The sequence below is a fragment of the Mesorhizobium sp. M0910 genome (assembly GCF_040319465.1).
Lineage (GTDB): Bacteria > Pseudomonadota > Alphaproteobacteria > Rhizobiales > Rhizobiaceae > Mesorhizobium.
On record NZ_JAMYNZ010000001.1, the window covers coordinates 115,344 to 227,648 of the forward strand.

Annotated in this window: 105 protein-coding genes, 2 tRNA genes and 4 pseudogenes (2 of these 111 running past the window's edge); 51 read left to right on the forward strand and 60 right to left on the reverse strand. The window is 61.9% G+C overall.

Annotated features, from left to right (window positions below; genetic code table 11):
- The 5 genes from NKH78_RS00585 to NKH78_RS00605 form a co-directional block, all read right to left on the reverse strand.
- Nucleotides 1-169, reverse strand: partial view of a restriction endonuclease gene (locus NKH78_RS00585; RefSeq protein ID WP_352881537.1) — the beginning only. 710 nt of this gene lie to the left of the window's left edge; only the first 169 of its 879 coding nucleotides appear in the window; its start codon is at nt 167-169; its stop codon lies beyond the left edge, outside the window.
- Between the two features lie 35 nt (nt 170-204).
- Nucleotides 205-783: a hypothetical protein gene (locus NKH78_RS00590; RefSeq protein WP_352571019.1), complete on the reverse strand. Its 579-nt coding sequence runs from the start codon at nt 781-783 to the stop codon at nt 205-207.
- Nucleotides 784-952: 169 nt separating this feature from the next.
- The gene (locus NKH78_RS00595; RefSeq protein WP_352822204.1) at nt 953-1,822 is read right to left on the reverse strand and encodes a nucleotidyl transferase AbiEii/AbiGii toxin family protein; all 870 of its coding nucleotides are present in this window, start codon (nt 1,820-1,822) and stop codon (nt 953-955) included.
- Nucleotides 1,815-2,435 (reverse strand): type IV toxin-antitoxin system AbiEi family antitoxin domain-containing protein, encoded by a 621-nt coding sequence (locus tag NKH78_RS00600; protein ID WP_352571124.1) that lies wholly within the window; start codon nt 2,433-2,435, stop codon nt 1,815-1,817. Before NKH78_RS00600 ends, NKH78_RS00595 begins: the two co-directional genes overlap by 8 nt.
- Nucleotides 2,436-2,666: 231 nt before the next feature.
- Complete coding sequence (locus NKH78_RS00605) at nt 2,667-3,212, reverse strand: very short patch repair endonuclease (protein WP_352881543.1); 546 nt, start codon at nt 3,210-3,212, stop codon at nt 2,667-2,669.
- On the opposite strand from NKH78_RS00605, the gene NKH78_RS00610 reads away from it, so the two are divergent.
- The 6 genes from NKH78_RS00610 to NKH78_RS00635 all read left to right on the forward strand — a co-directional run bounded on the left by NKH78_RS00610 (nt 3,203) and on the right by NKH78_RS00635 (nt 12,119).
- Nucleotides 3,203-4,807, forward strand: coding sequence for a DNA cytosine methyltransferase (locus NKH78_RS00610; protein ID WP_352881546.1), 1,605 nt, complete (start codon nt 3,203-3,205; stop codon nt 4,805-4,807). The genes NKH78_RS00605 and NKH78_RS00610 overlap by 10 nt on opposite strands.
- Nucleotides 4,808-4,852: 45 nt before the next feature.
- Complete coding sequence (locus NKH78_RS00615) at nt 4,853-7,597, forward strand: Z1 domain-containing protein (RefSeq protein ID WP_352571013.1); 2,745 nt, start codon at nt 4,853-4,855, stop codon at nt 7,595-7,597.
- On the forward strand, nt 7,587-8,600 hold the full coding sequence (locus NKH78_RS00620; RefSeq protein ID WP_352881549.1) for a PD-(D/E)XK motif protein: 1,014 nt from the start codon (nt 7,587-7,589) through the stop codon (nt 8,598-8,600). Before NKH78_RS00615 ends, NKH78_RS00620 begins: the two co-directional genes overlap by 11 nt.
- Before the next feature lie 110 nt (nt 8,601-8,710).
- Nucleotides 8,711-10,420: a hypothetical protein gene (locus NKH78_RS00625; protein WP_352881551.1), complete on the forward strand. Its 1,710-nt coding sequence runs from the start codon at nt 8,711-8,713 to the stop codon at nt 10,418-10,420.
- Nucleotides 10,417-11,325, forward strand: a complete 909-nt coding sequence (locus NKH78_RS00630) for a hypothetical protein (protein ID WP_352571007.1) — start codon at nt 10,417-10,419, stop codon at nt 11,323-11,325. The genes NKH78_RS00625 and NKH78_RS00630 overlap by 4 nt, the downstream gene beginning before the upstream one ends.
- The gene (locus NKH78_RS00635) at nt 11,322-12,119 is read left to right on the forward strand and encodes a DUF6339 family protein (RefSeq protein WP_352571005.1); all 798 of its coding nucleotides are present in this window, start codon (nt 11,322-11,324) and stop codon (nt 12,117-12,119) included. Before NKH78_RS00630 ends, NKH78_RS00635 begins: the two co-directional genes overlap by 4 nt.
- A 423-nt stretch (nt 12,120-12,542) precedes the next feature.
- Here NKH78_RS00635 and NKH78_RS00640 read toward each other — a convergent pair whose 3' ends face one another.
- The gene (locus NKH78_RS00640; RefSeq protein ID WP_352571003.1) at nt 12,543-12,719 is read right to left on the reverse strand and encodes a hypothetical protein; all 177 of its coding nucleotides are present in this window, start codon (nt 12,717-12,719) and stop codon (nt 12,543-12,545) included.
- A gap of 324 nt (nt 12,720-13,043) precedes the next feature.
- On the opposite strand from NKH78_RS00640, the gene NKH78_RS00645 reads away from it, so the two are divergent.
- Together NKH78_RS00645 and NKH78_RS00650 are read left to right on the forward strand one after the other, a co-directional pair.
- Nucleotides 13,044-13,115: transfer RNA gene (locus tag NKH78_RS00645), tRNA-Arg, on the forward strand.
- Between the two features lie 865 nt (nt 13,116-13,980).
- Entirely contained in the window at nt 13,981-15,036 is a 1,056-nt protein-coding gene (locus NKH78_RS00650; protein WP_352881556.1) for a SpvB/TcaC N-terminal domain-containing protein, read from the forward strand.
- Here NKH78_RS00650 and NKH78_RS00655 read toward each other — a convergent pair.
- The 5 genes and pseudogenes from NKH78_RS00655 to NKH78_RS00675 form a co-directional block, all read right to left on the reverse strand.
- Nucleotides 14,976-16,022: pseudogene (locus NKH78_RS00655) on the reverse strand (ParB/Srx family N-terminal domain-containing protein); the annotation flags it as partial. The gene NKH78_RS00650 and the pseudogene NKH78_RS00655 overlap by 61 nt on opposite strands.
- Before the next feature lie 467 nt (nt 16,023-16,489).
- The gene (locus NKH78_RS00660) at nt 16,490-17,293 is read right to left on the reverse strand and encodes a hypothetical protein (protein ID WP_352571001.1); all 804 of its coding nucleotides are present in this window, start codon (nt 17,291-17,293) and stop codon (nt 16,490-16,492) included.
- Between the two features lie 39 nt (nt 17,294-17,332).
- Nucleotides 17,333-19,042: a hypothetical protein gene (locus NKH78_RS00665; RefSeq protein WP_352881560.1), complete on the reverse strand. Its 1,710-nt coding sequence runs from the start codon at nt 19,040-19,042 to the stop codon at nt 17,333-17,335.
- A 311-nt stretch (nt 19,043-19,353) separates the two neighbouring features.
- Nucleotides 19,354-20,241: a hypothetical protein gene (locus tag NKH78_RS00670; protein WP_352570997.1), complete on the reverse strand. Its 888-nt coding sequence runs from the start codon at nt 20,239-20,241 to the stop codon at nt 19,354-19,356.
- A 290-nt stretch (nt 20,242-20,531) separates the two neighbouring features.
- The gene (locus tag NKH78_RS00675) at nt 20,532-21,518 is read right to left on the reverse strand and encodes a 5'-nucleotidase (protein WP_352570995.1); all 987 of its coding nucleotides are present in this window, start codon (nt 21,516-21,518) and stop codon (nt 20,532-20,534) included.
- A gap of 293 nt (nt 21,519-21,811) precedes the next feature.
- On the opposite strand from NKH78_RS00675, the gene NKH78_RS00680 reads away from it, so the two are divergent.
- From NKH78_RS00680 to NKH78_RS00700, 5 genes and pseudogenes are all read left to right on the forward strand, one after another.
- A complete protein-coding gene (locus NKH78_RS00680) occupies nt 21,812-22,900 on the forward strand; it encodes a hypothetical protein (protein ID WP_352570993.1) in 1,089 nt (362 codons plus the stop codon).
- The gene (locus NKH78_RS00685; protein ID WP_352570992.1) at nt 22,890-23,600 is read left to right on the forward strand and encodes a class I SAM-dependent methyltransferase; all 711 of its coding nucleotides are present in this window, start codon (nt 22,890-22,892) and stop codon (nt 23,598-23,600) included. Before NKH78_RS00680 ends, NKH78_RS00685 begins: the two co-directional genes overlap by 11 nt.
- Nucleotides 23,601-23,741: 141 nt before the next feature.
- Nucleotides 23,742-23,873, forward strand: coding sequence for a hypothetical protein (locus tag NKH78_RS00690; protein WP_352881565.1), 132 nt, complete (start codon nt 23,742-23,744; stop codon nt 23,871-23,873).
- A 95-nt stretch (nt 23,874-23,968) separates the two neighbouring features.
- Nucleotides 23,969-24,559: pseudogene (locus NKH78_RS00695) on the forward strand (SOS response-associated peptidase family protein).
- Nucleotides 24,560-24,807: 248 nt separating this feature from the next.
- Nucleotides 24,808-26,127, forward strand: coding sequence for a hypothetical protein (locus tag NKH78_RS00700; RefSeq protein ID WP_352822184.1), 1,320 nt, complete (start codon nt 24,808-24,810; stop codon nt 26,125-26,127).
- 198 nt (nt 26,128-26,325) lie between these two features.
- Here NKH78_RS00700 and NKH78_RS00705 read toward each other — a convergent pair whose 3' ends face one another.
- The 4 genes and pseudogenes from NKH78_RS00705 to NKH78_RS00720 all read right to left on the reverse strand — a co-directional run bounded on the left by NKH78_RS00705 (nt 26,326) and on the right by NKH78_RS00720 (nt 32,548).
- Nucleotides 26,326-26,997 (reverse strand): hypothetical protein, encoded by a 672-nt coding sequence (locus tag NKH78_RS00705; RefSeq protein WP_352570989.1) that lies wholly within the window; start codon nt 26,995-26,997, stop codon nt 26,326-26,328.
- 105 nt (nt 26,998-27,102) lie between these two features.
- A pseudogene (locus NKH78_RS00710) lies at nt 27,103-30,354 on the reverse strand (error-prone DNA polymerase).
- Nucleotides 30,351-31,872, reverse strand: a pseudogene (locus NKH78_RS00715) (DUF6504 family protein). Before NKH78_RS00715 ends, NKH78_RS00710 begins: the two co-directional pseudogenes overlap by 4 nt.
- Entirely contained in the window at nt 31,784-32,548 is a 765-nt protein-coding gene (locus NKH78_RS00720; RefSeq protein ID WP_352881569.1) for an ImuA family protein, read from the reverse strand. Before NKH78_RS00720 ends, NKH78_RS00715 begins: the two are co-directional and overlap by 89 nt.
- A 566-nt stretch (nt 32,549-33,114) precedes the next feature.
- Here NKH78_RS00720 and NKH78_RS00725 point away from each other — a divergent pair.
- From NKH78_RS00725 to NKH78_RS00740, 4 genes are all read left to right on the forward strand, one after another.
- On the forward strand, nt 33,115-33,852 hold the full coding sequence (locus tag NKH78_RS00725; RefSeq protein WP_352570987.1) for a hypothetical protein: 738 nt from the start codon (nt 33,115-33,117) through the stop codon (nt 33,850-33,852).
- A 439-nt stretch (nt 33,853-34,291) separates the two neighbouring features.
- Nucleotides 34,292-34,807: a hypothetical protein gene (locus tag NKH78_RS00730; RefSeq protein ID WP_352881573.1), complete on the forward strand. Its 516-nt coding sequence runs from the start codon at nt 34,292-34,294 to the stop codon at nt 34,805-34,807.
- Between the two features lie 762 nt (nt 34,808-35,569).
- Nucleotides 35,570-35,821 (forward strand): helix-turn-helix transcriptional regulator, encoded by a 252-nt coding sequence (locus NKH78_RS00735; RefSeq protein ID WP_352570985.1) that lies wholly within the window; start codon nt 35,570-35,572, stop codon nt 35,819-35,821.
- A gap of 520 nt (nt 35,822-36,341) precedes the next feature.
- Complete coding sequence (locus NKH78_RS00740) at nt 36,342-37,004, forward strand: site-specific integrase (protein ID WP_352822177.1); 663 nt, start codon at nt 36,342-36,344, stop codon at nt 37,002-37,004.
- Between the two features lie 67 nt (nt 37,005-37,071).
- Here NKH78_RS00740 and NKH78_RS00745 read toward each other — a convergent pair.
- Nucleotides 37,072-37,147 (reverse strand) — tRNA-Ile (locus NKH78_RS00745).
- Between the two features lie 179 nt (nt 37,148-37,326).
- On the opposite strand from NKH78_RS00745, the gene NKH78_RS00750 reads away from it, so the two are divergent.
- Nucleotides 37,327-38,037: an SIMPL domain-containing protein gene (locus NKH78_RS00750; protein WP_352506781.1), complete on the forward strand. Its 711-nt coding sequence runs from the start codon at nt 37,327-37,329 to the stop codon at nt 38,035-38,037.
- 129 nt (nt 38,038-38,166) lie between these two features.
- Here NKH78_RS00750 and NKH78_RS00755 read toward each other — a convergent pair whose 3' ends face one another.
- Nucleotides 38,167-38,526: a hypothetical protein gene (locus tag NKH78_RS00755; protein ID WP_023678277.1), complete on the reverse strand. Its 360-nt coding sequence runs from the start codon at nt 38,524-38,526 to the stop codon at nt 38,167-38,169.
- A 244-nt stretch (nt 38,527-38,770) separates the two neighbouring features.
- On the reverse strand, nt 38,771-39,217 hold the full coding sequence (locus NKH78_RS00760) for a YcgN family cysteine cluster protein (RefSeq protein ID WP_254820372.1): 447 nt from the start codon (nt 39,215-39,217) through the stop codon (nt 38,771-38,773).
- A 210-nt stretch (nt 39,218-39,427) separates the two neighbouring features.
- Here NKH78_RS00760 and NKH78_RS00765 point away from each other — a divergent pair, with 210 nt between their 5' ends.
- Nucleotides 39,428-41,656 (forward strand): OmpA family protein, encoded by a 2,229-nt coding sequence (locus NKH78_RS00765; RefSeq protein ID WP_352739036.1) that lies wholly within the window; start codon nt 39,428-39,430, stop codon nt 41,654-41,656.
- 236 nt (nt 41,657-41,892) lie between these two features.
- Nucleotides 41,893-42,408 (forward strand): TIGR00645 family protein, encoded by a 516-nt coding sequence (locus NKH78_RS00770; RefSeq protein WP_254820365.1) that lies wholly within the window; start codon nt 41,893-41,895, stop codon nt 42,406-42,408.
- A gap of 52 nt (nt 42,409-42,460) precedes the next feature.
- On the opposite strand, the gene NKH78_RS00775 is transcribed toward NKH78_RS00770, so the two are convergent.
- Nucleotides 42,461-43,327 carry an SDR family oxidoreductase gene (locus tag NKH78_RS00775; protein WP_352506778.1) on the reverse strand — a complete coding sequence of 289 codons (867 nt, stop codon included), beginning with the start codon at nt 43,325-43,327 and terminating at the stop codon, nt 42,461-42,463.
- 189 nt (nt 43,328-43,516) lie between these two features.
- Between NKH78_RS00775 and NKH78_RS00780 the strand changes: the two genes are divergently transcribed.
- Nucleotides 43,517-43,783, forward strand: coding sequence for a type II toxin-antitoxin system VapB family antitoxin (locus NKH78_RS00780; protein WP_352738988.1), 267 nt, complete (start codon nt 43,517-43,519; stop codon nt 43,781-43,783).
- Nucleotides 43,780-44,169 (forward strand): type II toxin-antitoxin system VapC family toxin, encoded by a 390-nt coding sequence (locus tag NKH78_RS00785; protein WP_352506776.1) that lies wholly within the window; start codon nt 43,780-43,782, stop codon nt 44,167-44,169. The genes NKH78_RS00780 and NKH78_RS00785 overlap by 4 nt, the downstream gene beginning before the upstream one ends.
- A gap of 6 nt (nt 44,170-44,175) precedes the next feature.
- Here the strand turns inward: NKH78_RS00785 and NKH78_RS00790 are convergent, their stop codons facing one another.
- Entirely contained in the window at nt 44,176-44,811 is a 636-nt protein-coding gene (locus NKH78_RS00790; protein WP_352506775.1) for a helix-turn-helix transcriptional regulator, read from the reverse strand.
- A 7-nt stretch (nt 44,812-44,818) separates the two neighbouring features.
- Nucleotides 44,819-45,688 carry a S1C family serine protease gene (locus NKH78_RS00795; protein WP_352738986.1) on the reverse strand — a complete coding sequence of 290 codons (870 nt, stop codon included), beginning with the start codon at nt 45,686-45,688 and terminating at the stop codon, nt 44,819-44,821.
- Nucleotides 45,689-45,856: 168 nt separating this feature from the next.
- On the opposite strand from NKH78_RS00795, the gene NKH78_RS00800 reads away from it, so the two are divergent.
- The gene (locus NKH78_RS00800) at nt 45,857-46,804 is read left to right on the forward strand and encodes a S1C family serine protease (RefSeq protein ID WP_352506773.1); all 948 of its coding nucleotides are present in this window, start codon (nt 45,857-45,859) and stop codon (nt 46,802-46,804) included.
- 119 nt (nt 46,805-46,923) lie between these two features.
- On the opposite strand, the gene NKH78_RS00805 is transcribed toward NKH78_RS00800, so the two are convergent.
- Both NKH78_RS00805 and NKH78_RS00810 read right to left on the reverse strand, forming a co-directional pair.
- Complete coding sequence (locus NKH78_RS00805) at nt 46,924-47,835, reverse strand: arginase family protein (RefSeq protein ID WP_352477778.1); 912 nt, start codon at nt 47,833-47,835, stop codon at nt 46,924-46,926.
- A gap of 118 nt (nt 47,836-47,953) precedes the next feature.
- Nucleotides 47,954-48,376, reverse strand: a complete 423-nt coding sequence (locus NKH78_RS00810) for a VOC family protein (RefSeq protein ID WP_352881579.1) — start codon at nt 48,374-48,376, stop codon at nt 47,954-47,956.
- A 66-nt stretch (nt 48,377-48,442) separates the two neighbouring features.
- Between NKH78_RS00810 and NKH78_RS00815 the strand changes: the two genes are divergently transcribed.
- A complete protein-coding gene (locus tag NKH78_RS00815; RefSeq protein WP_352738984.1) occupies nt 48,443-49,069 on the forward strand; it encodes a TetR/AcrR family transcriptional regulator in 627 nt (208 codons plus the stop codon).
- On the opposite strand, the gene NKH78_RS00820 is transcribed toward NKH78_RS00815, so the two are convergent.
- A complete protein-coding gene (locus NKH78_RS00820; RefSeq protein ID WP_352738983.1) occupies nt 49,002-49,958 on the reverse strand; it encodes a LysR family transcriptional regulator in 957 nt (318 codons plus the stop codon). The genes NKH78_RS00815 and NKH78_RS00820 overlap by 68 nt on opposite strands.
- Nucleotides 49,959-50,068: 110 nt before the next feature.
- On the opposite strand from NKH78_RS00820, the gene NKH78_RS00825 reads away from it, so the two are divergent.
- Both NKH78_RS00825 and NKH78_RS00830 read left to right on the forward strand, forming a co-directional pair.
- Nucleotides 50,069-50,713: an FMN-dependent NADH-azoreductase gene (locus NKH78_RS00825; protein WP_254820355.1), complete on the forward strand. Its 645-nt coding sequence runs from the start codon at nt 50,069-50,071 to the stop codon at nt 50,711-50,713.
- A 50-nt stretch (nt 50,714-50,763) separates the two neighbouring features.
- A complete protein-coding gene (locus NKH78_RS00830) occupies nt 50,764-51,099 on the forward strand; it encodes a hypothetical protein (protein WP_352738979.1) in 336 nt (111 codons plus the stop codon).
- 8 nt (nt 51,100-51,107) lie between these two features.
- Here the strand turns inward: NKH78_RS00830 and NKH78_RS00835 are convergent, their stop codons facing one another.
- Both NKH78_RS00835 and NKH78_RS00840 read right to left on the reverse strand, forming a co-directional pair.
- Nucleotides 51,108-51,398: an HlyU family transcriptional regulator gene (locus NKH78_RS00835; RefSeq protein WP_023678291.1), complete on the reverse strand. Its 291-nt coding sequence runs from the start codon at nt 51,396-51,398 to the stop codon at nt 51,108-51,110.
- 113 nt (nt 51,399-51,511) lie between these two features.
- Nucleotides 51,512-52,192 (reverse strand): PadR family transcriptional regulator, encoded by a 681-nt coding sequence (locus tag NKH78_RS00840; RefSeq protein ID WP_352881584.1) that lies wholly within the window; start codon nt 52,190-52,192, stop codon nt 51,512-51,514.
- Between the two features lie 270 nt (nt 52,193-52,462).
- On the opposite strand from NKH78_RS00840, the gene NKH78_RS00845 reads away from it, so the two are divergent.
- A complete protein-coding gene (locus NKH78_RS00845) occupies nt 52,463-52,720 on the forward strand; it encodes a DUF2798 domain-containing protein (protein WP_352738977.1) in 258 nt (85 codons plus the stop codon).
- A 62-nt stretch (nt 52,721-52,782) separates the two neighbouring features.
- On the opposite strand, the gene NKH78_RS00850 is transcribed toward NKH78_RS00845, so the two are convergent.
- The 5 genes from NKH78_RS00850 to NKH78_RS00870 all read right to left on the reverse strand — a co-directional run bounded on the left by NKH78_RS00850 (nt 52,783) and on the right by NKH78_RS00870 (nt 58,805).
- Nucleotides 52,783-53,163: a thiol-disulfide oxidoreductase DCC family protein gene (locus NKH78_RS00850; protein WP_352738975.1), complete on the reverse strand. Its 381-nt coding sequence runs from the start codon at nt 53,161-53,163 to the stop codon at nt 52,783-52,785.
- A 210-nt stretch (nt 53,164-53,373) separates the two neighbouring features.
- Nucleotides 53,374-53,667 carry a GYD domain-containing protein gene (locus NKH78_RS00855; protein ID WP_352450720.1) on the reverse strand — a complete coding sequence of 98 codons (294 nt, stop codon included), beginning with the start codon at nt 53,665-53,667 and terminating at the stop codon, nt 53,374-53,376.
- Nucleotides 53,668-53,873: 206 nt separating this feature from the next.
- Nucleotides 53,874-55,895: an RNA polymerase sigma factor RpoD gene (rpoD, locus tag NKH78_RS00860; protein ID WP_023678297.1), complete on the reverse strand. Its 2,022-nt coding sequence runs from the start codon at nt 55,893-55,895 to the stop codon at nt 53,874-53,876.
- 402 nt (nt 55,896-56,297) lie between these two features.
- Nucleotides 56,298-58,259: a DNA primase gene (gene dnaG, locus NKH78_RS00865; RefSeq protein ID WP_352738973.1), complete on the reverse strand. Its 1,962-nt coding sequence runs from the start codon at nt 58,257-58,259 to the stop codon at nt 56,298-56,300.
- A 156-nt stretch (nt 58,260-58,415) separates the two neighbouring features.
- Nucleotides 58,416-58,805, reverse strand: coding sequence for an RcnB family protein (locus NKH78_RS00870; RefSeq protein WP_352738972.1), 390 nt, complete (start codon nt 58,803-58,805; stop codon nt 58,416-58,418).
- A 378-nt stretch (nt 58,806-59,183) separates the two neighbouring features.
- Here NKH78_RS00870 and NKH78_RS00875 point away from each other — a divergent pair, with 378 nt between their 5' ends.
- From NKH78_RS00875 to NKH78_RS00885, 3 genes are all read left to right on the forward strand, one after another.
- On the forward strand, nt 59,184-60,848 hold the full coding sequence (locus tag NKH78_RS00875) for a Na/Pi cotransporter family protein (RefSeq protein WP_352506762.1): 1,665 nt from the start codon (nt 59,184-59,186) through the stop codon (nt 60,846-60,848).
- Between the two features lie 135 nt (nt 60,849-60,983).
- On the forward strand, nt 60,984-61,193 hold the full coding sequence (locus NKH78_RS00880) for a DUF2061 domain-containing protein (protein WP_023678301.1): 210 nt from the start codon (nt 60,984-60,986) through the stop codon (nt 61,191-61,193).
- Nucleotides 61,194-61,321: 128 nt separating this feature from the next.
- Nucleotides 61,322-62,503, forward strand: a complete 1,182-nt coding sequence (locus tag NKH78_RS00885) for an MFS transporter (RefSeq protein WP_352739034.1) — start codon at nt 61,322-61,324, stop codon at nt 62,501-62,503.
- Between the two features lie 2 nt (nt 62,504-62,505).
- On the opposite strand, the gene NKH78_RS00890 is transcribed toward NKH78_RS00885, so the two are convergent.
- Together NKH78_RS00890 and NKH78_RS00895 are read right to left on the reverse strand one after the other, a co-directional pair.
- Nucleotides 62,506-63,063, reverse strand: coding sequence for a GNAT family N-acetyltransferase (locus NKH78_RS00890; protein WP_352738971.1), 558 nt, complete (start codon nt 63,061-63,063; stop codon nt 62,506-62,508).
- A gap of 28 nt (nt 63,064-63,091) precedes the next feature.
- A complete protein-coding gene (locus NKH78_RS00895; protein WP_254820347.1) occupies nt 63,092-63,541 on the reverse strand; it encodes a GatB/YqeY domain-containing protein in 450 nt (149 codons plus the stop codon).
- Nucleotides 63,542-63,867: 326 nt separating this feature from the next.
- Here NKH78_RS00895 and carA point away from each other — a divergent pair, with 326 nt between their 5' ends.
- Complete coding sequence (gene carA, locus NKH78_RS00900; RefSeq protein ID WP_352777116.1) at nt 63,868-65,076, forward strand: glutamine-hydrolyzing carbamoyl-phosphate synthase small subunit; 1,209 nt, start codon at nt 63,868-63,870, stop codon at nt 65,074-65,076.
- Between the two features lie 56 nt (nt 65,077-65,132).
- Here the strand turns inward: carA and NKH78_RS00905 are convergent, their stop codons facing one another.
- From NKH78_RS00905 to mntR, 3 genes are all read right to left on the reverse strand, one after another.
- Nucleotides 65,133-66,401, reverse strand: coding sequence for a TCR/Tet family MFS transporter (locus NKH78_RS00905; protein ID WP_352740207.1), 1,269 nt, complete (start codon nt 66,399-66,401; stop codon nt 65,133-65,135).
- 153 nt (nt 66,402-66,554) lie between these two features.
- On the reverse strand, nt 66,555-67,475 hold the full coding sequence (gene ypfJ / locus NKH78_RS00910; RefSeq protein WP_352478094.1) for a KPN_02809 family neutral zinc metallopeptidase: 921 nt from the start codon (nt 67,473-67,475) through the stop codon (nt 66,555-66,557).
- Between the two features lie 211 nt (nt 67,476-67,686).
- Complete coding sequence (gene mntR, locus NKH78_RS00915) at nt 67,687-68,142, reverse strand: manganese-binding transcriptional regulator MntR (protein WP_254820344.1); 456 nt, start codon at nt 68,140-68,142, stop codon at nt 67,687-67,689.
- A 235-nt stretch (nt 68,143-68,377) separates the two neighbouring features.
- Between mntR and NKH78_RS00920 the strand changes: the two genes are divergently transcribed.
- Together NKH78_RS00920 and NKH78_RS00925 are read left to right on the forward strand one after the other, a co-directional pair.
- Nucleotides 68,378-69,745, forward strand: coding sequence for an Nramp family divalent metal transporter (locus tag NKH78_RS00920; protein ID WP_352881593.1), 1,368 nt, complete (start codon nt 68,378-68,380; stop codon nt 69,743-69,745).
- Nucleotides 69,746-69,895: 150 nt separating this feature from the next.
- Nucleotides 69,896-70,549, forward strand: coding sequence for a dihydrofolate reductase family protein (locus tag NKH78_RS00925; RefSeq protein WP_352740205.1), 654 nt, complete (start codon nt 69,896-69,898; stop codon nt 70,547-70,549).
- A gap of 53 nt (nt 70,550-70,602) precedes the next feature.
- Here NKH78_RS00925 and NKH78_RS00930 read toward each other — a convergent pair whose 3' ends face one another.
- On the reverse strand, nt 70,603-71,472 hold the full coding sequence (locus NKH78_RS00930; RefSeq protein WP_352478095.1) for a LysR family transcriptional regulator: 870 nt from the start codon (nt 71,470-71,472) through the stop codon (nt 70,603-70,605).
- 92 nt (nt 71,473-71,564) lie between these two features.
- Here NKH78_RS00930 and NKH78_RS00935 point away from each other — a divergent pair, with 92 nt between their 5' ends.
- Entirely contained in the window at nt 71,565-72,164 is a 600-nt protein-coding gene (locus NKH78_RS00935) for a LysE family translocator (protein ID WP_352740209.1), read from the forward strand.
- A gap of 18 nt (nt 72,165-72,182) precedes the next feature.
- Here the strand turns inward: NKH78_RS00935 and NKH78_RS00940 are convergent, their stop codons facing one another.
- Nucleotides 72,183-72,974: an SDR family NAD(P)-dependent oxidoreductase gene (locus NKH78_RS00940; RefSeq protein ID WP_352646456.1), complete on the reverse strand. Its 792-nt coding sequence runs from the start codon at nt 72,972-72,974 to the stop codon at nt 72,183-72,185.
- Between the two features lie 194 nt (nt 72,975-73,168).
- Here NKH78_RS00940 and NKH78_RS00945 point away from each other — a divergent pair, with 194 nt between their 5' ends.
- Nucleotides 73,169-73,627 carry a MarR family winged helix-turn-helix transcriptional regulator gene (locus NKH78_RS00945; RefSeq protein ID WP_352740204.1) on the forward strand — a complete coding sequence of 153 codons (459 nt, stop codon included), beginning with the start codon at nt 73,169-73,171 and terminating at the stop codon, nt 73,625-73,627.
- A gap of 37 nt (nt 73,628-73,664) precedes the next feature.
- On the opposite strand, the gene NKH78_RS00950 is transcribed toward NKH78_RS00945, so the two are convergent.
- Entirely contained in the window at nt 73,665-74,843 is a 1,179-nt protein-coding gene (locus NKH78_RS00950) for an MFS transporter (RefSeq protein WP_352740202.1), read from the reverse strand.
- Between the two features lie 193 nt (nt 74,844-75,036).
- Here NKH78_RS00950 and NKH78_RS00955 point away from each other — a divergent pair, with 193 nt between their 5' ends.
- Both NKH78_RS00955 and NKH78_RS00960 read left to right on the forward strand, forming a co-directional pair.
- Nucleotides 75,037-75,393, forward strand: coding sequence for an ArsR/SmtB family transcription factor (locus NKH78_RS00955; RefSeq protein WP_352506754.1), 357 nt, complete (start codon nt 75,037-75,039; stop codon nt 75,391-75,393).
- 94 nt (nt 75,394-75,487) lie between these two features.
- On the forward strand, nt 75,488-76,234 hold the full coding sequence (locus tag NKH78_RS00960) for a metallophosphoesterase family protein (RefSeq protein ID WP_352740200.1): 747 nt from the start codon (nt 75,488-75,490) through the stop codon (nt 76,232-76,234).
- Between the two features lie 127 nt (nt 76,235-76,361).
- On the opposite strand, the gene NKH78_RS00965 is transcribed toward NKH78_RS00960, so the two are convergent.
- The gene (locus NKH78_RS00965; RefSeq protein ID WP_352740198.1) at nt 76,362-78,806 is read right to left on the reverse strand and encodes a DNA/RNA non-specific endonuclease; all 2,445 of its coding nucleotides are present in this window, start codon (nt 78,804-78,806) and stop codon (nt 76,362-76,364) included.
- Nucleotides 78,807-79,087: 281 nt separating this feature from the next.
- Here NKH78_RS00965 and NKH78_RS00970 point away from each other — a divergent pair, with 281 nt between their 5' ends.
- The gene (locus NKH78_RS00970) at nt 79,088-79,960 is read left to right on the forward strand and encodes an SH3 domain-containing protein (protein WP_352740196.1); all 873 of its coding nucleotides are present in this window, start codon (nt 79,088-79,090) and stop codon (nt 79,958-79,960) included.
- 208 nt (nt 79,961-80,168) lie between these two features.
- Nucleotides 80,169-83,672 (forward strand): carbamoyl-phosphate synthase large subunit, encoded by a 3,504-nt coding sequence (carB, locus tag NKH78_RS00975; RefSeq protein ID WP_352822155.1) that lies wholly within the window; start codon nt 80,169-80,171, stop codon nt 83,670-83,672.
- 96 nt (nt 83,673-83,768) lie between these two features.
- Here carB and NKH78_RS00980 read toward each other — a convergent pair whose 3' ends face one another.
- The 7 genes from NKH78_RS00980 to NKH78_RS01010 all read right to left on the reverse strand — a co-directional run bounded on the left by NKH78_RS00980 (nt 83,769) and on the right by NKH78_RS01010 (nt 88,953).
- Entirely contained in the window at nt 83,769-84,560 is a 792-nt protein-coding gene (locus NKH78_RS00980) for a hypothetical protein (RefSeq protein WP_352822153.1), read from the reverse strand.
- A gap of 176 nt (nt 84,561-84,736) precedes the next feature.
- Nucleotides 84,737-85,375, reverse strand: a complete 639-nt coding sequence (locus NKH78_RS00985; RefSeq protein WP_352740186.1) for a hypothetical protein — start codon at nt 85,373-85,375, stop codon at nt 84,737-84,739.
- Nucleotides 85,376-85,678: 303 nt separating this feature from the next.
- The gene (locus NKH78_RS00990; protein ID WP_352740184.1) at nt 85,679-86,146 is read right to left on the reverse strand and encodes a hypothetical protein; all 468 of its coding nucleotides are present in this window, start codon (nt 86,144-86,146) and stop codon (nt 85,679-85,681) included.
- Nucleotides 86,147-86,530 (reverse strand): DUF6152 family protein, encoded by a 384-nt coding sequence (locus tag NKH78_RS00995; RefSeq protein ID WP_352740182.1) that lies wholly within the window; start codon nt 86,528-86,530, stop codon nt 86,147-86,149.
- Between the two features lie 258 nt (nt 86,531-86,788).
- Nucleotides 86,789-87,535: a DUF899 family protein gene (locus NKH78_RS01000; protein WP_352740181.1), complete on the reverse strand. Its 747-nt coding sequence runs from the start codon at nt 87,533-87,535 to the stop codon at nt 86,789-86,791.
- Between the two features lie 160 nt (nt 87,536-87,695).
- The gene (locus tag NKH78_RS01005) at nt 87,696-88,184 is read right to left on the reverse strand and encodes a GNAT family N-acetyltransferase (protein WP_352704194.1); all 489 of its coding nucleotides are present in this window, start codon (nt 88,182-88,184) and stop codon (nt 87,696-87,698) included.
- A complete protein-coding gene (locus NKH78_RS01010; RefSeq protein ID WP_352822148.1) occupies nt 88,177-88,953 on the reverse strand; it encodes a transglycosylase SLT domain-containing protein in 777 nt (258 codons plus the stop codon). The genes NKH78_RS01005 and NKH78_RS01010 overlap by 8 nt, the downstream gene beginning before the upstream one ends.
- 208 nt (nt 88,954-89,161) lie before the next feature.
- On the opposite strand from NKH78_RS01010, the gene NKH78_RS01015 reads away from it, so the two are divergent.
- A complete protein-coding gene (locus NKH78_RS01015) occupies nt 89,162-89,734 on the forward strand; it encodes a methylated-DNA--[protein]-cysteine S-methyltransferase (protein WP_352740178.1) in 573 nt (190 codons plus the stop codon).
- 51 nt (nt 89,735-89,785) lie between these two features.
- On the opposite strand, the gene NKH78_RS01020 is transcribed toward NKH78_RS01015, so the two are convergent.
- Nucleotides 89,786-90,112, reverse strand: a complete 327-nt coding sequence (locus tag NKH78_RS01020; protein ID WP_352477837.1) for a hypothetical protein — start codon at nt 90,110-90,112, stop codon at nt 89,786-89,788.
- A gap of 298 nt (nt 90,113-90,410) precedes the next feature.
- Between NKH78_RS01020 and NKH78_RS01025 the strand changes: the two genes are divergently transcribed.
- Nucleotides 90,411-90,623 carry a cold-shock protein gene (locus tag NKH78_RS01025; RefSeq protein ID WP_023678332.1) on the forward strand — a complete coding sequence of 71 codons (213 nt, stop codon included), beginning with the start codon at nt 90,411-90,413 and terminating at the stop codon, nt 90,621-90,623.
- Between the two features lie 617 nt (nt 90,624-91,240).
- Here the strand turns inward: NKH78_RS01025 and NKH78_RS01035 are convergent.
- The 3 genes from NKH78_RS01035 to NKH78_RS01045 form a co-directional block, all read right to left on the reverse strand.
- Nucleotides 91,241-91,849 carry a glutathione S-transferase family protein gene (locus NKH78_RS01035; protein ID WP_352506738.1) on the reverse strand — a complete coding sequence of 203 codons (609 nt, stop codon included), beginning with the start codon at nt 91,847-91,849 and terminating at the stop codon, nt 91,241-91,243.
- Nucleotides 91,850-92,111: 262 nt separating this feature from the next.
- The gene (locus tag NKH78_RS01040; RefSeq protein ID WP_352477841.1) at nt 92,112-92,966 is read right to left on the reverse strand and encodes an EAL domain-containing protein; all 855 of its coding nucleotides are present in this window, start codon (nt 92,964-92,966) and stop codon (nt 92,112-92,114) included.
- On the reverse strand, nt 92,963-93,856 hold the full coding sequence (locus NKH78_RS01045; protein ID WP_352822144.1) for an EAL domain-containing protein: 894 nt from the start codon (nt 93,854-93,856) through the stop codon (nt 92,963-92,965). The genes NKH78_RS01040 and NKH78_RS01045 overlap by 4 nt, the downstream gene beginning before the upstream one ends.
- 204 nt (nt 93,857-94,060) lie before the next feature.
- On the opposite strand from NKH78_RS01045, the gene NKH78_RS01050 reads away from it, so the two are divergent.
- Nucleotides 94,061-95,263 carry a pyridoxal phosphate-dependent aminotransferase gene (locus NKH78_RS01050; protein WP_352506735.1) on the forward strand — a complete coding sequence of 401 codons (1,203 nt, stop codon included), beginning with the start codon at nt 94,061-94,063 and terminating at the stop codon, nt 95,261-95,263.
- A gap of 6 nt (nt 95,264-95,269) precedes the next feature.
- On the opposite strand, the gene NKH78_RS01055 is transcribed toward NKH78_RS01050, so the two are convergent.
- On the reverse strand, nt 95,270-95,665 hold the full coding sequence (locus NKH78_RS01055) for a (R)-mandelonitrile lyase (protein WP_352740174.1): 396 nt from the start codon (nt 95,663-95,665) through the stop codon (nt 95,270-95,272).
- A 30-nt stretch (nt 95,666-95,695) separates the two neighbouring features.
- Nucleotides 95,696-96,295: a methyltransferase family protein gene (locus tag NKH78_RS01060; RefSeq protein ID WP_352506733.1), complete on the reverse strand. Its 600-nt coding sequence runs from the start codon at nt 96,293-96,295 to the stop codon at nt 95,696-95,698.
- A 143-nt stretch (nt 96,296-96,438) separates the two neighbouring features.
- On the opposite strand from NKH78_RS01060, the gene NKH78_RS01065 reads away from it, so the two are divergent.
- The 3 genes from NKH78_RS01065 to NKH78_RS01075 all read left to right on the forward strand — a co-directional run bounded on the left by NKH78_RS01065 (nt 96,439) and on the right by NKH78_RS01075 (nt 100,858).
- Nucleotides 96,439-97,305 (forward strand): alpha/beta fold hydrolase, encoded by an 867-nt coding sequence (locus NKH78_RS01065; RefSeq protein WP_352881613.1) that lies wholly within the window; start codon nt 96,439-96,441, stop codon nt 97,303-97,305.
- 163 nt (nt 97,306-97,468) lie between these two features.
- Nucleotides 97,469-99,520, forward strand: coding sequence for an elongation factor G (locus NKH78_RS01070; RefSeq protein WP_352740173.1), 2,052 nt, complete (start codon nt 97,469-97,471; stop codon nt 99,518-99,520).
- An 840-nt stretch (nt 99,521-100,360) separates the two neighbouring features.
- Nucleotides 100,361-100,858: a methyltransferase family protein gene (locus tag NKH78_RS01075; RefSeq protein ID WP_352740171.1), complete on the forward strand. Its 498-nt coding sequence runs from the start codon at nt 100,361-100,363 to the stop codon at nt 100,856-100,858.
- A gap of 255 nt (nt 100,859-101,113) precedes the next feature.
- Here the strand turns inward: NKH78_RS01075 and NKH78_RS01080 are convergent, their stop codons facing one another.
- Together NKH78_RS01080 and trxB are read right to left on the reverse strand one after the other, a co-directional pair.
- Nucleotides 101,114-102,010, reverse strand: coding sequence for a LysR family transcriptional regulator (locus NKH78_RS01080; protein WP_023719100.1), 897 nt, complete (start codon nt 102,008-102,010; stop codon nt 101,114-101,116).
- Nucleotides 102,011-102,107: 97 nt separating this feature from the next.
- Nucleotides 102,108-103,082, reverse strand: coding sequence for a thioredoxin-disulfide reductase (gene trxB, locus NKH78_RS01085; RefSeq protein WP_254819256.1), 975 nt, complete (start codon nt 103,080-103,082; stop codon nt 102,108-102,110).
- Between the two features lie 254 nt (nt 103,083-103,336).
- Between trxB and NKH78_RS01090 the strand changes: the two genes are divergently transcribed.
- Entirely contained in the window at nt 103,337-103,813 is a 477-nt protein-coding gene (locus NKH78_RS01090) for an Lrp/AsnC family transcriptional regulator (RefSeq protein WP_023678347.1), read from the forward strand.
- A 264-nt stretch (nt 103,814-104,077) separates the two neighbouring features.
- Here NKH78_RS01090 and NKH78_RS01095 read toward each other — a convergent pair whose 3' ends face one another.
- The 3 genes from NKH78_RS01095 to NKH78_RS01105 form a co-directional block, all read right to left on the reverse strand.
- Nucleotides 104,078-104,653 carry a D-sedoheptulose-7-phosphate isomerase gene (locus tag NKH78_RS01095; RefSeq protein ID WP_352477858.1) on the reverse strand — a complete coding sequence of 192 codons (576 nt, stop codon included), beginning with the start codon at nt 104,651-104,653 and terminating at the stop codon, nt 104,078-104,080.
- A gap of 7 nt (nt 104,654-104,660) precedes the next feature.
- Nucleotides 104,661-106,139: a D-glycero-beta-D-manno-heptose-7-phosphate kinase gene (gene rfaE1, locus NKH78_RS01100; protein WP_352740169.1), complete on the reverse strand. Its 1,479-nt coding sequence runs from the start codon at nt 106,137-106,139 to the stop codon at nt 104,661-104,663.
- A gap of 139 nt (nt 106,140-106,278) precedes the next feature.
- On the reverse strand, nt 106,279-106,911 hold the full coding sequence (locus NKH78_RS01105; RefSeq protein WP_352687813.1) for a LysE family translocator: 633 nt from the start codon (nt 106,909-106,911) through the stop codon (nt 106,279-106,281).
- Between the two features lie 168 nt (nt 106,912-107,079).
- Here NKH78_RS01105 and rfaD point away from each other — a divergent pair, with 168 nt between their 5' ends.
- Genes rfaD through waaC form a run of 3 tightly spaced genes read left to right on the forward strand, consistent with a single transcriptional unit; the run spans nt 107,080 to nt 109,984 of the window.
- Nucleotides 107,080-108,030: an ADP-glyceromanno-heptose 6-epimerase gene (rfaD, locus tag NKH78_RS01110; protein WP_352740167.1), complete on the forward strand. Its 951-nt coding sequence runs from the start codon at nt 107,080-107,082 to the stop codon at nt 108,028-108,030.
- On the forward strand, nt 108,003-109,010 hold the full coding sequence (gene waaF / locus NKH78_RS01115) for a lipopolysaccharide heptosyltransferase II (RefSeq protein ID WP_254819251.1): 1,008 nt from the start codon (nt 108,003-108,005) through the stop codon (nt 109,008-109,010). The genes rfaD and waaF overlap by 28 nt, the downstream gene beginning before the upstream one ends.
- Entirely contained in the window at nt 109,007-109,984 is a 978-nt protein-coding gene (gene waaC, locus NKH78_RS01120; RefSeq protein WP_352740164.1) for a lipopolysaccharide heptosyltransferase I, read from the forward strand. The genes waaF and waaC overlap by 4 nt, the downstream gene beginning before the upstream one ends.
- A 138-nt stretch (nt 109,985-110,122) precedes the next feature.
- Here waaC and greA read toward each other — a convergent pair whose 3' ends face one another.
- Together greA and NKH78_RS01130 are read right to left on the reverse strand one after the other, a co-directional pair.
- Nucleotides 110,123-110,596, reverse strand: a complete 474-nt coding sequence (gene greA, locus NKH78_RS01125; RefSeq protein ID WP_023719113.1) for a transcription elongation factor GreA — start codon at nt 110,594-110,596, stop codon at nt 110,123-110,125.
- 316 nt (nt 110,597-110,912) lie between these two features.
- A complete protein-coding gene (locus tag NKH78_RS01130) occupies nt 110,913-111,452 on the reverse strand; it encodes a tetratricopeptide repeat protein (RefSeq protein WP_352740162.1) in 540 nt (179 codons plus the stop codon).
- Nucleotides 111,453-111,687: 235 nt separating this feature from the next.
- Here NKH78_RS01130 and NKH78_RS01135 point away from each other — a divergent pair, with 235 nt between their 5' ends.
- Complete coding sequence (locus NKH78_RS01135; RefSeq protein WP_254819248.1) at nt 111,688-112,113, forward strand: DUF3775 domain-containing protein; 426 nt, start codon at nt 111,688-111,690, stop codon at nt 112,111-112,113.
- A gap of 76 nt (nt 112,114-112,189) precedes the next feature.
- Nucleotides 112,190-112,305: the 5' end (the start) of an extensin-like domain-containing protein gene (locus NKH78_RS32565; protein ID WP_502899772.1), read on the forward strand. 850 nt of this gene lie beyond the right edge of the window; only the first 116 of its 966 coding nucleotides appear in the window; the start codon lies at nt 112,190-112,192; the stop codon falls past the right edge of the window.

Consider the following 112,305-nt stretch of genomic DNA (forward strand, 5'->3'; position numbering starts at 1 on the left):
AGACCCGGGATTCGAAATACCGACCCGATGGGAAGCGGACCAGGAGGCCCTCGTGATGCACGAACGACTCGCCGTTGACGATGACGAAATCGGCTGGCAGGAAGTCATTCAGACGGTACTTCTGATCCGTTTCGACGAAGAATCGGTCGGGGCCTATCGCCACCGGCACAAGCCACCCGGTCCGCGAAGCATAGCAGCTCCCGCCTAGTATGCCGCTGAAGCCGCTGCGATGAACCCGAGGCGCCGCTCTGGGAAGCCCTCCATCTGACTGCTCCATGCCTCCGGCGCTTCGGATCGCAACTCGCTGTTCGCGGCGTGAAGGTTGGCGAAATACCAGTCGATAATCTCCGGCGCTCGGGGAACCAGGGTCTCTAGCTTGTCCTCATAGTCATAGACCTGTTCGCGAAGGTTCTGCAGTTCCTCCAGTTCTGCATCGTCTGTGAAATCCTCGAGTTCCCCGAGCAGAAGCGCACAGTCGGCGATGGCGCCGAATAGTCCCGGCCTTGGTCCAGTGAGGACGGCCCTGATGCAGCGGTAGCCTCCGGGTGGGTTTTCGGTCCTGACACACTTCGCATGTACAGCCATCCGTTCGATGGCCCACGACGCGTCAAGAAGATCTCCGCAGATGTCGCGATAGGACTGGGTTGACCCGAATGAAGGGAGCGGCACGTAAACGAAAATCCGATCGTAAGCATGTGGATCAAGCGTCGCCAGATCCATTTCGAACTCTTCGCCGAGATCGATCTCGAGCGTTCGCGCATTGCCCCCGGCATCGTCCTCCATCTTGTTTATCCCTTATCCTAGGTACCAGCCCCACCGGCTCCCGTTTCTGGCTTGCATCCCGGTTCAACGACCATTGTAGGCTGTCGATCGAAACACAGCGTCAATCGGATTGGCGAGCTGCCGACAGGGTGCCATTTACAGCAGATACGTCCGGGTTACGGGCCACAATTTAATTGTCAGACGATCTGATGCGCGCGCACGATGGTCCCACCAGCGCCCAGACGGCATCCACAACCTCCACCAGCGACAGGCCGTCGTGGTCGATTGATTGTGCGTAGGCACGCCATTGGCGCTGCTTGGTCCCATCGTCCAGCAATGTCGTTGAAAGACCAGGTGGCCTACCGTCAGGAATGTCAGTATGTCGCCGCTCGAAAGTCGCTCGGATAGCAGCATCCAGATCCGTATCTGCGAGAGGGACTGCCTTGGGGATCGCCCACAGATCGTAGTAATCTTTCATGCGACCGTTGGCGATGCCCAGCGCGACCATGGCCTGAAATTTCTCAGCGATAACTGTTGCCGGGGGATAGGTCCGTATCTGCGGCGTCTCCATGCCAAGCAACGATGGATAGGCGAGCGGTTGCGCCGCTGCAGCTAGAGCGTCGCCAAACCCTATGTCGATCGTAATTGGGATCCTAGACCGCTCCAAAAAGGCTGTTGTGCGTAGGCGAACCCCGCCATATTCCATCTCTTCGCGGATCGTGGTTGCAGTCAGGCCTTGGGTATCGAATACAAGCCCATCGTCGGTAGCGATTGCCATGATTTCGGCAAATGTAGCTCTGAGCTTTTCCGGGTTGGCATCGCCATGCCCAAGAAAGTCAGCGTCTCGCGTCTCGCGATTGCCACCGTCGATCCATAGGGTAACGAGCATCCCTCCCTTCAGAATGAAACGATCGCGCTGGTCCGAGACAGACAGGCGGTAGAGCAGCCGTTCTAGCGCGTAGCGCACCAGCACGACTTCATAGACCCGCGCTTCCTTGCGGGCGAGGTTCAGCAACCGCTGCTTGATCGAGGCGGCCCGATTTTTCGGGTCTCTATCCATTCGAGGTGAGCGCTTCAAGATAGGGGCGCATGATTCTCCAAGAGTCGCCGGCGATTGCGACTTCGGCTATTTTACTGGGCGTGGCCTTGCGCTGTTCAAGCGCGGCCCTCAGGCCTTCGACCGCGACCGAGCGGTCGACCAGCTTTCGGTTGCGGAAGACATCGGCGAGGGTTTTCGGGACAGAGAAGATCGGAACGTCGACCCCCGAAATTCGATGATGCTCGATTCCTTGGTTCATATATTTGTCCCGAAGCTCGACGATGCGGATCGGGGGATATGAAGGAACCGGTGCCCAGTCCCTCGCGCTGATTGCGACCCATATCTTGCGAGGCATCTGATCCGTCAGCCCGTGAAAGGCCAGCGCGGAAACCATCGCGATGACGCCTTTCGGCACCCGCTTCGCGGCTTCGGCGAGTGCCTGTTCAGTCTCGACCTCGCTACCGGCGCGTTGGTAGAGGCCGCGTGAAATGCGAATGAGTTCGCCATTTTGGACAGCGCGCGATATCGTCTTGCCGTCGATTCCGGCCTTGCGGAGTTCATATGCGCGAACGATCGGCGTCGAGTTCAAGAGTGTGGCGAGTTGTTCACGCTGGGTTAGTTCCAGGCTATCCATTTGTGGCACACCCTTGGTAGCGTTTCTGTCGGCCAGCTTTCGGGACACCTGCGGCGTCACATATCCTAGGTGTCATCTCGAACATACCCAGGATATGTGACATGCAAGCGCGTCACAAAACCTGGGTCTCCTTCACATCATACCCAGGTTATGTGACACAGGTCCAGGCCACATATCCTGGGTCTCGTTTTCGACACACCCAGGATATGTGACATCACTCCCCCTGCGAGGCTAGCGGCGCGGGCGAACAAGATCGCTTTCGAAATCACCGCTTTCCGACCACACCCAGGCCAGCACCCGTCCAACCGTCTCATCGAGATACGCTGCCCGAAGTCCACATTCCCAGACGATAGCGACGCGCCAGCCTTCGGCGTGCAAGGCATCGACCACCTCGCGGTCTCGGGTCACGTTCCGATCGAACTTCGCAGTCCAGAATTCCGACCTTGACGCTGGTCTGCTGCACCAGTGACAACCCGTGTGACGATGCCAGAAGCATCCGTGGACGAAGATCACCGCCCGTCGCGAAGACAGAATTATATCTGGTCGGCCAGGCAAAAGCGCCCCGTGCAACCGATATCGCAGGCCAGACCGATACAGCGCCTTTCGCAATGCCATTTCCGGCCTGGTATTCTTCCCTCGAATGCCGGACATCATCCGAGAACGGGTCGCCTGATCAACTACATCTGCCATCGATCCAAGCCTGTCATTTCCCCGCAGAGGTGATATTAATCGGACTTTTGCTCCCCGGGGTCGAAAGCGCATGATTCTTGCCAACATATTCAGTTGTTGACATATTTGCAGGTCCTGGAGGACTGGCAGAAGGGTTTTCGAGCGTTTCCGGCGCCGATGGAAAGCGCGCGTTCAAAATTGCTCTGTCGATCGAGAAGGACAAGGCGGCGCACTCAACCCTGCAGCTGCGCAGCTTCCTCCGCCAGTTCGGCAATTCCCTTCCTGAAAGTTACTACGATCTGATCAATCAGGGGGGCGACATACCCGACTGGTCCAAACAGTACCCAAAGGAATGGGCGGCTGCGAAAGAGGAAGCTTGGCAACTCGAGCTTGGCAAGGAAGATCCCGACGATCGACTGAACGATCGACTCGACGCCATCCGGACCGAAAGCGACGGCAAAGTCATCCTTATCGGCGGCCCGCCCTGCCAAGCCTATTCCCTCGTTGGCCGTGCCCGCAACCAAGGCAAGGAAGGATATGTGGCCAGCGAGGATCATAAGCACTTCCTGTACAGGGAATATATCCGCATCCTCGATCGACTCCGGCCAGCGGCCTTTGTCATGGAAAACGTCAAGGGCATGCTGTCCTCGTCGGTCGACGGCGAGAATCGGATTTTCGATCAGGTAATTCGTGACCTGCGTGGAGACCGGCCCCATGGAGAGGAATACCGGCTGATTGCGCTGGATCCGCGCAGCCGAGGACAACTTGGCTTTGGCAGGTTTGAACCACGCGCCACCGATTTCATAGTTCGTGCCGAGGATTTCGGAATTCCTCAAGCACGCCACCGGGTGATCGTCGTCGGCCTCAGGTCCGACCTGGCTGCGGATTTGCCTGATTCGGCCCTCGCCGATCTGATGGTTCGCCATAGCCTGACTGCAACCGTCGGCAATGTACTGGATCGGATGCCGAAGCTGCGCAGCGGTCTCAGCCGAGGCGTCGACAGCCGGGAGGAATGGAAACAGATGGTCAGCATCGCCATGGCCTTTGTTGCCGACGTGGACACTGGTCTGGCCGATGATCTGCAAGCAGCCTTTGCGCAGACGGCTCATCAATATCGTACGAACTTCGAGAGTCTGAACGACATACCCGGCCGTGAGGCGCGAGGCGTCGGCATCTCGCCGGACTGCCCCTCCCACCTTCGTGACTGGCTGATCGATCCTAGGCTGGAGACGCTGCCAAATCATGCGACTCGTAGCCATATGGCGAGCGATCTTGCGCGTTATTTCTTTGCAGCTGTTTTCGCCGAAGTCGTCGGCCGCTCACCGAAGGCTTCGGATTTTCCAGAGGAGCTGGCACCGGAGCACGAGAACTGGAATTCCGGCAAGTTTGCCGATCGCTTCAGGGTGCAGCTCTCGGGCGGTCCTTCAACGACGGTTACAAGTCACATCTCGAAGGATGGACACTACTTTATCCATCCTGATCCAATGCAGTGTCGCAGCCTTTCGGTGCGCGAGGCTGCGCGTCTTCAAACCTTCCCCGACAACTATCTCTTCCAAGGCAATCGTACCCAGCAGTATATCCAGGTTGGCAATGCGGTGCCGCCTCTCCTTGCCCGCTGGATCGGTGAAGCTCTTTTCGTGATTCTGACGGCCGAGAGACGCTATGCAACAGAAAACGAAATGAACCTGTCGTATGTTGCCTGACCAAGCCCGTTTGCAAGATCACGCGGATATTCGCGTACGGCTCTTGTGACGAAGTCGTTCGCGTTTTTTCATTTCAGCTTGCAGCCGATGGCCTGCGGCGTACAAACTCCATTCGGGGCGATGAGTCTATTCACAGCGGGGCGGGCGATGTCGGTATCAGCGACACAAATGGATGCGTTTGTCAGGCAGTTGCGCGCGCGACTGTCATCGGCAGACGGCCTGGATGATGCGGCTCGCCTCGTCCGGCAGGACCTCGAACCGTTTCTTGGCCGCTTCTCGGACGAGACCGAGCAGGATTTTGCCGCCGCCATCGAACAGGTTCGCGGATCCATTCGCCCCGTCGAAATTCTCAGGGTCAATTCGATCTTCCGAATCCGCCAGGACTGGTATCACGGGCCGGCGGAGACTGATCGTCACTGGCCCGCGTTGCGGGCATATCTCGTCGACTCCAAGGGCTGGTCCGCAGACACTGTGGATGACCGGATCGGCAAGGCGTCGAACGAGATCGTCTCCCTGCTCGAAAATCCCTCGAAGGAGAGCTTTGCATGTCGTGGTCTGGTCATTGGACACGTGCAGTCCGGCAAGACCGCCAACATGACCGCCGTCATCGCAAAGGCGGTCGACGCCGGCTACAATCTGGTGATCATTCTGGCTGGCCTCACGAACAAGCTTCGCAAGCAGACGCAGGGGCGCATGCAGAAGGATCTGGTCGATCGGCTGAGAGACCAGTGGCAGCTCGAGACTCGGGATGACGAGCAGGGTGATTTCAGGATGCCGCCCAATGGCGGCTTTCCGATGCCTGTGGAAGGGGCAGCGCAGCTCGCAGTCGTGAAGAAGAATGTTGCTCCGCTCGGACAGTTGCTTCTTACATTGGAGCGCACCCTGCCCGCGATTCTGCGCCGTCTCAAGGTCCTTGTCATCGATGATGAATGCGATCAGGCGAGTGTGAACACAGCCTCGGGCGAGTACGATATGACTCGCATAAACGAGAAGATTCGCCTCATCCTCAAGAAGATCCCGGCAAATTCCTACGTAGGATATACCGCGACACCGTTCGCAAACGTGCTCATCAATCCCTTCCCTGCTGGAGGAAGGGAACTCGACGACCTCTACCCGAAGGACTTCATAACCGCGTTGCCGACACCAGGAGGTTATTTCGGGACCGAGCGTCTGTTCGGCCGCCCGCCTGTCGACGCGGATTCCCCGCAGCCGGAAGAAGAGGGCCTCGACATGATCCGGGAGATCCCGGAGGACGACACGGCGTTCCTTCAGCCTCCGAGCCGGGCAGAAAAGGATCATTTTCTGCCTCGCATGACGGAATCGCTCGAAGATGCGGTTCTGTATTTCCTGGCGTCTTGCGCAGCGCGACGGTTCCGAGGCGATGCAGACAGCCACATGTCGATGCTGATCCACACATCAGCGTATGTGATCATGCATGAGCGACTGGCCACCTTGGTGAAGGCATGGCTCGAGGTGATCGCCGACCAGATCACGGACCCCGGATCTGCTCTTGGGACACGGATGCTCGGTCTCTGGGAGGCCGAGCAGCAGCGCGTGCCTGATGACCTGTGCGTCTTGCCCCATGTCACCGGAGATCAGCTGATGCCATTCATTCCAGCGGTCCTCGAGGCGCTGGAAGTTCCTGTTGAGAATGGCACCAGCGAAGATCGGATCGACTACGATGGTCCTCCACGGACGTACATCGTCGTCGGCGGCTCGATCCTCGCTCGCGGCCTGACTATCGAGGGCCTGTGCGTGAGCTATTTTCTGCGCACATCCAGCCAGTATGACACGCTGCTGCAGATGGGGCGGTGGTTCGGCTATCGGCCCGGATACGAAGACATGCCGCGCATTTGGATGACCGACTCGCTCAGTACGGCGTTCCGTTCGCTCGCCCTCATCGAGGCCGAGATCAGGGGGGATGTGGCGGAGTACGCGGTCCGCAAGACGACGCCTATGGAATTCGCGGTAAGGGTGAGGTCGATCCCGGGGATGGCGATCACTGCCGCAAGCAAGATGAGAGCGGCGATCCTTACCGACGTGAGCTATGCCGGCAAGCACGTGCAGACAATCCGCTTCGATCATCGCAGGCCTGAGATCGTCCGGGGAAACTGGACCGCCGCCGCCCATCTGATGACACAGGCCACCGACCTCGGATTGCGCGACCGGGAATCGACGCGCATCCTGTTTCGCGGTGTCCCCGGGCGCCTGATAGTGCAGTTTCTTCGGGCATACTCGGTGCAGGCGTCCCACAGGGAGCTCTCAGCCGAGTTCCTGCTGGGATACATCGAGGCATCTGGCGACAGCGCGCGAACATGGAACGTCGGAGTCGTCGAACCGAGGAGCGGGGAGCCGTCGGCAACACCGATGGGCGAACTTGGCCCGGTACGGCTTTCGACAAGAACGCGACTGGAGCGGCCGGATGATTTCGCCGACATCAAGGCGCTGATGTCGCGAAGAGACGTCCTGTTCGACTGTGCCGATGGCGGAGAGGCCACGGCAGAGACAGATTGGACCAGGCTGAAGGCCGTGCGCGCAAGCGTCGTCGGCAACGTGCCGCTCCTGCTGCTCTATCCGATCGACAGGAACTCGACACCGAGAAGGCCGTCGGGCCAGCGCGTCGCCCTTGAAGCCGTCGGGGATCTGGTCGGCTTCGGGATTGTCTTTCCCGGGTCGGCAGACGGCTCAGGCGGATATTACAGCGTGAGACTGGAACCACCATCGGCCGACGATCTCGAAGATATTGAAGACGAGATCGCGGAACAGCTCGAGGCCGGCCGTGTCCACTGAGCCGTCGCTCGAAGAGTGGTCCATGCTGCGCCGTGGTGGTCACGCTTCGAGCGAGCTCGGGATTCCCAGCGTGGATACGGGAATCGAGACCGGCTTCGGAAGCGTTCGTCTTGCGCTGGGCAATGCGGGCGAGCTGCGCGTGCTCCTCCCGATAAGACACAGCGAACGGATCGCGCAGGTCCCGAGCAGTCCGTCGCTTGGGATCGGCATCGCGACTTACTCTCTCAATGGTGTCTCCGTACGCTATCTTGACATTGTCTGCCTGGCAGCCGGCCTGGACGGGGTCTTTGCGGATGTCAGCGCGGAGATGATGAAGCGTATCAGGGCCGGCTTGTCTCCAGTCGACGCCTGCGCGTCGACGCTCGACGACTTCAGATCGCTGCTCGCCGATCCGACTTCTGGAGTAACAATCCAGGAAGTGAGAGGTCTCGTCGGCGAGCTCCTGATGCTCCGACGGATGCTTCGGCTTGATGCGCGCGCTTGGCAGCTCTGGCGCGGCCCCATGATGGAACGTCATGATTTTCGCGCTGGCAGACTCGCACTCGAGGTCAAATCCTCCGCGAGGGTGACGGGACTTTCGGTCCAGATTTCAGCGATCGATCAGCTGCTCGCTCCAACGGGAGGCGTGCTGCATCTCGCGCTATATCAGCTCGAGCAGTCGACGGGCGGCGACCTTTCCGTGTCGAGATTGGCCGCAGAAGCCACGTCGATGGCGTCGGACTCCCTTGGGGTCCGGAATCTTCTTGCGGCTGTCGGCTGCGCTGACCCGAACGCTCCGGTGTGGAACAGGGCGAACTTTCATCTTGAGGGCGAGCACCACTATGTTGTCGGCGACGACTTCCCCAGGATCATCCCGGAGAGCTTCGCGACCGGGGCGCCGCCCACAGGCGTTACCATCCTTTCCTACTCAATCGACCTTGTCGCTGCCGAGTCCAGCCGTCTGGCTGCCGTTCGTGCCGACGCTCATGTCAGCGAGATGATCGCATGCCTCGACCACCCCTGACACTGCACTCCGAGGCATATTCGGCTTCCGGCAACCTGGCCGCCGACGGCTATCTGAAGCTGCTCGGTGCGCCCTCGATCGATCTTGTCCAGACGGTGGTGAGGGAGGCCGTGCAGAACAGTTGCGATGCCGCCCTGTCCGACGGCGGAGCCGAGGTCCATTTTCGGTTGCGTACGCTTGATCCGGAACAGGCCGCGATTCTGCGTCTCGACATCCTGAGCCAGCGACCGCTCGACGGCAAGGCGGCGGGCAGCCTCGACGATTTCCTGCATTCCGAAACTCTGCGAGTGCTCGAGATCTGTGACTTCGGCACAGCCGGTCTCGCCGGACCGACTAGAGCTGACCTGGCGTCCGATGACGAGCCAACTGACTTTGTCGATTTCCTGAGGAACGTGGGGTCACGCCGCAACACCGTGCACGGCGGCGGCACATACGGCTATGGCAAGACTTCTCTCTATCTGGCGAGCCGCTGTTCGGCGATCGTGATCGACAGTCAGACCTCCCTTGCAGGCGATCCCGTCCGCCGCCTCATCGCTGCCCAGCTTGGATCAGCATTTGACGCGGACGACCCGCACGGAGTGAGACGAAGGTTCACCGGAAGGCACTGGTGGGGTATTCCCGCCGACGGCGATGAGTACGTCGACCCGATCGAAGGCCGGGAGGCGGCGGACCTTGCCGACGCGATCGGCTTTCCTGCGCGCGACGCTACCCGATCAGGCACATCGATCATGATTCTTGACCCCGCGTTTGTCGGCGCCGATGGCGAGCATGCGATGAGCCTCGTACAGGAGGCACTGCTCTGGTTCTTCTGGCCCCGGCTCATCGAGGACACGCCCGAGACCCGGAAGATGCAGTTCCGCGTTTTCATCGAGGATACGGAATATCCACTGCCGCGGCCTGAGGACTTTCCTCCACTGGATCTCTACGCGCGTGCAATGAAGGCCTTGCGGACCGATCCGGCGAGTGGCGAGGAGATACGCTCCTTTCGGCCGAACAGGGTGCTTGGTCGCTTGAGCATGGTTCGAGGGCTCCGGGCAGATCGAATCTCGCCAGCAGGTCGTGAGGGTAGCCTGTTCCCGGAGCGATCCGCCGCGATCGCAGTGATGCGGCCCGTGGAACTGGTGGTTCGCTACTACGAAGGTGTGCAGCTTCCCGATGATCGCTTCGAGTGGGCTGGTGTCTTTATCGCGTCAGATGAGCAGATCGTCGAGGCTGCCTTCGCAGAAGCAGAGCCGCCCGCCCACGATGATTGGCAATTCGAGGCGCTCGCCGACAAGGAGGCGCGCAGTATCGTGCGGATCGCCGTCCGCCGCATCAAGGTTGCCGCGGCAGAATATGCAAATCCGCCGGCGGCGGCGCCGATCGGCGGCGATAATGGACCGTCGCTTGCGACGGTCGCCGGCCGGTTTGGACGGGTACTCGAGGGTGAAGGCGAAGGTGCAGGTCCTCGAGCTCCCGGGGGCGGTGGTGGCGGTGCAAGCCGTGGTGGCACCGGCGTCACTCGGCCCTTGTTCCTGAGACTGGAGGAAGGCCAGGACGGGCCTGTCGCGGTTTTCGAAATGGTCGTGAGGGGCGACGGCGCGGCAAACTCGCTGCTTCTTGAACCTGCACTTGTGATGGACGGCGGCACCGCAGCCGAAGCGCCGTCGACCGTCAAACCTCGTGTGCTCGACGCTCGCAATGAGCTCGGAGAATCGCTCGGCAGCGGGACGCGGATCGAGATCGGTGATCGAGTCGGCAGGTTCGAGGTGGCTGTTGCGATGCCATCCGATTGCGCCGTGACGCTCGGTGCGCGACTGTCCGCGGCAGCCGACACATGAGCCGTATCGCCTTTCCATTCCTGACGCTAGGGACCGACGCCGTGCAGGCCGGCCCATGGGTACTCGTCGAGAACGATCGTGAAGTCGTGATAGAAGATCCCTGGATTGCGGACTGGGACAGCGGACGCGACGTGACCCTCAGGCGCCGGATTGCTGTCGATCTTGATATCGCCGCCTCACAGCTGCGGATCGACATCGCGCAGCTCGCCTTGGTGCTGTTGATGCGCGTCGGCACGGGTTCGGGCAACATGCCCCGAACGATCATTGCGGCGACGCGTCGCGAAATTCGCGCTGGAGAAATTCTTCTCGAGGAGCGAGTGGCGGGACACGGCCTTTCCCAGCGCCTTCTTGCCGAGACAATGATCCTCCTCGGCCAACCCGGTTCAGGCGCCCACACGCTGTCTCCGTCGCGACCAGCATCGAGGCTCTGGTCTGACCGGATCGATCTGCGTCTCGAGGGCGAGGAGCCCAGATTCCCGATGGAATCACTGAGTTTCTCCCGCCGCTTCGCTGGAAGGCCGGAAGCCTATGCGCCATGGTACCTGCACTGGGCCCCAGGAAACCTCCACCGGGACTTCGGCGGAGCTGTGCGACTTTTCCTCAACAGCGATCGCCCCGACTTCACCGAGCGTCTTCTCGCCGGCGATCGTGCCACCCTCCAGGTGGTGCTTGCCGATGTCATGACGCAGATCATCGCGACATCGCTGCGACAGTCCGATTTCGAGCAAGCGGTCGCTGAGAGCGACTCCAACTCCATAGCAGGTAGAGTCGAGTTCTGGATCCGGCTGGCCTTTCCCGGCCAGGACATCCAGACGATTCGGAGCATGCTCGATCTAAGACCATCCTCGTTCCATGCAGCGGTTCTCGCCGCTGCGGACGTCGCGACCGAGGAGGCTCGCGCATGAGCGTGGCACTACTGCCGAGACTCGACCGCATCGCAGTCGACGCGTGCCTTTCGTCTACAGCGGGTCTCATGGTGACCGTCGATGCTGGGCTGGAGTCTGCCCATTTTCCTGTCGAGGCAACTTATGCTGCGAGCGGTGGAAGCCCGGTGCCCGACGAGTTCCTCCGGACACTCCGATCGGCTCTGCTCGAGATCGGGCATGCCTGCGGATTTCCGGACCGAGGTAGCGCCATCGAGCGAGCTCGGTTCGACGAACTTGCATCCATCCACCTTGCACAGGTGCCTGAGTTTGAAAGCGGAGAAGCACTGCGGGATGACGTGTGGGCGTTCCTCGCGACGGTAGTTCTGCCTGACCTTGTGGCATGGCGATTCGCCGGAAGGCCGGCCGAGCGATTTCAGGGAGGCATCCGCAATGCATTCCAGAGGCTGTGGATGAGAGGGCGAATACTCGACAGAGGTCCTCTGACCGGCCGCCGCTGGGAGCTGCTGGCAGAGCTCACGGAAGATGCTCTTGTCCAGATCACCGAGCGCCCATCCATCGGAAGTGACGCGCGACTTGCGCGCGGGTTCGCCGAGGCCTGGGTCAGGGCGGCAGGTCGGCTCGGCCGTCCGGCTATGGAAGATGTAACGCGGGAAGCTATCATCCGGCTGAGACTGCGGAATCAGATCCAGGTCCTCTCTGAGATTGAGGATTCCGAACTGGGGACCGTCATGGATTCCTTCTTCACCGGAGACAGTACACCGCCAGCGCCTGCCAAGCCCGGTTGGGTAGGCCGCCTCCTCGGTCGGACCTGATCAGCAATTGGCAGCAGTTTTGTTCGTAGGAAGGATGCGAATGCGCTCGCGGTTCTATCAGTCCCTGAAACTGTCTCAGGGTCGGCAACGAAGGGCAATCTACCTGGCAAGGTGAACCGAGCGAGCCTCGCCGCCATCCGACATGGGCGGGATCTCATCCGGCTGCGGAACGAGTGCGTGCGAGCACTGTAACCGCCTTCCGGAGTTGCGCTTCGTCGAGGCTGGCAAAGCCGAACCGAAACGCCTCGGGCGCGTTTGCCGCGTCCAGCGTCAACCGGATTCCCGGCGTGACGGCAACGCCTGACCGAGCTGCAGCACTGGCCCAGGTCTCCGCACTTCTACTTCCACGCAATCGTAGCCACAGCGCCAAGCCTCCTGCTGGGAGGTCGAACGTGACGTCTTCACCCAGAAGCCGGCGATTTCCTAGGCCAGGAAGTCGCGCCGCGCTGCATAGATCCGCCGCGCTTTGCGGGCGTGCCTGCGCAGTTCGCCGTCCTCGATAGGCGCTGCCAGCGCTTGGTTGGAGCGGCAGGTCGCTTGGCGGTCGATCGCTTCGCGCCGGTCCGCCATGCGGGCAAGGATGTCCGGCCGCGCGGCCACGCAGCCAACCTTACCGCGGGCGCGAGCAATTTAGAGAGAGAACCGACATAGACGATGGCTTGGTCCGGATCCGTCCGCGCGGCAAGCGGCAGCACGGGGCGACCGTCGAAACGGTACTCATGATCATAGTCGTCTTCGCCACATCGATACCCTGGGCGTCGACCGGCACACCGATGATCTTGGCGCCTGCCGCTCGGAACGCCGACCAAGCGTCGGACAAAAAGCTGGGGTGATCAGCGCTCGTCGAAAGGCGCGCGCCAGTTCAACGCGAGGCATGATCCTCAGGATCGGGGGATCCGTCCGACACGCGCAACAGGGATAGCGAGGCCTTTCCGGTCTCAGCCATGCTGATTCCTAATCTGTAGGTCACAGGTTCGATTCCTGTCGGGATCACCAATATTTTCAGGTGCTTAGCAAATTGCCGCCGTACTTTTTTGCAAATTAGTACGGCAATTAGTACGGCGTTTTTGATGGCCAGTCGGCAGCGCTGATATGGATTCGTGCGACATCCATTGTCTTGTTGCGGGGATGCGCAACCGCTGATACCGACATTTCCTTCAGATGGCGATTTGAGGTTCGAGTCTGTCGAGAAGACTCGCCGCACCGGTCTCGTGTTGATAAAAAGCGTTTTTCTGAGATTTTCGTACTGGATTGTATCACAGTTTGTATCTCAAGCTGTATCGCTCAATGCGGAGCCGATATTAAGCTCGTAGTGGCTCAATCTCGAAGCTTGGAGCATCGCCCATACGCTAACCGGCGCTAACGGAGAGGATGCCTGGGGCGCCGGTCTAGACGAAACGAGCGCCGTGGCCCTGGTCCTCCGCAGTTCTTTCGGAACTTGCGCGTGAGCGTCAGCGACGTTCGTAAGGGCAATAGTCTGCGTTGCTATGGTTGATCAATCAAACAGCGGCCGATGGCACCCGCAGATCGGCTTAGGGCGTCCTTGGTTGTTCAGAGACAATCTCTCATACGCTCACCTCTCCTAAAAATTTCCCTGTGGATATTCCCTCTATGACGATGCGGTGTCGTATTCGTTTGGTCGCGGCTGAGTAGAAGTAACCAACTTGGGCCCGGGGGAATCATGAACAAGTTGCTTGTTGGCGCGGCATTGCTTGCCGCTGGTGTCTTCGGCGCGGATACATCTTTCGTTTCTTATATTAGAAGCTCCGCAGGGATGGCGGCTTTTGCGCAGGAGGCGCAAGGAACTTCGTCCGACCCTGGCGCGCCCGCAAATGGTGGCCTTGGCAATGGCGGAGCAGCTATGGGCAGCGGCGGCTCATCGGATCAGCCGAGTGCGGCGGATGAGCCCGCTTCCGGCAGTGCACCGGCGACCGAGGCCCCAGATGCAGCGGCCGCGGTCGGCACGGCGGATCAGTCGACCGACAGCGAGGCTGCACCCGAGGAGCCGGCCGCGGCGGCTGCCACCGCGACCACGACCACGACAAGCGGCGATCCGGAAGCGATCGGCACGCCGAAGGTGGATCTGCCGAAGAGTTCAGGCAACGGCAATCTGGGCTATGCCATCGGCATCGACGTTTCGGACTTCCATGGCATCGAACCGTCGATCGCATTGACCTATGATTCTTCCCGCCGGACCAAGACAGGTGGGCTCTACCAGGGCTGGCTGGGCTATGCCTGGGGTCTCGGCGGCTTCGACGTCATCGAGCGGGCAAGCCCGGGCTACGGCATGCCGGCCTTTACCGCCAGCGATATCTACCTGCTCGACGGCCAACAATTGGTCGCCTGTGTCGCCGGTATGGTGTCGCCGTCATGTTCGACCGGCGGCACCCATGCGACCGAGAATGAATCCTATCGCCGCATTGCGCTGAACGGCACCACCAACGAGTGGAAGGTGACCGATCGCGACGGCACCGTCTCCACCTTCCGCTCGGTGGCGGCGGTCGCCAACCTGACCCCACCTGCCGGCACGCCGGCCCATGATCTGGCGTACAGCTATCGCTGGCTGCTGACCTCGGTCACCGACACCAATGGCAACAATGTCGCCTATACCTACACCTGTCCGGCAAGCCCGGTCTGTTACCCCGATACGATCAGCTACAACGGCACGGTCGTAAAATTCTATCTGGAGACACGGCCCGACCTAATCCTGATGGGCAATGGCCGCGATATCTCCGAGACCAGCCAGCGCATCAAGGCCATCGGCGTCACCGTCGGCGGCTCCCTGCGCGGCGCCTACAAGCTGACCTACGATCAGGCGCCGTTCTCCAACGCCTCGCGTCTGATCGCCGTCAGCCCGTGCCCGGCGAGACAGATGCTGGTCGGGCGGATTTCGAGGCAGTGGGCTTCCGCACCCTGATAGAAGGTCTGCGCGGCAAGCGTATGGGTCACCGCGACCAAGGGCGATGTCCGGCTTTTCGCCAAGCGCAAGGCGAAGCCCAAGCGTCCGATGAGCGGTCAAGTCGCGAATGAGAAGGTCCGAGAACGGCTTGCCGTCGTCCTCCGCTTCTTCGTCGCTGCCGCCATTGGTATCCGAACCGCTGCCGTCTTCGATGATCTCGCCATTGTCGTTGAGGGCGTAGTCCTCGCCGTCTGACCGCGTTTCCGCTTCCGGTCCCGCCTGCTCATCCTCGGCGCGAATGAAGCCACGTTCGATGCGCGCCGCGCCGTCATAGGAAAGCACGACAAACACGCCGCCATGCGAAACAATATCAGGATCGTAGGCGTGGCGCGAGCGTCGATGCGCTCGATCTCCGCTTCAAGCTTACCGAAACGCTGATCGACATCGTTGGGCAGTTCCTAGGCGCTATCCCATTCCTCCGCGAGCCGGTTGAATTCGTCGGATGCCGTGGCGTAGGCGGCTTTGTCTTCCTCCGACAAATCCACCGGTTGCGGGTAGGTGCGGCGCAATCCGTTTGCGTGCGGGTAGTCGATATGGACATCTGCCCATTTCCAGCCTTCGGTCTGCCTGACGGTTTCCGCGATGCCTTGCAGCTTCATTTCATGCGCATCGTTCACGGTGTCGATGACGCAGCGGATCGGTTCGGTCTTCCTGATCTGCTTGCGCTTGACGCGCAGCAATTGCGCCAACCTGCGGCCTTCGCCGATGCTGACGAAATAGAAGTCGGTCTCAGCACCCTCCCCGTCAAGCTCCGGCTCGACCACAAGGTTTTGCAGGATGCCCTTGGCGGGGATACTTGCCGCATAGGCTTCGATGATCGCCTCGCTGTGCGGGGTCTTGCGCGCATTGCGGGGCGACTTCTTCAGCTTGTTCAGCGGAATGAAGACCTCGGTGCCGCTTTCGCCGGCATTTGCGGTCTTCGCACTTGTTTCATTGGTCGTCATGGTTCTGGTCCTTTCCCGTTACATGCCGAAGGCATGCCCCTCGGCATGCCTTCCCGGGCGCGTGAGCGCGCGGCAGAGAGGGGGCGAATGCCGGCGAGCGGAGCTGGGCTGCGCGTCGAGCGGGGCGGATCGGATCAGTTCAAACGATGATGGTCATGTCGCGCCTTGCGAGCGAGCGGCTTCGCTCTGCGCAGGTGGCATTCGCGGGGGAGAGATGGCCAAGACCATCTCTCCCATACTTTGGAGGACGCGGGTCCTAATCCTAAAAGCAGCAAGACGCCGAAAACAGTCATCCGTCGCCAGTTCTCACCGATGAGCGCAAATGGCCGAGAGTTGACCGTCAGCTTGCAGGACGAGATTGCTTGAGCAGTCGTTCTCGTCTCATAGACAACCCACGTTCCGTGCTACTATTCAATGGGATTGCGGCTCGCCACGGAATGAGAAGTCGGCGTCTACGACGAGATCGGTCAAGTCGTGCCATCCAGGCGTGACACGGCCGCTAAGGCAGCGATTAGATTTGCATGGATCCAGCGTGCTTTCTCATCAGCGGTCATGAAGCCATCGAAGTACGAGGCATAGACGCAGAAGCTCAAGTCGACCATGTCGTTGCGCATTCTGTCCATTCGCTTGACCGGTTGACTGCCGCGTCTGATCCACCAGAGCAGATGAATGACGAGTCCAAGCGCATATCGGAAGAGATAGGTCCGAGCGATGCGGATGTCTCCGAGGTTCTGCCATGGCAGGCAGTAGGCGTGTGCCAGATTTTCCCATACCTGCATGGCGGCGCCGTAAATGGTTTCCATCATCGCGGTCGAGTATTGGTTGTTCGTCCTGATGATGCGGATCTCGGCCTTGGTGAACATCTGCGCCTCCATTTCGGGCAGCGATACCGCTATGTCGACCGCACCTTCGATCAGCTCCGGGAGGAGGCTGTCTGCAAAATTCCAATGATCGCGCAGTTGCTCCAAGATGGGCGCATCATCAACTGTGGCGCGCCTGATCGTGGTAACCATCTCAAAAATGATGCCTGCCATTCCCTTGAACTGCATACGCTCATGCAGGTCCGGCTCGGTCGGGTCGAGCCGGATTATCTCGCCGTTGGATCGCAGCAGGATCAACTGATCGGGGAAGTCGCCGACGACCGACAGGCCGTGCTTGATGGCTTCCAGCGACCGCTGTTTGTAGATCTCGATCCAGGCATAGTCGGCGAGCACCGCGAAGTTATGTGGACTCGCCTGAAGATGGGATCGCAACTCCTGCGATTGCAGCATGCTGCTGTCGATAACCAGAGACGGCAAATCGATTCCCCATTATTCCACTGGATTGGCGGCCGGATCACCGTTGAGGACCGCGATGATGGCTGCCAACCCGTCAAGAACACCGCCGGCCAGATGCTCGAAGTGGGCGCGATAGGTCTGACGCTCGGCTATGGCCTTCCTTTGCTCTTCCGCTTTGGTCGTTCCGCCAGTGTGGGCCGTCAGCGTGCTTCGGAGTGCATGCAAGCGCTGCAATGGCGCAATCGTAGCTTTAGCCTTTTCCGCAGGAACGCCGGAGGCAACCAGAATTGCCTCGATCAGCCGGAGCGAACGCCAGTTAGTCTCGACCTGCGCCTCACGGTTGGTCGCGATTTTTCGCAGTTCACTTTCCTTGAAGCCCTCTACGACGAGCTGGTCGAGATGCATGATTTCATGGCCCCACTCGGCCGCGTTATCCTGGGACGGGTACTGGGCGGCCAGCCGTACCGCCTCCCCACGAGGGATCCACCAAGGCGGACGCAACCCATCCAGCGCAGTCGTATCTCGCTTGAGTTCGTCCAAGGGATCCGCGTCATTTGTCCACTGCCCCAGAAAATCGCTGGTGAAGCTGCGCTTCGAGATTGGTGCCTTGGGCTCTTCGTTGAATGATTTCCAGTACAGCTGCTCTTCGTAGGGCAGATGGGAGAGGTCCTGCAGGTAGGTGTGGACCTGTCCGGCCTCGTTGATGTCGAACGAACGAAGCTCCCAGACATCGCGACACCGGATCATGCGACCGTCGATCTGGTACTTATCCGTGTCGGCCTTGTATTTCGACATGACGTCTGCGCGGAAGAAAACCGGGGAGAGCTCAAACGGCAGGCCCTCGACGGCATCGAAGTAATTTGTGCTGGCTCCTGGCACGGCCGAACAGGTTGCTATCCGGCTGTACCGAGCATCCTGGATTATGAAGTCGGCATGTTGCCTCTTGAACCGATCCGACGCCGTGTTTTCGTCCTCTATCGCCTCAGCCAGGGTCTTGTTTGGACGGACGATGATCCATCCATTCACGAAGCTGGATCGGCCGGGAACCCGTCCCGAATGATACGCTAGGTCAGGTGCTGCGAAGCTGTCACGCTCGGCGTCCTGCCAACCGTCAAAACCCACCTTCTTGTGATCGATCCGGGTAAAGTCGAACTTTGCGGCGAGGACCGTCTGAGTGACCGCCATGTACTTCACAAGATCCTCGGTCTTAACGGTGACCAAGGTTCCACTATGGCCTTCTTCGTCAGCCGGAAGCTGCTCGACCTTGATGATCGGTTCAATATCACCACGCCGGTTCACGCGACAGTATGCGTTTCGCTCTCTCAGGAAATGAACGTCCAGCGCCTGGACCAGTCGTTGGTCTAGCTCGACATATGGATCGAGGCCGTGCATCCGGCGCCGGTACACCAACTGCTGGCCTCCGGCGAGCGGCGAGCCGCCGCTCTCTCCAATTCCGGCTTCGAGATACATCCGCTCCGGCTCCCCGCCGCCCCAAACGTGCTCGAGCCGCCAACTGGAGCTGGGATCAATGAAGACAGGTCCGAGTTTTGCGTGATCAACCGGGTTAGCCTTCTCTGCTTTCATCAGAACCGCAAAGAGATAGAAACACTGCGCGCTGACATAGATTGGGGTCCATTGTCCTGTCAGGACGAGCTTGAGGTACTCCACCGACTCGGCTGCGTTCTCCAACCACTGGCCGGGTCTGTCATCCGGTACGCACGTGTACTTCTGAAGGTTTTTCATGGCAGAGCGTGGAGATCGTTGGAGTCTGCGAACTGGTGGATGAGACGATCTCCGCTCTCACGCGCGACCGCGACATGCTCGTTCGTCAGGAGAAAGATGCGGTCGCCGAGCTTCAAGTACCACCCGCCGCCGTGCCCTACGCCATGGTCGCGCGATCTCTGAAGATCGGTGTCCGGGACTGCCTCAGGTATTCGGTCATGCCCGCGAGAATTCAGGCAACGCGGCATCCCACTCGGCTTTGGTAAACACGAGATCAGCCATCTCCTTCTTTTGACACCCATTCGTACTCATGCGCGCTGGCGGAGACGCGCTCATTTGACAGTACCAAAGCCACTCTTCGTGATGACGGCAAACATCGCCGCTGAAAACTTTCGGTATTCCATAAGATGGTGGGTCATCAACTCCACGATCGGTATATGCGAAGCGGATGGCCGGAAGGTGACCTTGTGCTGGATGGTCTTTACTGTCCCGTCCGGGAACGTAACTTCGCCGTGAGATTCCATGCGGTCGAGCCCTAAAGGGACATCGTTGTCCATCATCCGCGACTGTCTGGTATCGAAGGCGCGTTTGGGCGTCCGGCGGGGGACCACAATGGGCATGATTGCCTTTGAGGTCTTGCCTTTCGTAGACACCAGCCAGCCCTCGGCCGGCGCTTGAACGACTTGGCGGTGGACGACCTCGTCGCGGTAATCCCGCAGCTCGGCCAGCCATGCCTGATGGGTTTTGACGACCTCGAGGATCCCACCCTGCTGCCCCTTGTCGACCATCTTCTCCAAGGTATGTATCGAATGCGCGACGATGCCGGGCATCGTTCGGGCCGCCGCGACTCCAAGGAAGTCCAGTCCGGACCGGACGGCAGCCAAGAATGCAGAGAGCTCGTGGACGTAAGCCGTGGACTGCCCGCTGTTCACGACCAGCGATGCCGTAGAGGCGACAGCATTCTTGGCCGGCCTGCCTTTGTTCTTCATCGCTGCAATTGCCGCAGCTTCGGCCGTCCCCAACATGGACTTGACGTTGCCGATGTGGTGTTCGGCCGCCTGCTGCTTCCGGAACGAAAACATCAATTGCGTCTCGAAGTATTCCTTGTCGTCCCACTTCTTGAAGATCGGGTGATCTGGCGCAGTTGGAGCGTCATCGATCGCCTTGAGCAGCCCGTCTAAAGCTTCGCGATACGTCAGTGGGTGGGTCGGCTTCTTCATCTGCGGGGTAGCGAGCATGGGGATGGATTGGGACCTTGCCGGATGTTGACCCTGATATCAACAAGGGATTCTAGACCGTGTCCCCGGAGACGCCGGCCGCATGGCTGAATGGCCGAGATAAGGCGCAAACGAACCTGCTCGCCCAGATGACCGCTCTTAGTGACTGGCTGCGGCCGGCTCTCCGTCCGACATGAGGCGCAAAGCCGCGATTCCGCGTTCCATCATGCCCAGATCGCTTGCCGTCAGATTCGTTCGCGCAGCAAAACCGCAACGAGATTAGGCCCGCAGACTCAGCCGGCCGGGATTACTGGCGCAGCCGGATCGTGTGGTCCGGGAACATGGCCGGCAGGGACCACAGCAGACGCGCCGAGGACGTGCTTCTCCTGGTCGTCGAAGAAAATGTGGGCACCGAGTGCCTTCAGGATGGGTGCCTTCTCGCGGCTGCCGACGAAGTGGGCCTCATCAGCCGGGGTCCCCCATGCCCTCAGCGTGCGAATGACGCGCTCGTGGGCAGGGGCGTTCCGAGCTGTGACGAGTGCGATGCGGACCTTACTCACGTTACCGTCATTGAGGAAAACGCGGCGCAATGCCGATAGCTTATGAAGAAAATTGCCAAACGGGCCACGCGCCATTGGATTGGTCGCGTTCTCTGTCTCATGAGCTAGGAAGGCGTCCAGGCCCTTTTCTTTGTAGATTGCGTCGGACTCGGGGCCAAACACGACAGCATCGCCGTCGAACGCGACCCGGACCTCGCCCTGCGGCGTTTCGGCACGATCCTTGGGTGCCAAGCCGAGCCGTGCGGCCGCTGCTCCGCCGTCCACTGCTCCCTTTACGTCCGCGTCCGCGTTTGAGAGAAACAGGTCGATGCCCCACGCCGGGACAAACGGCGCAAGCGATCGTCCGCTAGTAAAACTGCCCGTCTTGACGACAAGCTCGTAATGATCGATCGACCTGAAGGCTCGGAGGGAGAGGTCGGGCGAGTTCTGCGACAAGAGGATCACTTCAACATACGGAGCAGCGTCAGGATCATTCAGCGCGAGTAATCGCTCGACTACCTCAAAGCCTGCACCCTTGCGGAGGATTACGTCCTCCCGTTGGAGTTGCATAGCCGCATACGCCTTGACGCCGTACTTCTCAAATACGCGATGCTCCTCCTCCAGGTCAAAAAGAGCGCGCGTAGAGATCCCGATGCGAAGAGGGCTAGCCCTTAGCACAGCCACCGGATCGACACTCCCCTTTTCGGCCTCGGTCAAAAGCGAGGCTTCCGCCAGTTCCATATGCCCTCCCTCCCGTATTGGGCCCGCCGCAGCGGTGCCCCCCTTCTGTACTTGCGCCATTTCGAAAGAATTGGAGACTTGGGTTCCTTGCCTATCTTTGCCATGCAATCGCTATTTCCTGACTTTTCAAAACGCGAGGTGGTATTGGAAGCATTGTACACGTCGTGGCGAAGGTCCACAGAAGCCAATTTTGCCCCCAATGATGAGGCGATCATTACGCGGGATGCGCTGGCGGAGCAGCTGTACGTCCGGTAGAAAATATTGAGATTGACTTGGTTTGGGGGAAGTCGGCAATGGACGCAGTCAGACGGGTATCGCTATGGATTGGTGTAGTCGGGCGGGCTTCTCTGCGGATATCTCTATGGATTTTTGCTGTAGCTATTGTCTTACTCCTTGTCCTGCACCCGCTGCTACCGGATACGATCAGCGTGCCAGTTTCCCAGCTGGGAACAGTGACGCTGCTGTTGCGCGATCCTTTTCGTCTCTTATGGTCCGAAATCGTTGCCCCGTGTGCCGGTTTTCTTAATCAGCATTTCGACAAGGTTCTTGCCTGGCCTGTGGCTGCGGTCGTGATGGTCTACCTGCTGCTTCGCAGCGGTGTTCTTCCTGCTGTCTTGCCGTCTGCCATGGGCAGAGTTAGGACGTTGAATCTTTTCGGTTTCAAGCTGGAATTAAGCGAGCAGATTACGGAAATCGCGCGGGAGCGCGATGATTTGTCGAAGGCGCTGTCGAGCGTACGCGCGAAGATCGAAGCGCAACTGCGCGTGAAGGTCGTCGAGGCGAACATCCCTCAGAACTTTGCGCGTTTCGTTTCCGATGTGGGTAGTGAGCTCAAGGACCGCAACACGAATTTCGATGGCGCAAAATGCCGCGCGACTATCTACATTGAGGATCCGATTTTCGCGGGACAATTGATGCAGCTTTTGGAATACGTTTCGGGAGATGGAACTCCTCTTCCTGGTCTCGCTGCTGGCCGTTCGTTTTCTATCCGGCGAGGAATCGTGGGCCGCGTATGGCGCTCACACCTGCCAGAAATAGAGGGCGTATTGCCGGACGATCTAGCGACCGTGGAGCCTGAGGACAAATACAAATACATCGCGCGTATTTGGGGGATGACCCAGTTAGAAGCCGAGCATGCGGCGAAATACCCATCTTATATTAGCGTACCGTTCGAATATACGCTTACTCGTTGCGGCGTTTTTTACATGGACTCCACAATGGAGAATGCGTTCACGAACGAAAACAATAAAGCTGGGTTGATCATGTTCATCCAGAAAAAAGTAAACGAGTTGCGCATGGATGGCGCGATTGGCGAACTGGATGCCTCCCTTGCCGCGAGCCGTCTGCAGATTCCGCTACTGGAGCCTTTGGATGCAAAATAGTTATTCTGCCGTCGCCAATGAGTATTATGACGCCCAACTGCATCCTACCTGTGCCGGTTTCGGTGTTGCTAGTGGCGCACTGATGAAGCGGCACTTCGAATTGGTTCCTGACAAGGGAACGATTTTCGAAATCGGCGCGGGACGATCCGGACTACTGGGAGCCATGCCGAAGGCCACCGGCGCCAAGCTTTTGATTTCCGACATATCTCTCGACATGCTCAATCATTCGCGGTCAGCCTTCAACGGAAGGGCAGAATTCCTCGTTTGTGACGCCGGTGACCTGCCCGTTGAATCGTCAAGCGTCGACCTCGTCGTGGCGCTTCTGGGGGACCCCTACAATTCTTCGGCCGTTTGGACGGAAGTCTATAGAGCCCTGAAGAATGGCGGCGGCGTGTTCTTTACAACGCCTTCATGGGAATGGTCGACGGCGTTTCGAAATTCAGCGCCTGGCGAGCGAACCGGCTCGGCCTTTTTCTTCACTGGGTCGGGGAACGCTCTCTATCTGCCATCTGAGATATTGCCTGTTTCAAGTCAGATTCAGCTCATGGGTGACAGCGGCCTCGAGGTTCAGTGGGTCGACCCATTCACGTTAGGGGATCTCAAGAGCGCAGGCGCCAAGATACCCTCCAAACTTGGCGACTATCTCCATGACGCAACACCAGTTGTCACGGCATACTGGGCGACCAAAGTTTCGTTGTAAGCGTAGCGAATTGGCGGTCCAGTTCCATAACTGCGTTGCCAGAACCCTATCGGTCATGGGATCGGTCCCCACATCATGGCACGTGTGCTTGGCTTAGGTGTCGACCGGTCGAGCATGCCGCGCATTGGCAGGTGGTTTTCTGTGAAGCACGACAAGGCGCTGGGCGCGGCTTTCCGCAAATGGTCTGACGAACCGGACCTTGAGCGCATCATTGTGAGCCACTGCGATGTTATCACCGACCAGCCGCGCAAGGTGCTCGAGCGCGTTGCGTAAGATTTCGGGGCATAGCAAGATTTTCGGGGAGGTGGCGCCGCATATAAACCGCGCTATCCGGGTAGTCTGCAACTGACCGAAAGCGTGGGGCAGCTATGTGCAATGACTACGAGCAGCATATCGCTTGGCCGAATATTGCCGCATGATGCAATCGATGGCGCTCGACGTTCCAACCCATCAAACCGAACTGGATTTGCCACAGGCGGATGACATCCGCATCGGTGACCCCGCCCCGATCATGCGCGCCGCCGGCGACACAATCGAACTCACGCGTACGACCTTTGCCTTTCTGCCCTCCGGCCCCAAAGGCGGGCCGATCTTCAACTTTCGCTCGGACGGGCGGAGTTTCGCCAACAGCAAGCGCTGCCTTATTCCGGCATCGCCTTTCTTCGAATTCACGGAAAGAAGTCGCCAAAGGCGAAGCATCGCTTCACCCTCAACGGCGCCCCCTTCATGCGATCGCCGGACTGTGGCGCGACGGCGAAGGCAACAAGCCGCCGACATTCGCAATGCTGACGACTGAACCCGGGCCGCATGTGGCGCCTATCCACAATCGCCAGATTGTGGTGCTGCGCCCGGAGGATTGGGCGGCATGGATACATCTCACAAACCCCGAGGCAGAGCTGTTGAAGGCACTCCCGGCAGGGTCGCTGGTGGTAAAAACCGTACGGGAGGGGAGCGACTGACCTTTATTGCGAGGTTTGCCTTACCTTGGCAGCTGCATTGAGGATAGCGGAAGCCAGGTTGAATTCGGCGCGTCCGGGATCGTAGGGTTGGCAACGATACGTTCACGCGAAACATGTGCACCTCCCGATCACTGATTGCCTAGTGGCCGCTACTTCCATCAGCTACGCTGGCCTCACAACTGAGCACCCTCGAGCCGCACCATAGGCGGTTGGTATCCGGTTTGTGCTGTATGGGGAAGGAGGCACGCGTGTCAGATTTCGTGAAAGAGTGGATGGTCGAACGCAGGGAAAGCCGCTTCCCCAACACTGTGACGATGGCCTTTTTCTCCCCTCAGTCTCAGATGGTTACTTTGGACCAATACAGCCGGAGGGACCTGCCCAAAGCGCTCTTGGCCAACGACCATGGTAAGGCCGCGGAAATCCTGGCGACCATAAGTCATGAACTCACGCATTGGGCTGACGTCGTGGGAACAATTTGGGGACGCGCTTACTTGAAACGCGTCTATCAGGCCTTCAGGCTGCTTCCCACAGCGGGCAAGCCGCCCTCGGAGGCAGACTTCCCGTGGTTCGTGGACCTTTACGACGAGACGCGCCGCCTGACGTTTCCGAGATACTATCAGACGCTAGTAGAACCCAAGGAGCCTCACAGTGCCGCGCGTCCCTGGCAGATCGCCTTTTCTGCCGGCCAGGAGATCGACCCCTCAGGCAGATTGGATCCGTCCAGACCTATCCTGTTCGTTCGCTTCCTAGACCACGAAACCGGCGCCCGCCTCATACGGCAGCCGCTGACTGTCGGCGCTCTCCTGGAAACAACGGCGGTTGCGTCCGAGTATTCGGTTGTCCGTACCTACCTCGAAGCCAAAGTGCCGGAAAACCAACGGACTGCAATGGCCGACGACATAACGAAGGACGGTCTTGCCAGGCTGTACGCACCGAGTCTGACCTTGTACTCCGCACCGGTCCACCTGTTTGCGCACTACGCGAAAATCAAGGACGCTGCCTTGGCGTATCGGCTCGCAGCCACCATCGCGCACCTTTGTCTCAACCTTGGCGACGACCATTTTGAGGGCGTCCAGCTCCCCGACAGCATGGAGCCGTGGGCAAACCTGTTCCCATCCTTCAAGCAGAGGGGCGACCGCGCGTTTGCGTTCGCGGTGATCAGTTCCAATCTCGAACCCTGGCAAGTTGGTATGGACGAGACCAAGTGGATCGATGCAGCGCTCGTTCGGACGGGTCTGCCGGATCGGCGATCGATTATGGAGCAGGCGATAGAAGCGATGGCGATGCACCAGCCCGGAGGACAAGGAGCTCCCTGGGACGAAGCCGAGCGCTACATGCTTGAGCTAGGGCTCGGAGTCGCGAGGGGACGGTCGAACAACCCGTCGTTTAGCCCGATGCACGCTCAATCCTATTCAGGGGTGGTTCCTCCAATGTTCGACTCGGAGGGCGAGATCTATCTGTTCCCGAACGACAAGTTCGACCTTACAAGGTTCGCACCCGAGGCAATGATCGATCTGGATTGGGCTCTGGACGGGTATACCCGCAACCTTCTGTCGGGCTGTCGCTAAGCTCATATGATCTGGCCACTTGAGGGCTCCTACCTTGCGATGCTCTGGAACGCATCGACCGATGTCCAACCCGGCTTTTTTTCAAGCCCGCATCCGCTGACGTACGCTGCCGCGCAGCGACTGGGGCGGCCAAAGCGCGGTGGGGGCTTGACGAGCTCTTCACAGCGTTTTGGGTCTCGGTAGACATGCTCTGAGGATTCATGGCGCGTATTCCACCGGGCCGAAACCGAAAGGCACACTTTCAATGACCCGAAACCCCCCATCGAAATGCTCGATTGCCTTCCAGGCGAGTAGCGCTGCCAGCAACGCGGAAACCTCGTTGCTGTTCTGTCCTTTGACGTAGCCGTAGGCGTCGACCAGGATGCGCCCTGCGTCGGCAAGATCCTCGTCTGAGACTTTTCCCTTGATGGCTGCGATCTGGTTCATGTGGTGAAGCAGTGCCGCCTCACCGTAACCGATGGGCTGTGCAAACGCTCGCAGCCAGGCAAGGGCGATGGCCACCAGGAAGCTGGGAAAGGTTGCCGGCGGTGCTGCGACCAGAGCAGGAAGAGCGTTTGCCCCTGTTGCGGTCAGTGCAATTGCCGGCATGAAAGCGAAAGGATCCCGCACCAGGTTGGAAAGCTTCAGAGAATAGGCGAGTTGCCGGCGCTTGCGCGCCAGCACCATTCCCAGAAATCCCTCGCGTCGAGGCGAGACGATCTCGGGAGGAGCTTCCTGCCAACGACTATCGGCGACGCCGTCGAGCGCGTTGATCGCACCGTGAAGCTCGGTATCGGTCACCTTGGCCAACCGCGAGGGCGAAGGGACTTGATCGAGCAATTCCCTGATCGAAGCGATCTCAGCGGACGTCAGCGACTGCGCGTTCTGCATGGTGCTCCACCTATCCTTGTCTGGTGCCTCGAGCCGGGGCGCTCCGAACCGCCGCGTGACGCATCGCCCCACTATGGCATTTGCCGCCTTGGGGCTCCAGCACACCTATTTGAAATCCCGCGTCTTCACCTTGATCTGGTCGATGTGCAGATAAGGATCGATGATATCTCGCGGCCGCGGCCCTTTGTGCATTCCACGCGGGTCCGGCGTCGGGCTGCCGTGATGAAACTCGTCGCCGCGCCCATGCGGCAGGGGGAAGGCAGCATCGCGATCGCCAACGCTGGCCAGCTCAGCTGAGAGATCACTCAGCCGGTGCGCGACGAGATGAACCACCTCGCCTTCCCTTTGGATGCGCCCGTATACGCCAATCATGCCAGCACCAAGCACAACCCTGCGGAATTTTTCGAATACCTTCACCCATACAACCAGATTGGCGATGCCGCTCTCGTCCTCGATCGTGATGAACATCACGCCCTTGGCTGAGCCCGGCCGTTGCCGGACCAGAACGAGCCCGGCTGCTTCCAGCCATTGCCCATCGCGCGCCTGCATGGCCTCGCGGCAAGAGACGATGCGCTTGCGGCGCAGGTCGGCGCGCAGGAAGGAGACGGGATGATCGCGCAGGGTCAGCCCGACATGTCCATAGTCCTCGACCACCTCGCCGCCTGATGTCATGGCGCGTAGCGCGACTAGGGGCTCGCGGATCTCCGGCACCGTTTGCTGCTCGCGAGCCGAGGCCGCGGCAAACAGCGGCAGCGGTTCGTCGCGCAGCGCCTTGATCGCCCACAGGGCCTCACGCCTGGCCAGCGACAATGAGGGTTGAAAGGCGTCGGCCTGGGCGAGCTCGACCAAGGATGCCGCGGGAACCCCGGCTCGATGCCAGAGGTCGTCAACCGACGCAAAGGATTGGTCGGCGCGTGTGGTGACGATGGTCGCGGCGTCGGCGTTTGCAAGACCACGAACCATCCGCAAGCCAAGCCGAACGGCAAACCGGTCCTCACTTTCGGTGGGCTCGAGCGTGCAATCCCAGCGCGACGCGTTCACACACACCGGGCGAACCTCGACACCGTGGTCACCGGCATCGCGAACGATCTGCGCGGGTGCGTAGAAACCCATCGGCTGGGCATTGTTAAGACATCGGGGTGATGACATTTCAGCCAAGACGATGCGTAGGCGATCAATGCAAAGCTTGCCGCATGGCTCTCGGGAAAACCGTAACTGCCGAAGCCCTCCAATTGCTTGAACGTCTTTTCGGCGAATTCGCGCTCATAGCCGTTCTTCACCATGCCACCGATCAGCTTGGCGCCGAAGCTGGAGACACCGCCAGTGTGCTTGAAGGTTGCCATGGCGCGGCGAAGCTGATCGGCCTCGCCCGGCGTGAAGCCGGCACATTCGATCGCGACGCGCATCGCCTGTTCCTGGAACAGCGGCACGTCCAGTGTTTTTCCGAGCACCTTTTCGAGCTCCGGCTTGGGATAGACAACCTCCTCCTTGCCTTCGCGCCGCCGCAGGTAGGGGTGTACCATGTCGCCCTGGATCGGTCCTGGCCGCACGATCGCCACCTCGATTACCAGGTCATAGAAGGTCCGTGGCTTGATGCGCGGCAGCATTGACACGGCTCGGGATTCGATCTGAAAGTTGCCGAGCGTATCGGCCTTGCGGATCATCGCATAGGTGCGCGGATCCTCGGCCGGGATCGTGGCGAGATCCAGATTGATCCCCTTGTGCTGTGACAAGAGATCAAAGCCGCGCTTCATGCAGGACAGCATGCCGAGCGCTAGCACGTCGACCTTCATGAACTTCAGCGCGTCGATGTCATCCTTGTCCCATTCGATGACCTGACGATCCTTCATTGCGGCCGGTTCGATCGGCACCAGATCGTCGAGCCTGTCGCGAGTCAGGACGAAGCCACCGGGGTGTTGCGACAGATGACGCGGTGCGCCGATCAGCTGCCTGGCCAGGTCAAGCGCCAGGCGCAGACGGCGATCGCCGAGATTGAGGTTCAGTTCCTCCGCATGCTTTGGTTGGACGCCTTCGTCCGACCAGCCCCACACCTGCGACGACAGCATCTTGATTAGGTCTTCGGGCAGACCCAGAGCCTTGCCGACATCACGCAGGGCGCCTTTGGAACGATAGCGGATGACGGTCGAGCAGAGTGCTGCGTGCTCACGGCCATAGTTATCGAACACCCATTGCATGGCGATTTCTCGGCGCTCATGTTCGAAATCGACATCGATATCGGGCGGCTCGCGGCGTTCTTCCGAGACGAAGCGCTCGAACAGCAGGTCATTGCGGTCGGGATCGATCGAGGTGATGCCCAAGACATAGCATACAGCGCTGTTGGCGGCAGACCCCCTGCCTTGGCAGAGGATGTCCTGACTGCGGGCAAAGCGCACGATCGAATTGACGGTCAGAAAATACGGCGCGTATTGCATTTTCTCGATGAGCTGCAATTCATGCTTGAGCGTACCAACAACCTTGTCCGGCACGCCTTCCGGAAAGCGCGTCGTGGCACCTTCCCAGGTCCAGTTTCTCCAGCGCCTGCTGCGGTGTCAGACCCGGCACCATGCGTTCCTCGGGATATTGATAGGCAAGCTCGTCCAGTGAGAATCGACAGCGCTCGGCGATCTCGAGGGTATGCGCGATCGCTTCGGGATAACGGCCGAACAGGCGTGCCATCTCAATCGGCGGCTTCAGATAGCGGTCGGCATGTCGTTCACGCCGCAGCCCGGCGTGGTCGATCGTGACATTGTGCCGGATGCAGGTGACGACGTCCTGCAGGATGGGCCGTGACGGCTCGTGGAAGAGCACATCGTTGGTAACGACCGTTGGCACGCCGGCCTGTCCGGCAAGATTGGAAAGATCGTGCAGCCGCAAAGCGTCGTTGGGACGGCGGCGCAGCGTCAGCGCCATGTAAGCCCGGTCGCCAAATGCTTCGCACAGTCGCCGCAGCCACATCGAGGATGTGTCGTCGGCCTGATCGGGAACGAACACCGCAACAAGGCCGTCGCCATAGCCGACGAGGTCGGCCCAATGCAGCACGCATTTCGCCTTGCCACCGCGCTTCTTGCCCAGAGACAGCAAGCGGCAAAGCCGCGAGTAGGCGGCGCGATCGGTCGGATAGACCAGGATGGAAATCTCTTCCGCCAGATCCAGCCGGCAGCCGACGATCAGCCTGACGCCGGTCGCCTTTGCCGCCTCATGCGCGCGCACGATCCCGGCCAGGCTGTTGCGATCGCAGACGGCAAGTGCGGGCATGTCCATTATGGCGGCCTGCGCAAACAATTCCTCGCAGGAACTGGCGCCACGCAAGAAGGAAAAATGCGAGGTGCATTGCAGTTCGACGTACGGTGCGATCATCCGAAAATGCCGTGCAGGAACCAGCGATGGGAGCCGGTCGCGGCATCCTCGCCATCGCCAGCGCGATAGATCCAGTAGCGCTCGCCGGCATCGTCCTCGACCTGGAAATAGTCGCGCACCGCGGCAAGTTCGGCGTCGCGCTTCCACCACTCGCCGAAAACGCGCTCAGGGCCATCGGCCCGCTTCACCCTTCGACGGATGCCTCTCCAGGTAAAGCTCGGTGGCGGATGATTAGGCAATAGAGCTATCGCCTCGATCGGCTCAGGCACTGCGAACAGACGAGCCGGACGCGGCCAATGGTCTGGCCAGGCATCGCCGGTCTCCACCGACGCGGGGGCGACACGCCGAACTGATCGTTCGGGCACGTCGCTGGCCACCGGGGCAAACCGATAAAGCATCTCCTCGCCGGCACGATTGCCCAGTATGTCGATCAGGTCCGAAATGTCAGCGTCCTGTTGTTCGATGAGTGAGGAGATCGTCTGCCTGGGCGTCAACGGTTCGGCTCGAGGCGCCGACAAGCGCATCAGCTCGATGCCGAAACCGGGATCGACCCGCTCGATCTTGTCGCAAAGCAGACGCGTCAGCCGCTTGACATCGCGGATGGGCAAGGCGGTGCCGACGCGAATGGCTTCGATCCGGTTGTCGACGCGGTAGAGCAGCAGGTCGAGCCGTCGGGCGCCTAGCCCCTGGTCTCCAGCTCGAGGCATAGCGCTTGCACAAGCTTGCCGATGTAGCGCGCGATAGTGTCGGCCGCACCAATGGGCTCGCCAAAGGCATGCTTTACCTCGACCACCTCCACTGGCCGCACCGGCTCGATCGGTTCGGCAAGGCGGCCAGTGGCCTGGTCAAGACGGCGGCCCAATTCGGGCCCAAAGCGCAGGGTCAAGGGTGCGCGAGGCTGCTGCAGAAGGTCCCCCACCCTGTCGAAGCGCAAAACGCGCAAACCGCTGACGATTGCGTCGGGCAACCGTAGAGACGGGATGGGCAGAGGACGAATGGCGTCGAGGGTTGCGTTGCCAGCGACCACGCTGACGGTCTGCCGGATGTAACGCGCAACGGCGTGAGCGGCACCCCAGCTATCCGCAATCGCTGCCCGCGCCGAAAAGCCGACCTGGTAGAGACGTTCGACCATATCGACCAGCATCATCTGTTCGCCGCCATGAAGGTGATCGGCGCCCGTGGTGTCCATGACCAATCCGTCCGGAGGATCCGCAGCTACGATCGGCGCGTACCGCCGCAATGCCCACAGCGCCAGCCGCTCCAATCCCTCCGTGTCGGCATCGGGCTCCGCGTCCATAACCACCAGACCCTGAATGAGGGCCTGCGCTTTCGTGCCGGCATTCCGATGCGTAGGCCCGCTTCCATAGCCGAGCGATCTGCCGCGATCACCAAGCGACGATTGCCTTGCCGCCCGACCAGCACCAAGGGTCTATCCGGTGGCGGCGAGACGTCGCCCAATTTCCTTCTGAGCCGGTCGGTCGACCAGCTTGGAAGGAAGAGCGAGACGACCTTGGGCATCGCATGCCTCCACTTCGATATCGAGCGTTTCCCCTCCACGAGACCGGATCAGTTCAAGTTGCCATCGCGCCCGGCCAACGCCTGGCACAGGCAGCGGCCGTGACGGCAGCACAGAAACCCGCCAGCGGGTGACAGACGCCGTCGGCTGCCCAAAATCGGCGGCTTCGGTCTGTCGGCGCCAGCGGCGGACGGCGATGCCCATGGCGCCGGAGCCTTCCGATGCAAGCTGCAAACGTCGCGAGGCCGTCATCGACAGCCGGGCAACCTCGGCAACCACAGCCCCAAGCCCCATGTGCCGCAGGCCTTCCTCGAAGCAGGCGAGCAGGGATTTGTCGTCACCGGCTTCGACATAGATCACCCGGTCCGGGTGAAGTCCGACCTGGGCGATTGCCGGCGCAAACAGATCTTGGCGCGTCACACACCACAGCACCTTGCCCTGCGTCCTGGCCGCAATTCCTGCAGCAAAAAGCGACGCGGCGGCGCCATCAATCGCTCCATTGCCACCACCGGCAACTTCATGGAGCGCGCCAAGTGCCACACCGCCCTCAGGCAGGTGGCTGTCGATAGAGGAAATGCCGAAAGGGAGCACCGCTCTTTCGGGCGTGTTGCCGCCTTCGAGACGCGCAATGCGATTTTGAAGATCGGAAATGGCAGCGTTTGGCGCCGATGCACTCATCTGGTCCCCTGAACGCGAAATGCTGATGGTATGTTCCTCATTTGTTCTCTTCCTAGTAAAGAGTCAATGGCATGGTGAGGTGGCGCTGCGGAAGAAATGTTTGGCGCGACCGCTCACCCGGTGGCACCGATAGAGTCGTTTGCCGACAGGACGATACGGTCGAAGGGCACGATGCCCCGCTGGACGTCGCGCCGGCGACTGCCGGCGCCCAAAGGAAAAACGGCGCATAAGCCGCAGTCCTGCGCGCGTCCGCAAATGCGGACATTGTCGCGCGCGGGACGGAGGAAATTCGCCCCCGCCGCGGACGGTTAACAGGACAGCCGTAGGAGCGTCAGCATAGCGCCGGCCGCAGGACGGGACGCGGGACCGACTGTCCCCGTCCGCAGCGGTCCGCATCATGATCGGCAATGGAGCCGTTGCCTTGGAATTCGACACGGAGCGCCGATCATCGCTCTGGTGGCTATCCCGTTGAAAAAACGGAACCAATTCCTCTGTTGCCAAGAGCCTATTGACTCCAATGTTCTTATTTTGTTCACTGTCGGTACGATTGGCACAGGAGGCGAACCATGGAACTTCGCTTGAACATTGAAGGTGCAACGCCCGAAGAACTGGCACGCGGTGTCTTCGCGCGGGCCGGCATTACGGCTTTGCAGGGCGCGGAAGGTTTGTTCGCGTTGGAAGGGTGGGACATCAAAGGCTTTCCGGAAGACGACAAGCCCACCGAGGACGAGGACCGGGCTGCTTCGGTTTGGATGGAGGCCGACGAGGCTGCGACGACCGCATGTTGTGCGGGCTGGCCGGAGGACAGAGTTCCGCGCCATCAGATCATGGAGCTGATCGACGTTCCCCGAACGAGATTGCAAGCCGAGGCGCTTCCGGACACGTGGCCGGCGCGCAAGCAGCTCTATCCGGACGTCGTCAAACGGCTGGAGGTTACAGCTGGCCCGGACCACCAGATCGATTTCGATATTGCCTTCGTTCTGGGTTGGGTGTGCGAGCGGCCGACGCTGGAGCGGTTGAGCCCCTTTCGGAAGATGGCGACCGTATCCCCTTCTTCACCAGCGACCTTGCCCAGGTGGAGGAAATGGCTCGCAAGGCGCTCAAGAACTGGACTATCGAGATTGACCGGGATCCCTACGATGCCCACGTTTTCGACCCTGCAGCCGTCGATGACGGTGACGAATTGCGCATGGCGGCGTGGCGCGATTTTCGACGGCTCCCTGCTTATGGAGAAGCCGCCTGCAAACCCCGCAGTCGCACTGACCCTGGCGATGATGCGCGGCCAGTCGATGCATTTCGAATAGTGGTCAAACGCAGTCGGGGCTCACCAACGCCATCGGTCATCGACTGCGACTAACCACACCAGGTTGCGCTGCCCGACGACCTTTACACCGACCGGAACTTCACCATGATCGCGAAGTTCTGCCAAGAACGAGGGCTTATGCACCATATGGCGGGGACGCATAGCTGATGACGCATCGCTATGAAAACTGTCGGGAAGTATCGTTTCTCGCGGGCCTTTTTGGATCGTTTCGTCAACGAACGCTTCAAGTGCTAGGCTTGCTTTCCGCATACCGCATTCCCATGCTTTCCGGTAAGCATGTATGCCCGAACGCCCAACGGGCATATTGTAACCTGAGCCACTTGATTTTGCTGGGCCTCGTCTTGGAAGCTACTCGAATCCTCGCAGTCGCTGCGGTGGGCAAGACAGGCTTGCGGGTCAGGAACTAAAGGGAGGACCGCATGAGCGACGTGGCGAAGGTTCTGGGACTGATCGAGAACTGCAACGATCCCGAAAAGCTGAAATCGTGGATCAGGAACGCCCGGGACAAGGGTGAGCCGGGCGTGGCCGACGCCGCTTTCCGCAAGCTGGTTTCGGTCCTACCCAAAGAGAAACCCGGGACCGGGGAGCATGATTTCTGGCAGACGATACATGCCTTCGAGCATGTCCTGTCCGAAGAGCGAGGAAAGACGACCCGGCTCGCCCGCACTAGGCAGAAAGTCGCAAGGGCGGGAGTGGTCCAAACCCTTCAAGACTGGGCCATGAGCGCGAAAAGCACCGACGGCTTTGTTATGCTGCTGGAGCGGAACATGCCGGAGCTGACCGGCGAAGCCATCGTTGTGCGGCACGCGCCGCAGTTTGGCGCGGAGGTCGTCGCGGCGGCGAGGCGCAGGCTAGAGGCAGCGGGTATCGATATTGCCACGCTTCCTGGCGCACACGTTCGGAATGACTGTCCGCAAAAAGGGCGGCCATCTTGAGTTGCCGCCGATCGTGGCGGGCGAGTGGCGCGGCGAAATCGTAGGCTCAGCCAACGTCAACTTCGGCCAAGTGGTTCAGCCAGGCCCGCCCCGCCAGTCGGTCGAATTCACCTATATCATTCTCCCCGCCACGCTCATCATGCCGGACCCGGCGTTTAGGTGGCCGGGCGTCGTCATGATCATGGCGCCCACGCCCATGAAGACGGAGTTCAGACGCGGGCACGCTCTTCCAGGCCGATCGCCTGCCGTCGCTGAGTCTCTCCCTCGAAGTCACCAGGGCGCAGTTTTCGGACATGCTTCCACGCATCGAAGCGCGGCGGCTCAAGAATTTTCATTTCACCGTGGAGGAGCAAAGAGATTCTTGGCCTGTGCGGAGCTGGGGCATGGGAGCCACGACAGCCTAGCGCGTCGGCCCCGCCCCCATTCTATTCGTCTCGACGATTGCAGGGTGCGCGGCGTCCGACATTCCGACTGGACCTCGTGGATGTCGAGCGTTGCCTGAAACCTATTGGGTGCTACGCGCGGCAACGAAGTGCAGAATGCGTCGAGCTGAGTCGGAGGAAAGGCGGTAGCGCTCTCCCGACTCGAACCCCCGCAGCCGCGGTCTGCTATCCTATTTTCACGCCGTTACCGCCGTTTGCCGCATTGGCCGGACAGATCCATTCCAGGCATAGCAAGGAAAGGGTAGCGTGATTGCTTCTTAGGTGAATGCTCCACTGTCGCGGAACTCAGCCCGCGAGGCGATGTGCAGCGAGAAAAGCAATGAAACGCGCACTTGGCGGGCTCCTGCTGTTCGGCATTAATCGAGAACAGGCAGCGGTAGCTATCGGCGTCAGTCCAACGACGTTCGACCAGTTGGTCGCGGATGGCCGTATGCCACAACCGCGGATGCCCAGCAAAGAGCGCTATGTCTGGGACGTGGAGGAACTGGCAGAGGCATTCGGGCGGCTACCACACCGCAACAGCAAACTTGACGGCGTGTCCTCTAGCGATAATCCTTGGGATCGCAGATGATGGACGTGGCGAGCACCATGGTGAAATTCAATCTGAAAGGCGTTGTCGAAGACAGGGATCGGCACGGCAATATCCGGCTGTACTTCCGCGCACCGGGTAGAAAAAAGATCCGTCTGCGAGAAAAGCCAGGTTCAGCCGAGTTCCACGAAGAAGTGCGCTGCGCGCGAGATGGCGTTCCTTATGCTTCGGCTCAGAATGTGGTCAGGCCTGTAGTGAGGCCAGTGGCCTCGCGGGGCAGTCTGATGTGGCTTTGCCAGGAGTATTTCCGGCGCGGTGGCGCAGAAGTCGGCGAAGGCACGATGCTTCGACGACGAACAATACTCGAAGGCGTTTGCAAACTGCCTCACCCGCTGAGCGGGCCAGTCAATCCGGACTTCTCGACGAAGGGTTCATTACCATTCGCGGCCATGAAGCGGGCTCACGTCAAGGAGCTCCGTGATACCCGGTCAGACGCTCCGGGGCAGCCAACAATATTACAAAAGCCATTAGCGCAATGTTCGCTTGGGCCAAGGATGCCGAGATGGTCGAGGTCAATCCGGCAAACGGAATAAAGCGCCTGACTTCGGGCAATGGCGAAGGTTTCCACACCTGGGAAGTGTCGGAGATCGTCCAGTATGAGAAACGGCATGCGCGCGGCACCATGGCTCGTATGGCGCTGGCGATTTTCATGTTCACAGGTTTGCGACTGTCCGATGCAGCAATCTTCGGCAGACAACACATTACCCAAGTTCGCAACAAGGATACCGGGACATGGGAGAAGTGGATCAGGATCAAGCCTGGCAAGACCGACAAGAGCAAGGTGCGCAAGGAAGCGATTGTCGTCGAACTGCCTCTGCTCCCAGAACTCGAGGATGAGCTTTCCTTCGCCCCGGCCGGCAACTTGACATTCCTCGTCACCGAGTATGGTCGGCCTTTCTCGGAAAACGGCCTTGGTAACAAGATGCGCCAATGGTGCGACGAAGCGGGGCTCCCGGGCTGCAGCGCCCACGGGGTCCGCAAGGCAGGCGCCACTGTTGCCGCAGAAAACGGCGACGCACGAGCAGCTGAAGGCAATATACGACTGGACTACTTACCAGCACCCGGACCATTAGATCCGGAAAGCGCGCCGTCGGAAGGTCGCGCAGTCCGCCCGCACACTTCTGATTTTCGCTCGAAACGAGAACGAAATTGTCCCACTTTCTGAGGGGGTTGAAAGAGGTGGGACAAAAATGGCCAAAAAATCCAATTAAATCAACAGCCACAATAGCCAATGGTGGGCCCGGAGGGACTCGAACCCCCAACCAAGCGGTTATGAGCCGCCGGCTCTAACCATTGAGCTACAGGCCCCACGGCGCTGGATTAGTGTTTTTCCCTGAACCGCACAAGGCTTTCCGAGGGCTTTCCGAGCAGGCGTTCCAAGGAGCTGGCAGAGATCGCCCAAATCAGCCCATATTGATAACCTATGCACGTCGCCCATTGGACACCGCCTACTCGGCTGTCTTGGGATCGCAGATCGAGGAGATTTTATGACCAGACGTATTTTGCCCCTGGCGATTGCCGCCGCAGTCGCATTTCCGGCGATCGCGGCCGCCGCCGATTCACCACCGCCGCCGCGTATCGTCGTCACCGGTGAAGGCGAGGCGGCGATAGCACCCGATCTGGCTCTGCTGACGCTCAGCGTCATGCGCGAAGCCAAGACGGCACGTGCAGCGCTCGATGCCAATAACGACGCCATGGCCGCGGTGATCGCTGCAATGAAATCATCCGGCATCAAGGAGCGCGACCTGCAGACCGCGGGCATCCAGATCAACCCGCGCTATAACTACACCAACAAGCCCGACGGCAGCCAGGAGGCCGAGCTTGTCGCCTATCAGGTGACCAACACGCTGTCGGTGCGCATCCGCGACATCGACAAGACCGGCGACATTCTCGACAAGGCGGTGTCGCTCGGCGTCAACCAGGGCGGCGGCATCTCCTTCTCCAATGACGATCCGGCGGCAGCCGTCACCGAGGCGCGCAAGAAGGCCGTCGCCAATGCCATGGCCAAGGCCAAGACGCTGGCCGAAGCGGCCGGCGTCGGCATCGGCCGGGTCCTGGAAATCACCGACCAGAATTTCGCACCACCGCCGATGCCGATCAACGCCAAGGCATTCGATGCCGCTGGCGCGTCGGTCCCGGTGCAAGCCGGCGAGAATTCCTATACCGCACAGGTGACGGTGACTTTCGAATTGAAATGATCATCGCTTGCACATGCAAAACCCCGGAGGATCGATCCTCCGGGGTTTTTGAGCCGCGCTTTCCGTCCTGGCGGAAAGGGCTCCGCTACTCTACCGGCTGCAAGTCAACCGGCCGCAGGCCCGAAGACCTTAGCGATAGATGATCGGACAGCCGCGCTCGTTGGCAAATACGATCACGACACGGTCGCCATACTGGCGGCCGGCGACCTTGACCGTGCGGCGGTTGATGTCGATGATGCGGGCGCGGTGCAGGCCCATGCGTTCGGCCTTGTCGATGGCACGCTCCGGCGAACAGGACCGGCGCCAGCCGCCATGACGGCGATGTTCGCGATAGTAACCATCATCTTCGTCGCCGGTATAGACGCCGACGCGCGGATCTTGGTTGTTGCCGAAGCCGAGATAGATGCTGTCAGCATGAGCGGGGATGGCAGCAAGCGTGCCAAGGCCGACAAGAGCCGAAAGAGCCGCCGTCTTGATGGTGTTGAACATTGTCTTCTCTCCTTGTTGAGGGTTTCCACCCGTTTCGTCGAACCGATGGGAGGAGAATGCACCCGCCTGTCTGAATTTTTTGCGAACCGGCCATTCATCTCCAGTTCATGAGGCAGAACCGGGATAGTCTCTCGCTTCTGAAGGCGGTGCTATGGACGGCGGTGCTACATAGGGTGGATAGCATGGTGGATGGACAACGTCCGTTTTGCCGTCGATTCCGGATTCTCGATTTTGCGATAAAATCCTAAGGCTCGTCCGCGAGAATATGGTCGAAATAGTCGTCCGGCTCGGCAAGGTCGGTCTCGCTGGCGCTGACTCGGCCGCGCATCGAGATGCCTGCCTCGTGCACGGTCTCGTCGCTTCCAGACACCAGCCTGTGCCACCAATAGAGATCGCGGCCCTCGGCGACCAGCCGGTAAGCGCAAGTCTTGGGCAGCCAGCTGATGGTGCGCACATTCTGCGGCGTCAGCCCGACACAATCCGGAACACGCGCCAGCCGGTTGGCATAGTCGGAACAGCGGCAGCTTCCAGCGTCGAACAGCCGGCAGCCGACGCTGGTCCAGTAGATTTCTCCGGTGTCCTCGTCTTCGAGTTTGGACAGGCAGCATTTGCCGCAGCCGTCGCAGAGTGATTCCCACTCGGCCGGGGTCATCGCCTCGAGCGTCTTGGTCTTCCAGAACGGCTTGTCCATTGTCGGCATGTGGCCCTCGGACGCCTCAAGGTCAAGCACGGCAACACTTGCGCCTCGTCCGAACGATACGCCAGGAACATACGAATGACACGAAGTCGCCTTCAAAACGCCGGTCAATCGCCCTGTACCACCGCTAAGACCTACAAACAGGAACCAAACATGGTTGCTGAAAGTTTGGGCACGGATGGGACGCCACAAGGAGTGTTTATGATGAAACGCCAACCACGGATTCTGGCAGGCACGGCGCTTGGCCTGTTGATGGCGTCCGCGCCGTTAGGCGCGTTCCCGCTGCAAGGCAATGCTGCATTCGGCCCCGCCCGGAACAGCGCAATGTTTATCCCGGCGCAGTCGAATTGTGCCGAGGGCGAATCGGCCGAAGCTTGCGCTCAAGGCGGAAAGTCGGAGCCGGAACAGAAGCCCGGCAAGAGGCGCGACCGGCAAAAACAATCCGAAGCGGCGCCCGCCGAACAATCGGGCGAGCCCGAGCAGAAGCCGCGCAGGAACAAGCGCGAGCAGCAAAAACAGAGTGAATCCGCGCCTGCTGAACAGCTCGCGCCTTCCGGCGAAGAGCAGCAAGGAAATCAACGAAGGAAGAAGAGGCAGCAGCAGATCGAAGCCGCTCCGGCTGACCAGCAGACCGCGCCTGCTAACGACGATCAGCAGCAACTCAAACCGCGCAGGAAGAAGCGCGACCAGCAGCAGATCGAAGCCGCTCCGGCTGACCAGCAGGCCGCGCCTGCTAACGACGATCAGCAGCAACTCAAACCGCGCAGGAAGAAGCGCGACCAGCAGCAGCAGGAGGCCGCGCCTGCCGAACAGCCGGCCGAGCAAGCTGCACCCGCGAACGACGATCAGCAGCAGCTCAAGCCGAGGAGAAAGAAGCGCGACCAGCAACAGCAGGAGGCCGCGCCTGCCGAACAGCCGGCCGAGCAGGCTGCACCCGCGAACGACAACAACGAGCAAGTCAATCCGCGCAAGAGGAAGAACAAGCAAGACCAGCAGATCGAGGCGGCACCGGCCGAACAGGCGCCGCGCAAGAAGGAACGCCCCGCCGGTGAGCCTCTCCCACAGGCCGAGCCACTTCCAACCGAGAAGCAAGCGGCTCCTGCTCAAGGCGAACAGCCCGAGAACCAGGCGAAAAAGCGTGGCAAGAAGCCCGTTGTGGAAGAGCCGGTGACCGGCGAACAGCAGCCCGCAACCGGTGAGCAGCCCACGACGACGGGCGAACAGGCAGCACCCGCCGAGGGTGGGCTCCCTGCTCAGGGCGAAGCCGCCGCCAACCCGAACGACGCGCCCATACTGGACAGCCAGAAGGATGTCTTGCGCAAGCGCAAGGGCGGCAAGGAGCGCGGCCAAAATGCCGGTAAGCAGCAGGGCAACCAGCCAGCCCAGCAGGGCGAGAACCAGGTGGAAGCCCCGAAGCCTGCTCCGATCGAGGAGGGACCGCCACCTACCGACGACAAGGCAGCCCAGCAGGAGATCAAGCCTGAAAAGATCGTTCCGGTGACCGAGGAAAAAGGCAAGCGCGTCGAGCGTGCGCCCGACATCGAGGATGTTCGCCGCCGTCCGCGCCCGCAGGGCGCCAACGTCGTCAGGGAATTCGGCGACCGCGTCATCCTGCAGTTCAACAACCAGACCTTCGTGGAAAGCAGCGATGCCCCGCGCATGCACCGCGGCGCCAGGAATGTCTATTATGAGGACCTGTCGGGCGATCGCACCCGGGAAATCGTCGAGCGTGACAATGGTGTCCGGATCGTCACTATCCGCAACCGCTACGGCGACGTCATCCAGCGTTCACGCATCGCGCCTGACGGGCGCGAATATGTGCTGAGCTATGTCGACGAGCGCTACTATGACGATGATGCAGACTGGCGCGACCCGGGCGACGACCTGCCGCCGATGCGCCTTACCATTCCGCAAGAGGAGTACATTTTGGATTCCGAAGAGGTCGAGGATCCGGACGACTATTACACCTTCCTCGAACGGCCGCCGGTGGAGAGGGTCCAGCGCCTCTATTCGGTCGACGAGGTCAAGCGCTCGGCCCGAGTGCGTGACATCGCCCGCCGGATCGACCTCGATACGCTCAACTTCGAGTTCGGTTCGGCTTCGATTTCCGACACCGAGGTCCAGAAGCTGGAGGGTGTTGCCAACGCCATGGAGAAGCTGCTGAAGAAAAACCCGGCCGAGACCTTCCTGATCGAAGGCCATACCGATGCAGTCGGCACGCCGGAGGCGAACCTCGCTCTGTCCGACCGCCGCGCCGAGGCGGTCGCCGAAGCTCTGACCAATGCCTTTGGCATCCCGCCGGAGAACCTGACGACGCAGGGTTATGGCGAGGAGTATCTCAAGGTCAACACGTCGGGACCCAATCGCGAGAACCGGCGCGTCGCCATCCGCCGGATTACCCCCCTGGTGGCGCCGGTGGCCAGCGCCCAATAAACCGCAATGTGAACCGCGCGATTCGATCAACCATTGAGTCGCGCGGTCATCAATCTTGAAACGCGCGGCTACCAATCCCAAATTCTGGACATGGCTTCCCTGCCCTGTCCCGACTCCAGCGGGACACGCGAGCCCCGCCGGTCCCCTCCCGGCGGGGTTTCGTTTTTTTAGGACCTTGCAAACCGCCGCAGCCTGCCCGAAATACGGCGCTCCGCAAAGAAGCCCGGAACCGTCACATGAAGCGCATCGAACTTGCCATCGAATCGATCATTCTCGCCTCGCGCTGGCTGCTGGTCGCCTTCTATCTCGGACTGGGCGCGGCACTTGCCATCTATGCCGTGTCCTTCGGCAAGAAGCTGTTCGAGTTCGTTCCTGTCGCCTTCACGCTCGATGACACCGACACCATCCTGAAAATGCTCGGCCTCATCGATGCCGCGCTGGTCGCCTCACTGGTGGTGATGGTGATCATCTCGGGCTACGAAAACTTCGTCAGCCGCTTCGATGAAAATGACGGCAAGGTGCATTGGCTGGGCACGATCGATGTCGGCTCGCTGAAGGTCAAGGTCGCCTCGACAATCGTAGCGATCTCCTCGATCCACCTCTTGCAGGTGTTCCTGAACTCGGTCTCCTACACGACCGACCAGCTGATGTGGCTGACCATCATTCATCTGGCCTTCGTCGCCTCGGCATTCATGCTTGCTTATATCGACCGGCTGATGGGCCTGGGCAAAGCCAAGAAAGCCGGGGAGTGAGCATGCGTCTGTGCCGGTCTTTTGAGGATACTTCTGTAGGTAGATACTTCCGTCAGTAGATAGCTTTGATTTTGGTATCAGTCCGCCCGAACACCTCGTCCGGCACAAAAAAGTCGCCGGCGAGCGGGCCTGTCGCGCCCGGCGCATAGGTCGAGAAATCGCTGACGCCCTCGGCACGCAGCACTTCTTCGTCGATGTAGAAATTGCCGGTCGCCTCGCGCGACGGCCTGACCAGGATGGCGTATGCCGCATCGGCCATGATGTCGGGCGAACGGCTCATCGCTGCCACCGTCGCTCCGCCCAAGAGGTTGCGCACCGCCGCCGTGTCGATGGTAGAGATCGGCCATAGCGAATTGACCGCGATGCCATCCCTGGCGAACTCGGCGCTCATGCCCAGCGTGCACATCGACATGCCGAACTTCGCCATCGTGTAGGCGACATGGTTCTTGAACCATTTGGCCTTCATGTCGAGCGGCGGTGCCAGATTCAAAATGTGAGGATTTTCCGCCAACCTTAAGTATGGAATGCACATTTTGGAGACGAGAAAAGTGCCGCGCGTATTGATCTGGTGCATCAGGTCGTAGCGTTTCATGTCGGTCTCCAGCGTGCCGGTGAGTTGGATGGCGCTGGCATTGTTGATACAAATATCGATGCCGCCGAACCTCTCCACGGTCTTGGCGACGGCTTCGGCGACCTGCGCTTCATCACGGATGTCGCACGGCGCTGGCAGCCCCTTGCCGCCGGCCTGCTCGATCTCTTGCGCCGCCGTGTAGATCGTCCCCGGCAGCTTCGGATGCGGCTCGGCGGTCTTGGCCGCGATCGTCACGTTGGCGCCGTCGCGCGCCGCGCGCAACGCAATCGCCAGTCCGATGCCGCGCGACCCGCCGGAGATGAATAGCGTCTTTCCCTTGAGCGACATCGTTGCGTCTCCTTGTGCTACGCTCTTTTCCGCTATCTTTTCTCTTTGCGATCCTTGCCCGCACCAACGACGGATACAAGGGCCTGCGGCCGTAACGGTGTGACGCCACGGAGGGTTGTGGATTTCGTGAGACGCGTTGAATCGCCGAGCAAAATTGTTATATTCTACCTAAACAGGAAGAATATATAAGTGGCTTTGTCTATCAAGAATACCAAGGTCGAGCAATTGGCGCGTGAGCTCGCCCGCCGCCGCCGGGTATCGGTGACGGAGGCCGTCCGTCAAAGCCTTGAGCGGGAAGTTGCGCGCGAACGGCTTGTGCCCCGCGAGGAGACCGGTGATCTCTTTCAACGTCTGATGGCCATTGCCGAACGGGCCGCACGAATACCGGAGCGCGAAGACGCGATGAGCGAAGATGAAATTCTCGGTTACGATGAGCTGGGCATCCCGACGCGATGATCATCGATTCCTCGGCGCTGGTCGCCATCTTGCGCGCGGAACCGGGCTACGATCGATTCGTTTTGGCAATCGCCCAGGCTGAAAGACGTTTGCTTGCGGCACCGACATTGCTCGAAACGACAATGGTGCTTGTCGGTCGCTGGCAGGATCAGATTATCGATCGTTTCGAAGCCTTTTTGCGCACTGCCTCGATCGAAACGATACCCTTCACGGCCGACCACGCCGCTGTCGCCCGTCAGGCTTTCCTGCGCTACGGCAAAGGCCGGCATCCTGCCGCTCTGAACTTCGGCGACTGCATTGCTTATGCTACGGCCCGTCTCGAAGCCATGCCATTGTTGTTCAAGGGTGACGACTTCCGGCTGACCGACATCGAACCGGCCCTTTGATCCACGTTAGACCAGCACCAAGCCTTGCCGCATGGCGATGGCGATCGCATCGGTGCGGTTGACGGCACCGAGCTTGGTCAAGATAGCCGCGACGTGGAACTTCGCCGTGTGCACGGAGATGTCCAGTCGTCGCGCGATAACCTTGTTGGGCGCGCCTTCGGCCAGCAGCGCCAGCACCTCGCTTTCGCGCGGCGAAAGCGTCGGCCGGACGATATGCTCGTCAGTTGGTTCCTCCTCGAACCGGCCGCTGTCGTGGAAGGTCAAATCGTGATGCAGATCGGATAGAGCATGGCTGTCGCGCGAAATCCGGTAGCCCGCCGCCGCCAGCCGCGCGGCGGCGGCGATCAGCAACTCGTCCGCTTGCACCGGCAGCACGGCAAACACTGTATCGGCCGGCCGTTCACGGGCCGCTCGCGATAATAGCAGCACGCGAGGCATAGCCGCGTCGAAGAGACCGCCTTGTACTCCATGGTCATCGACGATGGCGACATCCGCCGCCCCGTGCCCGTCGACATCGCCCGCCAGAACCGGCCGCAGATCATCGGTCGCGGCGAGAGCCGCGGACAGACTTCGTGCGCGCTCGGCGTCAGCGAGCGCGATCAGCACCGTCAGCCGTCTGCCAGCGACCTCACCGCTTACCATCTATCCCTCAGCTCAGTGGTTTTTCACCGATGGTCAGGGAAACCTCACGATTCTCGCCGCCGCGCACCACGCCGAGTGTCACCAGGGCACCGGCACTGTCTGGCCCGAGCTTGCGGATCAGCTCGCGCGGGCCATGCACCGCCTCTGCGTTCCACGACACGATGATGTCGCCGAGGCTGAGACCGGCTGCTTTCGCCGGGCCGTTATCGTCCAGGCTCATCACCATGGCGCCCTGTGTATCACCATTGCGGACCGGATGCAGGCCGGCGCCAAGATAGCCGCGCGCCACATGACCCTTCTCGCGCAGTGTCGTGACTGCCCGTTCGATCGTTTCGTAAGGCATGACCAGTGCCCGCCGGCGTGGCCCGAACAGCAGCATGCCGATCAGTCCGCCCTTGGCGTCGAGCACAGGGCCGCCCTCGAAACGGCCGCCGGCATTGACGGCAAGGTTGATGCGCCGGTCGATCGTGCCGCCCCGCATCGAGCGCCAGGCCGGACCGACCTCGCCGACCGTGCCGAAGGTGGCGAGTGACGTACCGTCACTATTGCCCGCGATGATTGCCAGATTGCCCGGCCGCACCGCCTCCGCCTTTACCAGTGACGGGGCGCTCGGCGCGCCGGCCGGTTTCAAAACGGCCGTGCCGGTGGACGGGTCGCGGCCGACCAGTTCGGCCTTGACGGCTTGGCCCGAAGAAAACGTCAGCTCGATCTCCTCGCCGGCCTCGACCGCCTCCTCGGCAGTGACGAAATAGCCGTCCCGCCAGTGGAAAGCAGTTGACGTCCGCTGGTGCGTCGCGAAGCTGGCCGTCGCTGGTGCCGCAGCTGCCGCGATGTCGGCAATGGCGTCGGATAACATGCTCAGATTGAAATCGCTCATGATTTGTCTCCTGGGTTCTTCGTGACCCAGATATCGCCCGGCGGGGGTTGGCGGATACTCGCCTGACGGCTAGTTGAGCATTTGACTGGCCATCTGGTCAGGTCGCGGCCGGTCCGGCTGCTCCGCACATATAGGCATTGTTCATCTTGTTCCAAACGGAGTCCTCAGGTGGCCCTGCCCGCTCAGCAATTGCAATATGACGATGCCCTTCTCGATGCCTATTCGGCGACGGTCGCCGATGCCGTCGACCGCATCGGGCCCGCCGTCTGCCGCATCGAGCGCATCGGTGGCCCGGGCGGCCATGGTTCCGGCTTCGTCATCGCGCCGGACGGGCTGGTCGTCACCAACTTCCACGTCGTCGGCGATGCGCGCAGCGTGCGCGTATCAATGCCGGACGGCGCTTCCAGGGAAGGCCGCGTGCTCGGCCGCGACCCCGACACCGACATTGCGCTGGTGCGCGCCGACGGTGACTTTGCCGACGTTGCGCCGCTCGGCGATTCCAAGCGTTTGAGGCGCGGCCAGATTGCAATTGCCATCGGCAACCCGCTCGGCTTCGAATGGACCGTCACCACTGGCGTCGTCTCGGCACTCGGCCGCTCGATGCGTGCCTCCACCGGCCGGCTGATCGACGACGTCATCCAGACCGACGCCGCGCTCAACCCCGGCAATTCCGGCGGACCACTGGTGTCCTCGGCCGGCGAGGTGATAGGCGTTAACACCGCGATGATCCATGGTGCGCAAGGCATCGCCTTCGCGGTTGCCTCCAACACGGCCAATTTCGTCATCTCGGAAATCATCCGCTTCGGCCGCGTGCGCCGTGCCTTCATCGGCGTTTCAGCCGACACCACCAACCTGCCGCGCCGCGCAGCCCTTTTGTCGCAAGTATCGAGCCGCACGGCGGTGCGCCTGCGCACCGTCGAAAAGAACAGCCCGTCGGACAAGGCCGGCCTCAGGGAAGGCGACATCATTGCCGCCATCGACGGCCGCCCGGTCACCGGTGTCGACGATCTGGTGCGCATGCTCGACGCCGAGCGCATCGGCCACGAGACGCTGTGCACGGTGGTGCGCCGCTCCGGCATTACTCAGGTCACGGTGATGCCAGTGGCGCGAAGCTGAGTGCTCGACCTTGATCCCGAACCGAAGGTCAGCGCAGCAAAAGTGGGAACCGGTTTTTCGGACAACATCATGGTCAAACAAGATAGAGCCCATCCCGAACCTATCGGGATGGGCAGGCTCTATCGCGGCGCATAGATCCGGCCAAGCAGCGACACCAGCAGCGCGGCCAATTCGCCGGTCGGATCGAGATCCGGATCGAAAATGGTCATATCCATTCCGGTGCAGCGCGGATCCGCCACCAGCGCCGTGAGAATGTCGACGAGATCGTCAGGATCGATGCCGGGGCTGCCCGGTGAATCCACTGCCGGCATCACTGTCTGATCGAGCGCATCGACGTCAAAATGCACCCAGTGGGGCCAGCCGGTTCGCGCCAACGTGCTCCAGGTCTTGTCCAGGACCTTCGCCGCGCCAAGCTCGCGCACGGCAAAGACGTCGATCAACGTCATCGCGGTCGAATGGATGTCCGGCCAGGCGAAGTTGGCGTTGCGGTTCTCGCGTTCGCCGATCTGTATCACCTGTTCGTCCGCGACAAGCGGTCTTGCGATGCCGGGCCAGTCGGTCAGCAACGGCTCACCACGTCCGGTTGCGAGCGCAAGGTCCATGCCGGCGGCCGAGCCGAGCGAGGCGTTGACGTCGTAATTGCCCGGATGGCGGAAATCGCTGTGGCCATCGACATGGACCAGCGCAACCGGACCAGATCGCCGTGCTGCGGCCAGCGCGCCAAGCAGGACAGCGCAGTCGCCGCCCACAACCAGCGGAAACTCGCCTCGTCCCAGCGCGCCGGCAACGATTTCGGCGAGTGCGAGATTGAAGCTGCGTATGGCGTTGCCGTTGCGCAGCCGGGTGCCCGGCTGTGGCTCGGTGCTATAGGCGGGCCGATCAAGATCAACCACTTTGGCGGGCGAAAGCATCTCGACCAAGCCGGCTTCGGTAAGCGCCTGCGGCGCGCGCCAGGTCCCCGGAATATGCCCCGGCCGGAGCGGGCGGAGGCCAAGGTTGGAGGGTGCGCGGACAAGGCAGATTTCACGCATGGAGAAGGCCCAGGGTTGATTAACCCCAAAGCATAAACCGCAAAGGCGTGACCGGCCACGCGGCTAAAGCCCTCACGTCGCGTCTGCGGACAGTTCCTGCCAGCGGCCGCTGTCTCGCTCAGCCCGCCGCGCCATCGGCATATTGCGTTAGGAATTCCGGGCTCGGCGGGATCGGCTTGATCACGTCGATCAGCACGCCGTTGGGATCCCTGGTGATAAAGTGGCGCTGGCCGAAGGGTTCGTCGCACAGCGTTCGCAGGATCGGTAGCCCGGCGGCGGTGATCCGCTCATAGACGGCATCCGCATCCCTGACCTCGAAATTGATCAGCAGGCCGGAGGTGCGGCCCCGCCCCTCCTTCGGGATCGTCTCATGATCGCCCTGGACGATGCCGAGGTTGACGCGACGATCTTCTGCCGAGCGCAGATGGACGTACCAGTCGGCCTCGAACAGCGGCTTGAAGCCGAAATGCGCGATATAAAAGGCTGCAGTGCCGGCAACATCGCCCGTCATCAGCACCGGATAATAGCTCGTCGTCCTCATCTTTCCTTCTCCCGGCGAATAACATACAGTCTGCATGTAAATTGAACTAACATACAGGCTGCATGCATGCAACAGGGATTCGCTCGTCGCTCCAATCGTGATCGCACCGAGGCGACACGCGCCGAGCTCATCGCCGCAGCGCGAAAACTGTTCACCGAAAAGTCCTATGCCGAGACCAGCACACCCGAGATCGTCGCCGCTGCTGGCGTAACGCGCGGCGCGCTCTATCATCACTTTGCCGACAAGCAGGCGCTGTTTGCCGCTGTGGTCGAACAGGAGGCGCAAGCCATCGCGGAAGAGATCGAACGCGCGTCGCCGCCTTCGCTATTTGCCCACGATGCGCTGATTGCCGGCTCGGATGCCTATCTGGCTGCCATGCGTGCCCCCGGCCGCACCCGACTCTTGCTGCTTGATGGCCCGGCCGTGCTCGGCCGCGCCGCCATGGATGCGATCGACAATCGCCATGGCAACCGTTCGCTGCGCGAGGGCCTTATCGCCGCGATGCGGTCGCACTCCACGAAGAGATTGCCTGTGGAAGCACTGACCGCTTTGCTCGCCGCTGCCTTCGACCGCGCAGCGCTCGCCATTGAAGCTGGAGCTTCGATCGAGGATTACCGCGCCGTTCTCATGGCCCTGATCGACGGCCTGTCTCCGGCTCCTTCGCAGGCATCTCACCCGGCTCGAACTCGTTGAAACAGCCGAGCTGGCGCTTGAACTGGTCGATCAGCCAGGCGGCCGCCGGTTTCGGGCTGCGATCGGCGCGATGCATGGCATAGAGCGGCGAGCGGACTTCGCTGTAAGGCTCGAGATCGAGTTCGACGAGCCGGCCGTTCGCCAGATCATCGGCAATCAGCCATCGCGGCAGCCCGCCCCAGCCCAGCCCCTCGCGCATCAGCACGTGCTTGGTGCGCACATCCGTCAGCCGCCAGGTGCGGTAGGCGAAGACGCCATAGTCACGCCCGCGCGTACGCTCGGATTGGTCCGAGACGACCAGTTGGATGTGTTCGCGGACATCCTCTAGCGCCACTGGTCTCGGCAGCAGCGCCAGCGGGTGTTCAGGCGCTGCAGCTGGCACCAGGGAGATGAAGCCGATGCGAAGCAGATTCACGTCCGTCTCACCCAGAAGCCCCCCGATGCCGAGATCGGCCTGTCCGCCGACAACATGATCGAGGATCAGGCCAAGCGAGCCGATATGCAGACGCAGCGTCACTGCCGGGAACTGCGCCTCGAATGCCTTTAGCACCCGAACCAGCACCGGCGACGGTAGTGTCACGTCGACCGACAGCGTAACTTCCGCCTCCAATCCCTGCCGGTATCCGTCGACACGCGAGCGGATGCGTTGCAGCACGCCGACCATGCGTCGCGCATCTTCCAGCGTCGCCTTGCCGACATCGGTCAGTTGCGGTTCACGCGTGCCCTCGCGCTCGAACAGCTTCAGCCCGAGCTGCGCTTCGAGGTTGGCGATAGCGTAGCTGATCACCGATTGCGCGCGATTCAATTTGCGCCCGGCGGCCGAGAAGCTGCCGGTCTCGGCCACCGCAACCAGTATCTGCAGTTGGTCAAGCGTCGGGTTCGGTTGCATCGTTCAATCCACAATTTAGATGGATCATATAAAAAATATACCAGTTTTTCAAATGGGTCTGCGCACACATATTTGCCGGGAGATTTTAAGTCCAACCCTGGAGACCCATCATGTCGATCCTTCTTGTCACATCCAGCCCACGCGGCGCCGCCTCGCACTCGACCCGCATCGCCACCGAACTCGCCGAGAAGCTGCTTGCCGCCAATCCCTCGGCCAGGCTTGTCGCCCGCGACCTCGTAGCCAACCCGCTGCCGCATATCGACCCCGACTATTCGACCGGCATATATATGCCGGTCGAAGCGCGCAGCCAGCGCCAGGCTGAGGTCGTCGGCGTTTCCGACACGGTACTGGACGAGCTGTTTGCGGCCGACACCGTCATTCTCGCCACCGGCTTCATCAACTTCAACATCTCCTCGACGCTGAAGTCCTGGGTCGATCACATTGCCCGTTCCGGCAAGAGCTTTGCTTATGGCGAGAACGGCCCCAAGGGCCTCGTCACCGGCAAGAAGGTCTATATCGTACTGGCTTCGGGCGGCATCTATTCCGAAGGTGCGGCCGTGCAGTTCGATCACGCCATTCCCTACCTGCGCAGCGTACTCGGCTTTCTCGGCATGAACGATGTCGAGGTCATCCGCATCGAAGGAGTCGGGATGGGCGCCGATGCGGTAGCAGCAGCGCTGGCCAAGGCCTCGGCCAAGGTCGACGCCATTGTGGCCGCGACCGGCAATGCCGAGCGCGTCGCCACCGCGGCGTAAAGCGTCAGCATAATCTGAATTGTACAAGGGCAGGCGCCCGGCGCCTGCCCTTGTTTTCGTTGGCGACAACCTATTGTGGTGGGCCACACAACTGCCATTGGTTATTCGTCAGCCGTGGCAAGAAGGGGCTCATCCAGCCGGCGCTGAAGGTCCGCGGCCCGGAATATTTGCGCATCATCTATGGTCCCGAATATGACGCGCCCGACAATCTCGTCCGCCTCCGAGAACGCGGCCTGGCCGGCAAGCGCAGCCTGGCGCTCAGAGAGTTCGCGCTTGGCCACGAAGCGCTAACGCGATTTGTCGCCAAGCAGCCGCTACGCCGGGTTCACGAGTGTGTCTTCGCCGTGCTGGCGTTGGAAAGCGAGCCAATCGACCCAAGGCTGTAGTAGCCGATCTATCCGAAGATCTTCTCGCCTTGCTCGTCGACCAGCTGGATGCCCTTTTTGATCGAGATGTCGACAGCGTCATCAAGCCCGGCAAAGCGGTCGGCGCGGATGAATTTGTGCTCCTTCATCACGCCGTCGATCTCCTTCGAAACCACACCGCAGGTCTGGTACTGGCCCTCCGCCTTGTAGGGCGTGGCGCTGATCAAAAATCCCTTGTGCTCGATCTGCTTTGCCGGCGCCGCTGTCTTTGGCTCGGCGGCTTCGTTGCCTCCGCCGAAAAGACGCTTCAGAAAAGACATGGGGTATCCTCCAACGGCAATCATCCTGCACCACATAGCGCGGTGCAGGATGATTTTCAGTACCGGTCCTTGGCCGAGCGGGCAAGGGCCGCAGCTGGCTTGGCAGCCAGAGATCAGTCGCGCGACAACGCTTCCAAGGCCTCTGCGGCAGCTTCCAATATGCTGATTGCCTCGGCCTGCTTTGCTTCAGGCGCATCGACGATTTCGCCGAGCGCGGCGCGCAGCCGGTGGCGCACGGCGCGAAACTCGTCGCGCTTTTCCGAGCGGCCGCGGCCGCGCCGGCCACCGTCGCCGTCATCGTTCCAGCCGAACCAGTCGCGCGCCTTCGCCATCTTGCGGCCGAAGCGCTCGAGGTGGTCGAGCACGTGGTCGATCATCTCGCGATTTTCGTTGAGATGCGCCTGCCCCGCCTCGGTGATTGAAAACACCTTCTTGTTGCCTTCCGGCGCAGAAACGGCGTAGCCGGCCTCCTCCAGGAAGGTCAGCGTCGGGTAGACCACGCCGGGGCTCGGGCTGTAGAAGCCGCTGGTGCGCTCCTCCAGCGCCTTGATGATGTCGTAGCCGTGCCGCGGCGCCTCGGCCAGCAGCGACAGCGTGATCAGCTTGAGGTCGCCGTCGGCCAGCATGCGCCCGGCGCGGAACATGTCGCCCGGCCCGCCGCGTCCGCCGCCCCTCATGCCATGCCCAAACGGACCGAAGCCGCCGCGCCCACCGAACTTGCCGGCCATATGCATGAAAACGCGCTCGGCGTGTTCGCCAAAACGATGATGCCCGAAATGATTGCCTTTGTGCATTGTCTGCTCCTTGAGTTATGTCTTACGATATATCTCAACTAAGTGCCCGCCATGGTCGAGTCAAGATATATCTTACGATGTATCTGAAAATGGCACCAGCAGGATTGATTTCGCCAGCGAGGGCAGCTAGAGGTTGCATGAGGGCCGAAGGCCGCTCCGTAAGCGTCTGACGTGAAGCAACGCATCCACCCCGGTCGTTCCGGGCAGTTACGCCGACAATACCGGCGAATGGATGCAAGGCGACGAACCGGATGCTTCAGGGAAATCCAAATGACCATGAAAACCCCGCGCAGCAAGCTGCCTGCGCGCTATGCCGCCGTGCTCGGCCCGCTGGTGCTGTCGTTGCTGATGACGTTCATCGTGTCGTTCATCTCGACACTGAAAAGCCTTGGCTTCCAGCCCGACATGCCGGCCACCTGGCTGACGGCTTGGGGCCTGTCCTGGCTGGTGGCCTTTCCGACGCTGCTGCCGGTACTGCCGGCGGTGCGCTGCATCATTGGCTGGCTTTGCGAGCCCGTGGCTCGATAGCAGGGCACGCGAAAGGCCTGGAAACAATCTCCGGACCTTTCGGTGCGGAGCGAATAATACCGTTACCAGCGGCCTTTGCGCCGGTTCCATGCATAGAGCAGATCGGCGAAGCGATCATAGCCATAGCGCGTCAACGGCAGTGCGCCGGGATTGCCGAACAGCGTTGCGAGCCAGCCTTCGCCGGGCGTCGTCCGCCATACAGCAATGGCAACATCGGCGCCGGCCAGCAATTTGCCGTCGGCGTCGATCGCATACAGCCGGCGCCGGATGTCCTCCAGCCCGATGCCGTATCCGGCCAGCGCCGCCGGTTCGGCATTGATGTCGCGAAATTCGATCCGCCCGGCCTTGACCGCCTCGATCAGTCGCCGCTTCTGCCGGCTGATACCGGCATCGCAGACCGGACAGCGCGTATTGTACCAGACGGTCAGCAGAGGCTTGCTCATGTTTCGAAACGGCACCAGAGGACACGCACGGATTATCCGAGAAATGCCGTTGCGCCGCAACGTGACACGATACCGGCGGAATGGCCGGTTTCGCTGATCCAGGTCGCCCAAAGGGTACGCAGCGGTTTTACGATAACGACATGCATAAAAAGAAGAGCTTAAAGCGCGTCGCAAAGGCCGTTCAGCGCGACGCGCTTCAGGCGCCGCGGCTTAGCCGAGCGAGGTGATGATCTCGCGATAGGCATCCTCCGGGAAAGCCTTGAGCGTCCGAGTCCTGACGTTGCCAGCCGTCGCCAGCATTAACGAGAAACGAGCCAGGACGGCATCGTCGGGCGCTTCGAGCACGGCCACCATGTCGCAATCCCCCATGGTGAGATAAAATGCCTTGAAGGACCCGCCCATGTCTCCCAGCAGCTTCTTGGCGGCATCGAGCCGCTTCGGCGATTCGCGCACGTTTTTGGCGCCTTGCTCCGTCCAGTTGATCAGCACGATGTAAGTTGTCATGGCACACCTCCCTCCGGTGCCACGGAGCACGGCGTCCAACTGCCGGGGCGGGCATCCGGGTTTGTCGCCCAGAGAATGCGTCCGTCGCGGAATTATCCTCTCGTAGGGCACGACACGCAAGAGCGGCGCCTTCAATCGTGATCGCCTGTGCCCAAACGGAAAGGGCGCCACCGGCGCCCTTGAAACTGCTTATCCGTCACCCGGCCTCAGCTGTCGAGGAAGCTTCTGAGCTTGCGCGACCGGCTCGGGTGCTTGAGCTTGCGCAGCGCCTTGGCTTCGATCTGGCGGATGCGCTCGCGGGTGACCGAGAATTGCTGGCCGACCTCTTCAAGCGTGTGGTCGGTGTTCATGCCGATGCCGAAGCGCATTCTGAGCACGCGCTCTTCGCGCGGCGTCAGCGAGGCCAATACGCGCGTCGTCGTCTCGCGCAAATTGGCCTGGATCGCTGCGTCGATCGGCAGGATCGCCATCTTGTCCTCGATGAAGTCGCCAAGATGCGAATCCTCCTCGTCGCCGACCGGCGTTTCGAGCGAGATCGGCTCCTTGGCGATCTTCAGCACCTTGCGCACTTTTTCCAGCGGCATGGCGAGCTTTTCCGCCAGTTCTTCCGGCGTTGGCTCACGGCCGATCTCATGCAGCATCTGGCGCGAGGTGCGCACGATCTTGTTGATCGTTTCGATCATGTGCACCGGAATGCGGATGGTGCGCGCCTGGTCGGCGATCGAACGGGTGATCGCCTGCCGGATCCACCACGTCGCGTAGGTCGAGAACTTGTAGCCGCGGCGGTATTCGAATTTGTCGACCGCCTTCATCAGGCCGATATTGCCTTCCTGGATCAGGTCGAGGAACTGCAGGCCGCGATTGGTGTATTTCTTGGCGATGGAGATGACGAGGCGCAGATTGGCCTCGACCATTTCCTTCTTGGCGATCGCGGCTTCGCGCTCGCCCTTCTGCACCTGGTTGACGATCTTGCGGAATTCCTGGATCGAAATCGCCGTCTCGGTGGCGAGGTTCTGGATCTCGGCGCGCAGGTCGCGGATGGCGTCCTTCTCGTTCTTGGTGAATTCCTTCCAGCCGCGCGAAGTCAAATTGCCGATCGAGCGGGTCCAGTTCGGATCGAGCTCCGAGCCCTGATATTCCTTGAGGAATTCCTCGCGGCGCACGCCATAGCTTTCGGCCAGCCTGAGCAGCTTGCCTTCGTTCTGCACCAGTCGCTTGTTGATGTCGTAGAGCTGCTCGACCAGCGCCTCGATGCGCGCCGTGTTCAAGGACAGCGACTTCACCGCCTTGATCAGCTGGTCCTTCAATTCCTTCAGCCGGCGGTCCTGGCTGGGCGACAGCGTGCCCGCGGCAGCCAGCCGGTTCTCGACCTGCTGGTCCTGCAGCTTGCGCAGTTTCTTGTAGGTGTCGGCAATGACGTCGAGCGTCTCCATCACCTGCGGGCGCAGTTCCGCTTCCATGGCCGCCAGCGACAGGCTCGCCTCGTCATCGTCTTCCTCGTCATCGTCCACCAGGCCACGCGTGTCGCCGCCGACATTGGTGATGTCGTCCTCGTCCTCGCGCGAACGGCGCGACTTTTCCTCGGTCTTGGCTTCCTCGATACGCTCGACAACCGGCGCCTGCTTGGCCTCCGGCCCGGCATAGGTCGCCTCGAGGTCGATGATCTCGCGCAGCAGGATCTTCGATTCGTTGAGCTCGTCACGCCAGATGATGATGGCCTGGAAAGTCAGCGGGCTTTCGCACAGGCCCGCGATCATCGTCTCGCGGCCGGCCTCGATGCGCTTGGCGATCGCGATTTCGCCCTCGCGCGACAGAAGCTCGACTGAGCCCATCTCGCGCAGATACATGCGGACCGGATCGTCGGTTCGGTCGGTCGGCTCTTTCTTGGTCGTGGTGGCGGCGACGGCAGTGCCGGTCTGCTCGGCCAGCTCGTTGGCGTCTTCCTCGGCGTCAGCGGCGGTATCGGCGGCTTCGGGCTCCTCGCCCTGCTCGTCGTCCTCGACCACGTTGATGCCCATGTCGGAAAGCATGGCCATCGTGTCCTCGATCTGCTCGGAGGTCACTTCCTCCGAGGGCAGCACCGAATTCAGCTCGTCCATGGTGACATAACCGCGCTTCTTGGCGGCCTTGATCATCTTCTTGACAGCATCGTCGGAAAGGTCGAGCAGAGGGCCATCGGTCGCGGCCTCGCGTTCGGTCTCGACTTCTTCCTTTTCTTTTGTCGCCATAGTCTTTATTTTCTCCAAGCGGCTGAGTATCAAAGCCGCGTAAGCTGCCGGTCCGGTCAAATTGGATGCGCTCCTTCCAGAACGCGCTTTACCGGGCCAGTAACTGCATCTCTCGTTAAGTCCAGATTAACCCTGATATCTGTGGCAAGCTGACTGCCTGTCCAGTGATCAGTACCTTACATCGCTGCATTCCCGTCGATGCCGGGACGGGTTAACGTTTCGAATCGACCTGATTCCGCCATTCTGGCGGAAGGTCAAGCGCCTCTCGCATGATTCGCATGAAAAAAGCGAATCAATTACCCGACTTAGAGCACCGCACGCTTGATTCAACGCGCAAGCACGTCCTTACATTATTCAACGCGCAAGCACGTCCTTACATTTCAGTCTTCTGGAGGCTTCGATCTAAACGCGCCCAGCTCTGCCCGACGATACGCCAAACCCTTCGATCAGCGCTTCCGTTGCCTGCACATCACGAAATTGCGCCTGGATTTCGACCAGGTGCCGGTAATTTTCGTCCGTGGGATCGCTGGCGAGCGCTGCTTCCGCCTGCTTCAGCTCCTTATGTAAGGTGCGCGCGCTGCGCTGCAAGTGGAGAGCTTGGCTGAACGCATCGCGAGCATCGTCGAGTGCTGCCGTTTCCAGCGCCGGCCATTGCCGCGCACGTTTGATCAGCGCCACCGCGCGCTGCCAGATCTCACCGCAGCCGGCCCGCTCGATCGTCGCGATTACAGCCTCGCGGTTGTTGGCCATATCGTGCGCCATGGCGTCGAGGATGGCCGCATGCAGCCGCTTCAGATCGGAATTGGCGAGATCGAGGAACTCGACATGGGCGAAATTCTCGTCGATCAGCACGGGATGGTTGACGAGGGCCGCAATGATCGTCGCCTCGCGCACCGACATGCCCTCGCCGCCGCGTTTGACCAGCGCCGAGCGGCCGAGGCTTTCGGTGATCGCGGTGCGCCCACCGGCATTGCCGCCACGTGCAAACTGTCCGCCGGGTGCTGAGACCCTGCCCGGGAAGCGCTCACCGGGCCGTCCGTCCTGACGTCCCTGGCGTCCGCGCTGGGCACCGAAGAAGCTCTGCACGCGCTCGCGCATTTCCTGTTGGTAGTGATAGCGAAGGCTCTCGTCGCGGATGCGGCTGGTCAGTTCGCGTAGCGTCTTTTCGAGCTCCGCCCGCCGTTCCGGCGTGTCGAAGATGCCGCCGGCGGTCTCGCGCATCCACAAGAGGTCGGCCAGCGGCCGTGCCTCGGAAAGCACGGCGCGGAACGCATCCGGCCCGTCACCCTTGACCAGATCGTCGGGATCCTTGCCCTCCGGCAGCAGGGCGAAGCGCACGGAGCGGCCTGCCTGGACCGCCGGCAGCGCCATGTCGGCGGCGCGCCACGCTGCCTTCAACCCGGCCTGGTCGCCGTCGAAGCACAGCACCGGCTCGCCAGCCATGCGCCATAGAAGTTCGAGCTGGTTTTCAGTCAACGCGGTGCCGAGCGGCGCCACCACGTTTTCGAAGCCGGCCTGCGCCAGCGCGATCACATCCATGTAGCCTTCGACGGCAATGACGGTGCCGCCCTTGGCCAGCGCCCCCTTTCCCAGTGCTTGCCGCGCACGGGCGAAATTGTAGAGCACGTTGCCCTTGTGGAAGAGCTCCGTATCGGGCGAGTTCATATATTTGGCCAGCGCATCCGGCGCCAGTGCCCGCCCTCCGAAGGCGATGATCTTGCCCCTGGAATCCGGGATCGGGAACATGATGCGGTCGCGGAACCAATCGTAGGAAACCGGGACGTCGTCGCCATGGCGCACCAGCCCGCACGCCTCGATGTCGGCCTTGGGGACACCCCTGGCGGCAAGATGCTCCTTCAGCGCATTGCGGCTGTCGGGGGCATAGCCGAGGCGGAAAGACTGCTGCGTCGCCGGTGTCAGCCCTCGGTCGCGCAGATAGGCGCGGGCCTTTGCCCCTTCCGGTCCCTGCAGCCGTTCCTGGAAGAACGCCGTCGCCATCTCCATGACGTCAGTCAGGCTGGCGCGTTCCTTTTCGCGCCGCTCCTCCTGGGCATCGCGAACCGGCATCGGCACGCCGGCCATGTCGGCGATCTTCCCGACCGCTTCAGGAAAGCTCATCCCGTCAAGTTCGGTCAGGAACTTGAAATGGTCGCCCGAAACCGAGCAGCCGAAGCAATGGTAGCGGCCCTTCTTGTCCTCGCAGTGGAAGGACGGGCTCTTCTCGCCATGGAAGGGACAGCACGCCCAATAGTCGCCGCGCGGGGCGTTAGTCTTCTTCCTGTCCCACGCGACGCGCTGGCCGATCACCGAAGAAATCGGCACGCGGTCGCGGATCTCGTCGAGGAAAGCAGGCGGAAAGCGCATGGGGGACAGCTCGTTTGGCCTCCATATAATCACACGGTCGAAGCCCGACGACTCCTAATGGCGATCATACCCGGTTTTCACAGGCCAAAAAGAGAAGGCGGCCCGCGGGCCGCCTTCTCGATCTAAACCGACGCAGCGCGGTCAGCCGTTCCGGGCTCACTGCGCGGCGATGGCGCCGAAGATCAGGCCGGAGAGAACGCTGACCAGCAGATAGTCGTTGCCGACCCGGATCCATTCCTGCCCGGGACCCGGACGGCGCAGGCCATAGTGCCGATAGTCGCGGATCGGCTGGTGACGCTTCCAGCTGGAATATCTCTGGCCGTTGCGCCAATGGCTGCGCTTCACGACGATCTTCTTCTTCACTACGACGCGCTTGTTTACGTCGATATGCTTGTTCACGTCGACATGCCTGCCGGGCCTTTGCCAGTCGACCTGGCTGTAGTTCGACTGCGGCGCGTTTGGTGTGGTCAGTGGTGCAGCCTGGCCCTGCAAGGCGGTTGCAGCCAGCATCGAGAAGGCAATCGCGGAAAGAACGATGCGTTTCATAGCGGGTACTCCTTGGTTGTCGATGCCTACGGATTAGAGCCGGAAGGATGAACCGACACTGAACACAGATATTACGTTTTCGTAATGATTTCCTACAGTTAGAACGCCTAATTCAGCGCTACCTTTAAAGCGGCCGTCCGAGCATGGACGCGTGACCCTCCGCAACTCCGCGGGCAATGCAACCATTTTGTCAGCCATCCATTTCCGACACGCCCCGTCGCGTGCCAACATGCGTCCGAACCGGGCAAAATTTATTATTCGGCTAAAATAAATCGGAGTAATATCAACCTCTGCAATGTCCACGATTCGCGCCCACTTTTGCACCCTTGACGTCACGGCGCCCGCGTCGCTGATACCGGTCGGGTTGCGGAGTCGGGCATGAGTGGCTCCGTCGTTTTGCTGCACCTTGCCGGTGCGGTGGCACTGATGCTGTTTGCCACCCGTCTGGTGAAGACCGGCGTCGAGCGCGCCTACGGCGATGTGCTGCGCCACAAACTGCGCGCCACCATGCGCAATCCCTTCATGGCGGTTCTGGCCGGCTGCGGCCTGGCTGTCGCACTGCAAAGCTCGACCGCCGTCACCTTGCTGGTCGGCTCATTCGCCGGCTCCGGTATTGTCAGCGGCATGTCGGGCCAGCTTGCGGTGCGCGGTGCCGAGATCGGCTCGGCGCTGGTGGTCAAGCTGCTTACCTTCGATCTGTCGCTGCTGGTGCCGGTCTGCCTGGTCGCCGGCACGGTCATGTTCATGGCCACAGAGCGGCGCGACTGGCGCCAGTTCGGCCGCATCCTGGTCGGCATCGGCCTGCTGCTTCTGTCGCTGGAGATGATCGGCCAGGCGTCGGAGCCGCTGCGCCAGAGCACGCTGATGCCGCTCATCGTCGATTACTTCTCCGGCGATCCGGTCACCGCCTATCTTCTGGCGGCGTTGGTCACCTGGCTGTTCCATTCCTCGATCGCCGCGGTGCTGCTGATGGTGACGCTCGCCGGTCGCGGTTTCATCCCGCCCGAACTCGGCATCGTGCTGGTGCTCGGCGTCAATCTCGGCTCTTCGATCATCGCGCCGCTTCTAACCCGCAACGCAGAGCCCGGCGTTCGCATCGTGCCGATCGGGAATCTCCTGATGCGCGGTATGGGTTCGCTGATCATGCTGATCCTGTTCCTGACGTTCAAGCCGCGGGTCGCCTTCTTGGGCAGCACCGTGCCCGAGCAGATCGTCAATGCCCACATCGCCTTCAACATCTTGATCCTGATCGCCGGCGTGCCGCTGGCGCGCCTGGTCTATCGCGCCTCGGAAAAGATCGTGGCGCTGGGCACCAAGCCGCAGCCCGCCGACGCGCTCGACGTCGTTGAGCTTTCCGCGCTCAACGAAAGTGCGCTCGACGTGCCGAGCCAGGCATTAGCCAACGCCACCCGCGAGGTGGTGCGGGTCTGCGAAACGGTCGAGATCATGCTGAAACGGATCATCGAGCTCTATGAGAGCGCCGATGCCGACAAGATTGGCGCGCTGGCCGCACTCGACGACCGTGTCGACAGAAAGCACGCGGCGATCAAGCTCTATCTGGCCAGGGTCACCAAGAACCCGCTGAGCGAGGACGAGGCCCTGCGTTGCCAGGAGCTGATCGGCGCCTGCGTCAAGCTGGAGCAGGTCGGCGACATCATCGTGCGCAACATGCTGGTCCACGTGAAGAAGAAATTCGAGCGCGGGCTGGAGTTCACGCCGGAAGGATGGCGTGAGCTTTGCGCCTTCCATGCCTTGGTGCTTGCCAATGCCAGGCTTGCCTTCAACGTGCTGGTGTCTCGCGATCCGGAGACCGCTCGCCAGTTGGTGCTGGAAAAGGACCGGCTGCGCGACCGCGAGAAGGAAACCAGCCAGAGCCATTTCGTGCGGCTGCGCGACGGCACCGCCAAGAGTGTCGAGACCAGTTCCATCCATCTCGACACCATTCGGGACCTCAAGCAGATCAACTCGCTGCTCGCCTCGATGGCCTATCCCGTGCTTGAGGAGCGCGGTCTGCTCACCGGTTCACGGCTGAAGGCTGGATAGATTGCGTCCACAGGCCAGGTAGCTTCAGAACATCGCCTATGAAAATTGCTGTGGGCCAATGCGCAAAAATTATCTTTGCGCGTTTTCCCGTCTGTCGGCTAAAGGATCGTCCCATATCTACCGGGAGGAAAGTCGATGGACACCCATTCTCGCAGTTTCGCCAAGGCGCTTTCCTGGCGCGTCACCGGCACCATCGACACAATGATCATCTCGCTCGTCGTGACCGGAAGCATCAAGCTCGCCGCGGCCATCGGCCTGACCGAGGTCGTCACCAAGTCGCTGCTCTATTATCTTCACGAACGGGCGTGGCTGAAAATTCCTTACGGGAGGAAGGCAGCCGCCTAGCTCTTGCCTCCGCGGCGGGCGCCAGACCGGCGATCAAGAAAAGCTAAAGCGGCGTCGCCAATTTCTGGATTGCCCGCCGCCCTCATCCGTGGTTTGAGGCCAGCTTGTCCGAGGATCTCCTTCGCGCCATGCTGCCCCTCATTGCCCTGTTCATAGCTGCCTTCGCCTTCGGCACCACCGAATTCGTCATCGCCGGCGTGCTGCCGCAGGTGGCGGATGGCCTTGGCGTCGCGATTCCGACCGCCGGCTATCTCGTTTCCGGCTATGCCGGCGGCATTGCAGTCGGCGGCCCGCTGCTGGCGCTCGCCACCAAAAGGTTCTCCCGCAAGGCCCTGCTGCTTGGACTGACTGCAGCCTTCACCATCGGCCAGGCCGCCTGCGCGCTGGCGCCCGACTTCGCCTCGATGCTGCTGTTGCGGATAGCGGTGGCCGTGGCGCATGGCGCCTATTTCGGCGTTGCCATGGTGGTGGCCGTCGGCCTCGTGCGCGAAGACCAGCGCGGCATGGCGGTGGCGCTGATCCTGTCCGGCCTCACCGTATCGAACGTCATCGGCGTTCCGGCCGGCACGGCAATCGGCAACGTCTGGGGATGGCGTGCAACATTCTGGGTGATGTGCGCGCTCGGTGTGGTGGCCTTCGCGGCAATCGGCGCTCTGCTGCCGCGCAAGACGGGATCGTCGAGCCCGTCAGTGAGCCTTGGAAGCGAGGTCCGCGTGCTCGCACGTCAGCAGGTCTGGACCTCGCTCATTATCATGCTGATGCTGATGATCGGCCAGTTCGGCCTGTTCACCTATATCACGCCGACGCTGCTTGAGGTCACAGGCCTCGACGAGAAATGGATACCTTGGGTGCTCTTGCTCAACGGGGTCGGCGCAACGATCGGCGTCTTCGTCGGCGGGCGGCTCGCCGACTGGAAGCTAATGTCGTCGCTCATCGCCATGCTTTTCCTGCAGGCGGTGATGCTCGCCTTGATCTATGCCGTCAGTTCTTACCCACTGCCGATGGTGATAGCGATCTTCGTCTGGGGCGGCCTCAACTTCGCCATCGGCACGCCGATCCAGACCCGCATACTGACCTGGACCGCGGACGCCTCCAATCTTGCCTCGTCGCTCATTCCGTCGGGCTTCAATGTCGGCATCGCGCTCGCCGCATCGCTCGGCGCGGCCATGCTCAATGCCGGCTATGGCTATCGCAGCCTGCCGGTGGTTGGCGCGGTCGCCATGCTGGTCGCGGTCGCGGTTGCGCTTGCCTCGCATGTCTGGGAATGGCGAAGCCGGGCTGCGCCGCCGCTGCCGGCTGCCGCCGAATAGGGCTACAGATCGATCCGGTAGCGCAGGCTTTCCGCGCCGCCATAGGCGGCGTCCTCGAAGAAACGCCCGACGAGCCGGCCGCCATTGGCCAGAGCGACCTTCTGCGAGGGCACATTGTGAGGCTTGCAGGTGATTTCGACGAAGGGCAGGCCAACAGCCCTCGCCTCCACCAGCATCAGCCGCAGCGCCTCGGTCGCATAGCCGCGTCCCCGTTTCCACGGCACCACCGCATAGCCGATGTGGCCGAGCACATGCGACGGCAGCGCCGCGGTGCCGTGCTGCCAGCGCAAGCCGATTGAGCCTGCGACTTCCCCGTCCCAGATCCAGCGCCGGAATCCGGGCAGCCGCGGCACCGTCGAACCGTCGGGCAAGGTGATCGGCGGTCCCTTGCCATCGGAATCGTCGAGATCGCCAAGGAAAGTCGCTGGATCCTTTTCGATTGCCGCAAGCTGCTCGCGCGTCGCGTCGAGTAGCCGCACATTGTCCGGCGACCAGCCACGCTCGAGGGCCGCCTTGTAGGACGGCAGGTGTTCAAGCGCCGGTTTGACGAGTTCGATCACGGGCGCGACGGCAAGGGCCTTCGGCAGCTTACTGAAGCAGGCTCTTGACGATGCCGCTCGCCTTGGAGAAATCCATCTGACCGGCGTATTTCTCCTTGAGCGCCGCCATCACCTTGCCCATGTCCTTGACGCCGCTGGCGCCGGTCTCGGCAATCGCGGAACGGACGGCGCTTTCCGTCTCAACCTGGCCCAGTTGCGTCGGCAGGAAGTCGCGGATGATGGCCATCTCGTCGCGCTCCTGCGCCGCAAGCTCCGGCCGCTTGCCGTCATCGAACGCCTTGGCCGATTCCTCGCGCTGCTTCACCATCTTGGCCAGTATCTGCAGGATTTCGTCGTCGCTCGCCGGCTCCTTGCCGGCGCCGCGATTGGCGATGTCGCGGTCGTGAATGGCCGCCTGGATCAGCCGCAATGTCGGCAGCCGGCGCTTGTCCTGCGCCTTCATCGCGCTCTTCAGGGATTCGGCGATTTTGCCTCGCATAGTGCTTTCTCCTTCGAATGCGGCGGACAATAGCCGTGCCGACAGCCCAACGCAAATGCGACACTACGGGCAAATCCCTGATATTGTTCGACGAAATAAATCCGGGCTCGCACTTCCTGGCATCATTGACCGCCTTGGCGCCTTCCCCTATGTACTGGGCCTTGCATGAACTGAATTCTAGTGCACGTCGCCCAAAAGTGCGTAGCTGTTTTGGGCAACGACATGCACACGTGAAAACTTAGCGCGCCGAGGCTGTGAGATCGCCGCTTCGCGCTTTTTGTTGCGCCGACTGAGGGCGCACCTTTAGGAGTGCCGCCGTGGCAACGATGACCGCCGCATCGCCCCCCCCTTGGGCCACCGACAAGCCGACTGCTCTGCTGGTGCTGGCCGACGGCACCGTCATCGAGGGTCGCGGTCTGGGCGCCGCCGGCTCCGCCGTCGCCGAGGTCTGCTTCAACACTGCGCTGACCGGCTATCAGGAGATCCTCACCGACCCATCCTATGCCGGCCAGATCGTCACTTTCACCTTTCCGCATATCGGCAATATCGGCACAAACGACGAAGATATCGAGGACCTCAACCCGCTGGCCCGCGCCGGTGCCGTCGGCGCCGTGTTCAAGGCCGACGTCACCAACCCGTCGAATTATCGCGCCGGAACCGGTCTCGACCAGTGGCTGAAGAAGCGCGGCATCGTCGCACTTTCAGGCATCGACACGCGGGCGCTGACCGCGCTGATCCGCGAAAAGGGCATGCCAAACGCCGTCATCGCGCACGCGCCCGACGGTATCTTCGACGTCGATGATCTCAAGCGCCGCGCCGCCGCATGGTCGGGGCTTATCGGGCTTGATCTGGCCAAGGAGGTCACCTCCGGTCAATCCTCGGTCTGGCGCGAGACGCCCTGGGTCTGGAACGAGGGCTTTGGCGAACAGGCTGATCCGTCGATGCACGTCGTTGCCGTCGACTACGGGGTCAAGCGCAACATATTGCGCCTGCTGGCCGGCCTCGGCGCCAAGGTCACCGTGGTGCCGGCAAAAACCGGCGCCGAGGAGATCCTGGCGATGCGGCCCGACGGCATTTTTCTATCCAACGGCCCTGGCGATCCGGAAGCAACCGGCGACTACGCCGTGCCGGTCATTCAGGATCTTTTGAAGTCCGATATCCCACTGTTCGGCATCTGCCTCGGCCACCAGATGCTGGCGCTGGCGCTGGGCGGCAAGACTGCGAAAATGCATCAGGGCCACCACGGCGCAAATCATCCGGTCAAGGACCACACCACCGGCAAGGTCGAGATCGTCTCGATGAACCATGGCTTTGCCGTCGACGCCGACTCGTTGCCGAGCGGCGTCGAGGAAACCCATGTCTCGCTGTTCGACGGTTCGAATTGCGGCATTGCGCTCACCGGCAGACCGGTCTTCTCGGTCCAGCATCATCCCGAAGCCTCGCCCGGGCCGCAGGATTCGCACTATCTGTTTCGCCGCTTCGTCAACCTGATCCGCGAAAAGCGCGGCGAGCCGGCACTGGCCGAGCGTGTTTAGCGCATTGCGTAAAAACGGATTCGACTGACGGGCGCCGGCCGGGTTCCCGGCGCCAATCAAGCCCCGTCCGTCACCGCTTCCTGCGCGTGCATGCGTCTGACTTCCTTCGGCGTCGGCTTGGCCACCCTGGTGACGAAGACGACGAGCGCCAGCGTGAGGAAAATCGCGCCGAGCAGATACGGGGCACCGCCGAAAACCACGGGCGCGTTCGGCCCCGTGAACCAGGAAAAGATCGCCGTATAAAGCAGCGGTGTGATGATCGAGGTGATCGAGAAGATCGAGGTCATTGCGCCCTGGAGTTCGCCCTGGGCGGAAGGTGGCACCTTGGCGGCCGCAAGGCTTCTGAGCGGCGGGTCGGCCAACGCCTCGAGACATCCGACGACGATCACTGCATAGATCATCCAGCCTTGTGACGCGAAGGCGTAGCCGAAGGCGCTGAGTGCGGTAAATGCCAGACCGATTACCGCCGTCTTCCACTCGCCAAGTTTAGGGATCACGCGCGGCAGGACAGTCGCCATGACGATCGCCCCGCACAGGCCGAAAGCGCCGAGCGAGAAGCCGATCTGTTGTTCGCTCCAGCCATAGCGATAACTGGAGACGAACGACCAGACCGCAGGATACATCATGTGCCCCAGCGTCATCAGAAAGAAGACAAGTCCGATCCAGCCGATACCTTCGTAGTTGCGCATCTGGACGAGCGTGCCGACCGGGTTGGCGCGTTTCCACTCGAAGCGGCGACGGTGCTTGTTATCAAGTGTTTCCGGCAACAGAAACAGCGCGATCAGAAAGTTTGCGAACGCAAGCCCTGCAGCGAAATAGAACGGCACACGCGGCCCGAACGTGCCGAGCAACCCGCCCAGAACCGGCCCGATGACGAAGCCGACGCCGAAAGCAATGCCGAGCAGCCCAAAATTCTTCGCACGATTTTCGTCGGTCGAGATATCGGCGATGAATGCCGATGTCGTGGAATAACTGGCGCCGGAAATGCCGGCCAGCACGCGGCCGATGAACAGCATCGGATAGGACCAGGCGATAGCGCAGATCAGATTGTCGATAGCGAACGTCAGCACCGAGGCGAGCAGGATAGGCCGCCGCCCGAACCGGTCGCTCAACCCGCCCATCACTGGTGCGAAAACGAACTGCATCGCCGCATAGACGAAGAACAGCCAGCCGCCCTCGATAGCCGCCTCGCTGATGCCGACGCCGGTCAATTCCCTGAGATAGGCCGGCAGCACCGGCATAATAATGCCGAAGCCGATGACGTCGAGCAGCAGGGTGGTGAAAACAAGCGCAAGGCCCCGCCTGGCGGTTTTTGGGTCTATCATGATGGTATCTCCTCGGGCCGCCCGAGCGAACGGGGACACACCTTATAGGCGAGCACATCGCCGGGAACAATGAGGGAACGGGCAGAGTGTTTTCATCCTGACATCCCCTGACTGCGATGCAGTCTCTCAGATAACTACGAGAAAACTGTCGGCTCAGATCGGGTTGTTGAACGTGTCGCAGTCCGAAAGCTTGCCGTTCTGGAAACCTCGCGCCAGCCAGGTCTGCCGCTGCTGCGACGTGCCGTGGTTGAAGCTTTCCGGCACGACGTAGCCCTGCATCTTCTTCTGCAGCGTGTCGTCGCCGATCTGTTTGGCGGCGTTCAGTGCCTCCGCCATGTCGCCCTGTTCCAAGATGCCCTTCTGACCGGTGAAATGTGCCCAGATGCCGGCAAAGCAGTCGGCCTGCAACTCGACCTGCACCGACATGTGGTTGGCGTCGGCTTCGCTCATATTCTGCCGCATCTGGTTGAATTTGGGCAGGATGCCGACGAGGTTCTGCACGTGGTGGCCGACCTCATGCGCGATCACATAGGCCTGTGCGAAATCGCCGGAGGCACCGAACTGCTGATCGAGCTGCTGGAAGAAGGTGGTGTCGAGATAGACCTTGCGATCATTGGGACAGTAGAATGGTCCGGCCGCCGATGAGGCAGAACCGCAAGCAGAGCCGATCCGGCCGCTGAACAGGACCAGCTTTGGATCCTGATAGGTCAGGCCCTCGGACTGGAAAATACCGGTCCAGGTATCCTCGGTCTCGGCCAGCACGGTCGACACGAACTGCTTCATTTCGTCGGACGCGGGCGCACCGGTGCCGCCGCCCTGGCCGCCGCTATTGTCGGTGATCTGGCCGCCGCCACCGGGCTGCAAGCCGCTGTCATCGAGGATCTGGCTCGGGTCGAAGCCGAAATACCACCCTGCCAGGAAAATCAACCCTACGATAATGATGCCCGACATGCCGCCGCCGCCGGCGCGACCGCCGATCGGGATGCGAAACTGCCCCGGCCCACCGCCAAACCCGCCGCTCTGGCCGCGCTCGTCCTCGACATTGTCACTCTGACGACGGCCCTTCCAGAGCATGGCAACCCCCATGACGCAATTTCTTCCGGCCGATCGGGCCGCGTCCCGGTTCGATGGGACACGACCACAATTATCTCAACGGTTACGCCAAGTCACAGTATTTTTCGTGCGAACAAGCAATGCTTGCTGACGCTTGTTTGCTCTGGCCGAAACATCGCAAGGTCTGTGGCGTTCGCCCTGCTCGTGGGAAGCGAGTCGCGCCACGTGCTTTTCAGCGGGCGGCGATTATTGCCTTGCGAAAGGCTTCGAGCGTCTCGGCGCTGACATGATGCTCGATGCCTTCGGCGTCGATGCGCGCCGTCTCGGCACTGACGCCGAGCGAGCGCAGGAAGGCCTCGACCGTCTGGTGGCGAATGCGGCTCTCTTCCGCAACCTTGCGGCCGGCCTCGGTCAGGAACACGCCGCGATAAGGCTTCCGGGAGACCAGCCCGTCGGCGCACAGCCGCGTCAGCATTTTCGCCACCGTCGGCTGAGCGACGCCGAGCCGTGCCGCGATATCGACCTGGCGCGCCTCGTTGCCATCCTCGATCAGGTCGGCGATGAGCTCGACATAATCCTCGACCAGCGCGCTGCGGCGCGCTTCACGCGTCTGCCTGAAGCCTTCCGAGTGGATTTCTGCATCAGGCAGCGGCTTTTCGCGAGGAACCGGTCTTTTCTTCAGCGCCAATACGCGCTCCTCCCGGCAGTTTGAATCGACATTGCAGTCATAACACGGAACCCTATTTGTTCTGGCCGTTTATTTCCATTCGGTGGCCGGCGCAACCGGCGGTCACTGCGGTCCGGCCGCACGGCCAAGCGGCTACACGAAAAAGCTCCGACAATGAAATATAGCATATTGCATAATGTTCAGCCGTGGCATAGATAAGGAGAGAACATCGATCGTTCCAGTGGAAAGCCATTTCATGTCGGAAGCCGAAGCCACCTCAGCCCCCCGGTCCATGTGGCGATTTGCCCGCCCGGAGGACGACGAGCAGCTCAGCCTGCGCGAAGTCAACGCAACGATCGCGGTGCCGCACTCGGGGATCTGGCTTCGCCGGCTGTTCGCCTTCATGGGGCCGGGCTACATGGTTTCGGTCGGCTATATGGATCCGGGCAATTGGGCGACCGACCTCGCCGGCGGAGCCCAGTTCGGCTACACGCTGCTTTTCATCATCATGTTGTCGAACCTGATGGCGATCCTGCTGCAGGCGCTCGCCGCCCGGCTCGGCATCGCCACCGGCCGCGACCTTGCGCAGGCGTGCCGCGCCTATTATCCGCGACCGGTCAATTTCATGCTCTGGGTCGCTTGCGAATTGGCCATCATCGCCTGCGACCTGGCCGAGGTCATTGGCACGGCAATCGCCTTGCAACTGCTGTTCGGCATTCCGCTGATCGGCGGCGCCATTATCACCGCGCTCGATGCCTTCCTGCTGCTGCTGCTGATGAACAAGGGCTTCCGTTTCCTCGAGGCCTTCATCATAGCACTTTTGATTGTCATCTTCGGCTGCTTCGCCATTCAGATCTTTGCCGCCGCGCCGCCGGTCGGCTCCATCCTGCACGCCATGTTCGTGCCGTCGTCCGAGATCGTCACCAATCCAGCGATGCTTTACATCGCCATCGGCATCATCGGCGCCACGGTGATGCCGCACAATCTCTATCTGCACTCCTCGATCGTGCAGACCCGCGCCTACGAGCGCACCGATCGCGGCAAGCGCGACGCCATCAAATGGGCGACGACCGACTCGACCATCGCGCTGATACTTGCGTTGTTCGTCAATGCTTCCATCCTGATCGTGTCGGCGGTGGCGTTCCACGGCACCGGTCATCATGACGTTGCCGAGATCGGCCAGGCCTTCGAGCTTCTGTCGCCGCTCCTCGGCCTCGGCATCGCTTCGATCCTGTTTGCCGTGGCCCTGCTTGCCTCCGGCCTGAACTCGACGGTCACCGCGACACTGGCCGGCCAGATCGTGATGGAAGGCTTCTTGCGGCTGCACATCCCGCAATGGGCGCGCCGCCTGCTGACGCGCGGCATCGCCATCATCCCGGTGGTGGTCGTCACCGCCCTCTATGGCGAGAAGGGCACCGGCCAGTTGCTGGTCTTCAGCCAGGTGATCCTGTCGATGCAGCTTCCCTTCGCGGTCGTCCCGCTGGTGCAGTTCGTCTCGGACAAGCGCAAAATGGGCAACTTCGCCATTTCCCGCGCCGTCGCCGTGCTGGCCTGGGTGGTTGCCGCCCTCATCCTGGTGCTCAACTTCAAGCTGCTCTACGATACGGTCGTTGGTTTAGGCTGAGCGTCTGCTCCAAACCGACGCAACAAGGCCGGCAGTCATCCGCCCTTCCAGCCCTGGAATTTTGCCGGCCGCTGTCGGACAAATGTCCGTTCGCCCGTCCTTGGCTCGAAGTCCGGCCATCACGGCACGGATCAGGGAAAGGGAGCTCCAATGAGGAAGATCATCGCCGCAACATTCGTCAGCCTCGACGGCGTCATGCAAGCGCCCGGCGGTCCGCAAGAGGACCCGGTCGGCGGCTTCAAATTCGGCGGCTGGACGTTCCACTACTGGGACGATGTGATGGGCGCCGCCATGGGCGAGACGTTTTCAAAACCGTTCGCGCTGCTTCTCGGCCGCAAGACTTACGACATCTTCGCCGCCCACTGGCCTTACCAGAAGAATGACCCGATCGCCGACAGCTTCAACGCCGTCACCAAATATGTGGCGACGCACAGGCCAGATACGCTGTCCTGGCAAAACAGCCAGCCGCTCGGCAGCGACGTCGTGGCGAGATTGCGCCGGATGAAGCAGGAGGACGGCCCGGATCTGCTCATCCAGGGGTCGAGCGAGCTGATCCAGACCTTGCTCGCCAATGACCTGATCGACGAGATCAGCCTGCAGATTTTCCCGCTGGTGCTGGGCAAGGGCAAAAAACTGTTCGGCAGCGGCACAATACCTGCCGCCTTCAAGCTGACCCGTTCGCAGGCATCGACCACCGGCGTCCTCATGGCGAGCTATGAGCGCTCCGGCGAGATCAAGACCGGGTCCTTTGTTCCGGAACAGCCTTCCGAAGCCGAGATCGAGCGGCGCAAAAACTGGAAGTAGATGCCGTAGGGCGATCCAGGACGGCTGAACACTGGCCGTCCTTTTTGCTGTTTTTAAGCCGCCTCTCGTCGCCGTGCCAATCCATCGCGGAGGTGGCCTGCGAATGCCAGTACGGCAGGCGCAACGCTGTGCTTCGGCAAATGCAGATTGATTGCAAAATTCGGCAATGACGGCAAATCCGGATCGTTGGCCAAAATATCAAGGTCCGCAGGTACGGTCGACGCCAACCAGGTGGTGACGGCCAAGTCCGAACGCACTGTTGCCGTCGTCGCGTCGATGCTGCCGTTTTCGAATACGGTGCGCCATGCCAGCCCGTGCTCGTTAAGCGCCTCCAGTACAACCGGACGGAACGCGCAGGTCTCGGCGACCATCGAAACCGGCAAGGGGCGTTTGCTGCGGGCGCCGCCGCCTTTGGCGCCGACCCAGACCAGCCGGTCGACAACAAGGCATTCGCCGGCCGACCGACCGACCGGTTCCTCGATCACCGCGAGCTCTATCGTGCCGGCCGCCAAGGCCGCAGCCAGCTCCGGCGACGAGGCGCAGACAAGCGAGATCTCGACCTGCGGATACGCCTCGGCATAGGCCTTGAGCACCGGCGCAAGCAAGGTGCCGACAAGGTCGTACGGCACGCCAAGCCGCACCTGACCGGCAACTGCATCGCCCGCCATCTCCGCCAGGATCTCGTCATTGAGCGAAAGCAGGCGCTTGCCCTTGCCGAACAGCCGCTCGCCGGAGCGGGTCAGCCGCAATCCGCTCCGATCGCGCTCGAACAGCCTGCAGCCGAGAACCTCTTCCAAACGCTTGACCTGCTGGCTGACGGCACCTTGCGTCAAATGCAGCGCGTTGGCCGCCGCCGTCATGCTGGCCCTGTCGGCAACGGTGACAAAGGTTCGGATCAGGGCAGTGTCGAGGTTGCGGAGCATCAAGCCATTATATTTGCTAATGCATGTCATAGCAAACATTGCATTTACTGATGAGCCAAACAGGCTACCGTGCAGGCTTCAAAGGAAGCAGCATGTTTGAAACCGTCCTTCCCCTCGTCCTGTTCGCGCTGGTCTCTACCTTAACGCCCGGCATCGCCACGACCTTGTCGACGGCGTCCGGCGCGCAGTTCGGCTTCCGCCGCTCTATCCCGCTGATGGCCGGAAGTGCGGCCGGCCTGGCCACAGTGGCTGCGGCAGGTGCTGCCGGGCTCGCTGGTCTGCTGGCCGCCGCTCCTTCGCTGCAACTAGCAATGAAAATGGCTGGTACCCTCTATCTGGTATGGCTTGCGCTCAAGATCGGCCGCAGCGGTCCGCCCAGTCTGGACGTGGCCATGGCAAAGCCGAACAGCTTTTTGGGCGGCGCCGGCCTGCAATGGATGAACCCAAAGGGCTGGGCCATGGGGCTGGGAGCGGCGGCATCTTTTGCCGCGCTCGCCAAAGGGCCGCTGCAGCTCGCCTTGCTGCTCGGCGCCGTCTTCGGCCTTGCAGCGGCTCTATCCTTGGCGGCATGGTGCGTGGCGGGCACGCTGCTCGCCCGGTTGCTGCGAACCGAGCGGCAGTGGCGCATGCTCAACGCCGTGCTTGGCCTGCTGCTGGCCGCCTCGATCATTCCGATGTGGCGGACAGCGTAAGGTTAGTCTTTAGCTATGTCAGGCAGTGTAACGCGCCGCCGGCTTGCCGGCCAGAAGACTGCCGAAGAAGCCTTGCCGAACGCCAAGAAAGGCATCCACCCCGGCAACATCGGCAAGACCCGGTGCCGTGAACGCTTCACCCTTTGCCAGGCCAACCAGCGCTGCATCGACCAGATCGTCGGCCGTCATCACGATCTCTTGCGGCACATTGGCAATATCGCTTCCCGCAACTTCCCAGAATTCTGTCCGCGTGGCCCCCGGCAAGACCACCTGCACGGCGACCTTCGTGCCCGCGACTTCCCGCTGCAAGGCCTCGGTGAAGTTGACGACGTAGGCTTTGGTGCCGCTGTAGATGCCGCCGAACGAGGTATCGAAGGCAAGGACCGAGGCGATGTTGACGATGGCGCCGCGGTTGCGCGACAGCAGCCCCGGCAGCACCGCGCGCGTCAGCCGAGTCAGCGCCACGACATTGACCTTGATCATGCGCTCGGCGACATCGGCTTCAGCCGTTGCCACCACCTGCGCGCCGCCAAGGCCGGCATTGTTGACCAGCAGCGTCACGCTGTCGTCGGTTGATATCGCCTGCTCGACCCGTCGCAGATCGCCGTCGTCGGACAAGTCGGCGCCGATGACGCTGACCTTTATGCCATACGCGAAGCGGAGCCTCTCCGCCAATTCCTCCAACCGATCGGCGCGCCGCGCCACCAGCACCAGATCATAACCTTGGCCGGCGAGCCGGTCGGCATAGATCGCACCGATGCCGGACGAGGCGCCGGTGACGACCGCAGTACCTTTGTCCTGATTGCTCATTGTCTTGTTCCTTCTGGTTCGATTCCAAATGCCGGTGCCGCAGGGCAACACCCTGCTTCGACTGGCACACGAATTATTGGCATATGCCACCATTGGAACGTAGGCATATGCCACCATCTTGTCAATCGGGGGAGCAAGGACTATTTCTGGTTTGCATCGAGGGGCCCTTCCGGTCCCTCATCGGAAATCCGCCAATGTCCCAAACCACCCTGCCCGGCCTGGCGCTTTGCAACAACGCCATGCTGCGCCGCGCGACGCGGAAACTGGGCCAGTTCTATGACGATGTGCTGGCCCCATCGGGTCTGAAGGCCACGCAGCAGGGCCTGCTCTACCAGATCCACATCGGCGACGAACCGACGATGGGTGCCATTGCCGCGGCCCTCGTCATGGACCTGTCGGCCCTCGGTCATACGCTGAAGCCGCTGATCAGGGACGGTTATATCGAGACCTTCGCCGACCCTGCCGACCGCCGCATCAGGCGCGTCAGGCTGACATCGCAGGGCCGGATCAAGCTCGAAGAAGCTCTGAAGCTGTGGCAAGTCGCTCAGCAGCGCTTCGAGGAGATGTTTGGAAAAAAACAGGCCGCAAGCCTGCGAGCGGCGCTGGACGAAATCGCCGCACTTGATTTCGACGTACCGCCGGCCGCGAGTTGAATTATCGGCGGCCGGCAGACAAGCTCCGCTAACAGCCCTATTCGGCCGGCATCGCCACCGGTCGCGCCGCCAGGTGGCCCGCCAGCACTACGCCCAGACCGATGATCGGGAATGCCGCCGCGACCACGCCGAGGTCGGCCGGTGCGCCATAGCGCAGCACCGCGGCGCCGACCACGGCACCCAGTGCGACGCCGAGATAGAGCGCCGAAGCGTTCAGCGACAGCACGATTGGCGCGGCATCGGGCGCCAGCTTGATGATGCGGCTGGCCTGCGCCGGCGGGAACGCCCAGCCGACGATGCCCCACGGCACCATCATGGCCATGAGCGCCGGCCCGGCGATCTCGCGCGGCAGGAACATCGGGATCAACGAAAACGTGACCAGCATGGCGGCACTCAGCGCCAGCGACCAACAGACGGTGCGCGTCGCGCCGAAACGGTCGGCGGCCTGACCGCCGCCGATATTGCCGATGACCGCGCCAACGCCGAAAGCGAGCAGCATTCCGGGAAGCGCGATCGGGTTCAGTCCGCCGCCTTCGATCGCGAGCGGCGCGACAAAGGCAAAGACGGTGAAGGCGCCGATCAGGGCCAGGATGGTCGTCACCAGGATAGGCATGACGCCGGGGCGAAGTGCCGCTGCCAGCCGCATCCGGAGCGGCAGCCTTGTGCCGACGATGCCACGCGGCAGCCGGTACCACAGGATCGCGCCGGCGAGCGCGCCAAGGCCGGCAATGGCAAAGAAGGTGCCGCGCCAGCCGGCAACCGTCGCAACGAGCGCGCCGAGCGGTGCTCCGACCGCGACCGCAACCGTAGTGCCGCCGACGACCACGGCGATGGCGCGGGCGCGGTGATGATCGTCGACAAGCGCAACGGCCGTTCCCTGTGCGGTCGCCGCAAACAGGCCTGACGACAGCGCCATGACGATGCGCGCGATCAACAGCAATTCGAAGGAGGAGCTCAGCGCCGCGGCGACGTTGCCCAACACGAAGAACACCAGCGTCCACAGGATGACGCGGCGACGGTCCCATTCGCCGGTCAGCGTTGCCAGGATCGGCGTGCCGATCGCATAGGCGAGCGCAAACGCGGTGATCAGCGTGCCGGCTAGCGGAACGGAGATGGCGGCATCCTTTGCAATATCGGGCAAAAGGCTGGAGATGACGAAACCTTCGGTCGAAATCGTGAACGATCCGAGCGCAAGCCAGGTGAGGCGCTTATCCATGGCAATTTCCTTAGTTCAAAGGTTATTGAACAATTGGACATAACAGGGCATGATGTCAATAAAGCCGCTGCAAAATAGCCGAACCATCCTGACAGCCCGGTGTGAGGACGGGGCGGCGGGACGAAACTATGTGTCCATTAACCACGAGAGGAGATGCGTTGAAATCGGCTCCGAATGTGCTTAATTCCTGGGCATGACCTTGCCCCATCCCACCGCCGACCAGATCAGCCTGCCGAACGTGCTTGCTGTGCTCGGCGACCCGACGCGGTTGGCCATCGTGCGCTATCTCGCCAGCAAAGAGGGCGTGCCGCTGAATTGCAGCCGGTTCCTCGACTTCGCCTCGAAGACCAATCTGAGTTACCATTTGGCCAAGCTGCGTGAGGCCGGCGTCACCCGCACCGAGGCGGTTGGCACCAGCCGATTGATCACGCTGCGCCGTGACGATCTCGACCGCCGCTTCCCGGGCTTGCTCGACAGCGTTATTGCCGCGGCCGGCGACGACGCGTCGTTACCGGCGGTCGGCGGCCACGAGATCGAAGTCCGCGCCTGACGGGCGCGAAGCTGGGTTCCGCTCTCGCCCGCTTCGCGAGACGAGCAAAGTAGCTTCACCTGCCGTCCAGCCATTCCAATTAACGGAGCCTGCCATGCGCATTGCCGTCCTCGCCGACATCCACGGCAACGTCCTGGCGCTCGACGCCGTGCTCGACGATCTGCGGCAGCGCGGCGGCGCCGACCTCATCGTCAATCTCGGCGATTGCGTTTCCGGCCCGCTGTGGCCGCGCGAGACCATGGAGCGGCTCGAGGCGCTCGACCTGCCGACGGTACGCGGCAATCACGACCGCCGCGTTGCCCGCGACACTGCCGACGAGACCATGTGGCCGTCCGACCGCTACGCGCAGGAACGGCTGACGGCAGGCCAACGCGAGGCGCTGCAAGTGCTGCCCGTCACGCTGGAGGTGGCGCCCGGCGTGATCGCCTTCCATGCCCGGCCCGACCACGACGAAAAATACCTGACTGACGCGATCGTCGAGGGCCGGCTGGTGCGCGCGCCGCTGGCCGCAATCGAGCGGCGGCTCGGCGCGGTCGATCCCGCCTGCCGCATCATGCTTTGCGGCCACAGCCACCGCAGCGAGCTGATCCGCATTCCCGGCGGTCCGGTCATTTTCAATCCGGGCAGCATCGGCTGCCCGGCCTATGACGATTCGACCCCACCGGCGCATGTCTCGGAGCAAGGCTCGCCACACGCCCGCTATGGCATCGTCGACTTGCACCCCGATCGTTTCGAATCCATCGCCGTCGACTATGACCATGAGGCGGCGGCGTATCAGGCCGAGCAGGCGGGACGGCCCGAATGGGCTCACGCGCTGCGCACCGGATTTATGTCCGGCTGAACGCGGAACGCGTTCATGCCGCCGGGCTGAGCTTGCTCATCCCAGGCTGAGCTTGCTCATGCCAGGCTGAGCTTGCTCATGCCTAGCTGAACGGATGACCGCCTTCGACCGGCAGAAGCCGCAATCTTCAGTCGTCGGACGCGGATCGCTTCGATCGCCTGGCAGGACGTCGGGCGCTGGCCGCCGAAGTCTTGGACGTCGAAGTCTTGGTCGCCGAAGCCTTGGGCGTCGAAGTCTTGGGCGATGAAGCCTTTGGCCGTGACGTACTGGGCGTTAGATGCCTTGGGTTGAAAGTCTGTGCTGGAGCCGATTCGGAACCGGCCCGAATGTCGGCGTCGCGCACCTGCTGGCCAAAGTTCAGGCCGGTCAGCTGTTCGATCTCGGCCACCGTCGAAAGAAACTCCGATACCCTGGCAATTTCAAGCGGGTCGTCGAATGCCTCGGCACGCTCGCCGAACGCTTCGGGCATCACTTCCAAAACCGGCTTCTGGTCGGCCAGCAGCGCGATGGCGCGCAGGCCACCTTGATCGGACCACAGCGCGATCTTCCAGAACTTCAGCGGAACATGGCTGTCGAAGCGGTAGGGAGGATCGTCCTCGCGGAACACTGGCCCGGCAAACACCGTGACCCGGCCTCGCGTCGTATAAGCGTTGCGCAGCACATAGGTTTCCACCGCGCGCCATCTCAGCTTCCCCTTGGAGCCGGGATGGTCAAGCGAGCTTCCCTGATTGAAGAAGCCGACTTGCGGCGCAGCATTGGTATAAAAGAACGTGTCGCGTTCTGCCGCGACCGCCTCCTGATCGACGCCCCATGCGGGGTCGCCGCGAAGTGTAATATGGCCCTTCTGGAACATTCGAGCGATTCGTTCCTTGGATTTTGCGACGGGAAATCCGGGCACATTCTGGCTCGAATAGAATTCCTGGGTCATCTGCTCGCCAAGGTCGATGCGGCGATCGGGCCGGAAAGCATCGCTGGCTTCCGAACCGGAAATCGACTCCACCCCCAAGTCGACAAGCGACGGGTTGTCGATGACCGTCTTGTCCTCACGATCGACCGCCTTGGTACGGGATCCATCGATATTGCAGGCGGTGACGAAGGCAAGCCTGCGATCGGCGTTCATCAAGATCGAAAAATGATGGTAGCGCAATTCGTGTGGGTCCTCGCCCGGTTTGGCAAGAAGGTTTTTGGCCAACCGGTAGGGTGAATTGGCAACCGTCGGCATTGGCAGGACAAAGCCCGGTATGAAGCCGGGTTCATACCCTCCACGATCGTCGAAATCCTCTGTTTTCCAACCCGCGGCCTCGGCGATGGCCATGACCTTGGCGGGTTCGCTTGCTGGACCTTTGCCGTCGTTTCGTCTTGCATCGCCTCCGTCGCGGTCGATCAACGGCGCCCGGACATTTATCTCGACGGGAAAAGTCCACGTGACCGAGCCATCGGCATTATGTCTCGTCGCCGGCGGGCCGCGATCCGGTTCAGGCCGCTGCTCCGGCTTGTCCGGCACGTCTCCGCGACTGTCGGCGTTCAGCCGAACTGTCTCATCCATCATGCGCGGCGTGCCGGACCAAATCGCCAGAGCTTCCGAAACCGCCGATGCCGATGAGCCCGGCAACCTGGACTTTCTAGCGCCCAGATCGTCAACGATGGCGCTGATCCGTATGCCTTCGTTGATCTCGCGCGCAAGCGCGTAGCCAGCTATGCCCGTCACCTCGTGGAACGGGCCGGCCCAATGGTGTAGGGCAATGGGCTCCCATTCGTTGTTGAAGACCGGTGAACCGGACGAACCCTGTTCGGTATCGGCAACATAGTGCAGCACTTGAACCGTTTCGTCGCGGGCCACCAGCCGGTTTTCACGCAGCACCAGTTCCTTGAAGCGGCCATCGGGATGCTGGACGATGTTGGCAATTTCGCCGAGCATATGCTTGTCGCGCGCGTCCGACAGCGAGATAAAACCGAACTCCCCCAGTTCCTTTGGGCCGGAACGCCGCTCGCCGACCCCGATCAGCGTGTAATCCAGACCTTCTATGCTATCGGTCACGAAACAGGATTCAGGATCGAACAGGAACGTCGTCGGCGTGCGCACGGCATTTGCACCGTCCTGCTCATAATCGAACTGGACCTGGAAGCGCCGGGAATCCGCCGGCGACGAAATCACATGGTTGTTTGTGAGGAACAGCCTTGGCCCGACCAGAAAACCCGATCCTTGCGGATTGCCGTTGAGAAAGGCAACGCGCCCGACCGCGTCGGCAGCACGGCGCCCACGCTCCAGAAATGCGACCCCGATGAAATCGAGCGTTGGGCCGAGAACTGCCTCCGGTCCTGGCTGTTTGGCGGCGGCCTTTCTTTCCCCGGCAGATCTCATGTCGATTGCTGCCGATATCATCTCCGCTTCGGTGCGGCTGAGCGACGCCTTTACCTGCAACCTGTCGAGGCGCCTGGAGAGGGTCTGTTCGGCGGCCAGCGGATTGCCGTTGGCGATGTGACCAAGTGAAGCCTCAATTTCGGCGCGCGTTTTCTTGATACGCTGGCGAACTATGTTTTCCACTTGCGCGAATATTTCAAGGTCGACCATATTGCCCTCCTCAACCTTACTTGAGAGAGTGCATATTTACATGAAATGTGCAATATTTTGCCGGCTGTTAGTTTACGGAAGCGGCCTGGTCGCGATTCAACACGCGGCGCCTTTTCGGGCTTACACAGCGCCGCCTCGTCGCCTATAAAAACCGGCTGGCGTGCGGCGGCGCTTTCGTGCCTGGCCGCGCCTTCGGCAATTGAACTTACCGCCCATGGCAGATGATTAGGCGCACAGTAACACTCCCGACGACGCTGCTTGCGGTGGTGGCCGCTCCGCTGATGCTGGCGGAGCTGCCGGCCAACGGCCAGGAGCCGGAGCCCATCATCTCGATTGTGACGGGTCTCGCTCCCGATGACCTTCTGAACGTGCGCGCCACGGCGTCGGCCATGGGCAAGATCGAGGCGCGGTTGCCGAGTGGATCGAGCGTGAAAAATCTCGGCTGTGGCGAGGTCAGCGGCTACAAGTGGTGCAAGGTCGAAGACATTGACGACCCGAAGCTGAGCGGATGGGCACCCGCACGCTACCTCGACCCCATCAATCCCCGGCAAGTGACACCCCAGGCGGCGGCCAATGCGGAGAGCCCTGCCTCTCAACCGCTGCCCGATCTGACAACGCGCCTCGGCGCAACTGCTCCCGAAACGTCGCTGAACTCCGCTGACGCAATCGGCAGGGTGGCTATCGAGGACGCTTACCGCCTGGCCCTGGCCGCTGGCAATCCCTCGACTGGACAGGTTGATGGATCGGCGCCCGCGGCAGTGGATCCCGTCCAGAATTTCGGCGCGACCAATGCGGCGCCTCCGCCCGACGCACAGACCGTTGCACGGCTACAGCCGCCGGGGACACCATTCCCAGGTGCCGGCAACGTCATTCCTTGCGCGCGCTATCTCGGCCAGCCGATGACCAACTGCAAGGCAGGCGTCGCGCGCACCGGCGACAAAACCGACGTGACCGTGACCTGGCCCGACGGCGGCACGCGCATCATCAGCTTCTACGCCGGCAAGCCGGCCGGTTCGAATGGGCCGGGCGAATTCCGCTTCACGCGCGAAGGCAGCCTCAACATGATCCGCGTCGGCGCGTCCGAACGCTTCGAGATTACGGATCAACTGGCGCTGGGGGATAGTGGTAAGGGGAATAAGGCAGTAGGGCAGTAGGGCAATATGTTTAAAGGGCGCTCAACCTCTGCCCTACTGCCCTACTGCCCTACTGCCCTACTGCCCTACTGCCTCATTTTCGGGGTTACATCCGGCAAAACTCTTCCCTATAAGGCCCTCCTAGCCTGATACCAGAATCGCGAGCACAACCGGCCGGGTCTTCCCGTCCGGTTTTTCGTGCAAGCCGCCTGCCGAACGGACCTTCGATATGCCAAGACGCACCGACATCAAGTCGATCCTGATCATCGGGGCCGGCCCCATCGTCATCGGCCAGGCCTGCGAGTTCGACTATTCCGGCACCCAGGCCTGCAAGGCGCTGAAGGAAGAGGGTTTTCGCGTCATCCTGGTCAACTCCAATCCGGCCACCATTATGACCGATCCGGAGCTGGCCGACGCCACGTACATCGAGCCGATCACGCCGGAAGTGGTGGCCAAGATCATCGCCAAGGAGCGGCCGGACGCGCTGCTGCCGACCATGGGCGGCCAGACCGCGCTCAACACCGCTTTGTCGCTGCGCCGCATGGGCGTGCTCGACCGCTATCAGGTCGAGATGATCGGCGCCGACGCCACCGCAATCGACAAGGCCGAGGACCGCGCTTTGTTTCGCGAGGCGATGAACAAGATCGGCCTGGAAACGCCGAAGTCGATGCTGGCCAACGCCACCGACGTCAAGAATGCCGACCGCAAGACGCACGAGGCCGAACGCGCCGCGCTGAAAGCCGAGAAGCCGGAAAACCTCGACGCCGCGCTCGATGCTCTGGAAACCCGCTGGAACCTCGGCGAAGGTGACCGCAAGCAGCGCTACATCAGCCATGCCATGGCGATTGCAGCACAAGCGCTCGACCATGTCGGCCTGCCCGCAATTATCCGCCCGTCCTTCACCATGGGCGGCACCGGCGGCGGTATTGCCTACAACCGGGCCGAATTCTTCGAGATCGTCCAGTCCGGCCTCGACGCCTCGCCGACCACCGAAGTGCTGATCGAGGAGAGCGTGCTCGGCTGGAAAGAGTACGAGATGGAGGTCGTCCGCGACAAGGCGGACAATTGCATCATCGTCTGCTCGATCGAGAACATCGACCCGATGGGTGTGCACACCGGCGATTCGATCACCGTCGCCCCTGCCCTGACCTTGACCGACAAAGAATACCAGATGATGCGCAACGCCTCGATCGCGGTGCTCCGCGAAATCGGCGTCGAGACCGGCGGCTCCAACGTGCAGTTCGCCGTCAACCCGGCCGATGGCCGTCTGGTGGTGATCGAGATGAACCCGCGCGTCTCGCGCTCGTCGGCGCTCGCTTCCAAGGCGACCGGTTTCCCGATCGCCAAGATCGCGGCCAAGCTCGCTGTCGGCTACACGCTGGACGAGCTCGAGAACGACATCACCGGCGGGGCGACGCCGGCGTCGTTCGAGCCGAGCATTGATTATGTCGTCACCAAGATCCCACGCTTTGCCTTCGAGAAATTCCCCGGCGCCGAGCCGGTGCTGACCACCTCGATGAAGTCGGTTGGCGAGGTCATGGCCATCGGTCGCACCTTCCAGGAATCGCTGCAGAAGGCTTTGCGCGGGCTCGAAACCGGCCTGACCGGTCTGGACGAGATCGAGATCCCCGGCATCGGCCACGGCAGCGCGCCCGCCAGCCATGTCGACGACCGCAACGCCATTCGCGCCGCCTTGGGCACGCCGACGCCGGACCGGTTGCGCATGGTGGCGCAGGCGATCCGCATGGGCACTTCGCTGGAAGACGTGCACGCCATGTGCAAGATCGACCCGTGGTTTCTTGAGCAGATCGCCGGCATCCTCGTCATGGAAGACCGCATCCGCGAGCACGGCATCCCCGAGGACGCCGCCAATCTGCGCATGCTGAAGGCGATGGGTTTCTCCGACGCCCGCCTCGCCTCCCTGGTCAGGAAAGACGTCGAAGAAGTCCAGAAGATTCGCGAAAAGCTCGACGTTCATCCGGTCTACAAGCGCATCGACACTTGCGCCGCCGAGTTCGCCTCGCCCACAGCCTACATGTATTCGACCTATGAAGTGCCGTTCGCCGGCAGTCTCGCCAATGAGGCGCAGGTCTCGTCGCGCAAAAAGGTCGTCATCCTCGGCGGCGGCCCCAACCGCATCGGCCAGGGCATCGAGTTCGACTATTGCTGCTGCCATGCGGCGTTTGCGCTGCGCGACGCCGGCTTCGAGGCGATCATGATCAACTGCAACCCGGAGACCGTCTCGACCGACTACGACACCTCCGACCGGCTCTATTTCGAGCCGCTGACGCCGGAGGATGTGCTGGAGATCCTGCGCACCGAACAGGCCTCGGGCGAGCTCGTCGGCGTCATCGTCCAGTTCGGCGGCCAGACGCCGCTGAAGCTGGCGGATGCGCTGGAGAAGGCCGGCATCCCGATCCTCGGCACTTCGCCCGACATGATCGATCTCGCCGAGGACCGCGACCGCTTCCAGAAGCTGCTGCACAAGCTCGGCCTCAGCCAGCCGAAGAACGGCATCGCCTATTCGGTCGAGCAGGCCCGCCTCGTCGCCGGCGAGCTCGGCTTCCCGCTGGTCGTGCGCCCGTCCTATGTGCTCGGCGGCCGCGCCATGCAGATCATCCACGACGAGAGCATGCTGCAATCCTACCTGCTCGACACCGTGCCCGGCCTGGTGCCGGAGGACATCAAGCAGAAATACCCCAACGACAAGACCGGCCAGATCAACACGCTGCTCGGCAAGAACCCGCTGCTGTTCGACACCTATCTCTCAGGCGCCATCGAGGTCGATGTCGATTGCCTCTGTGACGGCAAGTCGACCTACGTCTCCGGCATCCTGGAACACATCGAGGAGGCCGGCATCCACTCGGGCGACAGCGCCTGCTCGCTGCCGGTGCATTCGCTGCCTTCGAAACTCGTCGACGAGCTGGAGCGCCAGACGGCGGCCCTTGCCCGCGCACTCAATGTCGGCGGCCTGATGAACGTGCAATATGCGATCAAGGACGGCACGGTCTATGTGCTGGAGGTCAACCCGCGCGCGTCGCGCACCGTGCCCTTCGTCGCCAAGACCATCGGCCGGCCCATCGCCAAGATCGCCGCCCGCATCATGGCCGGCGAAAGCCTGGAAGACGCCTTCGCCCATTACGGCGCCATGCCCGACCCCCGCAATCCCGGCCACATCGCCGTCAAGGAAGCAGTCTTCCCCTTCGCCCGCTTCCCCGGCGTCGATATATTGCTCGGCCCGGAAATGCGCTCGACCGGCGAGGTCATGGGTCTCGACCGCGACTTCGCGCTGGCCTTCGCCAAGAGCCAGCTCGGCGCGGGTGTTGATCTCCCCCGCGCGGGCACGCTGTTCGTCTCGGTGCGCGACGAGGACAAGAAAGGCATCCTGCCGGCGGTCAAGCGTCTCGCCGGCCAGGGCTTTAAAGTGCTGGCCACCTCAGGCACGGCGCGCTTCCTCGCCGAGAACGGCGTCGTCGCGGAGAAGATAAACAAGGTGCTGGAAGGCCGCCCGCACATCGAGGACGCCATCCGCAACCGCCAGGTGCAGATCGTCTTCAACACCACGGACGGCCAGAAGGCGGTGTCGGACTCGAAATCGCTGCGCAGGGCGACGCTGATGCAGAAGGTGCCGTATTACACGACGCTGTCGGGCGCGGCGGCGGTGGCCGAGGCGATAGCGGCGTTGCGGGCGGGGAGCCTAGAGGTGCGGCCGCTGCAGGAGTATTTTGCGTGAGGGGCTTCTCCTCCTTTTCGGCAGGGAACCGCATATGACAGCGCCACATATGTGATTACCCTGCGGCGGGAAGCGGGCCGATGAGGATTGTACCGTTTACTTTAGAGCGTAAATTGCCAAACCTAAGCCAACGATGCTTGCGATACTGGCAAAAAAAGCAACAAGTTTGTTTTCAAGAACCCAAGAGACGCTAGTTCGAATACGACCGCCATGCATCTCCCAGCGTGTGGTATTCGTCCTTAGAGAACGATCTTTCACCAACGTTGCGAGATTCGCTAGAATATCCACTTTGCGCAATGTGGATTGATGCAGTCCGCTAAAATTTCGCTCTTCGAACGCTGCCGCTTCTTGCGAGCCCGTCATGAAGTCCAAAGGTCGTATCTGGTTCTTTTCAATTAAAGACTCCATTCGTGGGTGTGATATGTAACCCTTCCCATATATATTTATGATAATTCTCGATAAATCATGCTTTCGTTCGTCGTCAATTACGACAGACGTACCGCCAAGAACTGTATACCGATGCTCGATTGCCGCGAATCCGTAGTTCGCATCACGCATATTCCAGTGCATGAAATGACTGTTCCGGTACGAGCCCACAAATGAAAAGAACGCGTCCAGCATGAGGCGCTCCAATCTATCATAATGCTGCTCAATTTCCCCAAACGCTACGCCTTGGCGCTCAGCAATTTGATGGATAGAAAATGAGTGCGTCTGCGCGTCACTCAACTTGCGAACTGCAATGGACGTGACCCTGGGCGAACGCCCCTCAATTCGATCATAGAAACTTTCGCAAGAGTAGTGAATAACCCACGTATTTTTTGCATCTGAAAAAATGCTGTCAATCTCTCGCCATGCTTCTTTCTGCCGGTTCGCATCTGGGGCGGTCATTGTATACCAAATCGGTTCGAGGCAACTCGGTTTGCGACAATTGGGCTTGTGAGCTATAGTCCCTCAGCCTGTATTTAGACGGGCAAAGAGGGCCGCTGGACATCGGCTTTGGACGCCGAGCCAGCGGCTCCCGTGGTCTCAGCCGAGCTGAGCTTAATTCCCGTTTGGACCGGGAATCAATCTGTGGACGCCATCGCGCGTATTACGTTCGCAATCTTGGCCGCTTCCGCTGGTGTCAGATCGTAGGGCAGCCCCTGCACCTGTATCGTCAAGTCCGGTCTAATTGGGATAGGCAGTATCGAAACTGAAGTAGGCGGCGGCGGCGAGAAATTAGCGAATATTTTTTGAGGAATTTCGTCGGGCGACTTGCTGTCTGCTGTGTTAATCGATTTCGGCCGCTCAGAAGACTTTCTTCCGGACGCCTGCGTAGACGGCCTAAACGACATCGGGTTATCTAAATAATTCTTAAAATCATCAATAGCTGATTTTATCCTACTTTTATATGTGTTTAGGCTGTCTGGGGTATAGTTTGCACCAGAAATATTCGAAAACCGAACAAGAAGCTGATCTAGATCTAAAATCGTGACGTCTTCCGCCTCATCTTTTTCAAGTATAGACAGAACCTTGTTCGCCGATGCCTTGCGAGAGCGGGCAGTCGTCGTGTTCATCAAACCCTTCCTCGCAAGGTAGTCGAGGAACTCAAGAAGGGCTTCGCGTGATCGCTTTCCGTTCATTGCAACCATCCTTTCACGGATAGGCTTAGCAGATTCTGGATAAGTTGCAATGATTTTCGTGTCTGAATAGACGTTGTCCATATCTACAACGCTCGTCAGACGAGTATCCGCTCGTGCCATTACGGCGCTTCGACGATTTCCTTGGTCATGACGATCTCCATGGATTGGGATCGACGTTGGCGCAAAGCCCCTCACCCGCCCTCCGCTTCGCTCGGGCGACCTCTCCCCGAGGGGAGAGGAGACTTGAAGCGCTGGCGCCAACCTCTTCTCCCCTCGGGGAGAAGGTGGCCGCGAAGCGGCCGGATGAGGGGGCCTGCGCCGACTCCGCGATTGCTTGGAGACTATTCTGCCGGTCGGCGAAGGCCAGTGCCCACGCCCGATTTCCTAGAGAAACCCGATGATTCGTCCGGCGAAAAGCACGGACGTCCACAGCATCAGCGAAACCACCGCCAGCACGGTAGCGCCCCCACCCGCCGGCTCCTCTCCGCCCCTTGCCCGGCACACCCGCATAAACGCGAGGAAGTTGGCGCCGGCGAGAAGGATGAGCGCCAGCTTGGCGAGGAAAACCGGCATCGCCGCATACTCCCTCGCCCTGACTGAAAACAGCAGCGCCCCGGTCACAAGCGCGCCTGCAAACGCACTCAACGCCGTGCGGCGCAGCAGCGCGACCAACGGCGCCTGCGGCAGCGAGCGGAAGGCGCCCAGGATCCTGAGGTCCATGAGCCCGACGCTGGTCAGCAGCGCGCCGATCGACATGATGTGCACCGCATTGACTATGGGGTAGGCGACGAAGGAGGCCCTCAGTCCCCGCACCAAGGCGAGTTGCTCGATGCCGGCGAAAAACCCGTCCATTCAGGCCGGCGGCACGCGGTCGGGATAGACGTCATAGGTCTTGCCGCCGACGATGATGCGGACCGCCTTCATGCGCTTTTCGCTCTCGTCGCGCGAGCGGTGGCCGATCGCGGTCACATCGTCGCCGACCTTGGCAACCTCCTCGGTGAAGCCGGCGGCGATCGTGCGCGACGGCGGCGCCATCTCCACCCGCCAGGCCTCTCCCTTCGCGTCGACATCCAGCGTGGCGTGCGGGTTGCCGATATAGATGGCCGTAATCCTGCCCTTGAGCTCGAAGAACCCGTCCTGCGTCCACGACCAGCCATGATGGGCATAGGCTGCGGTGCCGGCGGCAAGGATCACCGCGGCTGCCAGCGCGACGCTCCGGTTGAAAGGTGACAGCATCGCTCGTCTCCTCGGTTCCGGCATTAGAGGGTAGGTCAGCGCGCCGCAGCGTCAAATCACATAGGGTCTGCGCCGCCCCTCATTGTCCTGCCGGGCATTTCTCCCCGTATAGTGACGGGGAGAAAGGTTGCCGTCGCCACGCATTTCGCCAATCTCCAGAGTTTAAGAAAGGGAGCTGAGTTTGCCGCCAGCCCCCTTCTCCCGTCCCTCTACGAGGAGAAGATGCCGGCAGGCAGATGAGGGCGGCGCCGAGCGACGCTAGTGGCAGCATCCTTCCCCATACTGCAGCTGCTCCTGCCAGCTCTGCGCCCTGCCCTCCGGCGTGAAATCCATGAGGTTCCACAGGATCTCGCAGGTGCCTATGGCGCGCGGATCCTGGCCGGGTTCGGGCGGCGCGAAGCCGAGTTCGGAGCTCCAGAAGTGGCGGATGCCGTCGCCGTCGCGGTGGAACACCGACAGCACGGGGAGCTGCGCGCCATCCTCGGCCTCGGCGTGATAGTCGCGCTTGAAGCTGTTGCCGGCCGACGAGACCAGCCGCATATTTTTCCAGCCGCGGTCGCGGCCGAGCGTCAGCAGGTTTTCCAGCGCGGTCTTGGCCACGACAGCGAAATTGTAGCCGGCGGCCTCGAGGTGGCCAATGGCGCCGTCGAACTGATCGAGCAGCGCCGTGCAGGACGGGCAAGGCTGGTCCGGTCTGGGCAGCTTCGCCGTGCCGCCGCTCGTCGCCACGTCGCGCGTCTCCTGCGGATGGCGCGGAAACATCATCGAATAGACGATCAGCGTGTCCTTGCCCGGCGCAAACAGTTCCGAAAGCTTGATCCTGGCCGGCTTGCCGTCCGTGCCGAGCCCGTCGAACACATAATCCTGCGGCACCAGCCCGCCCGTCGGCAGCGCGCGGCGGGCGACCGCCACATCCTCCATGGCGCGGCGCAGCTCGATTTCCTTCCGCAGCAGCTTTTCGCGGGCGGTGCGGTATTCCTGGGACTCGTTGGGAAAGCTGATCATCGTCATCTCCATCTGCCGTGCTTTTTGGCGGCGCGCCGTTCGTGGCAACGCGCCTTGCCTCCCAAGGACGCATCGCGCGAAACGGTTCCGACATTTTTGCGCAGGCGCCGTGGCGACAAGAACCCGGGCTGCCGCCTTCAAAAAGGACGAACGGCGCTCCTCACCCCGCCCAATCCACCTCGATCATCCCCAGCCGCTGATAGAGCCTGACCGCGGCCGCGTTCTCGACGGTATTGGTCTTGAGATCAACATGCGCCGCACCCCTTGCCTGAAACACCGCAAACGCGTAGCGCATCAGCGCCTCGGCTATGCCCTTGCCGCGCGCCTCGGGATGAACGGCAAGATCCTTGACGAACCCCGTCGCCCAGCAGAGCGCCGCGCCCGCCAACCGCCCCTTGCCGTCGATGACCAGGAAACACAAAGCGGGATCGAATTCCGCGTCGCCCGAAATGCGGGGCCACCATTCGTCGAACGGCCCATCGGCGCCGTCGTCGAACACCGCGGTCAAAAGTGCATGCAAAGCGAGCGCATCGGCGGCTTCGAAGCCGCGCATGAAAAAACCTTCCGGCCAGCGCGGCGCCAGAAGCGTGTCGTCGAGGATCTTGCGCAGTCTTATGTCGTTCGGCGCCGGTGGGCGCGGCTCAGGCATCGGGCTGCATGCGGCGGCGCAGGCTGTCGCTGCCGAGGCCGGTTTCGCCCAGCATCCCCTTGCGTTTGGCGTCATAGTAGTAGCCGCTCTGGTAGAGCCGGTCGGCGCGCTTGGGATTGCCGCCCGACACCAGCCAGGCGCCGCGCAGATATTTCACCGCATATTTCAGGTTGGTCTCGGCGTCGAACAGGCCGCTCGCCGGCCCGTCATAGCCCATGCCGCGCGCCGTCGCGTGCTTGATCTGCATCAGCCCCCAATGCCCGTGATTGTAGGCTTTCGGGTTGAAGGTGCTCTCGCGGTTGACGACGCTGCGCACCAGATCGACCGGCACCTCGTACAGCGCGGAATATTTCTCGATCAGCCGCTCGATCTCGCTGCGGGCGCCGGCGTTCGACTGGCCCTCCGCCGGGTCGGTCGCGGCCAGAACGGCCGGGTTTTGCGGCACCGTGTAGGCGACCGGCTGAACGCCGGGCATGGCGGCAGTCTGGCCGGTGACCGGCATGGCGACGGCAGCCACCGCGGTGGCTGGCTGGGCACTGGTGGTCATGACGGCGGGAGCAGTTGCCGCCAGCGGTGTCGGCCCGGCAAAGGCGGCCGCAGACTCGACCGGCAGTGCTGCTGTCTGGGCGGCGCCGGACGGTTCCGGCAGCACCGAAACAGTGTCGGGCAGCGCCAGCGTGAAGCCGGCATCGGTGTTGGCCGCATTTTCGGTGAAGGCCGGTGCCGGGGTCGCCGGCGAAGTCGAGGTGCAGCCGCTGAGAGCGGCCACGGCCAACACCGCCGCTAGGACGGGAAAGAGGAATTTTGCTGGCAAGCGGCGCTCGGGTCCGGTTCGTCGGGTGTTAAGAAGTCCTTACACCAGCATCTTTCCTCGGGCAATCCGCGGTACCCGGTGGTTTTCGGGTGGCGAGCCGGGCCGGGAAATGCGATATTGTTCTGGATTTGTACTTCGAAGGATTCCGGAAAGGAGCAGCGCCATGGACGCCTCTCATGCCACCGCCGGCCACGCGGTCTTCGAAACCGTGCTCGGCTTCATGGGCATCGCCTGGAGCGATGCCGGGCTAACCCGGCTCTGCCTGCCGCAGCGCAATCGCGACGCGGTCGAGCGCCGGCTGCTGCGGCATGCCGCAGACGTCGACCAGGCAGCGAAACCCGAACCGCAATGGGTTGCCGAACTGATCGGGTCGATCAAGGCCTATGCCGCCGGCGAGGATATCGATTTCTCCGGCGTGCCGGTCGATCTCAGCGGCGTCGACGAGTTCCGCCTGGCGATCTATGACGCGGCGCGAAAGCTCGCCTTCGGCGAAACCACCACCTATGGCGAACTGGCCAAACGCGCCGGCCATGCCGGGCTGGCGCGTGAGACGGGCGCGGCACTCGGCGCCAACCCGGTGCCTCTGGTCATTCCCTGTCACCGCATCCTTGCCGCCGGCGGCAAGATCGGCGGATTTTCCGCCCCCGGCGGCTCGGTTACCAAGGAAAAGATGCTGGCAATGGAAGGCGTACGCGTCGGCCCGCCGCCCCCAGCGCAGGTGTCGTTCGGGTTTTAGCTGTGCTGATATTCAGGTGAGGCCGGCACCCCGCGCACCATCTCGACCAGCCTAATCCGGAAGCAGGCGCCGGCGGAAGCGCCGGTCGATCTCCACCCGCTTGCACTTGTAGACGGTGCACGAATTCGTATCGGCACTCGGCACCGAGGCCCGCGCCCTGACCTCGCCGATGTCGCAGAATTGCTGGCTCCGCACATAGCGGTCGTAGAGCGCCAGGCCCGGCACGCGCGTCGATCTGTAGCGCAGGATGACCGCCCCCTCGCGCGCGATCGTCGCCTGCACCTTGCCGCAGCTCATGCGGGTCGGGTCGTAGCGCGAGACCGCCTGCGCCTCGGCGGCCACCAGCGTCAGGCAAGCGGCAAGCAGAACGATTTTCATGTCCCTCTCCCCAAAACCCAGTCGCGCCCGAAGCCGGCGCGATCCTCCCGCGTCAGGCGCGCAACGACGACGCTCTCACGCGATTGGGGCGGCCGTTGGGCAGCGTTGCCGCCGTGCCATTTTCCGCCCCGTCTTGTTTTTTGCGCGAAGGCATATTATATGCGGTCCATTGATATTTCGGCCGATCGATCCGGGCCTCGCGATATTCGCGTTTGCTGACGTTCTATCTCCAAAATCTCGATACAAACCGGCTGGGTTTCGGTCCAGTCAAACTAAAGCAAACGTAAGGACTATCGAAATGGCAACAGGTACGGTCAAGTGGTTTAATTCCACCAAGGGTTTCGGCTTCATTCAGCCTGATAGCGGCGGCGCGGACGTTTTCGTCCACATCTCCGCAGTCGAGCGTGCTGGACTGTCGACCCTGGTCGAAGGCCAGAAGATCAACTTCGAGATCGAGCAGGACCGCCGCACTGGCAAGTCGTCCGCTGGATCTCTGAGCAAGGCGGCCTGATCTTGAAAATGGCGCGCGCCGGGCGATAGCCCGGGGCGCGCGGCAAGTCACGGATGTACTGGCGGTCGCGCGAGAAGCGCGCCGGAGCGAAAGACCCGACAAGCCGAAGCAGCAGATTGCTGCCGGCCCGGCCAAAACGCTCCCGATCAGGCTACCAAGCATGGGAAGGCGGGATTTTGTCCCGCCTTTTTGCTGTCTGAAATCCGGTGAACCGTCGCCTTGGTCCTATGGGACCACTTTGTGGTTGTTTTTACCCCGGTCATTGTACCATCGACCATGAGCAAGCTTGAACAGATTGAGAAATCCGTCGCCGAACTAAGGCCCCGAAGAGCTCAAGGCGTTTGCCGCATGGTTCGAGGCGCTGCAAGCCGACATGTGGGACCGGGAGATCGAAGCCGACGCCAAGGGCGGCAGGCTGGACAAGCTTGCCGAGCAGGCCTTGGCTGATCATCGCGCCGGCCGGACCCGGCCTCTGTGAATCATTTTGCCACTCCCTCGTTTTGGGAGGCCTACGCAAAACTGCCCTCGTTGAGCAAAGGCGTGCGAGCATTCACGCCACTGGCCGAAGGCCACAAGCCCAACGCCCGGAGCGAGCCGCGAAGCGGCGACAAGCATGACTAAGGCAACCAGTCCAGCGGCACATGCCCCGGATCGGCCTCGACCCGTTGCAGCCAGGCGGCAACCGCCGGATAGGCGTCGAGCTGAAACCCGCCCGTCTCGGCCGTATGCGTATAGGCATAGAGCGCGATGTCGGCGACGCTGAGCGCACTGCCGGCGAAGAAGCTGCTCCCGGCCAGGTGCTGGTCCATGACGCCGAGCGCCTTATTGCCGCGCTCCAGCGTCACCGCCAGCCGCTCGGGTGTCGCGTCTTTCGCGCGTTCTGGAAAGGTCAGTAGCGCCCTGCGCACCGCGATATAAGGCTCGTGGCTGTATTGCTCGAAGAACAGCCACTGATAGGCCAGCGCGCGTTCGTATCTGTCCGCCGGCAGGAACCGCGTGCCTTCGGCGAGGTAGAGCAGGATGGCGTTGGATTCGGCCAGCCGCCGGCCGTCGTCGAGTTCGAGCAGCGGCACCATGGCGTTCGGGTTCTTGGCGACATAGTCGGGCTTGCGCGTCTCGCCGGTATGCGAGCTGACCTCGACATTGGTGAAAGGGATGCCGAGCTTGGCCATCAACAGGCGCGGCTTGTAGCAATTGCCGCTGTCGATCATTCCATAGAGTATCATCGATGCTCCCCTTGCTCGCAACCACCCGTCTCAAGGCTTGATCCAGCCTCTATCGCGGCAGCGGCGGCTTCATCCAGTGATTTGTTTTGGCGTAACCATCAGCGCCGCTGATGCATTACAGGATATGTCGAGATTCAAGTCAGGCCGAGCCGAGAAGGGCGGGTTCCGAGAACCGGAGCGGAGCGTACTTTTTGGGTACGTGAGCACCGGAAGCGCAGGACCCCCCGTTCGCAGGCCGGCATCACTTGAATATCGGCATATCCTAGCCGAACAAGGGGATGACGTTGCTATCCCTGCCAAGCAGCCTGTCGATCGACAGCGGCTCCTCGTCGAACAGCGTACCGGCCAGCGCCGGCCGGGCAAGGTAAAAGCCCTGCAGCAGGTCGACGCCGCCATCCAGCGCGACGCGCAGATGCGTGGCGTTCTCGATGCCTTCGACCAGCACCTTGGCGCCGCGATCGTGCAGCGTCGAAACCAGTGGCCGGAAAAACCGCTCGGCGGCGGCATGGCGGCAGAATTCGGCGAACCAGGTGCCGTCGATCTTGACGATGTCGGGCTGCACGAGGGCGACCCTTTCTTCGGTAGAATGCCCGGTGCCGAAATCGTCGATGGCGATGCGGACGCCGTCGCGCCGCATCTCGCGCGCCAGGCTGACAAGCACCTTGTCGCCGGCAGCCTGCTCGGTGATCTCGCAGACCAGCATGCCGGGATGCAGGCCGAAATCCGCCAGATGCCTGGTCATCAGCCTGATTTCGGCCAGCGCCCGTGCGGGGTCATCGTTTATCAGCGGATTGTAGTTGAAGAACAGGTCGAGCCCGTCGACGCCGATGTTGCGGAAGTTGCGCAAATGCAGCACCCGGCACATGGTTTCGACAAACAGCCGATCCGCTGCCGGCACACCTTCGAAGAAGATTTGCGGCGCCACCGGCCTGCCTGCACGATGCGGCTCGATCAGTCCCTCGACCGCGACGGCGGCGAGAAACCTGCCGCGCGGCGCGAAGACCGGCTGGTAGGCGCTCCTCAGCCGGAATGCGCCGTAGACGCCATATTCGATGCCGACCTCGTCGGCAAAGATCGCCTCGCCGACCTTGCGCCGCATGTCGGCCCGCCCGGTCACGATGTCACCCTGCGGCCAAAGGCCCGCATCGGCCGCCGCGATGGCGAAACGGCCGCAGAAACCTTCTCAGCATCGGCCGGCACCGCGGCCGCCTGCCCGCTCTTGTCGAAGACGTGGAAGCTGGTTGGCGCAAGCTCGGGGCGCGCCAGCACATAGCCCTGCACCATCGAGGCGCCCGACTTTTCGGCAAGCTCGAGCTGCCAGCCCGTCTCGATGCCCTCGAATACCGTTCGGATGCCTTGCTCTTCGAAGCTTGTCACCATGGCGGTCAGCAAGGCGAAGCCGGCACCGGACTCCATCAGCGTCATGATCCAGTCGGCGTCGAACTTGACGATGTCTGGCCTGAGTTCCTTGATGCGATTGATGTCGGATTCGTCGGCGCCGTAATCGTCGACCGCAATGCGCAAACCATTGCCCCTGAGCGCCTCGACGAAATTGTAGAGCGTTTCCTGCGACGCCGATTTCTGCTCGGTGACCTCGCAGACGACGCGGCGCGGATCGATGTCGGCCTCGTGCAGCACCAGCCGCATGTCGCGCAGCGCCTTGTCGGCGATGCTGCGATCGGTGAACACCGATGGATCGAAGTTGATGAAGATGGAGGCGTCTCGCGGCAGGCAGGCGCCGGCGTTCAGCAGGTGCAGCGTCCGTGTCAGCGCCTCGATATGCAGGCGATCGACCGCCGGACAGCTGTTGAAGAAACTCATTGGCGGCTGCGGCTCGCCTTCGCGGAACGGCCGGATCAGCCCCTCGAACGCGACGACGGACAGCTTGCCCTTGTTGAAGGCGAAGATCGGCTGGAAAGCGCTTTGCAGCGTATAGACCCCCCAGACACCGCTGGCGGTGCCGTCATCATGGCGGACGATATGGGCAAGCTCGATGCTGCGCGTCACGGTTCCTCGCTATGCGAGACAGGCGGACCGGCTACGGTCCCTGCCGTTCAAGCTTTTACCGATCGTTGATGAATTTATTGTTGCCAGCATTGCGCGCTGGCTCATTCGACAATGCCTGCGCTGGGCTTGCGCTTGACCAGATGATGCGACATGAGAGGCGCCGCGGCGCCTTCGCCGCGCCGGTCCTTCCTGGAGATATCTGTCATGGCCTTTCTTGCCGACGCCCTTTCCCGCGTAAAGCCTTCCGCGACCATCGCGGTGACGCAGAAGGCGCGCGAGCTGAAAAACGCCGGCCGCGACGTGATCGGGCTGGGCGCCGGCGAGCCGGACTTCGACACCCCCGACAACATCAAGAGCGCCGCGATCGAGGCCATCCGCCGCGGCGAAACTAAATATCCGCCGGTCTCCGGCATCGTGCCGCTGCGCGAGGCGATCGCGAAAAAATTCAAGCGCGAGAACAATCTTGACTACCGGCCGGAGCAGACCATCGTCGGCACCGGCGGCAAGCAGATCCTGTTCAACGCCTTCATGGCGACGCTGAACCCCGGCGACGAGGTGATCATCCCGCGGCCTTACTGGGTGAGCTATCCCGAAATGGTGGCGATCTGCGGCGGCACCTCGACTTTTGCCGACACCTCGATCGACAACGGCTTCAAGCTGACGGCGGCCGTGCTGGAAAAGGCGATCGCGCCGCGCACCAAATGGCTGTTGATGAACTCGCCGTCGAACCCCTCGGGCGCCGCCTATACCGAAGCGGAGCTCAAGAGCCTGGCCGACGTACTGTTGAAGCATCCCCACGTCTGGGTGCTGACCGACGACATGTACGAGCACCTGACCTATGGCGACTTCGTCTTCAAGACCATCGCCGACGTCGAGCCTAAGCTCTATGAGCGCACGCTGACCATGAACGGCGTGTCGAAAGCCTATGCCATGACCGGCTGGCGCATCGGCTATGCAGCAGGCCCGGTGCCGCTGATCAAGGCGATGGACATGATCCAGGGCCAGCAGACCTCCGGCGCCTGCACCATCGCCCAATGGGCGGCGGTCGAAGCGCTGAACGGGCCGCAGGATTTCATCCCGAAGAACAAGGCGATCTTCCAGGGCCGGCGCGATCTCGTCGTCTCGATGCTCAACCAGGCACGCGGCATCACCTGCCCATCGCCGGAGGGTGCGTTCTACGTCTATCCCTCCTGTGCCCAGCTGATCGGCAAGACGACCAAGAGCGGCAAGGTGATCGACAGTGACGAAACCTTTTGCTCGGAACTGCTCGAGGCCGAGGGCGTGGCGGTTGTTTTCGGCTCGGCCTTTGGCCTCGGCCCGAACTTCCGCATCTCCTACGCCACGTCGGAGGCTCTGCTCGAAGAAGCCTGCACGCGCATCCAGCGCTTCACCGCCGCGCTGGTCTGAGACGTTTCAGCCGCAATACTGCTCGTCGCTGACCTTCTCCAGCCAGTCGGCATGCACGCCCTCCAGCGCCTCCTGCATGGCGATGTGCGTCATCGCCGATTTCGGCGCGGCGCCGTGCCAGTGCTTTTCGCCGGGCGCAAAGGAGACGACGTCGCCGGCCCTGATCTCCTGGATCGGCCCGCCCCAGCTTTGCGCGAGACCGGCACCGGACGTGACGTAGAGCGTCTGGCCGAGCGGATGCGTATGCCAGTGGGTCCGGGCGCCGGGCTCGAAACTGACCAGTGTGGCGCGTAGCCGCGCCGGTGCCTCCTTCTCGATGATCGGCGTCTGCAAAACCCGGCCAGTGAAGTATTTTTCCGGCGCAACAATCGTCGGCACGCTGCCACAGCCAATAATCTTCATCGTCGCAAATCCTCGATCCAATCCAGTGTCTTAGAGACTACCACTTTCGTCCGATGCCGGCTGCATCTCCTGCCGGCTGCGGGCAAAACGCGGCCAGAACAGGCCGGCACGTCCGCTATAGGCCTGGTAGGCACCGGCCAACCTTGTACGTGAAAATTTTCGCTCTTCGTCCAAGGCCGCGATCACATAGATCGCAACGATGCCGGCGACCGGCACGACCGCCCACACCGACCAGGTCGCGATACCCCATCCGATCCAGAAGATGATGTAGGATGTGTAGAACGGATGACGGACATGGCTATAAGGGCCTTCGGTCACCAGGCTGTCGGGATTGTCCGGATCAAACGCGAAACGCAGCCGCGCCTTGCGCGAAACCGAGATCGCCCACCAGAACAGCGCCGAGCTTGCCAGTTCGACGGCAAACCCGCCGATCTTCGCTGCAACCGGTTGCCGCTCGATCCACAGCAGCGCCAGAAAGAACAGCGCCGTGCCGACCACGACGGCCGAAATGATCATGGCGCCTTGAGACATGCTCGGCGACTGGAAATGCCCGCGCATCGACCAGGCATATTGGCCGAGCGTCGCGATGCTGCTGATCGAGAGGAGAAGGTCGAGCGTGGATTCCATCATCAGGCTCCGGGGGTTAGCTGTGGTGGATTCGGCCATCATAGCCGGCAGAAACCGAGAAATCATTTCTTAACCACCGTTCTAAACAACATGGTGACCTCAGCATGCGATGTTGACCTCGAGACAATTCGAAGGTCCAACCGGATATGGCCGTTTCCCACCGCACGATCCGCACGCCGCAAGCGGATTTGCGCCTCAGCCAGTCGTCGGGACCCGGCATCCCGCTTGTCCTGATCCACGGCTCGGGCAGTTCGCGCACCGTATTCGCCCGCCAGTTCGACAGCCCGTTGGCCGCCGCCCATCGGCTGATTGCTTTCGACCTGCCCGGCCATGGCGAATCGTCGGACGCCCGCGATCCGGCGACGGACTATACCATCGCCGGCCTTGCCCAATCGGCGGCTCAGCTCCTCGATGCCTTGGGCATCGGTCGCGCCGTTGTCTTCGGCTGGTCTCTTGGCGGGCACGTGGCAATCGAGCTCGCGAGTTTTCACCGCGCCGTCGGCGGGCTGATGCTGACCGGCGCGCCGCCGGTATCGAAGGGCCCTTTCGGCATGCTGCGCGGCTTCCACGCGCATTGGGACATGCTGCTGGCGTCAAAAAAGACGTATTCCGAACGCGATGCCGAGCGCTTCGAAACGCTCTGCTTCGGCGATACCGCCGACCCGTCCTTTCGCAAAACCATCCTGCGCACCGACGGCCGGCTGCGCGCCGCGGTGACGCGCGGCATGCTCACCGGCAAGGGCGCCGACCAGAGACAAGTGGTCGAGCAAGCCGCGTTTCCGGTCGCTATCGTCAATGGCGAGAACGATCCGTTCGTCCGGCTCGGTTATTTTGAAACGCTCGCCTGCGGCTCGCTGTGGGAGCATTGCCACATCATTCCCGGTGCCGGGCATGCGCCTTTTTGGGAGCGTGCGGACCTGTTCAACCCGTTGCTCGCGCGCTTTGCCGAGACGGTGGCAGTACAGCGCGTCGAGGCAACGCCACTGGCGTCGCGCCGAACCGGCACCGGCTGAACCGGCCCCAACTTCAAATCCCTTCAACCTCAAATCCCTTGCCCTCCCGGCCTGCCCGTGGGACGATGCCCTTTGGGTAGGTGGCAAATTGAAAAAAGCCTCGCCCGCGACGGCCGACAGGCCGGCCGCCGCTCACAGGGAAACGCCTGAGTGGAGGTCAGCCATGGGTACTCGCGCCGGAGGACGACGCACGGGACCGAAATGCATTGCCATAGTCGGTCCCTTCGCAAGCGGTAAGACGACACTTCTCGAAGCCATACTCGCCCGTACGGGCGCCATTCCCCGCCAGAATCCCGTTTCGTCCGGAAATACCGTTTCCGATCATTCGCCCGAAGCGCGCGCTCACGGCATGAGCGTCGAGGCGACCTTCGCCACCACCGATTTCATGGGCGAGCCGTTCACCTTCGTCGATTGTCCCGGCTCCATCGAATTCTCCTTCGAAGCCGAGCCGGTGCTGGCTGCCTGCGACGTCGCCGTGGTCGTCGCCGAGGCTGACGAGAAGAAGATCCCTGCCCTGCAGCTGATCATGCGCAAGCTCGACGATCTCGGCGTGCCGCGTATGCTGTTCGTGAACAAGGTCGACAAGGCGATATCAGGCGTGCGCGACACGCTGAAGATGCTGCAGCCGGCAAGCTCGGTGCCATTGCTGCTGCGCCAGATCCCGCTGCGCAAGGACGGCGTCGTCATCGGCTCGATCGACCTCGCTCTGGAGCGTGCCTACATCTATCGCGAATATGCCGAGAGCGAGGTCGCCCAGATCCCGAGCGACGACAAGGCGCGCGAGCTCGAGGCGCGCTTTTCCATGCTGGAGACGCTCGCCGACCATGACGACCGCCTGATGGAGCAATTGCTGGATGAGATCGAACCGCCAAAGGACGCGATCTTCGATGACCTCGCCGCGGATCTGCGCGACGGCACGGTGACGCCGGTGCTGATCGGCACCGCCGAGAAGGGCAACGGTGTGCTGCGCCTGTTGAAGGCGATCCGTCACGACGCACCCGATATCGCGGCGACGCGCCAGCGTCTCGGCGCTCCCGACGGCAATGCCACCGTGGTCCAGGTGATGAAGACCATCCACACCGCGCATGGCGGCAAGCTGTCGGTCTCGCGCATCCTGTCCGGTCAGGTCGCCGACGCCGCCGAGCTGTTCCTTCCCAGCGGCGAGACGGCAAAGGTCTCCGGCATCTACAAGATGCTCGGCAAGGACCAGGTCAAGCTGACTTCGGCCAAGGCCGGCGACACGGTGGCGCTCGGTAAGCTGGACGCCGTCAGGACCGGCCAGACGCTTAACTCGACCAAGGGCGGCATCAAGCCGCTGGTCACGCTGACCCCGCCGCAACCGGTCTTCGCCTTCGCGCTGCGGCCGAAAGAGCGCAAGGACGAGGTCAAGATGTCGGCGGCCATCCAGCGCCTGGCCGAGGAAGATCCCTCGCTCAGTCTGCATCACAACCAGGATTCAGCCGAAACCGTACTGTCCGGTCATGGCGAGATGCATCTGCGCGTCGTGCGCGAGCGGCTGGAAGGCAAGAACCAGATCCCGGTCGAAGGCCATGTGCCGGCCGTGCCCTATCGCGAGACGATCCGCAAAGCGACGCAGCAGCGCGGCCGCCACAAGAAACAGTCGGGCGGTCACGGCCAGTTCGGCGACGTAGTGCTGGAGATCAAGCCGCTGCCGCGCGGGTCCGGTTTCCAGTTCACCGATACGATCACCGGCGGCGTCGTGCCGAAGACCTATATCCAGTCGGTCGAGACCGGCGTGCGCGATTACCTGAAATCCGGCCCGCTCGGCTTTCCGGTCGTCGATGTTGCCGTCAACCTTTCCGACGGCTCCTACCATGCGGTGGATTCCTCCGACATGGCCTTCCAGATGGCGGCGAAGCTGGCGATGAAGGAAGGCATGGCCGCCTGCTCGCCGGTGCTGCTCGAACCGGTGATGAAGGTCGAGATCGTCACGCCGTCCGATGCGACGTCGAAGATCATCGCGCTGATCCCGCAGCGGCGCGGCCAGATCCTCGGCTACGACGCACGGCCCGACTGGCCGGGATGGGACGTGGTTGAGGCGACCATGCCGCAGGCCGAGATCGGCGACCTCATCATCGAGCTGCGCTCGGCCACGGCTGGTGTCGCCAGCTATCGGGCCGTCTTCGACCACATGGCCGAACTCACCGGGCGGTTGGCCGACGAAGCGCTGAACGCCAACGGCAAGGCCGCCTGAACAGCAGCTTGCGGCGGCCAGAACACAAGGAAGCAAACAAGGAAACGGCGCCCGGATCATTCGGGCGCCGTTTCGTTGCGGACCGACTTCGTGGGAGGCGAAACGGCAGGTCCGCCGCATGCTTGCCGCCGGTGTCTGGCGGCGGAGGATGGTTCGGACGCGGTAGCTGCCTGAGCCCGGGTCGTCCGAGTGATGCCCCCATCCCCCGGACGAGCCACACCGCGTCCTATGCTCTGCTTACCCGATTTGGCGTGCCAACGCATGTTACCCGAGGTTACATGTCACTGTTACGCGCCAGTTCCGGCCGATTTTCCGGCGAAGTGTTGGTTTCGGGCAACAAAAAAGCCGGATCAATGAAGACCCGGCTGAGTTTGATTGGAAGTGCCTGTTAAGGCTAACCTCCAGAGGGGAACACTCGAGAGCGCTAATGGGAGGAGAACGCGCTCAGGAGATGATCTATATATGTGCTCTTCATGCCCAAGAAACAAGCATCTATTTTGCAACACTCACATGCAAAAAGGCGCCGGCTGTGGTCTAATCCGTCCCGAAGCGCAATAGGACCAGTTGAATCGCTGAAATACAGCGTGCGGCAAGGCAAAAATCGATCCGCAGCCGCGAATCAGCAGCGATTCCTGCTCGGAAAGTCGAAAAACGCAGAATGACGTGGAATCGTGCAGCACGCGTTTGTTTTTTCGGCAGCCAGACCTTGCTGGTGCATGCCGCCCAAAAAGCCCGCCATCGAGCTTGACCTGAGGGTGTAGCGGTTTGGGTTACATGCCGGACAAGACCTGAAGCGCTTTGCAGGAGACCGTTCAAGGCCGCACCCGTAAGGAGAGCTATATGCGAGCCACTTCGGCGATCGCCGGCAGCGTCATCTTCCTTGCGGCAGCGCCCGGCGTGGTCGCCGGACTGCTGCCTTGGCTGCTGACCGATCGCTATCGCCTGCCCTGGTCGAGACTGCCCGGTTTCGTTCCTGTGGGCTGGCTGCTGATTGTGGCCGGCACAATCGTGCTGCTGCACGCCTTTGCCCGTTTTGCCCTGGAGGGCCTGGGTACGCCAGCCCCGGTCGCGCCGACCGAGAGGCTGGTCGTCGGCGGCATTTATCGCCATGTCCGCAACCCGATGTACGTCGCCGTGCTGTCGATCGTCCTCGGCCAGGCACTGCTGTTTTCGAGCGGGACGGTCGCCGCCTATCTAGTCATCGCCGCGGCCGCCATGATCTCCTTCGTGAAACTATATGAGGAACCGACGCTTGCCCGCCGCTACGGCGCCGAATACGAAGCCTACCGCCGGGCCGTACCAGGCTGGCTGCCCCGGCTGACGCCTTGGCGCGGCTAATTTCTGGACGCCGACAATTGGCGAAACCGGTGAGACAGCTCCTTCTCCCCGTCACCATACGGGGAGAAGTGCCCGGCAGGGCGATGAGGGGGCATCAGGACTGCCCATCGAAGGGCAAGTGCGACAAAGGCTGGCGCTGCCCCTTATCTGGCTGCCGCCATCTTCTCCACGTATAGTGACGGGAAGAAGGACGAATTCGCCGAAGCCTTCGCCATCGCCCGACGTTGCTCAGAAGTCGACGAGCGGCACTGGTAACTAAAACGACCAGCTGCGCGCCTTGGCGATGATGAAATCGCGGAAGACATGCAGCTTCGCCTGGTTCTTCATCGCGTCGGGATAGGCGAAATAGGTATCGAAGGACGGCACTTCGGTTTCGGGCAACAACTGCACCAGCCCGGAATCCTTGCTGACCACATAATCCGGCAGCATGGCGATGCCGGCGCCGCCCTGCACCGCTCGCTTGATCGACAGGATGTCGTTGATCTGCAGCGTCGGCACCCTTTGCCCACCTTCGAAATCGCCGACCGTCTCCAGCCAGTTCAGTTCCGACAGATGCGCCGGCACCGGCACGCCGAAGGTGACGATGCGATGGGCCTTCAGCTCGGCGATCGAATTCGGCTTGCCGTATTTGTTCACATAGGAGGGCGCCGCGTAGAGATGGAAATGCACGGTGAACAGGCGGCGCTGGATGAGGTCCGGCTGCTGCGGCTGGCGCAGCCTGATGGCGCAGTCGGCCTGGCGCATGGTGAGATCGAGCTCCTCATTGGCCAGGATGAGCTGCAGGCTGACCTCGGGATAGAGCTCGATGAATTCCTGCACGCGCTCGGTCAGCCAGCCGGCGCCGAGGCCGACCGTGGTCGTCACCCTGAGCACGCCGGAGGGCCGGTCCTTGGTTTCGGTCAATCGTGATTTGATGGTTTCGAGCTTCATCAGCACGTCGTGTGCCGTGCGGAACAGCATCTCGCCCTGCTCGGTCAGCACCAGGCCGCGGGCATGGCGATTGAACAGCGGCACGCCGACGTCATGCTCGAGCGCGCTGACCTGCCGCGAGATCGCCGATTGCGACAAATGCAGTGTTTCCGCGGCATGGGTGAACGACCCCGCTTCCGCCGCGGCGTGAAACACGCGTAGCTTGTCCCAATCCAACGCCATGATTTCCCCTCGTCCTGTTTTCTGGCGTCCGCCTGTTTTGGCGTCTGAATGAAAAATCAGGCTTTTGCGCGGCTTGTCTCAGCCGCTTGTTCAACAATCACTCCGCCGCTTCGCGGTGAACCTCGATCCCCGCCAAATATTTTTCCGCCTCGAGCGCGGCCATGCAGCCGAGACCGGCCGCCGTCACCGCCTGGCGGTAGATGTCGTCGGTCACATCGCCGGCGGCGAACACACCCGGCATATCGGTGCGGGTCGAATCCGGCGCCGTCCACAGATAGCCGTTCGGCTTCTGCTTCAGCTTGCCGGCAAACAGCTCGACCGCCGGCGCGTGGCCGATCGCCACGAACACGCCGTCGACCACCAGATGCATCTCCTGCCCGGTCACCACGTTGCGCAGCTTCAGCCCTTCGACCGACGGCGGCAGCGGCGCCTTGCCGGGCCTGCCGGTGATCTCGTCGACCACCGTGTCCCAGATGATGCGGACATTGTCTTTCTGCAGCAGCCGCTCGCGCAGGATGCGCTCGGCGCGGAAATCGCTGCGCCTGTGGATAACGGTGACGCTCTTGGCCAGGTTGGAGAGATAGAGCGCTTCCTCCACAGCCGAATTGCCGCCGCCGATCACCGCGACATCCTTGCCGCGATAGAAGAAGCCGTCGCAGGTGGCGCAGGCGGAGACGCCAAAACCCATGAAGGTCTGTTCGCTCGGAATGCCCAGCCATTTCGCCTGCGCGCCGGTGGCGATGATCAGCGCGTCGGCGGTATAGATCGTGCCGGAATCGCCCTTGGCGCGGAACGGCCGCACGTTCAGGTCGACCTCGGTGATGATGTCGTTGACGATGTCGGTGCCGACATGCTCGGCCTGCCTGAGCATTTCGCTCATCAGCCATGGACCCTGGATCGGTTCGGCGAAGCCCGGATAGTTTTCGACGTCGGTGGTGATCATCAGTTGCCCGCCCTGCTGCAGGCCGGCGACCAGCATTGGCTTGAGCATGGCGCGGGCGGCATAGATTGCCGCCGTATAGCCGGCGGGGCCGGAGCCGATGATGAGAACAGGCGCGTGCTTGGTGATCATGAAAAGCCTCTGCGGGGAGCAGCCATGGATTGTGGCATGAACTCTCGTCGATTGTTGCGCGTAATGTAAGTGTTGCCTGCGACGCCAGCAAGGCAAGTTGCCGTTCGTCCCCGGAAAGCTTCGGCGCCGGCGACGGCGACAAGCAACCGCAGCAAGATGCTGCGAAAATCCTCGATCCAGCGGATGGAATAGACAGCAAAGTCGTTTAACTACAAAGTCGCGAAAGATTCTTTCGCGTCACCACGGAAGCCGCCATGCCGATCAAGGCCGATCTCGATGCCATCGACTGGAAGATCCTGCGCGAGCTTCAGCAGGACGGACGCATGACCAATGTCGAACTGTCGAGCCGCGTCGGCATTTCGGCGCCGCCGTGCCTGCGCCGCGTCCGGCGGCTGGAAGAGGCCGGCATCATCCGCGGCTACCGTGCCCTGCTCAACGCTCCGGCACTCGGCCTCGACGTCGTCGCCTTCTGCCTGATCGGCCTACACCACCAGGCCGACGCCGAGCTCAAGACCTTCGCCGAGCGCACCCGCGGCTGGCCGATCGTGCGCGATGCCTGGATGGTGTCGGGCGAATCCGATTTCCTGCTGCACTGCGTGGCGAGCGATCTCGGCACCTTCCAGACCTTCGTCATCGAGGAACTGGCCTCGGCCCCCAATGTCGATACGGTGCGAACCGCGCTGACCATCCGCCGGGTCAAGGACGAAGGGTTGGTGGCGTTTTCGGCTTGAGACCAGGCAAAGCCCCGGAGAAACAAAACCCGGAAACAAAAAACCCGCCTCGGCGGGCGGATCGTCGGTGGGAATCATCACCGTAGTTGAATTAGTAGCATAGCTGCCGGCACAAAGCAAGAACAAAATGTGGCTATGCGTCAAATAATACAGACTGGCGCTGGCCTCACCTTACCTTCCCCGTGAAGGACGGGGAGAGGGGTCGCCAGCGTTGCGGCTACTTCTCCCCGTTGACAATTGACGGCCTCTACCGGCCTGGCGCAATCACCCTGCGTCGCAGAGGCGCGTTTCGACCAGTTCGCAGAGATGGTGGTAAAGGCACAAATGCCCCTGCTGGATGATCGGCGTCGAGGTCGAGGGTACGTTGAGCAGGATGTCGGAGAGCGGCTTCAGCTTGCCGCCGGTGTCGCCGGTCAGGCTGACCACCGTCATGCCCATCATGCGCGCTTGCTGGGCGGCGGCGAGGATGCTTGGCGAATTGCCGCTGGTCGAGATGGCGAGCAGCACGGCGCCTGCCGAACCATGCGCCTCAACCTGGCGCGCAAACACCGTGTCGAAGCCGTAATCATTGCCCCAGGCGGTCAGCACCGCCGCGTTGGCCGGCAGCGCGATGACGTTATAGGCCTTGCGCTCCCTGAGGAAGCGGCCGACCAGCTCGCCGGCGATATGGATGGCGTCGCTGGCCGAGCCGCCATTGCCTGCGATCAGCAGGGCCTTGCCCTGCGAAAGCGCGGCGACGACGGCGCTGACCGCCCGCTCCATCTCGCTGGTCAGGTCGCGCTCGACCATCGCCGAAATCGCGGCCGCCGAGCGGGCCAGGTAATCGTTCAGTTCGGACATGAAACCCTCAGTTCCCGGCGCGCAATCTGCCGATGGTGCCGGTCGTGCTCTTGCCGGCGACGAGATCGACCAGCACGACGCGCCCGCCGGCCTTCTGCACGACATCGGCGCCAACCACCTGATCGACAGTATAGTCGGCGCCCTTGACCAGTATGTCCGGGCTCAGCGCCTCGATCAGTGAAAGCGGCGTATCCTCCTCGAAGATGACGACGGCGTCGACCGAGGCAAGTGCTGCAAGGACGCAGGCCCTGTCATGCTGGTCGTTGACCGGGCGCCCCGGCCCTTTCAGCCGGCGCACCGAGGCATCGCTGTTGAGACCGAGCACCAGCCGGTCGCACTGGCTGCGCGCCGCATGCAACAGGCTGACATGGCCGGCATGCAGGATATCGAAACAGCCATTGGTGAAGCCGACGCTCAAGCCCTCGTCCTTCCACGCTGCCACCAGCCGCGCCGCGGCCGCGGCATCGAGGATGGCATCCTTGTGGGCGACCGGACCATGCGAGCGAAACAGCGCACCGGTGAGTTCCTCGATCGTCAGCCGCGCGGTGCCGCGTTTGCCGACGACGACGCCGCCGGCGGCGTTGGCGATCGATCCGGCCAAGACACGATCAGCCCCTGCTGCAAGAGCCAGCGCGAAGGTCGCGATTACCGTGTCGCCGGCGCCCGAAACGTCGAACACTTCGCGCGCCTGCGTGGCGATATGGCGGGCGTCGTCCGCACCGACGACGCTCATGCCCTTTTCGCTGCGCGTCGCGACGACGAAATCGAAACCGTGCGCCGAAATCAGCTGGCGCGCCGCCGCCTCGATCTGGTCATCGGCAAACACTGCGTGGCCGACCGCCTCGCCGAGTTCCTTGCGGTTGGGCGTGATTGCCGTCGCGCCGGCATAACGCGCATAGTCGCGGCCCTTCGGGTCGACCAGCACCGGCTTGCCCGCTTGCCGGCAGATCGAGATCAGCTCGCCCGCGACGCCGTCGAGTAGCACGCCCTTGCCATAGTCGGACAGGATGACGATGTCGGCGCGTGCCAGCGCTTCGCGAAAATGCTCGACCAATGTCGCGCGCTCGGCATCGCCCAGCGGCTTGATTTCCTCTTCGTCGAAACGCAGCACCTGCTGGTTGAGCGCGCTGAAGCGGCTTTTGGACGACGTCATGCGATCGGCATCCTGCACCAGCCCGCCGGTGTCGACGCCAAATTCGCCGAGCATGCGCATGAGGTTCTTGCCGGCCTCGTCAACGCCGATCACCGAGACCGGTATGACGGCAGCGCCGAGCGAAACGATGTTGGCCACGACATTACCGGCGCCCCCCATCGCCAGCGTTTCGCCGCGCCCGTGCAGCACGGGGATCGGCGCTTCCGGCGAAATGCGCTCGATCACGCCGTTGACGAAACGGTCGAGGATGAAATCGCCGACCACCAGCACGGTGGCGCTGCCGAAGCGCGAAATGGCGCGGTGAAGAGGTTCGGGAGAGGGCAGCTTGATCATGTCAATGCGTGGGAGAGCCGATTTTCGGTGACGGGGAATTCGATTGGCAGGGCCGGCCGTTCATGGCGATGCCGATATACCGCAATTTCAGCCGACGCAACGGCAGGCCTTCGACCGATGACGGCGGCGAGGCAATGCGTCAGCTTTTCTGCAACGCGACATGCACGCCCAGTCCGACAAGCACCGCACCGCCGGCCCGCCGCATCAGGCGCTGCGCCCGGCTCGACTGCCGCAGCCTGGCGATCACTGCGCCGGCCAGCACCACGCAAACAATGTCGGCCGACGAGAACATCAAATTGACGATCGTTCCAAGCACGACGAACTGCAGCCACACCGGAAACGCCGCCGAGGCATCGATGAACTGCGGCAGGAACGCCATGAAGAAAATCGCCGTCTTGGGGTTGAGCACCTCGACGGCAACGCTCTCGAAAAAGGCGCGGCGGGCGGATTTCGGCTGAATTCCCGGCAAGACAACGTCGCTTTGCGCCTTGGCGCGAAACAGCGAAACACCGAGCCAGATCAGATACAGCGCACCGACCAGCTTGACCGCCATGTAAAGCACCGGCACGGCATGGAACAGCACCGACAGGCCGACAGCGGCGGCGAAGACATGAACGTAGCCGCCAAGATGGATGCCGAGCGCCGCCATCAGGCCCGACCAGCGGCCGCGCGCCATGGTTTGCGCAGCGGCATAGAGCATGGCGGGGCCGGGGATATAGGCGAAGATCGCCGTGGTGGCGAAAAAGGCGACAAGCAGTTCGGTTGACGGCATTACCTTGCTCCTGTCGCCGGTTGGCCGGCAGGCCGACTGAAACGTGACGTTTGCGGCGGCACTGTGGCGCTCATCCAGCCGCCCCGCCACCTGCTTTATCGACAGGCCTGCCGGCCTCCCCTATAAGGGCCGGAATCGGCAAGCAACGGCAAGTCAGGGCGTACTAATATGATCATCGTCACGGGCGGCGCCGGCATGATCGGTTCCAACATCGTCGCCGCGCTCAACGCCGACGGTTTCAGCGACATCCTCGTCGTCGACGACCTCACCGACGGCCACAAGATCGCCAATCTCGCCGACCTCGAGATCGCCGACTATCTCGACAAGGACGACTTTCTGGCGCGGATGGAGGCCGGTGACCTCGGCCGCATCGAGGCGGTTTTCCACCAGGGTGCCTGCTCGACCACCACCGAATGGAACGGCAAGTTCATGATGGAGGTCAACTACACCTATTCGAAGCACCTGCTGCACGCCTGCCTGGCCTTGCGCGTACCCTTCCTCTATGCCTCGTCCGCTTCGGTCTATGGCGGCGGCGCCGAGTTTCGCGAGGAGCCGGAATGCGAGCGGCCGCTGAACGTCTATGCCTATTCGAAAAAGCTGTTCGACGACTATGTCCGCCGCACCGTTTTCGATACCGACCATTCGCCGGTCGCGGGCCTGCGTTATTTCAACGTCTACGGACCGCGCGAGGCACATAAGGGCGCCATGGCCTCTGTCGCCTTGCATTTGTTCAACCAGGTCGAACGCGGCGAAAACCCCAAGCTGTTCGGCGCCTATGGCGGTTTCGGGCCCGGCGAGCAGAGCCGCGACTTCATCCATGTCGGCGATGTCGCCGACGTCAATCTGTGGCTGTGGAAACGCGGTTCTAGCGGCATCTTCAACTGCGGTACCGGCAAGGCCCAGCCGTTTCGCGCCATTGCCGAAACGGTGATCGATACGCTCGGCAAGGGCCAGATCGAATTCATCGAGTTTCCCGACCACCTCAAGGGCAGCTACCAGAGCTTTACGCAAGCTGATATGTCCCGCTTGCGCGCAGCCGGTTACAATGGCCAGTTCCGCACAGTGGAAACCGGCGTCAGAGACTATGTCGAATGGCTGAAAGCCCAACGATCCTCGTGATCGGCCCACGCTGGGTGGGCGACATGGTGATGGCGCAGTGCCTGTTCCAGGCGCTGAGGGAGCTTCATCCGAACGCCGCCATCGACGTGCTGGCGCCGGCGTGGGCAGCACCGCTGGTCAAGCGCATGCCCGAAATCCGCCAGCAGATCGACCTGCCGCTGCCATCCGGCGCGTTCGAATTCCGCGTCCGAAGGCGCTTCGGCCGCCTGCTGCGCGGCCGCTACGACATGGCCTTTGTCCTACCGGGAAGCTGGAAGTCGGCGCTGATCCCGTTCTTTGCCGGCATTCCGCGCCGTGTCGGCCATCTCAAGGAAATGCGCTACGGGCTGCTGACCGACATCGTGCCGTTGCCCGATCGCCTGAAACGGCGCACCGCGCAGGCCTATTTCAGCCTTGCCCGCGGCGGCGCCTTCCAGGCACCGAAGCTCGCTGTCGATCAAGCCAGCCAGGCGGCACTGCTCAGCCGTTTCGGGCTGACGGCGGGGAAATTCGTGGCGCTGATGCCCGGCGCAGAATTCGGCCCGGCCAAGCGCTGGCCAAGCGAACACTATGCCGGCCTTGCCCGCGAGATGATGGCGAAAGGGTTTGGCGTCGCGCTGTTCGGATCGAAGAACGACGCCGAGGTGACGGCTGAAATCGCGGCGCTGGCGCCGGGCGCCTCCGACCTTGCCGGCCAGACGCGGCTGGAGGATGCCATCGACCTGATCGCCGCGGCGAGGTTCGCCGTCTCCAACGACAGCGGGCTGATGCATGTCGCCGCCGCCGTCGGCACGCCGGTCGTCGCCGTCTACGGCTCGACCTCGCCCGACAACACGCCGCCGCTCGCCGAACGCCGCGAACTGGTCTGGCTCGGCCTGTCCTGTTCGCCCTGCCACAAAAAAATCTGCCCACTCGGTCATCTCAACTGCCTGAAGACGCTGGAGGTCGAACGCGTCGTGGCGGCGGCGGAGCGGCTGCTGGAAATGCCGGCCGCCGCATGAAGGTGCTGATCGTCAAGACGTCGTCGATGGGCGACGTCATCCACACCTTTCCCGCAGTGGAGGACGCGCGCCGCGCCCGCCCGGATATTTCCTTCCACTGGTGCGTGGAAGAGGCCTTTGCTGGCATCGTGGCGCTGCACCCGGCGATCGCTTGGATTCAGACGATCGCCATCCGGCGCTGGCGCAAGCAGAACCTGTTCGACGCCGGCATCTGGCGCGAGGCGGCTGGCTTGCGCCGCGCCTTGCGGGTAGGCCATTACGACCTCGTCATCGACGCGCAGGGGCTGCTGAAATCGGCGCTGGTGGCGCGGCTGGCGGCAGCACCAATTGCCGGCTTCGACCGCTCGAGCGCACGCGAACCGTCGGCGACAATGTTCTACGACCGGCGATACTCGGTGCCGCGCGACCTGCACGCCATCGAACGGACGCGGCGGTTGTTCGGGCTGGCGCTAGGTTACCAGCCCGATCTCTCCAACCTCGATTCCGGCATAGTGCCGCCAGCCGACGGCTCGGCCTCGATCGCCGGCCAAACTGCCTTCCTGCTGCACGGCACCAGCCGCGAGGACAAGAAATGGCCGGTTGCGGACTGGATCGAAATCGCCAGGCTTCTCGTGGCACGAGAGATGACCCCGGTCACCACCTGGTCGAACGACCGGGAACAGGCGGTTGCCGAAGCGATCGCCCGCGCCGTTTCGCAAACCGTGGTGGTTCCCAGATCGCCGCTTGCCGAGATCGCCGCCGTCATCGGCGGCTCGACGCTGGTCATCGGTGCCGACACCGGCCTGACCCATCTCGCCAGCGCCTTCGGCGTGCCGACGGTGGCTGTATTCCTGGCGACGGAGCCCGGCCTGACCGGCCCGCGCGGGCCGTTCGCATCGACGCTACTGGCCGCGCCTGGCCGCAGCGTCACGCCGCCGGAGGTGATGGCGGAAGCAGAGAGATTGCTGGCGCTTAAATTACAAGGCTCTGCATAGGACCTTTTCAGAATTCGCTCTGGCGAGTCGAATAGCGTGGTTTTCGAGAACCGGAGCGGAGCGTACTTAAAGTACGTGAGCACCGGAAGGGCAGAAAACCGCGCTAGTCGGCCGCCAGAGTAGAATTATCAAAAGGTTCTAAATGAATTGCACCTGGACGATCTCATAACCCCTGGCGCCGCCCGGTGCGTTGACCTCGATAGCATCGCCCACTTCCTTGCCGATCAGGGCGCGCGCGATCGGCGAGGAGATCGAGATGCGGCCGGACTTCACGTCGGCCTCCTGGTCGCCGACGATCTGGTAGGTCTTTTTCTCCTCGGTATCCTCGTCGACCAGCACCACGGTGGCACCGAACTTGACCTTGTCGCCGCTGAGCTTGGTGACGTCGATCACCTCGGCCCGCGCGATCAGGTCCTCGAGTTCGTTGACCCGGCCCTCATTGAGGCTCTGTGCCTCTTTTGCCGCGTGATATTCGGCATTTTCGGAGAGGTCGCCATGCGAGCGCGCTTCGGAAATCGCCTCGATGATACGCGGCCGCTCCTGTTGCTGGCGCCAGCGCAGTTCTTCCTTCAATGACGCGAACCCCTCGCCTGTCATCGGGACCTTGTTCATAATGCCTGACCTTTCCTGCCGCCGCCCCCGCAATCGGGAGCGACCTTGTCGATGGTACAAAAAGAAAACGGTCCGGCAGCCTCGCTAACGGAACCGTCTCACCACAATCTTTGCAAGATATAGCAATCTTCGCGGGTTTTTCACGTCCAAAAAGTCGGATTTTGAAAAATCATCCACCGATTGCGCGGCTGACCTAACGTCAAGGAGCGCATCACGTGTACCGTGATGCCAAATTCCAGTTCGGAGCAGCATGTGAGCACAGCAAAAAACCGGCTGCGATCGCCGCAGCCGGTATGAGCAGCGTCCGGAGGTCGGATCAGCTCCTCATGAAATGATCGATCTGCTCCGACAGCATGCCGTATTCGCGAGATCCCTTGCCCGTGCGCTTCTCGATTTCGCGGAGCTGCTCCTGGGCGCCGGCAAGATCGCCGATCTGCAGGTGCGCCTCGCCGAGATATTCGCGTACCAGCGTGTAGTTCGGGTCGATGCGCAGCGCTTCCTCGTAATAGCCGAGGCCGACGGTGACGCGGCCGGAATGGCGGTGCGAATAGCCGAGATAGTTGAGGATGCGTGGGTCCTGCTTGTTGGCGGCGAGGCTGAGCACGGCGATCGCCTCGTCATAGCGTCCATCCATCGCCAGCGCGCGACCGGCATCATAGATGCTGTCGTCATCCAGCATACCTTGCTTGGGCGAGACACATTTCTTCTGCTTCTTGTCCCAGGCCTCCCCCTTCTTGCACTGGCTCTGGCCGCCGCCGCCACCACCTCCCCCGCCTTCACCAGCCGAAAACGCCGGAGCCGCAATCAGCGGCAGGGCGGCAATGGCCATGGCGTAAATCAGCAATCGTCTGCGCATTACACTCTCCTTTGAACCTGACAATGCAACACTAACGCCGGGCCAAAGCCGTTTCGTCCCGGAAAATGTCATCCTATCTCAAAACCGCGATCTCTCCCAGCAAGGCCATCTTATTCCGGGAAGAGAGGGCATCATAATCATGGTTCGCGACTAACGCCCACGCGCAAGAGAACGTGACGAGCGCTGCAAATCCGCTATCATCGGGCCGACCGAGCACGAAGCAGGGAGACGGCCGGTGCAGCAACGCGTTGAACGAGACTGGGAGCTTTCGATCGGTCCCGACACCGTGCGCCTGTTCATCCTGAAGGCGAAGGCGCTCAGCGCCGCCGTCAACGAAGACTATGCCGACGGCGCCGAGCACGAGGTAGAGCTCGACGGCAACGCGCACGACAACCACCATCATGACGGCCTTGCCGAGGAAAGCTCCGAAGATCTCACCGAGGAAGAACTGCGCGAGCTGATCGACGATCTCAATGTCGACGAAGCGGCCGAACTGATTGCGTTGGCCTGGGTTGGCCGCGGGGACTATGACGCGACGGAATGGACGGACGCGCTGACCGCCGCCCGCGAGCGCGCCAACAAGCGCACGGCAAAATATCTACTCGGCATGCCGCTGCTGGCGGACTGGCTCGAGGAGGGGCTGGAAGCGATCGGCGCGTAACAGCGCGGTTACCGATTGTGATCGCCAGCCCCCCTCGCCCAAGGCAACTTCGCTGCATTCTGGCCGTTGCGATACAATGGCGGCGTTTGGCTTTTTCAGATTGGGCAGATTGCTGCTGGCCGTTGCGGCTACGCCGCTGGCGGGACCCGTTTCAGCCAAGGCCCCCGAGCTGCCGCCAACCGCACCGGTTCC

What these genes read in the sequence shown, in the direction of transcription:
- NKH78_RS00590 (WP_352571019.1), bottom strand. Translation starts at nt 783, where the DNA reads ATGGAGGACGATGCCGGGGGCAATGCGCGAACGCTCGAGATCGATCTC.
- NKH78_RS00595 (WP_352822204.1), bottom strand. Translation starts at nt 1,822, where the DNA reads ATGGATAGAGACCCGAAAAATCGGGCCGCCTCGATCAAGCAGCGGTTG.
- NKH78_RS00600 (WP_352571124.1), bottom strand. Translation starts at nt 2,435, where the DNA reads ATGGATAGCCTGGAACTAACCCAGCGTGAACAACTCGCCACACTCTTG.
- NKH78_RS00605 (WP_352881543.1), bottom strand. Translation starts at nt 3,212, where the DNA reads ATGTTGGCAAGAATCATGCGCTTTCGACCCCGGGGAGCAAAAGTCCGA.
- NKH78_RS00630 (WP_352571007.1), top strand. Translation starts at nt 10,417, where the DNA reads ATGAGCCGTATCGCCTTTCCATTCCTGACGCTAGGGACCGACGCCGTG.
- NKH78_RS00635 (WP_352571005.1), top strand. Translation starts at nt 11,322, where the DNA reads ATGAGCGTGGCACTACTGCCGAGACTCGACCGCATCGCAGTCGACGCG.
- NKH78_RS00650 (WP_352881556.1), top strand. Translation starts at nt 13,981, where the DNA reads ATGGGCAGCGGCGGCTCATCGGATCAGCCGAGTGCGGCGGATGAGCCC.
- NKH78_RS00660 (WP_352571001.1), bottom strand. Translation starts at nt 17,293, where the DNA reads ATGCTGCAATCGCAGGAGTTGCGATCCCATCTTCAGGCGAGTCCACAT.
- NKH78_RS00665 (WP_352881560.1), bottom strand. Translation starts at nt 19,042, where the DNA reads ATGAAAAACCTTCAGAAGTACACGTGCGTACCGGATGACAGACCCGGC.
- NKH78_RS00670 (WP_352570997.1), bottom strand. Translation starts at nt 20,241, where the DNA reads ATGAAGAAGCCGACCCACCCACTGACGTATCGCGAAGCTTTAGACGGG.
- NKH78_RS00675 (WP_352570995.1), bottom strand. Translation starts at nt 21,518, where the DNA reads ATGGAACTGGCGGAAGCCTCGCTTTTGACCGAGGCCGAAAAGGGGAGT.
- NKH78_RS00680 (WP_352570993.1), top strand. Translation starts at nt 21,812, where the DNA reads ATGGACGCAGTCAGACGGGTATCGCTATGGATTGGTGTAGTCGGGCGG.
- NKH78_RS00685 (WP_352570992.1), top strand. Translation starts at nt 22,890, where the DNA reads ATGCAAAATAGTTATTCTGCCGTCGCCAATGAGTATTATGACGCCCAA.
- NKH78_RS00705 (WP_352570989.1), bottom strand. Translation starts at nt 26,997, where the DNA reads ATGCAGAACGCGCAGTCGCTGACGTCCGCTGAGATCGCTTCGATCAGG.
- NKH78_RS00720 (WP_352881569.1), bottom strand. Translation starts at nt 32,548, where the DNA reads ATGAGTGCATCGGCGCCAAACGCTGCCATTTCCGATCTTCAAAATCGC.
- NKH78_RS00725 (WP_352570987.1), top strand. Translation starts at nt 33,115, where the DNA reads ATGGAACTTCGCTTGAACATTGAAGGTGCAACGCCCGAAGAACTGGCA.
- NKH78_RS00730 (WP_352881573.1), top strand. Translation starts at nt 34,292, where the DNA reads ATGAGCGACGTGGCGAAGGTTCTGGGACTGATCGAGAACTGCAACGAT.
- NKH78_RS00735 (WP_352570985.1), top strand. Translation starts at nt 35,570, where the DNA reads ATGAAACGCGCACTTGGCGGGCTCCTGCTGTTCGGCATTAATCGAGAA.
- NKH78_RS00740 (WP_352822177.1), top strand. Translation starts at nt 36,342, where the DNA reads ATGGTCGAGGTCAATCCGGCAAACGGAATAAAGCGCCTGACTTCGGGC.
- NKH78_RS00750 (WP_352506781.1), top strand. Translation starts at nt 37,327, where the DNA reads ATGACCAGACGTATTTTGCCCCTGGCGATTGCCGCCGCAGTCGCATTT.
- NKH78_RS00755 (WP_023678277.1), bottom strand. Translation starts at nt 38,526, where the DNA reads ATGTTCAACACCATCAAGACGGCGGCTCTTTCGGCTCTTGTCGGCCTT.
- NKH78_RS00760 (WP_254820372.1), bottom strand. Translation starts at nt 39,217, where the DNA reads ATGGACAAGCCGTTCTGGAAGACCAAGACGCTCGAGGCGATGACCCCG.
- NKH78_RS00765 (WP_352739036.1), top strand. Translation starts at nt 39,428, where the DNA reads ATGAAACGCCAACCACGGATTCTGGCAGGCACGGCGCTTGGCCTGTTG.
- NKH78_RS00770 (WP_254820365.1), top strand. Translation starts at nt 41,893, where the DNA reads ATGAAGCGCATCGAACTTGCCATCGAATCGATCATTCTCGCCTCGCGC.
- NKH78_RS00775 (WP_352506778.1), bottom strand. Translation starts at nt 43,327, where the DNA reads ATGTCGCTCAAGGGAAAGACGCTATTCATCTCCGGCGGGTCGCGCGGC.
- NKH78_RS00785 (WP_352506776.1), top strand. Translation starts at nt 43,780, where the DNA reads ATGATCATCGATTCCTCGGCGCTGGTCGCCATCTTGCGCGCGGAACCG.
- NKH78_RS00790 (WP_352506775.1), bottom strand. Translation starts at nt 44,811, where the DNA reads ATGGTAAGCGGTGAGGTCGCTGGCAGACGGCTGACGGTGCTGATCGCG.
- NKH78_RS00795 (WP_352738986.1), bottom strand. Translation starts at nt 45,688, where the DNA reads ATGAGCGATTTCAATCTGAGCATGTTATCCGACGCCATTGCCGACATC.
- NKH78_RS00805 (WP_352477778.1), bottom strand. Translation starts at nt 47,835, where the DNA reads ATGCGTGAAATCTGCCTTGTCCGCGCACCCTCCAACCTTGGCCTCCGC.
- NKH78_RS00810 (WP_352881579.1), bottom strand. Translation starts at nt 48,376, where the DNA reads ATGAGGACGACGAGCTATTATCCGGTGCTGATGACGGGCGATGTTGCC.
- NKH78_RS00815 (WP_352738984.1), top strand. Translation starts at nt 48,443, where the DNA reads ATGCAACAGGGATTCGCTCGTCGCTCCAATCGTGATCGCACCGAGGCG.
- NKH78_RS00820 (WP_352738983.1), bottom strand. Translation starts at nt 49,958, where the DNA reads ATGCAACCGAACCCGACGCTTGACCAACTGCAGATACTGGTTGCGGTG.
- NKH78_RS00825 (WP_254820355.1), top strand. Translation starts at nt 50,069, where the DNA reads ATGTCGATCCTTCTTGTCACATCCAGCCCACGCGGCGCCGCCTCGCAC.
- NKH78_RS00835 (WP_023678291.1), bottom strand. Translation starts at nt 51,398, where the DNA reads ATGTCTTTTCTGAAGCGTCTTTTCGGCGGAGGCAACGAAGCCGCCGAG.
- NKH78_RS00840 (WP_352881584.1), bottom strand. Translation starts at nt 52,192, where the DNA reads ATGCACAAAGGCAATCATTTCGGGCATCATCGTTTTGGCGAACACGCC.
- NKH78_RS00845 (WP_352738977.1), top strand. Translation starts at nt 52,463, where the DNA reads ATGACCATGAAAACCCCGCGCAGCAAGCTGCCTGCGCGCTATGCCGCC.
- NKH78_RS00850 (WP_352738975.1), bottom strand. Translation starts at nt 53,163, where the DNA reads ATGAGCAAGCCTCTGCTGACCGTCTGGTACAATACGCGCTGTCCGGTC.
- NKH78_RS00855 (WP_352450720.1), bottom strand. Translation starts at nt 53,667, where the DNA reads ATGACAACTTACATCGTGCTGATCAACTGGACGGAGCAAGGCGCCAAA.
- rpoD (WP_023678297.1), bottom strand. Translation starts at nt 55,895, where the DNA reads ATGGCGACAAAAGAAAAGGAAGAAGTCGAGACCGAACGCGAGGCCGCG.
- dnaG (WP_352738973.1), bottom strand. Translation starts at nt 58,259, where the DNA reads ATGCGCTTTCCGCCTGCTTTCCTCGACGAGATCCGCGACCGCGTGCCG.
- NKH78_RS00870 (WP_352738972.1), bottom strand. Translation starts at nt 58,805, where the DNA reads ATGAAACGCATCGTTCTTTCCGCGATTGCCTTCTCGATGCTGGCTGCA.
- NKH78_RS00875 (WP_352506762.1), top strand. Translation starts at nt 59,184, where the DNA reads ATGAGTGGCTCCGTCGTTTTGCTGCACCTTGCCGGTGCGGTGGCACTG.
- NKH78_RS00880 (WP_023678301.1), top strand. Translation starts at nt 60,984, where the DNA reads ATGGACACCCATTCTCGCAGTTTCGCCAAGGCGCTTTCCTGGCGCGTC.
- NKH78_RS00885 (WP_352739034.1), top strand. Translation starts at nt 61,322, where the DNA reads ATGCTGCCCCTCATTGCCCTGTTCATAGCTGCCTTCGCCTTCGGCACC.
- NKH78_RS00895 (WP_254820347.1), bottom strand. Translation starts at nt 63,541, where the DNA reads ATGCGAGGCAAAATCGCCGAATCCCTGAAGAGCGCGATGAAGGCGCAG.
- carA (WP_352777116.1), top strand. Translation starts at nt 63,868, where the DNA reads ATGACCGCCGCATCGCCCCCCCCTTGGGCCACCGACAAGCCGACTGCT.
- NKH78_RS00905 (WP_352740207.1), bottom strand. Translation starts at nt 66,401, where the DNA reads ATGATAGACCCAAAAACCGCCAGGCGGGGCCTTGCGCTTGTTTTCACC.
- ypfJ (WP_352478094.1), bottom strand. Translation starts at nt 67,475, where the DNA reads ATGCTCTGGAAGGGCCGTCGTCAGAGTGACAATGTCGAGGACGAGCGC.
- NKH78_RS00920 (WP_352881593.1), top strand. Translation starts at nt 68,378, where the DNA reads ATGTCGGAAGCCGAAGCCACCTCAGCCCCCCGGTCCATGTGGCGATTT.
- NKH78_RS00925 (WP_352740205.1), top strand. Translation starts at nt 69,896, where the DNA reads ATGAGGAAGATCATCGCCGCAACATTCGTCAGCCTCGACGGCGTCATG.
- NKH78_RS00930 (WP_352478095.1), bottom strand. Translation starts at nt 71,472, where the DNA reads ATGCTCCGCAACCTCGACACTGCCCTGATCCGAACCTTTGTCACCGTT.
- NKH78_RS00935 (WP_352740209.1), top strand. Translation starts at nt 71,565, where the DNA reads ATGTTTGAAACCGTCCTTCCCCTCGTCCTGTTCGCGCTGGTCTCTACC.
- NKH78_RS00940 (WP_352646456.1), bottom strand. Translation starts at nt 72,974, where the DNA reads ATGAGCAATCAGGACAAAGGTACTGCGGTCGTCACCGGCGCCTCGTCC.
- NKH78_RS00945 (WP_352740204.1), top strand. Translation starts at nt 73,169, where the DNA reads ATGTCCCAAACCACCCTGCCCGGCCTGGCGCTTTGCAACAACGCCATG.
- NKH78_RS00950 (WP_352740202.1), bottom strand. Translation starts at nt 74,843, where the DNA reads ATGGATAAGCGCCTCACCTGGCTTGCGCTCGGATCGTTCACGATTTCG.
- NKH78_RS00955 (WP_352506754.1), top strand. Translation starts at nt 75,037, where the DNA reads ATGACCTTGCCCCATCCCACCGCCGACCAGATCAGCCTGCCGAACGTG.
- NKH78_RS00960 (WP_352740200.1), top strand. Translation starts at nt 75,488, where the DNA reads ATGCGCATTGCCGTCCTCGCCGACATCCACGGCAACGTCCTGGCGCTC.
- NKH78_RS00965 (WP_352740198.1), bottom strand. Translation starts at nt 78,806, where the DNA reads ATGGTCGACCTTGAAATATTCGCGCAAGTGGAAAACATAGTTCGCCAG.
- NKH78_RS00970 (WP_352740196.1), top strand. Translation starts at nt 79,088, where the DNA reads ATGCTGGCGGAGCTGCCGGCCAACGGCCAGGAGCCGGAGCCCATCATC.
- carB (WP_352822155.1), top strand. Translation starts at nt 80,169, where the DNA reads ATGCCAAGACGCACCGACATCAAGTCGATCCTGATCATCGGGGCCGGC.
- NKH78_RS00980 (WP_352822153.1), bottom strand. Translation starts at nt 84,560, where the DNA reads ATGACCGCCCCAGATGCGAACCGGCAGAAAGAAGCATGGCGAGAGATT.
- NKH78_RS00985 (WP_352740186.1), bottom strand. Translation starts at nt 85,375, where the DNA reads ATGGACAACGTCTATTCAGACACGAAAATCATTGCAACTTATCCAGAA.
- NKH78_RS00990 (WP_352740184.1), bottom strand. Translation starts at nt 86,146, where the DNA reads ATGGACGGGTTTTTCGCCGGCATCGAGCAACTCGCCTTGGTGCGGGGA.
- NKH78_RS00995 (WP_352740182.1), bottom strand. Translation starts at nt 86,530, where the DNA reads ATGCTGTCACCTTTCAACCGGAGCGTCGCGCTGGCAGCCGCGGTGATC.
- NKH78_RS01000 (WP_352740181.1), bottom strand. Translation starts at nt 87,535, where the DNA reads ATGATCAGCTTTCCCAACGAGTCCCAGGAATACCGCACCGCCCGCGAA.
- NKH78_RS01005 (WP_352704194.1), bottom strand. Translation starts at nt 88,184, where the DNA reads ATGCCTGAGCCGCGCCCACCGGCGCCGAACGACATAAGACTGCGCAAG.
- NKH78_RS01015 (WP_352740178.1), top strand. Translation starts at nt 89,162, where the DNA reads ATGGACGCCTCTCATGCCACCGCCGGCCACGCGGTCTTCGAAACCGTG.
- NKH78_RS01020 (WP_352477837.1), bottom strand. Translation starts at nt 90,112, where the DNA reads ATGAAAATCGTTCTGCTTGCCGCTTGCCTGACGCTGGTGGCCGCCGAG.
- NKH78_RS01025 (WP_023678332.1), top strand. Translation starts at nt 90,411, where the DNA reads ATGGCAACAGGTACGGTCAAGTGGTTTAATTCCACCAAGGGTTTCGGC.
- NKH78_RS01035 (WP_352506738.1), bottom strand. Translation starts at nt 91,849, where the DNA reads ATGATACTCTATGGAATGATCGACAGCGGCAATTGCTACAAGCCGCGC.
- NKH78_RS01050 (WP_352506735.1), top strand. Translation starts at nt 94,061, where the DNA reads ATGGCCTTTCTTGCCGACGCCCTTTCCCGCGTAAAGCCTTCCGCGACC.
- NKH78_RS01055 (WP_352740174.1), bottom strand. Translation starts at nt 95,665, where the DNA reads ATGAAGATTATTGGCTGTGGCAGCGTGCCGACGATTGTTGCGCCGGAA.
- NKH78_RS01060 (WP_352506733.1), bottom strand. Translation starts at nt 96,295, where the DNA reads ATGATGGAATCCACGCTCGACCTTCTCCTCTCGATCAGCAGCATCGCG.
- NKH78_RS01065 (WP_352881613.1), top strand. Translation starts at nt 96,439, where the DNA reads ATGGCCGTTTCCCACCGCACGATCCGCACGCCGCAAGCGGATTTGCGC.
- NKH78_RS01070 (WP_352740173.1), top strand. Translation starts at nt 97,469, where the DNA reads ATGGGTACTCGCGCCGGAGGACGACGCACGGGACCGAAATGCATTGCC.
- NKH78_RS01075 (WP_352740171.1), top strand. Translation starts at nt 100,361, where the DNA reads ATGCGAGCCACTTCGGCGATCGCCGGCAGCGTCATCTTCCTTGCGGCA.
- NKH78_RS01080 (WP_023719100.1), bottom strand. Translation starts at nt 102,010, where the DNA reads ATGGCGTTGGATTGGGACAAGCTACGCGTGTTTCACGCCGCGGCGGAA.
- trxB (WP_254819256.1), bottom strand. Translation starts at nt 103,082, where the DNA reads ATGATCACCAAGCACGCGCCTGTTCTCATCATCGGCTCCGGCCCCGCC.
- NKH78_RS01090 (WP_023678347.1), top strand. Translation starts at nt 103,337, where the DNA reads ATGCCGATCAAGGCCGATCTCGATGCCATCGACTGGAAGATCCTGCGC.
- NKH78_RS01095 (WP_352477858.1), bottom strand. Translation starts at nt 104,653, where the DNA reads ATGTCCGAACTGAACGATTACCTGGCCCGCTCGGCGGCCGCGATTTCG.
- rfaE1 (WP_352740169.1), bottom strand. Translation starts at nt 106,139, where the DNA reads ATGATCAAGCTGCCCTCTCCCGAACCTCTTCACCGCGCCATTTCGCGC.
- NKH78_RS01105 (WP_352687813.1), bottom strand. Translation starts at nt 106,911, where the DNA reads ATGCCGTCAACCGAACTGCTTGTCGCCTTTTTCGCCACCACGGCGATC.
- rfaD (WP_352740167.1), top strand. Translation starts at nt 107,080, where the DNA reads ATGATCATCGTCACGGGCGGCGCCGGCATGATCGGTTCCAACATCGTC.
- waaF (WP_254819251.1), top strand. Translation starts at nt 108,003, where the DNA reads ATGGCTGAAAGCCCAACGATCCTCGTGATCGGCCCACGCTGGGTGGGC.
- waaC (WP_352740164.1), top strand. Translation starts at nt 109,007, where the DNA reads ATGAAGGTGCTGATCGTCAAGACGTCGTCGATGGGCGACGTCATCCAC.
- greA (WP_023719113.1), bottom strand. Translation starts at nt 110,596, where the DNA reads ATGAACAAGGTCCCGATGACAGGCGAGGGGTTCGCGTCATTGAAGGAA.
- NKH78_RS01130 (WP_352740162.1), bottom strand. Translation starts at nt 111,452, where the DNA reads ATGCGCAGACGATTGCTGATTTACGCCATGGCCATTGCCGCCCTGCCG.